Source organism: Salinibacterium sp. SWN248 (assembly GCF_015864575.1).
Classification (GTDB): Bacteria; Actinomycetota; Actinomycetes; order Actinomycetales; family Microbacteriaceae; genus Rhodoglobus.
In genome coordinates, this window is record NZ_JADYWW010000002.1 from 633,814 (window position 1) to 725,911 (window position 92,098).

Annotated in this window: 100 protein-coding genes and 1 riboswitch (1 of these 101 cut by a window edge); of the genes, 53 read left to right on the forward strand and 47 right to left on the reverse strand. The window is 62.4% G+C overall.

What is annotated here, in order from left to right; all coding sequences use genetic code 11:
• Together I6E73_RS12870 and ubiE are read right to left on the reverse strand one after the other, a co-directional pair.
• Positions 1-370, reverse strand: the beginning of a protein-coding gene (locus I6E73_RS12870) for a polyprenyl synthetase family protein (protein WP_197126119.1). It extends 707 nt beyond the left edge of the window; 370 of the gene's 1,077 nt are visible here — the first part of the coding sequence; its start codon is at positions 368-370; the stop codon falls past the left edge of the window.
• Between the two features lie 26 nt (positions 371-396).
• Positions 397-1,206 carry a bifunctional demethylmenaquinone methyltransferase/2-methoxy-6-polyprenyl-1,4-benzoquinol methylase UbiE gene (gene ubiE / locus I6E73_RS12875; protein ID WP_307783970.1) on the reverse strand — a complete coding sequence of 270 codons (810 nt, stop codon included), beginning with the start codon at positions 1,204-1,206 and terminating at the stop codon, positions 397-399.
• A gap of 127 nt (positions 1,207-1,333) precedes the next feature.
• Between ubiE and I6E73_RS12880 the strand changes: the two genes are divergently transcribed.
• Positions 1,334-2,587: an isochorismate synthase MenF gene (locus tag I6E73_RS12880; protein WP_197126121.1), complete on the forward strand. Its 1,254-nt coding sequence runs from the start codon at positions 1,334-1,336 to the stop codon at positions 2,585-2,587.
• A 50-nt stretch (positions 2,588-2,637) separates the two neighbouring features.
• On the opposite strand, the gene I6E73_RS12885 is transcribed toward I6E73_RS12880, so the two are convergent.
• From I6E73_RS12885 to I6E73_RS12900, 4 genes are all read right to left on the reverse strand, one after another.
• Positions 2,638-3,282 carry an arsenate reductase ArsC gene (locus I6E73_RS12885; protein WP_197126123.1) on the reverse strand — a complete coding sequence of 215 codons (645 nt, stop codon included), beginning with the start codon at positions 3,280-3,282 and terminating at the stop codon, positions 2,638-2,640.
• A gap of 111 nt (positions 3,283-3,393) precedes the next feature.
• On the reverse strand, positions 3,394-4,218 hold the full coding sequence (locus I6E73_RS12890) for a polyphosphate kinase 2 family protein (RefSeq protein WP_197126125.1): 825 nt from the start codon (positions 4,216-4,218) through the stop codon (positions 3,394-3,396).
• 70 nt (positions 4,219-4,288) lie between these two features.
• Positions 4,289-6,004 carry a 2-succinyl-5-enolpyruvyl-6-hydroxy-3-cyclohexene-1-carboxylic-acid synthase gene (menD, locus tag I6E73_RS12895; protein WP_197126127.1) on the reverse strand — a complete coding sequence of 572 codons (1,716 nt, stop codon included), beginning with the start codon at positions 6,002-6,004 and terminating at the stop codon, positions 4,289-4,291.
• Positions 5,985-6,317, reverse strand: a complete 333-nt coding sequence (locus tag I6E73_RS12900; protein ID WP_197108278.1) for a PLD nuclease N-terminal domain-containing protein — start codon at positions 6,315-6,317, stop codon at positions 5,985-5,987. Before I6E73_RS12900 ends, menD begins: the two co-directional genes overlap by 20 nt.
• 55 nt (positions 6,318-6,372) lie before the next feature.
• Here I6E73_RS12900 and I6E73_RS12905 point away from each other — a divergent pair, with 55 nt between their 5' ends.
• The gene (locus I6E73_RS12905; protein ID WP_197126129.1) at positions 6,373-6,723 is read left to right on the forward strand and encodes a DUF4229 domain-containing protein; all 351 of its coding nucleotides are present in this window, start codon (positions 6,373-6,375) and stop codon (positions 6,721-6,723) included.
• A 6-nt stretch (positions 6,724-6,729) separates the two neighbouring features.
• On the opposite strand, the gene I6E73_RS12910 is transcribed toward I6E73_RS12905, so the two are convergent.
• The 4 genes from I6E73_RS12910 to I6E73_RS12925 all read right to left on the reverse strand — a co-directional run bounded on the left by I6E73_RS12910 (position 6,730) and on the right by I6E73_RS12925 (position 10,359).
• Positions 6,730-7,728 carry a 1,4-dihydroxy-2-naphthoate polyprenyltransferase gene (locus tag I6E73_RS12910; RefSeq protein ID WP_197126131.1) on the reverse strand — a complete coding sequence of 333 codons (999 nt, stop codon included), beginning with the start codon at positions 7,726-7,728 and terminating at the stop codon, positions 6,730-6,732.
• A 9-nt stretch (positions 7,729-7,737) separates the two neighbouring features.
• A complete protein-coding gene (locus tag I6E73_RS12915; protein ID WP_197126133.1) occupies positions 7,738-8,850 on the reverse strand; it encodes an AMP-binding protein in 1,113 nt (370 codons plus the stop codon).
• Positions 8,851-8,867: 17 nt separating this feature from the next.
• Positions 8,868-9,851, reverse strand: a complete 984-nt coding sequence (locus I6E73_RS12920) for a 1,4-dihydroxy-2-naphthoyl-CoA synthase (RefSeq protein ID WP_197126135.1) — start codon at positions 9,849-9,851, stop codon at positions 8,868-8,870.
• A gap of 82 nt (positions 9,852-9,933) precedes the next feature.
• Positions 9,934-10,359, reverse strand: a complete 426-nt coding sequence (locus I6E73_RS12925) for a 1,4-dihydroxy-6-naphthoate synthase (RefSeq protein ID WP_197126137.1) — start codon at positions 10,357-10,359, stop codon at positions 9,934-9,936.
• Between the two features lie 42 nt (positions 10,360-10,401).
• On the opposite strand from I6E73_RS12925, the gene I6E73_RS12930 reads away from it, so the two are divergent.
• Together I6E73_RS12930 and I6E73_RS12935 are read left to right on the forward strand one after the other, a co-directional pair.
• Entirely contained in the window at positions 10,402-11,394 is a 993-nt protein-coding gene (locus I6E73_RS12930; RefSeq protein WP_197126140.1) for an o-succinylbenzoate synthase, read from the forward strand.
• A gap of 65 nt (positions 11,395-11,459) precedes the next feature.
• On the forward strand, positions 11,460-12,074 hold the full coding sequence (locus I6E73_RS12935) for a hypothetical protein (protein ID WP_197126142.1): 615 nt from the start codon (positions 11,460-11,462) through the stop codon (positions 12,072-12,074).
• Between the two features lie 161 nt (positions 12,075-12,235).
• On the opposite strand, the gene ccsB is transcribed toward I6E73_RS12935, so the two are convergent.
• The 5 genes from ccsB to I6E73_RS12960 all read right to left on the reverse strand — a co-directional run bounded on the left by ccsB (position 12,236) and on the right by I6E73_RS12960 (position 16,868).
• Positions 12,236-13,237, reverse strand: coding sequence for a c-type cytochrome biogenesis protein CcsB (ccsB, locus tag I6E73_RS12940; RefSeq protein ID WP_307784313.1), 1,002 nt, complete (start codon positions 13,235-13,237; stop codon positions 12,236-12,238).
• The gene (locus tag I6E73_RS12945) at positions 13,234-14,802 is read right to left on the reverse strand and encodes a cytochrome c biogenesis protein ResB (protein WP_197126337.1); all 1,569 of its coding nucleotides are present in this window, start codon (positions 14,800-14,802) and stop codon (positions 13,234-13,236) included. The genes ccsB and I6E73_RS12945 overlap by 4 nt, the downstream gene beginning before the upstream one ends.
• A 100-nt stretch (positions 14,803-14,902) precedes the next feature.
• The gene (locus I6E73_RS12950; protein WP_197126144.1) at positions 14,903-15,646 is read right to left on the reverse strand and encodes a cytochrome c biogenesis protein CcdA; all 744 of its coding nucleotides are present in this window, start codon (positions 15,644-15,646) and stop codon (positions 14,903-14,905) included.
• Entirely contained in the window at positions 15,646-16,236 is a 591-nt protein-coding gene (locus I6E73_RS12955; protein WP_197126146.1) for a TlpA disulfide reductase family protein, read from the reverse strand. The genes I6E73_RS12950 and I6E73_RS12955 overlap by 1 nt, the downstream gene beginning before the upstream one ends.
• A complete protein-coding gene (locus I6E73_RS12960) occupies positions 16,233-16,868 on the reverse strand; it encodes a histidine phosphatase family protein (RefSeq protein ID WP_197126148.1) in 636 nt (211 codons plus the stop codon). Before I6E73_RS12960 ends, I6E73_RS12955 begins: the two co-directional genes overlap by 4 nt.
• A gap of 67 nt (positions 16,869-16,935) precedes the next feature.
• Here I6E73_RS12960 and aspS point away from each other — a divergent pair, with 67 nt between their 5' ends.
• The gene (gene aspS / locus I6E73_RS12965) at positions 16,936-18,264 is read left to right on the forward strand and encodes an aspartate--tRNA(Asn) ligase (RefSeq protein ID WP_197126149.1); all 1,329 of its coding nucleotides are present in this window, start codon (positions 16,936-16,938) and stop codon (positions 18,262-18,264) included.
• 84 nt (positions 18,265-18,348) lie between these two features.
• Positions 18,349-18,639 carry a hypothetical protein gene (locus tag I6E73_RS12970; RefSeq protein ID WP_197126151.1) on the forward strand — a complete coding sequence of 97 codons (291 nt, stop codon included), beginning with the start codon at positions 18,349-18,351 and terminating at the stop codon, positions 18,637-18,639.
• A gap of 53 nt (positions 18,640-18,692) precedes the next feature.
• Here the strand turns inward: I6E73_RS12970 and I6E73_RS12975 are convergent, their stop codons facing one another.
• From I6E73_RS12975 to I6E73_RS12985, 3 genes are all read right to left on the reverse strand, one after another.
• Positions 18,693-18,872 carry a YegP family protein gene (locus I6E73_RS12975; protein WP_197110503.1) on the reverse strand — a complete coding sequence of 60 codons (180 nt, stop codon included), beginning with the start codon at positions 18,870-18,872 and terminating at the stop codon, positions 18,693-18,695.
• A 109-nt stretch (positions 18,873-18,981) separates the two neighbouring features.
• Positions 18,982-19,281 carry a Dabb family protein gene (locus I6E73_RS12980; protein ID WP_197126153.1) on the reverse strand — a complete coding sequence of 100 codons (300 nt, stop codon included), beginning with the start codon at positions 19,279-19,281 and terminating at the stop codon, positions 18,982-18,984.
• Positions 19,278-19,541: a glutaredoxin family protein gene (locus tag I6E73_RS12985; RefSeq protein ID WP_197126156.1), complete on the reverse strand. Its 264-nt coding sequence runs from the start codon at positions 19,539-19,541 to the stop codon at positions 19,278-19,280. Before I6E73_RS12985 ends, I6E73_RS12980 begins: the two co-directional genes overlap by 4 nt.
• Before the next feature lie 18 nt (positions 19,542-19,559).
• On the opposite strand from I6E73_RS12985, the gene I6E73_RS12990 reads away from it, so the two are divergent.
• Positions 19,560-20,324 (forward strand): HAD family phosphatase, encoded by a 765-nt coding sequence (locus I6E73_RS12990; protein ID WP_197126158.1) that lies wholly within the window; start codon positions 19,560-19,562, stop codon positions 20,322-20,324.
• An 85-nt stretch (positions 20,325-20,409) separates the two neighbouring features.
• Here the strand turns inward: I6E73_RS12990 and I6E73_RS12995 are convergent, their stop codons facing one another.
• The 3 genes from I6E73_RS12995 to I6E73_RS13005 all read right to left on the reverse strand — a co-directional run bounded on the left by I6E73_RS12995 (position 20,410) and on the right by I6E73_RS13005 (position 21,475).
• The gene (locus I6E73_RS12995; RefSeq protein ID WP_003792170.1) at positions 20,410-20,508 is read right to left on the reverse strand and encodes a 30S ribosomal protein bS22; all 99 of its coding nucleotides are present in this window, start codon (positions 20,506-20,508) and stop codon (positions 20,410-20,412) included.
• A 138-nt stretch (positions 20,509-20,646) separates the two neighbouring features.
• Positions 20,647-20,841 carry a helix-turn-helix domain-containing protein gene (locus I6E73_RS13000; protein WP_129072959.1) on the reverse strand — a complete coding sequence of 65 codons (195 nt, stop codon included), beginning with the start codon at positions 20,839-20,841 and terminating at the stop codon, positions 20,647-20,649.
• A gap of 151 nt (positions 20,842-20,992) precedes the next feature.
• Positions 20,993-21,475, reverse strand: coding sequence for a helix-turn-helix transcriptional regulator (locus I6E73_RS13005; protein ID WP_197108333.1), 483 nt, complete (start codon positions 21,473-21,475; stop codon positions 20,993-20,995).
• 64 nt (positions 21,476-21,539) lie between these two features.
• Here I6E73_RS13005 and I6E73_RS13010 point away from each other — a divergent pair, with 64 nt between their 5' ends.
• From I6E73_RS13010 to I6E73_RS13035, 6 genes are all read left to right on the forward strand, one after another.
• Positions 21,540-22,979 (forward strand): TrkH family potassium uptake protein, encoded by a 1,440-nt coding sequence (locus I6E73_RS13010; RefSeq protein ID WP_231600924.1) that lies wholly within the window; start codon positions 21,540-21,542, stop codon positions 22,977-22,979.
• On the forward strand, positions 22,972-23,643 hold the full coding sequence (locus tag I6E73_RS13015) for a TrkA family potassium uptake protein (RefSeq protein WP_197108335.1): 672 nt from the start codon (positions 22,972-22,974) through the stop codon (positions 23,641-23,643). The genes I6E73_RS13010 and I6E73_RS13015 overlap by 8 nt, the downstream gene beginning before the upstream one ends.
• 50 nt (positions 23,644-23,693) lie before the next feature.
• Positions 23,694-24,902 carry an ROK family transcriptional regulator gene (locus I6E73_RS13020; protein WP_197126160.1) on the forward strand — a complete coding sequence of 403 codons (1,209 nt, stop codon included), beginning with the start codon at positions 23,694-23,696 and terminating at the stop codon, positions 24,900-24,902.
• A complete protein-coding gene (locus I6E73_RS13025) occupies positions 24,899-25,975 on the forward strand; it encodes a sugar ABC transporter substrate-binding protein (RefSeq protein WP_307784316.1) in 1,077 nt (358 codons plus the stop codon). The genes I6E73_RS13020 and I6E73_RS13025 overlap by 4 nt, the downstream gene beginning before the upstream one ends.
• A gap of 66 nt (positions 25,976-26,041) precedes the next feature.
• Entirely contained in the window at positions 26,042-26,866 is an 825-nt protein-coding gene (locus tag I6E73_RS13030) for an ATP-binding cassette domain-containing protein (protein ID WP_197110505.1), read from the forward strand.
• Positions 26,863-28,110, forward strand: coding sequence for a sugar ABC transporter permease (locus I6E73_RS13035; RefSeq protein ID WP_197126162.1), 1,248 nt, complete (start codon positions 26,863-26,865; stop codon positions 28,108-28,110). The genes I6E73_RS13030 and I6E73_RS13035 overlap by 4 nt, the downstream gene beginning before the upstream one ends.
• Positions 28,111-28,160: 50 nt before the next feature.
• Here the strand turns inward: I6E73_RS13035 and proC are convergent, their stop codons facing one another.
• Positions 28,161-28,988, reverse strand: a complete 828-nt coding sequence (gene proC, locus I6E73_RS13040; RefSeq protein WP_197126165.1) for a pyrroline-5-carboxylate reductase — start codon at positions 28,986-28,988, stop codon at positions 28,161-28,163.
• A gap of 23 nt (positions 28,989-29,011) precedes the next feature.
• Here proC and I6E73_RS13045 point away from each other — a divergent pair, with 23 nt between their 5' ends.
• Positions 29,012-29,974 carry a cation diffusion facilitator family transporter gene (locus I6E73_RS13045; protein WP_197126167.1) on the forward strand — a complete coding sequence of 321 codons (963 nt, stop codon included), beginning with the start codon at positions 29,012-29,014 and terminating at the stop codon, positions 29,972-29,974.
• Positions 29,975-29,991: 17 nt separating this feature from the next.
• Positions 29,992-30,375, forward strand: coding sequence for a hypothetical protein (locus tag I6E73_RS13050; protein ID WP_197126169.1), 384 nt, complete (start codon positions 29,992-29,994; stop codon positions 30,373-30,375).
• Between the two features lie 15 nt (positions 30,376-30,390).
• Here I6E73_RS13050 and I6E73_RS13055 read toward each other — a convergent pair whose 3' ends face one another.
• Entirely contained in the window at positions 30,391-30,843 is a 453-nt protein-coding gene (locus tag I6E73_RS13055) for a nucleoside deaminase (protein ID WP_307784317.1), read from the reverse strand.
• A 43-nt stretch (positions 30,844-30,886) separates the two neighbouring features.
• Between I6E73_RS13055 and upp the strand changes: the two genes are divergently transcribed.
• The 4 genes from upp (at position 30,887) to I6E73_RS13075 (ending at position 33,818) form a co-directional block, all read left to right on the forward strand.
• A complete protein-coding gene (gene upp / locus I6E73_RS13060) occupies positions 30,887-31,519 on the forward strand; it encodes a uracil phosphoribosyltransferase (protein WP_197108370.1) in 633 nt (210 codons plus the stop codon).
• Between the two features lie 330 nt (positions 31,520-31,849).
• Positions 31,850-32,644 (forward strand): winged helix-turn-helix domain-containing protein, encoded by a 795-nt coding sequence (locus tag I6E73_RS13065; RefSeq protein ID WP_197126171.1) that lies wholly within the window; start codon positions 31,850-31,852, stop codon positions 32,642-32,644.
• Positions 32,645-32,730: 86 nt separating this feature from the next.
• A complete protein-coding gene (locus I6E73_RS13070; RefSeq protein ID WP_231600925.1) occupies positions 32,731-33,357 on the forward strand; it encodes a pyridoxamine 5'-phosphate oxidase family protein in 627 nt (208 codons plus the stop codon).
• A 64-nt stretch (positions 33,358-33,421) separates the two neighbouring features.
• A riboswitch (guanidine-III (ykkC-III) riboswitch) is annotated at positions 33,422-33,485 on the forward strand.
• Positions 33,486-33,494: 9 nt separating this feature from the next.
• A complete protein-coding gene (locus tag I6E73_RS13075; protein ID WP_197126173.1) occupies positions 33,495-33,818 on the forward strand; it encodes a multidrug efflux SMR transporter in 324 nt (107 codons plus the stop codon).
• A gap of 36 nt (positions 33,819-33,854) precedes the next feature.
• On the opposite strand, the gene I6E73_RS13080 is transcribed toward I6E73_RS13075, so the two are convergent.
• From I6E73_RS13080 to I6E73_RS13100, 5 genes are all read right to left on the reverse strand, one after another.
• Positions 33,855-34,517: a hypothetical protein gene (locus tag I6E73_RS13080; RefSeq protein ID WP_197126174.1), complete on the reverse strand. Its 663-nt coding sequence runs from the start codon at positions 34,515-34,517 to the stop codon at positions 33,855-33,857.
• Entirely contained in the window at positions 34,517-35,218 is a 702-nt protein-coding gene (locus I6E73_RS13085; protein WP_197126175.1) for a hypothetical protein, read from the reverse strand. The genes I6E73_RS13080 and I6E73_RS13085 overlap by 1 nt, the downstream gene beginning before the upstream one ends.
• An 86-nt stretch (positions 35,219-35,304) precedes the next feature.
• Positions 35,305-35,595, reverse strand: a complete 291-nt coding sequence (locus tag I6E73_RS13090) for a hypothetical protein (protein ID WP_197126176.1) — start codon at positions 35,593-35,595, stop codon at positions 35,305-35,307.
• A gap of 45 nt (positions 35,596-35,640) precedes the next feature.
• On the reverse strand, positions 35,641-35,973 hold the full coding sequence (locus I6E73_RS13095; protein WP_197126177.1) for a hypothetical protein: 333 nt from the start codon (positions 35,971-35,973) through the stop codon (positions 35,641-35,643).
• A gap of 99 nt (positions 35,974-36,072) precedes the next feature.
• On the reverse strand, positions 36,073-36,747 hold the full coding sequence (locus tag I6E73_RS13100) for a hypothetical protein (RefSeq protein WP_197126178.1): 675 nt from the start codon (positions 36,745-36,747) through the stop codon (positions 36,073-36,075).
• 280 nt (positions 36,748-37,027) lie between these two features.
• Here I6E73_RS13100 and I6E73_RS13105 point away from each other — a divergent pair, with 280 nt between their 5' ends.
• The gene (locus I6E73_RS13105) at positions 37,028-37,867 is read left to right on the forward strand and encodes a hypothetical protein (protein WP_197126180.1); all 840 of its coding nucleotides are present in this window, start codon (positions 37,028-37,030) and stop codon (positions 37,865-37,867) included.
• A gap of 294 nt (positions 37,868-38,161) precedes the next feature.
• On the opposite strand, the gene I6E73_RS13110 is transcribed toward I6E73_RS13105, so the two are convergent.
• Entirely contained in the window at positions 38,162-38,500 is a 339-nt protein-coding gene (locus tag I6E73_RS13110; RefSeq protein WP_197126182.1) for a hypothetical protein, read from the reverse strand.
• A gap of 98 nt (positions 38,501-38,598) precedes the next feature.
• Between I6E73_RS13110 and I6E73_RS13115 the strand changes: the two genes are divergently transcribed.
• Positions 38,599-39,060: a MepB family protein gene (locus tag I6E73_RS13115; RefSeq protein WP_231600926.1), complete on the forward strand. Its 462-nt coding sequence runs from the start codon at positions 38,599-38,601 to the stop codon at positions 39,058-39,060.
• Positions 39,061-39,128: 68 nt separating this feature from the next.
• On the opposite strand, the gene I6E73_RS13120 is transcribed toward I6E73_RS13115, so the two are convergent.
• Positions 39,129-40,025 (reverse strand): mechanosensitive ion channel family protein, encoded by an 897-nt coding sequence (locus I6E73_RS13120; protein ID WP_197126184.1) that lies wholly within the window; start codon positions 40,023-40,025, stop codon positions 39,129-39,131.
• A gap of 100 nt (positions 40,026-40,125) precedes the next feature.
• Here I6E73_RS13120 and I6E73_RS13125 point away from each other — a divergent pair, with 100 nt between their 5' ends.
• The 3 genes from I6E73_RS13125 to I6E73_RS13135 all read left to right on the forward strand — a co-directional run bounded on the left by I6E73_RS13125 (position 40,126) and on the right by I6E73_RS13135 (position 43,211).
• Complete coding sequence (locus I6E73_RS13125; protein WP_197126186.1) at positions 40,126-41,565, forward strand: deoxyribodipyrimidine photo-lyase; 1,440 nt, start codon at positions 40,126-40,128, stop codon at positions 41,563-41,565.
• 255 nt (positions 41,566-41,820) lie between these two features.
• Positions 41,821-42,363 carry a hypothetical protein gene (locus tag I6E73_RS13130; protein WP_197126188.1) on the forward strand — a complete coding sequence of 181 codons (543 nt, stop codon included), beginning with the start codon at positions 41,821-41,823 and terminating at the stop codon, positions 42,361-42,363.
• A 101-nt stretch (positions 42,364-42,464) separates the two neighbouring features.
• On the forward strand, positions 42,465-43,211 hold the full coding sequence (locus tag I6E73_RS13135; protein WP_197126190.1) for a metal-dependent transcriptional regulator: 747 nt from the start codon (positions 42,465-42,467) through the stop codon (positions 43,209-43,211).
• Between the two features lie 47 nt (positions 43,212-43,258).
• Here the strand turns inward: I6E73_RS13135 and I6E73_RS13140 are convergent, their stop codons facing one another.
• From I6E73_RS13140 to I6E73_RS13155, 4 genes are all read right to left on the reverse strand, one after another.
• Positions 43,259-44,131, reverse strand: a complete 873-nt coding sequence (locus I6E73_RS13140) for a metal ABC transporter permease (protein WP_197126192.1) — start codon at positions 44,129-44,131, stop codon at positions 43,259-43,261.
• Positions 44,128-44,868 carry a metal ABC transporter ATP-binding protein gene (locus tag I6E73_RS13145; RefSeq protein ID WP_197126194.1) on the reverse strand — a complete coding sequence of 247 codons (741 nt, stop codon included), beginning with the start codon at positions 44,866-44,868 and terminating at the stop codon, positions 44,128-44,130. Before I6E73_RS13145 ends, I6E73_RS13140 begins: the two co-directional genes overlap by 4 nt.
• Complete coding sequence (locus I6E73_RS13150) at positions 44,865-45,827, reverse strand: metal ABC transporter substrate-binding protein (RefSeq protein ID WP_197126196.1); 963 nt, start codon at positions 45,825-45,827, stop codon at positions 44,865-44,867. Before I6E73_RS13150 ends, I6E73_RS13145 begins: the two co-directional genes overlap by 4 nt.
• A gap of 249 nt (positions 45,828-46,076) precedes the next feature.
• The gene (locus I6E73_RS13155) at positions 46,077-46,526 is read right to left on the reverse strand and encodes a hypothetical protein (protein ID WP_197108399.1); all 450 of its coding nucleotides are present in this window, start codon (positions 46,524-46,526) and stop codon (positions 46,077-46,079) included.
• Positions 46,527-47,000: 474 nt separating this feature from the next.
• Between I6E73_RS13155 and I6E73_RS13160 the strand changes: the two genes are divergently transcribed.
• From I6E73_RS13160 to I6E73_RS13170, 3 genes are all read left to right on the forward strand, one after another.
• Positions 47,001-47,549 carry a hypothetical protein gene (locus tag I6E73_RS13160; protein WP_197126197.1) on the forward strand — a complete coding sequence of 183 codons (549 nt, stop codon included), beginning with the start codon at positions 47,001-47,003 and terminating at the stop codon, positions 47,547-47,549.
• 205 nt (positions 47,550-47,754) lie between these two features.
• Complete coding sequence (locus I6E73_RS13165) at positions 47,755-47,904, forward strand: hypothetical protein (protein ID WP_197126199.1); 150 nt, start codon at positions 47,755-47,757, stop codon at positions 47,902-47,904.
• 107 nt (positions 47,905-48,011) lie between these two features.
• Entirely contained in the window at positions 48,012-49,388 is a 1,377-nt protein-coding gene (locus I6E73_RS13170; RefSeq protein ID WP_197126201.1) for an NAD(P)/FAD-dependent oxidoreductase, read from the forward strand.
• Here I6E73_RS13170 and I6E73_RS13175 read toward each other — a convergent pair.
• Entirely contained in the window at positions 49,354-50,430 is a 1,077-nt protein-coding gene (locus tag I6E73_RS13175) for a LacI family DNA-binding transcriptional regulator (RefSeq protein ID WP_197126203.1), read from the reverse strand. The two genes, I6E73_RS13170 and I6E73_RS13175, sit on opposite strands and share 35 nt — an antisense overlap.
• A gap of 133 nt (positions 50,431-50,563) precedes the next feature.
• Between I6E73_RS13175 and I6E73_RS13180 the strand changes: the two genes are divergently transcribed.
• From I6E73_RS13180 to I6E73_RS13215, 8 genes are all read left to right on the forward strand, one after another.
• Positions 50,564-52,198, forward strand: a complete 1,635-nt coding sequence (locus I6E73_RS13180; RefSeq protein ID WP_197126204.1) for an ABC transporter substrate-binding protein — start codon at positions 50,564-50,566, stop codon at positions 52,196-52,198.
• 73 nt (positions 52,199-52,271) lie between these two features.
• Positions 52,272-53,213 carry an ABC transporter permease gene (locus I6E73_RS13185; RefSeq protein ID WP_197108410.1) on the forward strand — a complete coding sequence of 314 codons (942 nt, stop codon included), beginning with the start codon at positions 52,272-52,274 and terminating at the stop codon, positions 53,211-53,213.
• Positions 53,210-54,037, forward strand: a complete 828-nt coding sequence (locus tag I6E73_RS13190; RefSeq protein ID WP_197108412.1) for an ABC transporter permease — start codon at positions 53,210-53,212, stop codon at positions 54,035-54,037. The genes I6E73_RS13185 and I6E73_RS13190 overlap by 4 nt, the downstream gene beginning before the upstream one ends.
• Positions 54,037-54,834 (forward strand): ABC transporter ATP-binding protein, encoded by a 798-nt coding sequence (locus tag I6E73_RS13195; RefSeq protein WP_197108414.1) that lies wholly within the window; start codon positions 54,037-54,039, stop codon positions 54,832-54,834. Before I6E73_RS13190 ends, I6E73_RS13195 begins: the two co-directional genes overlap by 1 nt.
• Positions 54,831-55,658 (forward strand): ABC transporter ATP-binding protein, encoded by an 828-nt coding sequence (locus I6E73_RS13200; RefSeq protein ID WP_197126205.1) that lies wholly within the window; start codon positions 54,831-54,833, stop codon positions 55,656-55,658. Before I6E73_RS13195 ends, I6E73_RS13200 begins: the two co-directional genes overlap by 4 nt.
• On the forward strand, positions 55,655-56,725 hold the full coding sequence (locus I6E73_RS13205; protein ID WP_197126206.1) for a C45 family peptidase: 1,071 nt from the start codon (positions 55,655-55,657) through the stop codon (positions 56,723-56,725). Before I6E73_RS13200 ends, I6E73_RS13205 begins: the two co-directional genes overlap by 4 nt.
• Positions 56,726-56,892: 167 nt before the next feature.
• Complete coding sequence (locus I6E73_RS13210) at positions 56,893-58,476, forward strand: sodium-dependent transporter (protein ID WP_197126207.1); 1,584 nt, start codon at positions 56,893-56,895, stop codon at positions 58,474-58,476.
• A complete protein-coding gene (locus I6E73_RS13215) occupies positions 58,473-58,616 on the forward strand; it encodes a MetS family NSS transporter small subunit (RefSeq protein ID WP_197108430.1) in 144 nt (47 codons plus the stop codon). Before I6E73_RS13210 ends, I6E73_RS13215 begins: the two co-directional genes overlap by 4 nt.
• On the opposite strand, the gene I6E73_RS13220 is transcribed toward I6E73_RS13215, so the two are convergent.
• Positions 58,613-59,479, reverse strand: coding sequence for a fumarylacetoacetate hydrolase family protein (locus tag I6E73_RS13220; RefSeq protein ID WP_197126208.1), 867 nt, complete (start codon positions 59,477-59,479; stop codon positions 58,613-58,615). The two genes, I6E73_RS13215 and I6E73_RS13220, sit on opposite strands and share 4 nt — an antisense overlap.
• A 156-nt stretch (positions 59,480-59,635) precedes the next feature.
• On the opposite strand from I6E73_RS13220, the gene I6E73_RS13225 reads away from it, so the two are divergent.
• The 3 genes from I6E73_RS13225 to I6E73_RS13235 are packed head-to-tail and all read left to right on the forward strand — an operon-like array spanning position 59,636 to position 61,999.
• Positions 59,636-60,862, forward strand: coding sequence for a DUF3500 domain-containing protein (locus I6E73_RS13225; RefSeq protein ID WP_197126348.1), 1,227 nt, complete (start codon positions 59,636-59,638; stop codon positions 60,860-60,862).
• Positions 60,855-61,241: a nuclear transport factor 2 family protein gene (locus I6E73_RS13230; RefSeq protein ID WP_197108434.1), complete on the forward strand. Its 387-nt coding sequence runs from the start codon at positions 60,855-60,857 to the stop codon at positions 61,239-61,241. The genes I6E73_RS13225 and I6E73_RS13230 overlap by 8 nt, the downstream gene beginning before the upstream one ends.
• Positions 61,226-61,999, forward strand: a complete 774-nt coding sequence (locus tag I6E73_RS13235; protein WP_197108436.1) for an IclR family transcriptional regulator — start codon at positions 61,226-61,228, stop codon at positions 61,997-61,999. The genes I6E73_RS13230 and I6E73_RS13235 overlap by 16 nt, the downstream gene beginning before the upstream one ends.
• Before the next feature lie 20 nt (positions 62,000-62,019).
• Here I6E73_RS13235 and I6E73_RS13240 read toward each other — a convergent pair whose 3' ends face one another.
• The 4 genes from I6E73_RS13240 to I6E73_RS13255 form a co-directional block, all read right to left on the reverse strand.
• A complete protein-coding gene (locus I6E73_RS13240; protein WP_197126209.1) occupies positions 62,020-63,543 on the reverse strand; it encodes an ATP-binding cassette domain-containing protein in 1,524 nt (507 codons plus the stop codon).
• A complete protein-coding gene (locus I6E73_RS13245; RefSeq protein ID WP_197126211.1) occupies positions 63,540-64,508 on the reverse strand; it encodes a branched-chain amino acid ABC transporter permease in 969 nt (322 codons plus the stop codon). The genes I6E73_RS13240 and I6E73_RS13245 overlap by 4 nt, the downstream gene beginning before the upstream one ends.
• Positions 64,505-65,389, reverse strand: coding sequence for a branched-chain amino acid ABC transporter permease (locus tag I6E73_RS13250; protein WP_197108448.1), 885 nt, complete (start codon positions 65,387-65,389; stop codon positions 64,505-64,507). Before I6E73_RS13250 ends, I6E73_RS13245 begins: the two co-directional genes overlap by 4 nt.
• Positions 65,390-65,467: 78 nt before the next feature.
• On the reverse strand, positions 65,468-66,697 hold the full coding sequence (locus I6E73_RS13255; RefSeq protein WP_197126213.1) for an amino acid ABC transporter substrate-binding protein: 1,230 nt from the start codon (positions 66,695-66,697) through the stop codon (positions 65,468-65,470).
• Positions 66,698-66,835: 138 nt separating this feature from the next.
• Between I6E73_RS13255 and I6E73_RS13260 the strand changes: the two genes are divergently transcribed.
• The 3 genes from I6E73_RS13260 to I6E73_RS13270 are packed head-to-tail and all read left to right on the forward strand — an operon-like array spanning position 66,836 to position 71,096.
• Positions 66,836-68,422 carry a bifunctional 3-(3-hydroxy-phenyl)propionate/3-hydroxycinnamic acid hydroxylase gene (locus I6E73_RS13260; protein ID WP_197126215.1) on the forward strand — a complete coding sequence of 529 codons (1,587 nt, stop codon included), beginning with the start codon at positions 66,836-66,838 and terminating at the stop codon, positions 68,420-68,422.
• Positions 68,419-69,591, forward strand: a complete 1,173-nt coding sequence (locus tag I6E73_RS13265) for a CaiB/BaiF CoA-transferase family protein (RefSeq protein ID WP_197126217.1) — start codon at positions 68,419-68,421, stop codon at positions 69,589-69,591. Before I6E73_RS13260 ends, I6E73_RS13265 begins: the two co-directional genes overlap by 4 nt.
• Positions 69,588-71,096 (forward strand): carboxyl transferase domain-containing protein, encoded by a 1,509-nt coding sequence (locus tag I6E73_RS13270; RefSeq protein ID WP_197126220.1) that lies wholly within the window; start codon positions 69,588-69,590, stop codon positions 71,094-71,096. The genes I6E73_RS13265 and I6E73_RS13270 overlap by 4 nt, the downstream gene beginning before the upstream one ends.
• 88 nt (positions 71,097-71,184) lie before the next feature.
• Here the strand turns inward: I6E73_RS13270 and I6E73_RS13275 are convergent, their stop codons facing one another.
• The 3 genes from I6E73_RS13275 to I6E73_RS13285 form a co-directional block, all read right to left on the reverse strand.
• Positions 71,185-72,651 (reverse strand): flotillin family protein, encoded by a 1,467-nt coding sequence (locus tag I6E73_RS13275; RefSeq protein WP_197126223.1) that lies wholly within the window; start codon positions 72,649-72,651, stop codon positions 71,185-71,187.
• A gap of 46 nt (positions 72,652-72,697) precedes the next feature.
• Positions 72,698-74,179: an aminopeptidase P family protein gene (locus I6E73_RS13280; protein WP_197126225.1), complete on the reverse strand. Its 1,482-nt coding sequence runs from the start codon at positions 74,177-74,179 to the stop codon at positions 72,698-72,700.
• A gap of 72 nt (positions 74,180-74,251) precedes the next feature.
• On the reverse strand, positions 74,252-75,274 hold the full coding sequence (locus I6E73_RS13285; RefSeq protein ID WP_197126228.1) for an ornithine cyclodeaminase family protein: 1,023 nt from the start codon (positions 75,272-75,274) through the stop codon (positions 74,252-74,254).
• A gap of 99 nt (positions 75,275-75,373) precedes the next feature.
• Here I6E73_RS13285 and I6E73_RS13290 point away from each other — a divergent pair, with 99 nt between their 5' ends.
• From I6E73_RS13290 to I6E73_RS13310, 5 genes are all read left to right on the forward strand, one after another.
• Positions 75,374-76,051, forward strand: a complete 678-nt coding sequence (locus I6E73_RS13290; protein ID WP_197126230.1) for a response regulator transcription factor — start codon at positions 75,374-75,376, stop codon at positions 76,049-76,051.
• Positions 76,051-77,445: a cell wall metabolism sensor histidine kinase WalK gene (locus I6E73_RS13295; RefSeq protein ID WP_197126232.1), complete on the forward strand. Its 1,395-nt coding sequence runs from the start codon at positions 76,051-76,053 to the stop codon at positions 77,443-77,445. The genes I6E73_RS13290 and I6E73_RS13295 overlap by 1 nt, the downstream gene beginning before the upstream one ends.
• Before the next feature lie 65 nt (positions 77,446-77,510).
• Entirely contained in the window at positions 77,511-78,944 is a 1,434-nt protein-coding gene (locus tag I6E73_RS13300) for a ferredoxin reductase family protein (RefSeq protein ID WP_197126241.1), read from the forward strand.
• Complete coding sequence (locus I6E73_RS13305; protein ID WP_197126249.1) at positions 78,941-79,438, forward strand: FMN-binding protein; 498 nt, start codon at positions 78,941-78,943, stop codon at positions 79,436-79,438. Before I6E73_RS13300 ends, I6E73_RS13305 begins: the two co-directional genes overlap by 4 nt.
• A gap of 29 nt (positions 79,439-79,467) precedes the next feature.
• On the forward strand, positions 79,468-80,217 hold the full coding sequence (locus I6E73_RS13310; RefSeq protein ID WP_307784318.1) for an FAD:protein FMN transferase: 750 nt from the start codon (positions 79,468-79,470) through the stop codon (positions 80,215-80,217).
• Between the two features lie 84 nt (positions 80,218-80,301).
• On the opposite strand, the gene I6E73_RS14930 is transcribed toward I6E73_RS13310, so the two are convergent.
• From I6E73_RS14930 to I6E73_RS13325, 3 genes are read right to left on the reverse strand one after another with little or no spacing between them, the layout of a single operon-like run.
• Complete coding sequence (locus I6E73_RS14930; protein WP_197126250.1) at positions 80,302-81,489, reverse strand: HupE/UreJ family protein; 1,188 nt, start codon at positions 81,487-81,489, stop codon at positions 80,302-80,304.
• Between the two features lie 3 nt (positions 81,490-81,492).
• Positions 81,493-82,554, reverse strand: a complete 1,062-nt coding sequence (locus I6E73_RS13320; protein WP_197126252.1) for a YHYH protein — start codon at positions 82,552-82,554, stop codon at positions 81,493-81,495.
• Positions 82,555-82,561: 7 nt separating this feature from the next.
• Positions 82,562-83,638 carry a YHYH protein gene (locus tag I6E73_RS13325; RefSeq protein ID WP_197126254.1) on the reverse strand — a complete coding sequence of 359 codons (1,077 nt, stop codon included), beginning with the start codon at positions 83,636-83,638 and terminating at the stop codon, positions 82,562-82,564.
• Positions 83,639-83,722: 84 nt separating this feature from the next.
• Here I6E73_RS13325 and I6E73_RS13330 point away from each other — a divergent pair, with 84 nt between their 5' ends.
• The 7 genes from I6E73_RS13330 to I6E73_RS13360 all read left to right on the forward strand — a co-directional run bounded on the left by I6E73_RS13330 (position 83,723) and on the right by I6E73_RS13360 (position 91,479).
• Entirely contained in the window at positions 83,723-84,427 is a 705-nt protein-coding gene (locus I6E73_RS13330) for a response regulator transcription factor (protein WP_197126256.1), read from the forward strand.
• On the forward strand, positions 84,424-85,848 hold the full coding sequence (locus I6E73_RS13335; RefSeq protein ID WP_197126258.1) for a cell wall metabolism sensor histidine kinase WalK: 1,425 nt from the start codon (positions 84,424-84,426) through the stop codon (positions 85,846-85,848). The genes I6E73_RS13330 and I6E73_RS13335 overlap by 4 nt, the downstream gene beginning before the upstream one ends.
• A 169-nt stretch (positions 85,849-86,017) precedes the next feature.
• Complete coding sequence (locus I6E73_RS13340) at positions 86,018-86,947, forward strand: carbohydrate ABC transporter permease (RefSeq protein WP_197126260.1); 930 nt, start codon at positions 86,018-86,020, stop codon at positions 86,945-86,947.
• A complete protein-coding gene (locus I6E73_RS13345) occupies positions 86,944-87,783 on the forward strand; it encodes a carbohydrate ABC transporter permease (protein ID WP_197126262.1) in 840 nt (279 codons plus the stop codon). Before I6E73_RS13340 ends, I6E73_RS13345 begins: the two co-directional genes overlap by 4 nt.
• A gap of 48 nt (positions 87,784-87,831) precedes the next feature.
• Entirely contained in the window at positions 87,832-89,145 is a 1,314-nt protein-coding gene (locus I6E73_RS13350) for an ABC transporter substrate-binding protein (RefSeq protein ID WP_197126264.1), read from the forward strand.
• A gap of 93 nt (positions 89,146-89,238) precedes the next feature.
• A complete protein-coding gene (locus tag I6E73_RS13355) occupies positions 89,239-90,543 on the forward strand; it encodes a sulfatase (protein WP_197126266.1) in 1,305 nt (434 codons plus the stop codon).
• 9 nt (positions 90,544-90,552) lie between these two features.
• The gene (locus tag I6E73_RS13360) at positions 90,553-91,479 is read left to right on the forward strand and encodes a LysR family transcriptional regulator (protein ID WP_197126268.1); all 927 of its coding nucleotides are present in this window, start codon (positions 90,553-90,555) and stop codon (positions 91,477-91,479) included.
• A 24-nt stretch (positions 91,480-91,503) separates the two neighbouring features.
• Here I6E73_RS13360 and I6E73_RS13365 read toward each other — a convergent pair whose 3' ends face one another.
• Positions 91,504-91,941 (reverse strand): HPF/RaiA family ribosome-associated protein, encoded by a 438-nt coding sequence (locus I6E73_RS13365; RefSeq protein WP_197126270.1) that lies wholly within the window; start codon positions 91,939-91,941, stop codon positions 91,504-91,506.
• Positions 91,942-92,098: the final 157 nt, after the last annotated feature.

The following is a 92,098-nucleotide window of genomic DNA, read 5'->3' on the forward strand; positions in this document are numbered from 1 at the left end:
GAACACCGCGGCGCAACTGCGCTTCGTCCATAACATCGTCGTGGTAGAGCGACGCGAGGTGAGTGATCTCTACGGCTTGAGCCGCCGTCACCACATCAGCGTTATTGCCCTCACCAAGCTGAGCCGTGAGCAGCGCAAGCACCGGACGCACGCGCTTGCCTCCCGCTTCGAGCAAGTAGCGACTCGTGGCATCCGCAACGTCGTCAGCAAAGGCCATGTGGGCCAAGAGGCCGGCCTCGACCTGATCGAGACCTTCCTCAATCGCGGCAGCAAAACGACGCTCATCGCTCGAGGCAAAGAGCTTCTCGCCCAAGCCCAGTGAGGAGCTCAGGGTGTTGCTGCGGCGAGCAGACGGAACACTCGGGTTCACTATCAACCGGTTTCTTTTGCGAAGCGCTACGGCTTCGGTGTGCTGTCAGAAGAGGTCTTGGGCGTCTTGGGCATAGTGATCGTCTTGATCGGACGAGTGGCATTGCCCTTGCGCTTAGCGACGGAGGCCAGCACTGTTTCATCAACAGGCTTGTGGCCACGGTGCATGGCAACGATGCCTGCGGTGAGATTGCGGTACGCGACGCGAGTGAACCCGGCAGCCCGAATCCACTGGCTGAGTTCGCCCTGGTCTGGCCACTCGCGAATCGACTCGGCGAGGTAGGTGTAGGCCTCAGGGTTCGAGCTTGAACGATCAGCAATGATCGGCATGACGCGGTTCAAATACGTGAAGTAACCGGCACGAACAATCGCGACGGGAGGCTTGGAGAACTCGGTAATCACCAGACGGCCACCGGGCTTGAGAACGCGGTACATCTCCGAAAGCGCTGCGCGCGGATCGTTGATGTTGCGCAGACCGAAGCTGATCGTGACGGCGTCGAACTCATTGTCGCCAAACGGCAACTGCTGAGCGTCGCCCTGAATGAACTCGATCTTCTTGTGACGCTTGCGGGCCTGTTCGACCATCCCGGTCGAAAAATCGAGACCCACAACGCGGGCACCGTTGCGGTGCAAAGCTGCCGAGCTTGTGCCCGTGCCAGCCGCAATATCGAGGATGCGTTCGCCCGCTTCTGGGGCTACCGCGCGCACTGTTGCAGCGCGCCACAGCACCGCATTGCCGGCGGAAAGGACGTTATTTGTGCGGTCGTAGTGTTTTGCGACACCATCGAACATTCCGGCTACGTCTTCCGGTCGCTTGTTCATGTCAGCCTTACCCACATCACTAGTCTAGGGCGCTCAGAGCGGATGCTCACTTTCCTGCCCGCAACTGACAGGTACTCTGATACTTGGGAGACATTGTTGGGGCACAAGCCGTCCGGTCACGGGCAGAATCGGAGAAGGTGCCATGGCTAGCACCCATGCCGTCCTGAGCAGTGTTACGCGGCCAACTGCAGCCGTAGATCGACTACTCGACTGGATCACCCCGCAGCATCCTCTCGGCTTCATTCGCGATGGCGATGGGCTTGTCGGCATTGGCGAATTGCTGCGACTCGAGTTCCGCGGTGCCACCCGATTCACCGAGGCTGCAGCCGCCTGGAACGAGCTCTCGCGCACCGCCATCATCCACGACAGCGTGAAGAGAGCTGGCACCGGACTGATCGCCCTCGGCAGCTTCGCGTTCGCCGATTCTTCGGATGCCGTGAGTGTGCTGATCATTCCCCGCATTGTTGTCGGGAGCCGCGACGGCATCCAATGGGTAACCACCATCACTTCAGGAGAAGCCAGCGGCCTTCCCGTCACCTCGGATGGCCTTCCCTCGGCGCCCCACGAACCCGCCGGCGACCCCGTGCACATTTCTTTCATCCCCGGCGAGATGAGCGCGAAAGATTTCACCAGAACCGTTAAAGCTGCCCTGCGCGAGATCTCGCACGGCGCCGCAGCCAAGATCGTCATCGCGCGGGACCAACACGCTGCGCTGCCCGAGAACGCCGATCTACGCATCCCCCTGAGCGCCCTCGCCGCGCGCTACCCCGACACCTTCACCTTTGCCGTCGACGGACTCATCGGCTCAAGCCCCGAAACCCTTGTGCGAGTGCAGAACGGCGCCGTCAGTGCGCGCGTGCTTGCTGGCAGTGCCGCGCGCGGCGGGGACCGCATCTCCGACGGGCGAGCCGCCGGAAGCCTCATGAACTCCCCCAAAGATCAGAAAGAACATGCGCTCGCGCTTGCCAGCGTCATGGATGCGCTCGCACCGCTCAGCAGCGAACTACATGCGGCATCCGCCCCCTTCACCCTTCAGCTGCCCAACCTGTGGCACCTCGCGACTGACATCGATGGCCGGCTCCGGGAGCACGCGAGTGCGCTCGACCTGATCGAGATTCTGCATCCGACCGCGGCCGTCGCTGGCACCCCAACGCCCGACGCCATCCGCATCATCGATGAACTCGAAGGATTCGACCGCGGGCGTTACGCCGGCCCTGTTGGTTGGGTGGATGCCCACGGCAACGGCGAATGGGCTGTTGCGTTGCGCTGCGCCCAAGTGACCGGCACGCGCATCACGGCCTACGCCGGAGCAGGAATCGTGGCGGGCTCTGACGCCAAGAAAGAACTCGCCGAGACCGAACTGAAATTCCGCCCCATCGTCGAAGCTTTCGGCTAGCGACGCGGGCAAGCCGCCGCTGCCGCCTCCTCTGCTGCCGTCGCCGGACGCTAGGGCGCGATCTCGCGCAGTAGTTCATCCACACGTGCGCGGATCTCATCGCGCACCCGTCGCACTCCGTCGAGGTCGAGGTCGGCAGGGTCAGTGAGCTGCCAATCGAGGTAGCGCTTGCCCGGGTAAATCGGGCAGGCGTCGCCGCAGCCCATCGTGATCACGGCATCCGCAGCACGCACGACATCGTCGGTGAGCGGCTTGGGAAAATCGTCGGTAAGGGCGATGCCCTCTTCTGCCATCGCATCGACGACGAGAGACAGGATGCTCGCGCCCGGCTCTGATCCGGCGGAGCGCACGTGAACGCGCCCCTTGCCGAGCTCGCGAAGCCACGCTGCGGCCATCTGCGAGCGCCCGGAGTTCTGCACACAGACAAAGAGCACCTCAGGCACCGTCTTCGGAATCACGCCCTTCGCCTGAGCGAGAGCAGCGAGGCGGTCGTGCGCAAAGCGGTAGGCGAGGCTCGCTAGGTGCGTCGAAACTTTCGCGGTGCGCGCGAGCGCAGCGTAGGACTCGAAGAGAACGCGCTCGATGGTTTCCTCGCTCACGAGGCCGTCGTACTGCACCGCAAGACGTTCAGCGCCGCGGCGAAGAACGTCGTTGGGGTCAGTAAGCGGAAGTTGACCAGAAGATGGGGTGCGCATGATTCCTCGTTTCGCTTGAACACTCAAAGCATAGATGAACGTCTATGTATTTTCGAGTGTTAGCGAGCAGATTCATTTCCCGTTCACGAACGGCCAGCCCCCACCAGCCGACTAGCTGTTCGCGAGTCGCACTTTCTCAGCCTCGACGTCATAGTCGGCGCTCGGCCACTGCAGGTCAAGGCTCTCCAACGCTTCGAGCAGAAGCTGCTGAACAGCCCAGCGCGCGTACCACTTGTGGTTCGCCGGAATCACATACCAGGGAGCGTTCTTGGTCGTCGTACGGCGCAGCGCGATCTCGTAGGCCTCCTGATAGTCATCCCACAGCAGTCGCTCGTCGACATCGCCCGGGTTGTACTTCCAGTGCTTCTCGGGGCGGTCAAGTCGCTCTTGCAGGCGGTCCTTCTGCTCGTCAGCGCCGATGTGCAGCATGACCTTGATGATCGTCGTGCCCTGCGCGATCAATTCGTTCTCAAATTCCTGAATGATGCCGTAGCGCTCTTCAACGGTCTCGGGCGTTGAGAACCCACGCACGCGGTGGATGAGCACGTCCTCATAGTGCGAGCGGTCAAAGACCCCGATGAAGCCCGCCCCGGGAAGTTCTTTGCGAATGCGCCACAAGAAGTCGTGTGACTTCTCCTCGACGGTCGGCGCCTTGAAGGCATGAATCTGCACGCCCTGCGGATCAACCCCGCCAATCACGTGGCGCAGGATGCCGCCCTTGCCCGCGGTATCCATCGCCTGCAGCACGAGCAAAACGCGGCGCTTGCCATCGAACTTGCTCTCGGCGAAGAGCCGCTCTTGAAGCGCAGCGAGACGTTCGCCGTTTTTCTTGAGAGCTTTTTCGGCATCCTTCTTGTTGCCATCAAACTCAGGAGTGGATGACGGATCGATGCTGGCAAGCTCGAAATCAGCGGTGACAGGCGTGAGTGTGCTCATGCCTCAAGGCTACTCGGCACGCTTCTCAGCGCTAGGGGTACCTGGCCCAACTGCGGCCAGGGCATCGACGTTAGCGGCCGAGCGGAACCTCGATGATGGTCGGCTCGGGGTGAGCAGACAAGGCCTGATCAAGTTCGCCCCGCGTTGCCGCAGAAACATAACGCCAGCCGTACGCGACAGCGAGCGCCTCGATGGAGGCGTTCTGTTGCGTGAGCAGCACCCGGTCGAAACTGTCGCCAGCCTGGCTCGCCACCTCGAGGCCGTCGAAGATGGTGCCGCCGTTGTCGTTGCCGACAATCACTTGGATGCGCGGGCGAGGTTCGCCAACGCCAAACATCAGCGCGCCCACATCGTGGAAGATCGCAAGATCACCAAGAAGCACACGAGTGACTCCCTCGTTGCCAGCTTCGGCTTGGCTCGCGAGCGCGATTCCGAGAGCGGTCGAGATCGTGCCGTCAATACCGGCGAGGCCACGATTGGAGTGCACCGAAATCTTCTTGCCCGGCACCACACGATCGACCTCGCGGATCAGTCGTGACGCGCCAAGGACGAGACGATCGTGCGGCCACGTGGCACGCCAGACGGCTTCGGCGAGCATCCGCCGGTCAACGGGGGTGCGCACGATCGCGAGTTCTGACTTGGCGTGGGTTCCGGCATCCGCTTCGATGTCAGGGGCGATGCTCTCAGTTTCGAGCAACTGGCGGCTCGACATCACCCAGCGACCCAACCACGCGCGATCGGTGGCTTCGCCCGAGACCGAAACCTCATCGACAAAGAGGCGAACGCACCGACCAGGGTTGTAATCGTCGGCCGACGGATGCCGCACCACAATGGTTTGCACCCCACGACGCTGAATGAGCGCGGGAATCTCTCGGCTGAGAGTCGGATGCCCGAACACGATCACGCGTGCCACCCGGTCACCGAAGTTGGCGGCATTCAGCAGCTCCCGGTACGCGACCACGAGGTTGGGCCCGAAATGGGCTCCACTCGCGACCTCCGCAATGAGCGGTGCGCCGAGCTCGCGGGCTACTTGCTCGGCGCGTGGGCCAGCGCCGGTGCCCGCAATAACGACGGTGGCGGGCGACGGTGAGATGGCGAGATTTGTGGGAGCGCCCGGCGACTGATGCGTGGTGGTTTCAATCACAGGATCGAGGTCGCTGAAGAGATCGGGAAAGACGGGCTCGCGCGTGCCTGACGGTTCGGGAGCGACGTCTTTCGCGCTGGGTTGCCACACGAACGGCGCAGACAGCGGGTCGTCGAACGACAGATTGAGGTGAACGGGGCCATTGACCGCGGCGACAGCATCGCGAGCGAGTTGCGCTGCGGCATCCATCTCACCATCAGCGCCGGTCGGCGCTTCAACATCCCACGTCTGGTGCACCGCGGTGCCAAAAATACCCGGCTGCTGCGTGGTCTGGTTGGAGCCAATACCGCGCAAGGAGTCGGGGCGGTCGGCGCTAATGATGATCAGCGGAACGGCCGAGTGGTGCGCTTCAAGAACGGCGGGGTGCAGGTTGGCGACGGCGGTGCCAGAGGTGGTGACGACGAGCACGGGCGAGCCTGTTTCGACGGCAAGCCCCAAGGCGAGGAAGGCACCAACGCGCTCATCGATGCGCACGCGCAACCGCAACAAGCCGTGCTTCTCGAATTCGGCAGCAGCCAGTGCGAGAGCCTGCGAGCGCGAGCCTGGGCTCAGCACAACGTCTCGAACGCCGAGACGAACGAACTCTTCGAGAAGGGCTACCGAGAAGTTGGTGGCTGGAGAGTTAGTTGGTCTTATCGTCATCGTCGAGATCTGCAAGTTCCTGTTCGAGGCGGCGAATGCGCTCATCTTGTTCTTCCTGACGGCGCATCTTGCGCAAGAAGTCAGGATCATCGTCGGGGGCAACAGTGCGCGTCTGTCCAGAATTGGCACTACGTGCCTTGCCGAGCATGAACCAGAGCACCACTCCGATAACCGGCAGCAGCAGGATCACAATGATCCACAACACCTTCGGCATAGCGCGAACCCGGCTGCGTTCGGTAAGGATCACATCCACAATGGAGAACACGTCTACCGCGACGATCGCGAAAGCGAGGACGACCAATAGGCGAGGCATGCCACCATTCTACCGCTCGCAGTCTGCACGCGGGTTGCGAGCCTAGACTGTTGCCGTGAAACCTTGGATCGCCTACTCTCTTCTCCGCGTCGGAGTCTTCGCCGCAGCCTTTACCGTGCTGATGATCGCGAACGTCGAGCCGTGGATCGCCGCCCTCATCGCCGCAATTCTGGGATTCGCCATTTCGTATGTGTTTTTTTCCAAGCTGCGGGATGCCGTGGCTCTCGACCTTGCCTCCCGCCGCGGACGCCCCGCCCACGATCCTGATCGTGACGCTGAGGATGCCGCCGCCGACCGCGATGCTGCCGAAGCAGACGCTGAAGCAGACGCGGAGTCCGAAACGGAAGCCAGCGCGTCACCCACCGAGCAGAGCACGACGCCAACGCCTCGCAACGACTCCCCGTAGCGACGCCTAGAACGCGATTGCTGCCGCGAGCCCCAGCCCAAACAACAGCGCGGTGAGCCCGGTGAGGCGCAGAGCCAAGATCAGCTCGGCTGGCGTTTTTGCCGTGAGCACGATCACGCAGGCGGGCAGCGCCACGAGCAGTACGAAGTTCACCAGGTAGGCGTTGAAGTACAGCAACGAGTAGACGCCCAGGATGCCGAACGGCACGAGCATCGCTACGACGTAGAAGATGCGCGATGGCAGGTTGCCCATCCGCACGGCCAGTGTGCGCTTTCCGGCGATCTTGTCTTGGGCGATATCGCGGATGTTGTTGACCATGAGCGTTGCAACGGCAAACAACCCGACAGCAACGGCCGCCAACCACGACTCAAGATTCACGGTGCCAGCGAGCACGAACGTGGTGCCGGCGGTCGCGACAAGGCCGAAGAAGATGAAGACGAATATTTCACCGAGGCCGAGGTAGCCGTAGGGGCGTTTGCCTCCCGTGTAGAAGTAGGCGGCGATGATGGCCGCAGCACCGACGGCGAGCATCCACCAGTGTCCGCTTCGCACGACGATGATGAGGCCGGCGATGGCGGCGATGCCGAACCAGACGAACGCTACAGTGATGACGGTGCGCGGACGGGCGGCACCGGAGGCGGTGAGGCGACGAGGACCAACGCGGTGGTCATCCGTTCCCCGCACTCCGTCGGAGTAGTCGTTGGCGAAGTTCACTCCGATTTGGAGCGAGACGGCAACGATCAGGCAGAGCAGTGCGCGAGCCCAGTGCCAGCCGGCGCCATCGTCTTCGTGAGGAAGCACGTAGGCCGCCGCTGTACCCAGCGCAACGGGGGCAAAAGCCAAAGGCAACGTTTGGATGCGGGCACCGCTGATCCAATCGCGCGCGGTGGCTTTGGCAATCTTGGGTGCTTTCGGCGGTCGAGGACCTGGGCGTCCGCCCTTTTTCTTCGCCGCGGAGGCGGAAACGGTTGCGGGGTCGATGCGTTGCTTTTTAGGAGAGGCCACGGAGGGATTCTACTTAAGCACGACTGTGGCTAAGGCGAGTCTGTCCGGTTTGCCCGTCGACAGCAGCGGAATCTCATCGATCAGCATGATCCGCGCGGGCGCTGCCGCGGCCGAAGCCAGCTGGGCCGACACCGATTGACGCACCACGTCGAGGTCGATCGCCCGCGTCGTGATCACCACCGGGGCTTCACCCCACTCGGGGTGGGGAGCGGCGACAACGACAGCAGCATCCTGGCCGGGCAACGAGCGCACTGCGTTCTCAACCTCCGCGATCGAGACCTTTACTCCGCCGGAAATGATCATGTCGTCGGCGCGACCGCGTACACGCAGCACGCCATCCACGAGTTCACCGACGTCGTCGGTGCGGTACCAGCGCACGCCATCCTGCATGCGGAAGGAGAAGGCACTGCGGCGTGGGTCGTCAAGGTATCCCTCGGCGAGCATGGGGCCAGCTAGTTCAATGCGGTCATCCACAAGACGCACCCGGGCGGTGGGTAGCGGCTTGCCGTCCCAGACAGCGCCGCCGCTGGTTTCGCTCGACCCGTAGGTGGTCGATACGGCCAGACCGCGAGCGCGGGCTGTCGCCAATAACGCTACCGGGATCGACTGGCCTCCGACCAGAATCCGCTGGAAGGTCGAAAGCGCGGCAACAGCCTCCTCCGACTCGAGCAGTCGCGCCAGTTGCACGGGCACGAGCGACACAAAGCGACGCTCCTCCGTGAGCTGCGCTGCTGCCTCGACGAACGTGGTGGCACTAAAGTCTCGAGTCGCCATCATGACCGGCTCGGTGCCCGCACAGTGCGAACGCGCCAACACATTGATACCGGCGATGTAGTGCGCAGGCACGGCAAGAAGCCACTGCCCGGGGCCACCCAGAAGTTCATCGGATGCCGCAGCACTCGCCTTCAGCGCGGCAGCACTCAGCATCACGCGCTTGGGTCGGCCGGTCGATCCGCTCGTTTCTACGATCACCGCAACGTTCGCGGGCACTGTTTCTGGCAGTCCAGAGGGGGAGGCCGGGTGCGGCAGAATCGCGGCTCCCGAACCATCGAGTGCTGGCTTCAGCGCTGCCCACACTTTGCGGGGATCGCGCGCGTCAATTGACCAGAGTTCTCGTGTCATTGCTATGGCTCCGTTGCCTAGTATTGCCAGGGGAAAGGCGACCAATCGGGTTCGCGCTTCTGCAGGAATGAGTCGCGGCCTTCGACAGCTTCGTCGGTGCCGTAGGCGAGGCGGGTCGCTTCGCCAGCGAAAACTTGCTGGCCAACAAGGCCATCGTCAACCGCGTTGAGGGCGAACTTGACCATGCGGATCGCGGTCGGCGACTTCGTCATGATGGTTTGCGCCCACTCATAGGCGGTTGCTTCAAGTTCGGCGTGGGGCACGGCAGCGTTGATCGCTCCCGCGTCGAGGGCGCGTTGCGCGTCGTACTCGCGGGCGAGGAAGAACACTTCACGCGCAAACTTTTGGCCGACTTGGCGAGCGAAGTAGGCGCTGCCGTAACCGGCGTCGAATGACCCGACGTCGACATCCGTCTGCTTGAAGCGGGCATGCTCGGCGCTGGCAATCGTCAGATCGCAGACAACGTGCAGAGAGTGCCCTCCGCCCGCTGCCCAACCGGGCACGACAGCGATAACGACCTTGGGCATGAAGCGGATGAGGCGCTGCACTTCGAGAATGTGGAGGCGACCGGCGGCGGCACGGCGCTTTCCTGCGGCAGCAGCAGCGTCTGCTTCAGTGAGCTGGGCATCAGCATTCGCAGCGGCAACACCGGCCGCCGTGGGGTTCGTCGCCCCCTCTTGGCCTTCGTACTCGTAACCGGCACGGCCACGGATGCGCTGATCGCCGCCCGAACAGAACGCCCAGCCGCCATCTTTCTCGCTCGGGCCGTTGCCGGTGAGAAGCACGACGCCAATGCGCGGATTTTGACGCACGTCGTCCAGGGTTTGATACAGCTCGTCGACGGTGTGCGGCCGGAAGGCGTTGCGCACTTCGGGGCGATCGAACGCGATGCGCGCAATCGTGCCCGTCACATCGTGGTGGTAGGTGACATCCGTGAGGTCATCGAACCCGGCGACCGATCGCCACAACTTCTCGTCAAAAATTTCAGAAACAGGCGCCATGGCTCCACCCTATCCATCGGGGTGCAGAGCGGGCTGATGCCGAACCGGGGATGTTCGGCTTTCGTTCGTCGCGACGAACCCTTTAGCCGCCGAAGAAGCGGAACACGTACAAAACGATGAGCGGATTCGCGAGAACGGCGAGGGCAAGCCCAAAGGCGGCCCAGCGGCGCTGCAGGCCGAAGATGAGACAGAGCACGGCAGTGATCGCGGCCGAGATCGACACCACGATCGCGGCATACGCCAGAGCGGTGCCGGTCGGGTAGTCTCCTGCGGCTGACACGATCATGGCGATGATGAACAGCACGAGGGTGGCGACGCCGAAGGCTGCGGCCACGAATCCCAACCAGCGAGGGCGCGGTCGGCGAACAACCGGACCCTCTTCGGCGTCGGGGGCTGGCTCCTGCTCGCCGTCGGTGGGCAGCTCAGTTTCTTCGTCGTCGACGACGCCCACGACGTAGTACGGCACGACTTTGGTCGCTACGCGCTCGATATCCCCCGGATTAGTCACGCAATTACCCTAACTGACAGAGGAACTTGTCAGACTGGGAACATGTTCCCTTCAGTGAACGACATTCTCGACACCGCACACGTGGTGTCTCTGCCCCTGACCTCACGCTTTCGCGGCATCGATCAGCGCGAAGCTCTCCTCTTTCGCGGCCCTCAGGGGTGGAGCGAGTTCTCGCCCTTCGTGGAATACGACGATGCCGAAGCGACCCCGTGGCTACTGGCCGCAATTGACTACGCCTGGAATGAGATGCCGCCGCTCGTGCGCGATCGCATCTGGGTAAACGCCACCGTGCCCGCTGTTCCCGCCGACCTTGTCGAAGCGGTTCTCGAACGTTTCCATGGTTGCCGAACCGCCAAGATAAAGGTCGCCGAGCCCGATCAGACCCTTGAGGATGACATTGCTCGCGTCGCCGAAGTGCGTCGCGTCATGGGGCCAACCGGCCGCATCCGCATTGATGCCAACGGCGCGTGGACAGTCGACGAGGCCGAACGTGCCGTGCATGCCCTCGCCAAATTTGACCTCGAATATGTCGAGCAGCCGTGCGCGACCGTCGACGAGCTGGGCGAGTTGCGCACCCGCATCGCGTACATGGGGATTCCTGTGGCGGCTGACGAGAGTGTGCGCAAAGCCGCCGACCCGCTTGCGGTTGCTCGGGCGGGTGCCGCCGATCTGCTCGTCATCAAAGCTCAGCCGCTGGGAGGCGTCTCTCGAGCCCTGACAATCGTGAAGGATGCCGGGCTGCCCGTCGTGGTCTCGAGCGCCCTGGAGACCTCCGTGGGGCTCGCTATGGGCGCGCATCTGGCCGCCGCCATCGACCCCCTCGAGTACGACTGTGGACTTGCCACGGCATCCCTCCTGGCCGCCGATGTCACCGCCGCTCCCCTGCGCGCTCGCGACGGCCACCTCGAAGTGCGTCGCATCGAGGCCGATGAGGCGTTGCTCACGCGCTGGGCCGCAAACCCTGAACGCACGCAGTGGTGGCGCGATCGCGTCGTTCGCTGCCACGAACTAGGTAAAAACTACTCACCTCAGTAACGCGGACGCTCAGTAGGGTGGGTTCACTGGTTGCCGCCACCGGCAAGCACATCCGAGGAGCAAGAATGAGTATTGAGTCGCGCCGTTTGCGTGCCGTAGTAGCCGTCAGCCTGCTCAGCCTCGCCACCCTCACGGCCTGCGCGTCACCGTCCGACGAGCCGACCGCGACCGATGCCGCAGTGGATGCCACGGCCCCCGAGGAAGTGGAAGAAGAAGCCGCCACCGGCCCCGAGTGCCTCATCGGCGACTGGTACATCGCCGAGGATCAGATGCAGAGCTTCTACTCCGCAGTCAGCGGCACCAACGAAGGACTCGACATCACGGTGGAGGGCGGCACCGGGCTCGCTTTCACCGCCACGAGCTACACCTACACTCCCGACTTTGCGATCCTGTTGCAGGTCGCAGGCACCGAAGGAACCGGCGCTATCACCGGCGGCATCAGCGGGGAGTACAGCGCCACCGAGACAGTGATTACGACCTCTCAAGAGGTGAGCGATATTGCCGTCACGGTGACTGTGTCTGGCGTCACAATGGATGGCGCGGACCTCACGAACAGTTTCCTGTCCAGCGCGCCCATCAACTCGGCCCCGTATGAATGCGGCGCCGAAGGTCCGCTGTTGCAGTTCAGCACCGGTGAGGGAAAACCCACTGTGCCAATCCAGCTCACTGCAGCAGGCTAACGCGGCGCACCACACTGAGCCCTTGGGGCTCTCCCCGATCAAACGCTGGGGTTCAGCTCGGTGCGGCCCCAGCGTTTTTCTTCCGCCATGACGTCGGCGGGCCTAGCCCTCCGGGCACGGCGAAACAGAGGCTCTAATGACGCGCCTCGCTGAGCCTGGTTCTACAGGCCTGAGTAGGAGTGAAGTCCCTTGAAGAAGAGGTTCACGACGGTGAAGTTGAAGATGATGGCGGCGAATCCGACAATCGCGAGCCACGCTGAACGCGAGCCGCGCCAGCCGCGGGTTGCCCGGGCGTGAATGTAACCGGCATAGATGGTCCAGATGATGAACGTCCAGACTTCCTTGGTGTCCCAGCCCCAGTAACGACCCCAGGCCCGCTCAGCCCAGACAGCTCCGGCGATGAGGGTGAAGGTCCACATGACGAAGCCAACGACCGTCAGGCGGTACGCAAGAGTTTCGAGGCGGTCAGCGGCCGGCAGGGTATCGAGAAAGCGCAGCTTGAGTGCCTTGCCTGCTTCGCGACGCGACTGCATGAGCTGCACAATCGAAAGCCCGGCGGCGAGGGCAAAGAACCCGGTGCTGAGGCTCGCGACGAAGACGTGAATGACCAACCAGGCCGACTGCAACGCTGGCGGCAGCGGCACGACATCCACATAGAAGCTTGAGGTGCCGACGCCGAGCGCGAGCAATGCAAACCCGGTGATAAACGAGCCGAGGAAGCGCAGGTCTTGCCAGAACTGCACCAGCAAGAAGACGCCGACGATCAGGGCCGTTGCGGTGAGCGTGAACTCAAACATGTTCGCCCACGGAACGCGGCCAGCGGCAGCTCCACGGAAAATGACGGCACTCACGTGCAGCACCCACGCGATGACGGTCAGCGCCATGGCGATTCGCAACGACTTAGGCGAGTGCGCAACAGCAGCATCACCCGTTGAAGCGGGGCCCGCGGTCAGCGTTGCCGTACGGCCAGAACCCGCCGCCTGCAATACAGCTGCCTGCTGGGCGGATGCCGACGCAAGGCCGGTCGCGCCGGCTGCGGAAGCCTCACTCGACTCTGCCGAGCGGCGCGCCAAGTCGACGGCGAACATTACGAACGCAAAGGTATAGATCGCCATCGCTGAATAGACCGCAATCAGCGAATACGACACGAAGGTCTCAGTCACGATTCCACCCTAACTCTCAGTTGCTGGGAATGCTTATCGGCGAAGTCAGCGACCGCTGACTCAAGGTTGGGGTCGTCGCCGCGGGCTAGGGCGGCGTATTCAATCGTTGTCACGCCCGACGGGTCGGTTGTAGCTGCTACCCACATGCGACGGCGTGGCACAAAGAGACTCGTGATGAGCCCGCCGAACAGCAACATAGAGAACAAGAGCACGGGCAGCTGCGACGGGTCATGGTGCACATCAATGGAGACGAAACGCGGGATGCTCGTCAACTCGACACTGCCCAAACCGTCGGGCAGTTCAAGCCTGTCGCCGGGAGTGAGCCGCAAGGTTTCAGCTTCAGAGTTTCGACCCGCGATTTGATCGAGCGAGTCGGTGTTGAGTGAATAGGCATTGGTGCCCTGCCCATTATCGAGGCCGAGGTCACCCTCGTACACCTCCAGCGTGAGCACGGGTGAGACCAGGTCGGGATACACGGAAGCAAGTGCGCCAGAGCTGAGGGTTCCGGTGGTCGGATACAGGAAACCGAGCATCCCGATTTGCTGATCGAGTCCGTCTGGGACCTTGATGATGCAGGTGCTGCCGAGGTTGGCGTCGAACGGGAGGCACGGAGTGGGTTGCGACCAGATGACCTTGTCGTCCGCGTCACGCACCGTGATGATCGGGGCGTAGCCGTTGCCGAGAAGATACAGGTTGGTGCCGCTCAGGCTCAGAGGCGCGTTGACCTTGATTTGAGATTGCTGCGGTTCGCCGCCACGCACCGTGGTGGTGACATTCGCGGTGAAGTCAATCGCTTGACCGATCGCTTGTTGGTTCTCGATTTCGTAGACCGGCTCGAAGGAGTCGAGCGCGACGGTGTACGGATCGAGCGAGTCATCCGTGAAGAAACGCCCCGGATTGAAGGAGTCGTAACTGGCGAGAGAGTTGCTGAACGCATACCCCTCAACGACGACGCGTTGGCCCGTGTAGCCGAAGCCGCCGCCGATCCCCACCGTGACGAGCACGCCAACGAGCGCGGCGTGAAAGACGAGGTTTCCGGTCTCCCGCAGGTAGCCACGTTCGGCGCTGACCGAATCGCCATACAGTTCGGTGCGGTACCGCTGCGAGCGCAACAGGCCACGTGCCGAATCGATCGTCGTCGCGACATCCGCCGCTGTCGTGCGGGTCGTGAAACCCTGCAACCGCGAGAGACGCGCTGGAGTCTTGGGCGGGCGAGCGCGAAGCGCATCGAAGTGGTGTTTGGTACGCGGCAGCACACAGCCGATGAGCGAAATGAAGAGCAGAAGATAAATCGACGAGAACCACACCGAGGAGTAGGTGTTGAACACTTGGAAGAAGTCGAGCACCGCTGCAGTGTCGGGATAATTGTTGCGGTAGGCAATGACACCGTTAGGGTCGGATGTGATTTGCGGCACGAGAGAACCCGGAATCGCCGCTACGGCCAAGAGAAGCAGCAAGAACAGTGCGGTGCGCATGCTCGTGAGTTGGCGCCAGAAGAACCGCGCGTAGCCCACAAAGCCGAGCTTCGGCTGTTGGATCTTGCTCTCGGGCGCTGGCGCATCCATGTGGTCGCTGGGACGCGTCGCATCCCCGCCAGTCACCAGATCGCCGGATTCTGCCTCGCCGGACGCTGCCTTGCCGGCCTCTGCGTCGCCAGCTACTGAATCAGAGGAGTGTGTCGAAGCCACCGATCACCGCCCCCAAACTTGTCACGATTGCACGCCACACACCGGTGACCATGAGTAGACCGATCAGCACGAGCAACGCTCCGCCGATCAGATTAATAAGACGGATGTGGCGGCGCATCCACGCCACCGAACCAGTTGCCCAGTTCAACCCGAGAGCCACCAGCAGGAACGGGATGCCGAGACCGAGACTGTAGGCGATGCCGACGATAGCGGCCCGGCCGGGGTCTCCCCCATCCAGCACCATGCTTCCGACGGCGATGAGGGTGGGGCCCACGCAGGGCGTCCAGCCCAAGGCGAAGACAATGCCGAGCAACGGCGCGCCAGCAAGACCGGTCGCGACCTTGAACTTCGGCTTGATCGTGCGCTGGGCGAAAGTAACTTGCCCGATGAACACGACGCCCATCACGATCACGAGCGCCCCGGCGATGCGGGTAATCAGATCGAGCCACGGGCGCAGCAGCAACCCGGCTGTGCCGAACAGAACCGTGAAGGCCACGAAGACCACAGTGAAACCAAGGATGAAGAGACTCACGCCGAGAACGAGGCGCTTCGTGCTCCCCTTCTCCTCATTGTTCGTGAACCCACCGATGTAGCCGAGGTAGCCGGGCACGAGAGGCAGTACACACGGTGAAGCAAACGAGACGAGGCCCGCGAGCAGCGCAATCGGAATCGCCAGAAGGAGGTTGCCGCCGAGAATGAGCTCCCCGACCGGGTTCGACACTACTGTTCCTCAGCGATGACGGAGTCGATCATCGCGGCGAGGATGCTCGGGTCACGCACGAGTCCGCTGATTCGAGCGGCCACTCGGCCCTCGCGGTCGACCACGAGTGTGGTCGGCACTGCGTTGGGAGGCACGGAGCCGGCGAACGCAAGCTGCACGCCCGCGGTCCTGGCATCCACAACGGAGGCATACGGAATGCCAAACTCATCAGCGAAGGTGAGCGACGTTTCGGCCGTGTCAGACACGTTGACGCCCAAGAACGGAACCTCGGTGTACTCCTCGCTCAGCGCAGCCAAATCGGGCGCTTCGAGGCGGCACGGCGGGCAGCTCGAGTACCAGAAGTTCACAACGTAAACGGAGCCGACGAAGTCGTTGCTTGAGACGGAGTCGCCCGTGTCGAGGATTGCGTCGTACGTGATGGGTTCATCGCGGCTGTCGGCCGGAATCTCAACGGTCGAACCGTCACCCGAGATGTAGCCCTCTTCTGACCCGTTCTCGTACTGCTGCGCGAGACTTTCAGTGGCGCCGGAGCACGACACGGTAAACAGAGCAAGGCTCGCCACAACAGCGGCGATGAGACGGCGATTCACACGGCTCCTAAATCGATGGATGCTGCCAGCAAGTCTCCCGCAGGTTCCTGATAGTCAACCTCGACGAAATGGTCTCGCTCGCGGGCGAGAGTCGTGATGCTAGACAGGGTGCAGCGGCGGTGGCGGGGGTCGTGAGCGAGCCGCATTTTCTTCACGGAACGGGCTACAACAACGATGGGCAGCTGATGGCTGACCATGACGATTTCGCCGCCATCGGCCGCGGACCATGCCTTGTCAATGGCGGCGAGCATCCTGGCTTCGATGCTCACGTACGCCTCACCCCAACTGGGCTTGAACGGATTGATCAGGTGCGGCCACGCGCGCGGCTGAGCGAGAACTTGGGGAAACTGCAGGCGACCTCCCTCGAACCAATTGGACGGCTCGATGATGCGCTCTTCGGTCGTGATGGGGAGGCTATAGCGCTCCGACCAGGGCTGCGCCGACTCTTGGGCGCGCTGCAGGGGGCTCGCGTAGAGGGCGGTGAGGGGTCGATCCGCGAAGCTTGCGGCGGCGACATCCGCCATTTTATGACCGAGTTCACTGAGGTGATACCCGGGAAGACGGCCATAGAGAATGCGGTCAGGATTGTGCACTTCACCATGGCGGACAAGATGGATGAGGTCTGCTGGCACGGTATTCAGTCTACGTCGGCAGCCCTCCCGCACTTTCTCTCCCGTGATCCCTTGTAAACTCGGCGCTGTGACTACACGCACCCTCATTAAGAACCTGGCCGCCGCTAGCGATGGAGAGACCTCCGTTTCGGGTTGGGTCGACACTGTTCGAGATCAAAAGAAGGTGCAGTTCGTTGTGCTGCGCGACGAGTCGGGTGCGGTGCAGCTTGTTCACCCCCGCTCGTTCAACGAAGACGGCACCCCGGCAGAGGATCCCCTCGCCGAGATCATTTCGGGGCTCGCTCAGGGCACCTTCCTCACCGCAACCGGTGAGTTGAAGCACGACGAGCGCGTGAAGCTCGGCGGCGTTGAGATCAAGCTTGCCGACATCGAGATCGCCGCCGAGGCCATCCCTGAGACGCCAATTGCAGAAGACACCAGTGTTGACAAGCGCATGGACTGGCGCTTCCTCGACCTGCGGGTACCGCGCAATAACCTGATTTTCCGCATCCAGACCACGCTCGAGCACGCCTGGCGCACCTACTGGGTTGAGAACGACTTCATCGAAATTCACACCCCCAAGCTCATGGCCAGCGCGAGCGAATCGAAGGCTGAGCTGTTTGAGGTCGACTACTTCGACACCAAGGCCTACCTCGCGCAGAGCCCCCAGTTCTTCAAGCAGATGGCTCAGTCCGCAGGTTTCGGCAAGATCTTCGAGATCGCACCGAGCTTCCGTGCCGACCCGAGCTTCACGTCGCGTCACGCCACCGAGTTCACGATGGTCGACAGCGAGATCAGCTGGATCTCCAGCCACGAAGACGTCATGAACTTGCACGAAGAGCTCATGGTTGCCGGCTTCCAGGCTGTCAAAGACAAGCACGGCGAAGAGATCGAGAAGCTGTTCGGCATCGAGATGACGGTGCCGACTCGCCCCTTCCCCCGCATCCCGCTCGCCGAGGCTAAGCAGATCGTCAGCGACCGCGGCTACACGGTGCCGCGCGCCGACGCCGACATGGACCCGGAGGGTGAGCGCCAGATCGCCGCCTACGTGAAAGAAACGTACGACCACGATTTCGTGTTCTTGACCGACTACGCCGCCAGCATCCGCCCGTTTTACCACATGCGTCACGCGGATGATGCGGGCCTCACGAACAGCTACGACCTTGTGTTCAACGGCGTCGAGATCTCCACTGGCGCCCAGCGCGAGCACCGCGTTGACGTGTTGGAGGCGCAGATCCGCGACAAGGGCATGGACCCTGCAGAGCTCGACTTCTACCTCGACTTCTTCCGCTACGGCGTACCGCCGCACGGAGGCTTCGGCATGGGCCTCGGCCGAGTGCTGATGCTGTTGCTCGGCCTGCCCAACTTGCGGGAAGCCACCTATCTCTTCCGGGGACCAACCCGCCTCACTCCGTAGCCGGCCTGTTGGCTCGCGAGGGCCTCCCAGTTCGACACACCGAACCCATAGCCAGCACATAGCCAATTAAGACAGGATGACCTCATGTCAAAGAAAATTGATTCGGCACTCAAAGATCTGAAGAAGGCACTCAACAAGCATGCTGAGGTCGTGGGCAGCAGTGCTGTGTCGCTGAAGAAGGCCCAGCGTGCGAGCGCCAAGGTAGCGGCAGCAGCAACGGCTTATGCCGAAGTAGTGCACTCCAAGAGTGGAATGGGCAACCCCTTCGACGACATGCTGCAGCCAGGACTCGACAGCGGAACGCTCGCGTCATTGGCTGCCGAGCGCGACTCCATCAAGGACCACATGACGGGCCCGATCGAAGTCAGCAACTAGCAGTCACGACGGTCGTGCTCGCGAGGATGCCCCGCGAGTACTGACACCCTGTTTTACGTGAGATCTTCGATGCTGGCCCCGCCGGCATTCTTGATGACCGACTCCACAGCGCTCTTGGCTGATGCCTTCGCGACATAATTCTCACTCACCGCAAGAGTCTGGCCGTTGCTGGCAACGATGCGCCAAAAGAATGGTTGCGTCTCGCTCTTGCCTTTGACGATTTGAAACTTCATAGTTTCCTCTTTCGATCCTCGTTTCGGGACCACGCGAGAGCGCGGTAAGTGCCCCACATCCTAATGCGGAGGCATGAGCAGCCCACAAGAGCGTACGCAGTGCCCTCGGTTAGAACTCGAAGTCGACGCACACCCGGTCGCGGGTATGAACTCCGACAACGGCGGCAGGCCCATCATGGAGCGGGTGGGTTCCGTAGGCCACGAGCGCTTCTGGGGAGGTGTGCTCCGAGATAAGAACGACGTCCCAGTTGCCCGCTACGTTCCCGGCATCGAGACGTACGACCAAGCTTTCGAGCCCTTCGATCTGGCCGGCGAGCGGCTCAAGCGCCGCTGCCATGGCATCCACCGCGGCTTTCTGGCCAGCGGGGTCTTCGGCGATGAGCTTCCACATAACAACGTGACGGATCATTCTGTTTCCTCCAGAAGAGCAGCGCGTAGCCGCTCGGGTTCGACACGCCAGATGGCGTGTACGCGGTCATTGATGAGCACAACGGGAATCTCGTCCCAGTACTGCGCATGCAACTGCTCGTCGTCGAGAATCGACTGCTCAGAGAGTTCGATCTCGGGGGCTAAGGGAAGTGCCGCGACGACCTGATCGATCGTTTCGCGGGCATCGTCACAAAGATGACAACCGGGTTTGCCAATTAAAGTGAGACGTTTCGTAGGCACGACCCTAGAATAATGCGAATGCACGAGGTAACGTCGCCCCCACCCAGCCAGAACGCCGTTGTGGCCTTCTTTGACGTGGACAACACGCTGATGCGTGGTGCGAGTGCTTTCTATTTGAGCAAGGAAGCCTGGCGGCGGGGAATCGTGGGCTGGCGAGATATTGCTCGCTTTGCGTGGCACCAGTTTCGGTTCGTCGCTGTGGGAGAAAACCACAAACACATGACGTCCGCACGGGAACGGGCGCTTGAGATCGTGGGCGGGCATTCTTTGCAGACCCTCATTGAGCTGGCTGAGACCATCTATGAGCGCGACATTCTGCCCAACCTGTGGCCCGAAACCGTCGACCTGGCCAAAGAGCACCTCGCGAAGGGCCACGAAGTGTGGCTCATCACTGCGACCCCACAGTTCGTGGCACAAGTGATTGCCGAACGACTCGGCCTCACCGGGGCGCTCGGCACCCGCGTGCGCGCCGAAGACGGCTTTCTCACGGGAGAACTCGACGGCCACGTGCTTCACGGCCTAGAAAAGGCTGCCGTCGCCACCGAGCTCGCTGGGCGGCTGGGCGCCGACCTCGCTGACTGCTGGGCGTACTCCGATTCCAGCAACGACATCCCTCTACTGAGTGCAGTGGGTAATCGTGTTGCCGTGAACGCGGATGTGAAACTCACGCACTATGCCCAAAAAATGGGCTGGCCGGTATTGCCGCTGAGCCGCGCCGGCCTCAAAGAAGCCCGGCGCCGCGTGAAGCGGCAAGCCAAGATCGTGCGCAAAAACGCTCGTTAACGCCGAACACCCGATCGTTCAGATGAACGTTCGGGTGTTCGAGTTATGACCGTCTCGAAAGACGGCCGCTAGTCATTGGGACTAGTTACTTCTTGTTGCGACGCTGGTGGCGTGTCTTACGAAGCAGCTTGCGGTGCTTCTTCTTTGCCATACGCTTGCGACGCTTTTTGATGACTGAACCCATAGGAACCTCACTGATTTCTGAACGAACCGACCCGGTCCGATTCAGAACCGCGGAAAGACATACCGGAAGAGTTTACCGCACCGGGCGGGTTTAAAAGTCTCGATGAACTGGGAATGAACCCTCAGCGACGATTCGCCGCTATCCAACCTCGGAGATTGGGGGCGCAACGGCGCTCGCTACAGCCGATTCCGGGATGCGGAATGAGCGACCAAAACGAACAGCCGGGAGTTCACCGGAGTGAACGAGACGATACACGGTCATGTTTGAGACGCGCATCATATCCGCCACCTCAGCGACGGTGAGAAAGCGCATCTCAGATAGATCCCGTGACATCGGACCAGCCCCTTTAGTTTCACCAACTGCAGAACGCACAAAGCGACTGCACAAAGCACCCAGCATGTGACTGAAGTGCTAATCGGTAACAATAGGGGCTGGTGTGACTCGCTGTCCACCCCTAAACGCGCTCCCCCGGCGCGCCTCGCACTTAATCCTTGCGGAAGATGCGAGAGCGAACGGTGCCCGGGAGGTGCTTCGCAGCCTCCGCAACATCGTGAAGTGCGGTGCGAGCTTGGTAGGCACGATCGGCGACTTGGCGACCCAAGTTGTCTCCGACATCCGCTCCCGACCAGGCCGAGAAAGCGCCGGTCGACGCGAGCAGTTCTTCATCGAAGTCTTCCTGGAAGTCCGCACTCAAGAACGGAATCAGCCAGTCTTCAACCTCTTCAAGAGGAGAAGAGTCGAGACGGTAGTAGCGATGCTGGCCGTCTTCACGCACCGACACCAACCCGTGATCGCGCAGCACCTTGAGGTGCTTAGAGACGGTCGGCTGGCTCAAATCGAGCTTCTCGACAATCTCACTTACGCTCAGCTCGCCACTCGGAGAATCCGAGGCGATGTACTGCTCAAGCAGCACGGTCAGAAGGCTACGCCGCGTTGAATCGGCTACTACGTCAAAGATGTCGGCCATTGCAATAGGGTACCGGGGGTTTCTGAGGAGTACCATGGCCTCCTGTGCGTGGGGAGATAATTTTATGAGTTCTTGGGCACCTATGCGTGCGCACCCTCGTGAACGCAGCATCCTCGCCCGCGTTCGTGATGTGATCGATCGTTTCGCTGCGGCAACCCCCGCGCGCTTCGCGATCGCCATCTTTTCGGCGCTCGTAGTCGTACTCACGACGATTCTCGTGTTGCCGATCTCGGCTCGGGACGGTCAGGCGACTCCCCTCGTTGACGCGCTCTTCACCGCGGTATCCGCGATTTGCGTCACCGGCCTCACCACCGTCGATATGTCGACGCACTGGTCAGCGTTCGGCAACTCCGCAATTCTCATTGGTCTTCAAGTCGGCGGAATCGGCGTTCTCACCCTGGCGAGCATGCTCGGCCTCGTTGTGTCGCGCCGCCTAGGACTACGCCAACGACTCATCGCCGCGAGCGACACCAACCCCTCGCGCATCCACGTCGGGCCGGTTTCTGAATCACAAGCGATCCGGCTTGGCGAGATCGGTGGGCTTCTGGCGACGGTCGCGATCAGCGCGCTCGCCATTGAACTCGTGCTCTCCCTCGTGATCATCCCGCGACTGCTCGTGGAGGGTTACGACGTGTGGCCCGCCATTTGGCAGGGCTTCTACTTCGCGGCATCCGCCTTCACCAACACCGGCTTTGTGCCCGCGGTCAGCGGCATGGAAGCCTTCGCTCAAGACCCGTGGATGCTCGGAGCGATCGGCGTCGGCGTCTTCCTCGGTAGCCTCGGCTTTCCGGTAATTTTCGCGGTAGTTCGCAACCTCAAGAGCGGCGCTCGTCTCTCGGTGCACGCCCGCCTCACCCTCTTCACGACGGTGTTGTTGATCTTTGCCGGGGCGCTAGCGGTGCTGATTCTCGAATGGAACAACACCAACACCATTGGTGGGCAAAGCCTTATTTCGAGACCCCTGACATCCACCTTCTTATCGACCATGACGCGCTCGGGTGGGTTCTCCACCATCGATATCAACGAGCTCAATGGGTCGACGCTGCTTGTCTTCGACATGCTGATGTTTGTGGGCGGCGGCTCCGCCTCCACTGCGGGCGGTATCAAAGTCACGACTCTGGCCGTGCTGTTCTTGGCCGCCCTCGCCGAAGCGCGAGGCGACAATGACATGCACGCCTTCGAGCGCCGTATCCCCACCGACGTGCTTCGCCTCGCCGTCAGCGTCACGCTGTGGGGCGCAACGATCGTCGCCATCTCCACCATCGCGATATTGCAGATAACCAAAGAACCGCTCGACCGGGTGCTCTTTGATGTCATTTCTGCCTTTGCCACCTGTGGACTCTCCACGGGACTGACCGAGACCCTGCCCGATGGCGGCAAGTACATCCTCGCCGCCACAATGTGGGCTGGACGAGTGGGAACGGTTACGCTGGCGGCAGCCCTTGCGGCCAGTCAGCGCCGTCAATTGTTCACGAGAGCAGAAGAGAGGCCCATCGTTGGTTGACAAGATCGCCCACAATGCCCCGGTGCTAGTAATCGGGCTTGGTCGCTTCGGTGCGGCCACTGCCGGTCAACTTCAGCGCCTCGACCGCGAAGTTCTTGCGATCGATGCTGACCTCAGCCTCGTACAAAAATGGTCGGAGCGCGTCACTCACGCCGTGCAAACTGACGCTCGCAGCCTCGACGCTCTGCAGCAGATCGGCGCGCAAGACTTCTCGATCGCTGTCGTGGCTGTCGGCTCGTCGATTGAAGCCAGCGTGCTCATCACGGCCAACCTTGTCGACCTCAAGATTCCGCAGATCTGGGCCAAGGCCATCAGTCGCTCCCACGGCAAGATCCTAAACCGCATCGGCGCCAACCACGTGATTTACCCGGAAGCTGAGGCCGGCGAGCGCGTCGCGCACCTCGTGTCTGGCCGGATGATCGACTTCATCGAGTTCGATGACGACTTCGCCATCGTCAAGATGTACCCGCCGAAGCCCATCCGCGGCCTTCCGCTGAGCGAATCGCAAGTACGCCGCAAGTACGGCATCACGGTGGTCGGGGTGAAGTCGCCCGGTAAGGAATTTACCTACGCCACTCCCGAGACGGTGATCTCGAATCACGACCTCGTGATCGTCAGCGGCAACTCCGTTGACATCGAAAAGTTCGCGACACTAGCGACCTAGCCCCGTTTGTGGACTGATCTGCGCGCACTCGCTACCTGTATCTTGATTCCGTGAGCAAAAAACGGGCGACCCCGGGGTCGCAAACTTCGCTCCGCGAAGCTAACCGCGCTCGCATTGTCGACGCGGTCAAGCACCATGGTGGCCTCACGCAGATCGAATTGGCCGGGGTTACCGGTCTTTCGCCAGCCACCGTCTCCAACATTGTCAAAGAGCTCGTCACCTCCGGAGTGCTCGCGACCACCATGAGCACGCGCAGTGGTCGTCGCGCCCACCAGATAACGCTTGCTCGCGCCCTCGGCCTCGTCGCTGGCGTTCACTTCTCGGAACGCCACATGCGCGTAGCGCTCTCGGATGTCGCCCACACGGTAGTCGCCGAGCATCACATGCCGCTCGCGAAAGACCACCGTGCTGACAACGAGCTCAATCGGGCTGCCCAACTCATCACCGACATGCTCGAATCGGTCGACGCCACTCACGACGAGATCCTGGCGGTCGGACTCGCGATGCCCGCCCCCATGGATCAATCGACGGGCATCATTTCGCGCACGGGGATCATGCGCGGCTGGGACGGCGTTCCTGTCGCTGAATCGCTCGGCATCCGCCTCAACAGCCCGGTGTATGTCGACAACAACGCCAACATGGGGGCACTGGCCGAGTACCGCTCGGGCGCGCTGCGGGGCAAGCCCAACTCTCTCTACGTCAGCATCGATGACGGTATTGGCGCTGGCCTCATCCTGAACGGCGCGGTGTTCCGTGGACACCACGGCACTGCCGGTGAATTTGGCCACATGGTTCTCGACGAAGATGGCGCGCTCTGCCGCTGCGGCAATCGTGGATGTCTCGAAACCCTTGCCGGTGGCCAAGCCATCGTTGAGTCGGTGCGCACTGGCCGTCGCGGTCTCAAGCTTCACGATGTGGTGGTGCGGGCAATCGCCGGGGATAACGCGTGCATCCGGGCCATTGCCGATGCGGGACGCCATCTCGGCATCGCCGCCGGCAATCTGAGTAACGTCTTTGATCCCGAGCGCATCGCGTTGGGTGGCGAACTCTCGCAGGCCGGTGAGCTGCTGTTGGGCCCGATGCGGCACGCGATGGAACGTTCGGTCATTGTGGGCTCTGGGCAGGCTGCTGATCTTGTACAGAGCCAGCTGGGGCCGCGCAGCGAGCTGTTGGGGTCGATCGCCTTTGCGATTGATCAGCTCACGATTGGAGCCGACGCCACGCTGAGCGCCGAGCCTTCGATAGCGGAGGCCTCGTGACATCCGCCCGTTCTCGAATTGTGCGACTGCTGGCGACCGCGCTTGCGACGGTTCTCGCTCTCGGCGGCTGCGCGATGATTTCCCCCAATGCGTCGGCAGATAACTCCCGCACGATCGCGCTGCTGCTGCCCGAATCGAAGACGGCGCGCTACGAGGCCTATGATCGCCCGTTCTTTGAGGCGAAGGTTGCCGAGCTGTGCCCTGAGTGCGACGTGATTTATGCGAATGCCGATCAGGACCCGGCGAAGCAGCAACAGCAGGCCGAGTCGGCTTTTGCGCAGGGCATTAGCGTGCTCGTGCTCGACCCCGTCGACTCGTCAGCGGCGGTAACGATCGTGGCTACGGCCCAGTCCTACAAGGTTCCCGTGATTTCGTACGACCGCCTGATTGGCAGCCCCGAACTCGCATTTTGGGTGTCGTTCGATAACGAAAAAGTGGGTTCGTTGCAGGGCAAAGCGCTCGTTGAGCGTCTCGCCGATCAGGGTCTCTCTGAGGGCAACATTGTGATGATCAACGGCTCCCCCACCGACAACAATTCGCGCCTGTTCAAGAAGGGCGCGCACAGTGTGATCGATGGCAGCGCCTATACGGTCGTTGCCGAATTCGATACTCCCGACTGGAGCCCAGACAAAGCCCAGGAGTGGATGGCGAGCCAGGTCACGCAGTACGGCGACAGTCTGGTGGGCGTCTATGCCGCCAACGACGCCACAGCCGGCGGAGCGATCGCCGCGCTCAAAGCGGGCGGAGTGAGCCCGCTGCCTCCCGTGACAGGTCAGGATGCCGAACTCACCGCCATCCAACGCATTGTGAGCGGCGACCAGTACATGACTGTCTACAAGGATCTGAAGCGCGAGGCTGAGATCGCGGCGACGCACGCGGTGGCGCTGCTCGACGGCAAGCAACTCGTGGGACAGAGCGAGGAAACCAACGGCGTTCCGACAACACTGCTCACTCCCGTGATCGTGACCATCGACAACATTATGGAGACCGTCGTCGCTGATGGTTTCTACACCGTTGAGCAAATTTGCACGACCGAATATGCCCAAGCGTGTGCCGCGGCGGGGATTCAGTAATGCCCAACGACGCCAGAACGGTCAACGAACTCAGAACGGTCAACGAGCTCAAGGAAGAGAGCCACAATGACTAATGTCACTCCGGCCACCTCAGACGATGAGCCGATCCTTTCGCTGCGCGGAATCAGTAAGCAGTTCGGTGCGATTGAAGCACTGAGCAATGTGTCGCTCGACATTTATCCCGGCGAGGTCGTGGCGATCGTTGGCGACAACGGTGCGGGAAAGTCGACGCTCGTGAAGGTGCTCGCTGGCGTGCATCCGGCCACTTCGGGCACCATTACCTATCGCGGCGACGAAGTGTCGTTGGCGAACCCCACGGATGCCCGCGATCTCGGCATCGCGACGGTGTTTCAAGATTTGGCGCTGTGCGACAACCTCGATGTGGTGTCGAACCTGTTCTTGGGTCGCGAACTCGGCACTCGAGCGCTCGATGAGGTCGAGATGGAGCAGCAGACCTGGGCGCTCTTGCGGCAGCTCTCGGCCAAGATTCCTTCCGTGCGCACTCCCGTTGCGGGGCTCTCGGGCGGGCAACGCCAGACCGTTGCCATTGCGCGTTCACTCATCGGCAATCCGTCGATTGTGGTGTTGGATGAGCCCACCGCCGCCCTCGGCGTCGCTCAAACTGCTGAGGTGCTGAACCTTATTGAGCACCTCCGCGAGCGCGGTCACGGCATCGTCTTAGTGAGCCACAACATGGCTGACGTGCAGGCCGTGGCTGACCGCGTTGTGGTGTTGCGGCTCGGTCGCAACAATGGCGATTTCGCTGTTGCCGACGTGACGTACGAAGACATCATTGCGGCAATTACGGGCGCAACGGACAACGCGGTGAGTCGTCGGGCTGGATTGACCGGCGCGACCTTCACCCGTATCAAGGAAGGACTCAGCTCATGAGCACCTCCGCTACGCAACCGCCCACGAACAACTCGCCAGCCGTCGAGTTGCCGCCCGCGTCAGGTCTCGCAGAGTCCTGGGCCGGGTTCCGATCACGCGTGAGTGGGGGCGATCTCGGGGCGATTCCCGTTGTCGTGGGTCTTGCCCTCATCTGGACCGTGTTCCAAATCTTGAACCCGACGTTCCTGTCGAGCGCCAACCTCGTGAACTTGGCGATGCAGTCCGCCGCGCTCGGCACCATCGCACTCGGCGTGGTGCTCGTGTTGCTGCTCGCCCAAATCGATCTCTCGGTCGGTTCGCTCTCCGGGCTTGCCGCCGCGATTCTTGCCGTCACGTTTACTCAGCTGAACTGGCCGCTGCCGTTCGCCATCCTCGCCGCGCTCGCCGCCGGAGCACTCTTCGGATGGTTCTATGGCTTCTTGCTGACCCGCTTTGGCGTTCCCAGCTTCGTCATCACCCTCGCGGGCCTCCTCGGCGTGCTTGGGCTCCAGCTGTGGGTGCTTGGCAAGCTCGGCTCGATCAATATTCCGTTTGATTCATGGATCGTGCAGTTCGCCCAGCTCATGTTTTTGCCGGCGTGGCTCTCCTACCTGCTCGTCGCGCTCGCAAGCCTCGCCTACGTTGGCACGCATCTCTCGCTGGCCAACCGCCGCATCCGCGCTGGCCTGCTGCCCGAGTCACGCACCGCAATCCTGCTTCGCGGCGGGCTCATGCTCGTGGCGCTCCTGTTGGGAACCTGGTACCTCAACACCGACCGCGGCATCGGCCTCATGTTTCTGCTCTTTGTCGTGCTCGTGATGGCCGTCAACTTTGCGCTCAAGCGCACGCGGTGGGGGCGCTCAATTTATGCCATCGGCGGCAACGTTGAAGCAGCCCGGCGTGCCGGCATCCGAGTGGATCGCGTCTACATTTCGGTGTTTATGGTGAGCGCAATGCTCGCCACTCTTGGTGGTGTCTTGGCCGCATCACGGCTTGCGGCCGCCAACCAGAGCAGCGGCGGTGGCGATACCAACCTCACCGCTATCGCAGCAGCTGTTATCGGCGGCGCAAGCCTCTTTGGTGGTCGCGGAAGCGCCTGGTCTGCCCTGCTCGGCATCGTCGTCATTCAGTCGATCTCGAGCGGCCTCACCCTGCTGAGCCTCGACTCCTCGGTGCGCTACATGGTCACGGGAGCAGTGTTGCTGCTCGCCGTGATCATTGACTCGATGTCTCGTCGTTCGCGCGCGCTCCACGGCCGCTTCTAAAAACGGTCGCGGAGCGAAGCGAACGAGGCCGCACGAATGGGTAAGAGCGATTAGCCCGCAGCGAGCTCCGTGGCCCGAGCGAGCGCCGCAGCGGTCGCCTTGTCGAAAATAGCCTTCAGGTCGGCAGCCTGCAGCTGTTCAACCGCACGCTCGGTTGTGCCCTTGGGGCTCGTAACCTGCTTACGCAGTTGCGCCGGTGAACTATCGGATGACGCCAGCAGTGCGAGCGATCCTTCGAACGTTCCGGCCACCAGAGTCAGAGCCTGCTCGGGAGTGAACCCCATGTCGACCGCAGTGCGAGAAAACTCTTCGAGAATCAGGAACACGTAGGCCGGGCCGGAACCCGAGATGGTGCTGAGCGCATCAATTTGCGATTCCGGTGTTTCGACGACGGTGCCAACGGTTTCGAATACGGCGCGGCCGAGAGCGAGGTCATCGTCGCTGGCGCGCGATCCGGCGCTGAGTCCGGTCACGGCCTTGCCGACGATAGCGGGGGTGTTGGGCATGGCACGCAACACGACGTTGTCGACGATGCCCTCCATGCGCGCGGTTGTTACCCCGGCAGCAACGCTGATGATGATCGCATCGGGTTCCAAGAACGGAGCGAGGTCAGTGAGAGTGTCAGGGATCATGGCGGGCTTTACCCCCAGCATCACGACCTTTGCCCCCTTCACAGCGCGCGCATTGCCATCAGGAGTATTCTCCAGCGCAAAGGACTCCACGCCTTCAGAGCGCACCACAGCAGCCTTGGCTTCGGTGCGATTGGTTACGCGGATGCCCCCGCTTACCGTCACCGAGGGGTCAAGCAAACCCTGCAGGATGGCACCCCCCATTGATCCGGCGCCGACAATTGCAATGCTAGGAAGAGAAGTAGTCACGTGAACATCCTAGGATTGATCGCATGAGCGCGTCAGGCGGAACCAAAGCAATCCTCGCGGCAATGTTGGCGAACGGCGGAATCGCTGTCACCAAGTTCATTGCCTTCTTGATTTCGGGGTCTAGTTCGATGCTCGCGGAGAGCGTGCACTCCGTGGCAGACACCAGCAATCAGGCCCTGCTGCTGCTCGGTGGCAAGCAAGCGAAGAAGCACGCGGATGCCGAGCATCCGTTCGGTTACGGCCGCGAGCGCTACGTCTACGCGTTTGTCGTTTCAATCATCCTGTTCTCGGTCGGTGGCGTGTTCTCGCTCTACGAGGGCGTGAGCAAGCTGCAAGACCCGCACCCGCTCGAGCAAGCCTGGTTGCCGATCACGGTGCTGTTGATTGCGATCGTGCTTGAGGGCTTCTCCTTGCGCACCGCAGTAAGAGAGTCGAACCTCGTGCGCGGCAAGCAGAGCTGGGTGGCGTTCGTGCGTCACGCCAAGGCTCCGGAGCTTCCCGTCGTGCTGCTCGAAGACGTTGCCGCTCTGCTCGGTCTGGTTCTCGCCCTCTTCGGCGTTGGGCTGACGATTATTACGGGCGACTCGCTCTGGGATGCCATCGGCACAATCGCCATCGGTGTTCTGCTGATCATCGTCGCGATCATCCTCGGCATCGAAACCAAGAGCTTGCTTGTGGGTGAAGGTGCCACGGTCAAGCAACGCAACACCATCCGCGACGCCATCAACGCGCACCCCGACGTTCGCTCGCTCATCCACATGAAGACGCTCTACCTCGGCCCCGAAGAGCTCATGGTCGCCGCCAAGGTCGACTTCGGCGCTCAGACCCGACTGGTGGATGTCGCCGCCAGCATCGATAGCGTGGAGAAAGAGATCCGCGAAGCCGAGCCAATGGCGCGCGTTATCTACATCGAACCTGACGTCTACCGTCGCCCGCCCGAAGCAGCCCCACCCACTGACACCATCGTCATCGTGGGCAACGACTAAAGAAAGATCCCGCCATCATGAACTTTGAACCAATCATTCACACCGTGCTCGCGCTGCACATCTTGGGACTTGCGCTCATCATCGGATCATTCGCACTTCAGTTGCGCCGCAAGGAAGGCTTCGAACTCGGCACCATGCTGATCGGCGCCATCACGCAACTCGTGACCGGGCTCATCCTCGTGGGCCTCGTGCAGATGAACGACGAAGACGTCAACAACGCCAAGATCGCCGTGAAGCTGATCTTCGCGATCATCGTTCTCGTCGCCGTCATGATCGCGCGCTCGCGCCAGGCCAAGGCCCTCAGCGCTGGAACCAGCGAAAAGAAAGCCACCCTGCCGTTCCTGCACCTTGCGGGCATGGGCGCCCTCATCAACGTGTTCGTTGCGGTGCTCTGGCACTAAGCCAGGCCTAGCGGGCTAGCGGCGGGCTTCGAAAAAGTCCGTCAGCAGCGCGGCGCATTCAGCCTCTTGGATGCCCGCCACAACCTCGACCTTGTGCGGAAGCCGGCGGTCACGCAGCAAATCGTTAACGCTGCCTGATGCGCCGGCTTTTTCGTCCCACGCCCCAAACACCACGCGCGGGATGCGGGCCTGCAGAATCGCGCCAGCACACATCGTGCACGGCTCAAGCGTGACCACGAGAGTCATGGAGTCGAGGCGCCACGAACCGGTGGCCGCGGCCGCTGCCCGGATTGCCACTACCTCGGCGTGCGCCGTGGGGTCGCCCGTGAGCTCCCGCTCATTGCGCCCAACGGAGACGAGATTGTCGTTCTGATCAAAGACGAGAGCAGCGACAGGAACGTCGGCAGAATCGGCTGTGAGCTTGGCCTCAGCGATGGCCAGCGTCATCCATTGATCGAACTTTGTCACGATCGGTTCTCCAAGTGGTCCGTACCTCAAGTAGATTTAGCCTATGCGAGTTCACGTTGCCGACCACCCGCTCATCACGCACAAGCTCACCGTGCTGCGCGACAAGAACACCGCGGCCCCCACTTTTCGGGCGCTGACGGAGGAGCTAGTGACGCTTTTGGCGTACGAAGCGACCCGTTCGGTGCGCGTTGAAGAGGTCGACATTGAGACCCCCGTTACCGCGACGAAGGGTGTGGCAATCAGCTCGCCCAAGCCGCTCGTGGTGCCGATTCTTCGCGCCGGACTCGGCATGCTTGAAGGAATGGTCAAGCTCGTTCCGACCGCTGAAGTCGGATTCTTAGGCATGGTGCGCAACGAAGAAACGCTGAAGCCAGACACCTACGCCGAACGCCTGCCCGACGATCTGTCGAACCGCCAGTGCTTCGTTCTCGACCCCATGCTGGCCACCGGTGGCTCGCTCATTGCGGCCATCCAGTACCTGCTCGACCGCGGTGCAACGGATGTCACGGCCGTCTGCATCCTCGGAGCTCCCGAAGGTCTCGCCGCTGTCGAGAAGGCCATGGAAGGCCAAAACGTCACGATCGTGCTCGGCGCGCTCGACGAACGCCTCAACGAGAACGGCTACATCGTGCCCGGCCTCGGCGATGCTGGCGACCGACTGTACGGTCTCGTCTAGCAGCACAATTGTCGCGCGCAACTTGACAGAGGCGCGCTGTATGAAACATCATTGCAACCATGACTGTACAAACTCGCGACCTGACCGCCCTCGTGGCTTCCAGGACCGCTAGCGCGATGCTTACGAGCACTGCGGTGGCGGGCGACGTTTCGTGTTGTCGAATGTGTGCCTAGTCGGCCTACCTGCGCCGGGCATTCTCACCAGATGGGATGCCCCCAGATCTTCGTCCTCATAACGGCGACTATCTAGCTCGACACACTATTTTTTTCCGAAGGATCACACCCTCACCATCAGAGGCCCTTCACCCCTTATCCAAGGATTTCTGGACCCATGTCACTTGCAACAATCGAACGCACCACTCGCACCTCTTTCGCTTCCGCGGCTCCCGCGTTGGCACCGACCTACACTCCGCCGGCCCGCGACCTGTCGATTGCCGTGCAGCCCGCTCGCACGGTGCGCCCGGCAACGCCGACCCCGGCACCCGCCGCGCCAGCCGCTGACGCACCACACCTGCGCGCTGTTCCGCAGGGAACCGAAGCTCGCGGCTTCGTGCTCTACGTCGGCATCGACGAGCTCAAGGCCGCCGCAGCCGGCACCGACCTGAGCGCGATTGTGGAGCAGCTCAAGCTCCTCACGCAGCAGCTCGTGCCGAACGCCGAAACTCACGCCGCCGTTGCCCTCGCCCCCGTGGGCGCCGGTGGACGCGACGTCGACGTCGTGCGCCTCGCCCTGCAAGACCCTTCCGCTCTCGCCAAGCACCGCCAGGTTGAAGAGCCCGAAGAGAAGCCCGCGAGCGGTGTGGTCGTTGACCTCTCCCGCAAGCGCGTGCTCATCGATGACGCGCCCGCAGCCCTCACCTACAAAGAGTTCGAGCTGCTGCAGTTCCTCATCCTGCGCGAATCGCAGACCATCGACCGCGCCCAGCTCATCTCTACGCTGTGGTCAGCGGAAGACGACGAAGCTCCCAACGAACGCACCATCGACGTGCACATCCGTCGCCTGCGCTCCAAGCTCGGCGCGTACGAAGATGTTGTTCGTACGGTTCGTGGCATCGGGTACCGCTACGACCGTCATCCGGATGTCTCGGTGCGCTTCGCCTCGACCCCCAGCCCCGACTTCATCTAACGGCTGTTCGCGCCGTCGCTGCGGGTGCAGAGAACCACTCTCGCTCGGCGTAGAGGTTCAGCGCTGGCGCGTGTCACACTGACCGGATGACAACGACTGATGCCACCCGGATGCCCGAGAAGATGTCACGGGATCGAGAAGCGCTCGACGCCCTCCTCGACTCGGAGATCGTCGGGAACGTCGCCTATGTTCACGACGACGGAACCCCCGGCGTTTTGCCGACCGCGGTTGCTCGCCTCGGCGACGAGTTGATCGTGCACGGGTCGAGCGGTTCACGCTGGATGCGGCTCGTTTCTGGTGCGCCCGTCGCCGTTTCGGTGACAGCAGTCGGCGGCATTGTGGTCGCGCGCTCCGCCTTCGAGTCGTCGCTCATCTACAGCAGCGCCGTACTGTTCGGCTCCTTTCGCGTGCTCGAGGGCGAGGAAAAGGCTGCCGCCGTCAACGCCATCACCGAGAAGATGATCCCCGGCCGTCTGGCCGAAGTGCGCCCCAACAGCAAGAAAGAACTCGCCGCCACCCTCGTGCTTGCGCTGCCGATCGCCGAATGGTCGTTGCGCACCTCCGACGACTGGCCCGATGACACCGACGACGATATCGCCGGCAACGCGTGGGGCGGGCAGGTGCGATTCGGAGCTCGAGCCGTTGAGGTTGTTGCCACGCCTGACCTGCGCTCCGGCATCCGCGTGCCTGAGTCTGTTCGGGCGTTCGAGTAGCGGATGTCCGCTAGCGGCAAACACCGCCGCTCTGCCAATTCACCCCCGCTTTGATACTCTAAACGGGTAGCCGCAACGACGGCTCCCGACGACGGATCAGTACCGGGTACGCGAAAAGACTGGCCAAGGAGACTCTTGTGTATTGGCTTGTTTTGATTCTTTCTGGCGTGCTCGAAGCCGTCTGGGCTACCGCTCTGGGCAAATCGGAGGGCTTCACAAAGCTCTGGCCAACCGTGATTTTCGGTGTCGCCATTCTCGTAAGCATGGGCGGTCTCGGCTATGCCATGCGCGAGATTCCGATCGGCACCGCTTACGCCATCTGGGTGGGTATTGGTGCAGCGCTCACGGTGACCTACGCCATGGTGTTCGGCGGGGAACCCATCTCGTGGGTCAAGGTGTTACTCATCACCGGGTTGATCGGCTGCATCGTCGGACTCAAACTCGTCGACACGGCGCACTAGCTTTTCGACGGCCACGGCTCTGGCACAGTGCAGGGGCTATCGCGAGACGTGCACGACCGCGGCAATTAACCCCAGCATTGCGGCCAAGTCGAGGGCACCCCACGAGAAGATCCGCCGCCGTTGCCCTACGCGCACTCTCCACCACAAGAGACCCACTACTGCGATGAGCAGTCCGGGCCACCACGTGACCGAGGCAACAAACTTCACTTCGTCAGCACGATCCGCAAGATTGGACGCGACGACGTTATAACCCGCGGTACCTGCCGCGTAGCCTGCGACGATGGAGAGCACGATGAACGCGCCGCCCGCCAACACAAAGAGGATGCCTCCATAGAGTTGGTCCCAGCCACGCGGAAAGTGTCGGGGAGCGAGGGCATCGGGTTCGATTAGCCGTCTGGCCCTCCATTGGCGGGTGCTGACGACATTGACGGATGCGACGCCGAGGGAAACGACAGCGGCGAGACCAATAATCGCCCAACCGGGAACCGCCGTCACAAAAAGAGCGATCGAACTGGCCACGATAAAAATAGCGAGACCGAGCGGCCCCAAGCAGACCACCACGAGAAGAACGAGCATCCATCCTTGAAGGATGCCGGCGAGGCCGAGGGATGAAACAACCACCGCGACGACACCCACGCCGACGATGTAGCCGATCTGCGCGGGCCGACGATCAATAGTGTGCCGCGAATCGCCGCCCACTAGCGGGAACTGACGTCTAAGAGAACGCTGATGAGCACGAGCATTGCCACGAGATCGATCGCTGCCCACGCGGTAGCGGGTCTTCCTTTATCGACGCGAATAATCCACGTCACAAGACCGGCGACAGCAATCAGTAAGCCCGGCCACCAGATGACGGCAGCTGCACATTTCACCGGGGCGGCCTCGTCTACCGAGACGCCGGACGACATTCCATCCGCCAGCAGGATGACGCCTCCCGCGATCACGGAGAGCGCGATGAACGCCCAACCGGCAAGCGCGAAGAGCAGCTTGCTGAACGCTAGCCCATACCTCCGCGCCACGTCCGGCTCGTCCCCACTCAGCCCCTCAGAGAAAGGCGTCGCAGCAGCGATTCGTCGGCGACGTCTGCCCTTCACGATGATCACGTTGAGTGACGCGGTAGCCATCGCGACCGCGGCTCCCATCGCAACCGCGATCGCCACGTCTGAAGCAGAGTTCGCTAGAGCAAACACCGCGGTGACGGGGAATGCGAGAAGGGCAGCGGCCGCAAGCCCCAGCGGTCCAAGGTAGAGGATCATCAGCAGCGGAAGAGTTCGCAGGTCGAATTGAGAGAACCAGATGAACAGTGCACTCAGCACGCCGGCCCCGGCGATATAGCCGACCGTGACAGGCCATCTCTCAAGCTGAATAGCCCAGCGATCGACGACGGCACGGAGAGTCATATAGTGAGCGTAACCCAACATGCCCTTGCGGCAGGCTCAGCCCGATCCGCCCCTCGCGGCGCGCAGTGTGCACCGAGGGCGCAGGATTAGGGCGCAGCGCCCTGCGTGACGTCGGCCCACAGAATGCCGATGAGCGTCAGCATGATCGCGAGGTCCGCGATCGCCCACCGCAGCACGGGCTCCCCGCGACGGGTATTCACAATCCACAGCCGCAGGCCTGCAATCGCGACGACAAGACCCGGCACCCACACGATCGCCGACAGGAAGATCAGATGGTTCGCCCGCTCGGCCGACTCGCGAACCGCAATACCGGCAGTGGTTCCCGCCGTACCCCCGGCGAAGAAACAGAGAACGATAAACGCGAGCCCAGCCGCCACGAACAGAACGGCGGCGAGCTGCTGGCGCCAACCGTGCCGACGCTCTTAAGCTTCAAACGGCCTCTCCAGCGGAGGTGCAGGCCTGCGCCACCGCGCAAGAATTTCGACATTGACGAACGCAATGCCGACCGCCATTACTAGGCTAAACAGAGCAGCGATCCACTCGTAAATCCCGTACACCTCGGGAAGACGGAGCGCTCCCAAGAAGAGCGCGACAAGCCCTAGAGGACCCAAATAGATGGCTAGGGTCAACTCGGCGATCGGCGAGAACACAATGCCCGGGCCTGCTAGCGAGAATGCCACCACGGTCATCACCCCGGCGCCAACAATGTATTTGCACTTCTTCGGTGTGCGCGTGGCATTGTCGATCAGAGTCATTAGTTGATCATGGGGCACACGGCCGCACCCCACCAGCCCGCGAATGAGGGTGGCTCATGTCGCGCCGCGGGTAGCTCGTGACGGCTTGAGCGGTTTCTCCTATCCGAGGTGCGAGACTCCAGCCGACCCGAGCAACAGCGTCGCCAAAAGTGCGAGCTGGAGAAGGGCGTCGGCAAGCGCCCAAGACAGACTGCCCCTCCCTCGGACCTCGTTCAGCACCCACAGCACAAGACCGCCGAGCGCTGCGGCGAGCCCCACCAACCAGACAGCGAACAAGAACGGTGCCAGGTAAGGTCCGGCATCGGGTTGGGCTGTTCCCGGGCCAGAGCTCAGAGCCAGGTATCCCGTCACTACACACAGCACGATGAACACAAACCCCGCGACGACAAACAAGACTGCCGCGGCTACTCGACCCAACACGGTGTCACCGGCACGCCGGTCGGCGACTCGCACCCCGCTGCGCAGGTGGGCAATCCAGCCGAAGACAACAACAACATTGAGCAGTGCGGTGCCCACGGATAGCGGGATAACAATGGCGAGACCCAGCACAGAAGGTAACGCGGCGTTCCAGAGGACGAAGACGATCGGAAGCGCGAGCGTGGAAAACGTAATGACACCGAGAGGGCCCAGCACAAAGAAGATGGCTATGCCAAAGAACACAACGAATTCGTCGCCGGCGGGCGAGCTGAGATAGGCACCGGAGAGCATGACCGCAGTGGCACCCACGTAAGCGAATAACGCCGCGTACTTATCAGTGCCAGCGCCGAGGATCATCTGTCGAGCATGCGTCACTTTGCGCGCTCTCGCCAGCCCGCGAATGAGGGTGGGTCGCGGGCTGGCGGGCTGGCGGGCTGGCGGGCTGAAGCGTTCGCGGTATTGACCCGCGGTCGGGGTCAGCCGCTTCACCGCTTTGCGCAGGAAACGTGGGGCAAGGAACACCTGTCGGCCGTCGCAACCGGCCGAGTCGCCCACCCCTTCTGGGGTTGTCCCCGCCTGACACTAGGCTGCGAGAATTGAGTGATGCTCGCGCGGGGGTGCGAGTCGAGGGGAATTGATGAAGCAAGCTGGACCACGGGATTGGTCGCCACCCGAAAATAGCAACTATCGTCCGGCAGATAACTACCGTTACCCGTCGAATCAATCGACGACCACTTTCGCCCCGCGGAAGTTGGTGCGCAACTGGCCCGGACGGCTCTCGCTACTCCTCGGCATCACCGCTGCCGGGCTGGCCCTATTCCCGATCGCTTCAGCGGGAGCAGGGAACGGGTACATTGCGTCCACGGTCGGAATCACCGCGATCGGCTACGGCTTCTACGCCCTCAGGCTTCGCTACTACCGGGAGGCTACCGCCCGGCTAAGTCCGATCATTGGCATCCTTCTGGGAGCTTTCGGAACGCTGCTCATGGCCGCGCTCGTGGCCAGCTTCTACTTCAACAGTGCCGCGCTCAACTCCCCCATTACATTTCAGGTCGCGCAAACAGAATTCACGTTTGATTCGGAAGGCTTAGCCCTGTCGACGCCCGCCGAAAGCGCGGCTACGGACGGGACCGGCCAGACCACCGAAATCATTACGCCAGCGCCAGTCGCCGCGCCTGCGTCATTCGCGTCCGCCGCCGAAGAACGGATGGCTCTGATTCAACATCTCGGCACCGTGCAGTTCGTGCTGAAGCAGATCGCGCCGCAGAGCAAGCCCGCCAGCCTCAGCCTTGCCACCCCCGGCGGCACCCTCTCGACACCGGACGGGCACGCGCTCACGATCTTGCCCGAAGGCACCGTGGTCAACTATGCGCCCTCGGCAGATGGCTCCAACTACGTCATGACGCTTACTGGGGCAACCTTTGGCAGCATGGTGCAGCTCGACACCGCCGTCGGCCAGATCGTGGCACTGAACTAGCTTTCCTGCCGGAGCGAACGGCAGCCGAACGTCGCTGCTCATCTGCGCGGAAAACATGCAATTTCGGCATATTCTGCCCAGAAACACAGGGGGTAGACAAACTTTTCTGGAAATTTCTCAAAAATAACGGAACGGTAACTAGACAGCGTTATGTTTCCGTTATACATTCATAGAGCAGAAGTTGTTTGCTGTGGCAGCTACTGCGGAATGTGATTGCAGGACACTCTTGGTGCAAAGGGAGAGGGTCGGTTTCATGCCTCTGAAACCGGCCCTCGAACTATTTAACGGGTGATGTTAGAAAGCCCAGAGCCACACGGTCGCGACAAGTGAAACCATCACGGCGAAGTCGACAATCGCCCACGGCAGCAACGTTCTTTTCCCCTTGGCTCGAATAATCCAGATCGCCAACCCCGCCAGCGCCACCAACAGCCCTAGCCACCATGCTGCGCTAGCGACGTGCAACGACTCAACGTTCCAGGCCACCGGAACCACCGCGGGCACCCCAATCGCCATGGTGGCCGCAGTGCCCGCCAGAGCGCTCAGCACCACAAATCCACATCCGGCGAAGACGAACAGCAGAATGCCAAGCACCTCATGTCGTTCATTCAGCGGGCTTGGCGTGCGAATGGTCATTCCTTGAGTATTACCCAGAACGCATAGCGCTACCAGCACGCGCCGCACGCGATCCCCCTCGCTTCGGCCTACGCTGGCACGACCGCCGAATCGAACGGATGACCGTGACCACTGCCCCGCTGCATCCGGATGTCGCCCACGCCATCCACAGCCTCGGTGACGCACTGCCCGAGCACGATCAACTCGTGGTCGAGCCCGACAACGCCGAATACGGCGCCGTCACCACGCTTCCTGCTGCAACCCGGTTTCGGGTCGCAAAACTCACCCCCACCAAGCCCGGCTTCTTCGTCACGGTCTGGCGGCGAGACACTGACGGCACTACGCAACCATTCCCCAGCGACGATGGCACGCAGCACCTCGTTGTCGTCACCCGCGACAGAAACGGCTTCGGCGCCTTCGTCTTTCCGCTCAGCGTACTGATCGCCCGCGGTATCGTCTCGGTCGACGGCCACGGCGGCAGGCGCGGATTTCGCGTGTACCCGCCCTCGGCAGATACCCGCAATCGCCAAGCACAGAGCACCCAGCGCTGGCAGTGCGAGCACTTTCACCCGCTCAACTAACTCCGAAAATTCCGGATGCGACGACCGCGCCGATTGCAGTGAACCAGCCCCGCTAGCCGCCCCGCGATCTACTCCGCGTCGCTCTCGCGAGTGCGTGCAGAGCCGTCTTCGATCTTGAGCTGCTGAATGGGGAAGGGAATCTCAATCTGCGCGTCGCCGAGCGCCTTCTTGATCGCCTCAAGCACCTGATCCTGTGCCTCGAGAGCCTCCCGGCGATTCGGCGGGTTGATCCAGAACCGCACCTCAAGGTTCACGCTGAAGTCACCGAGCGACGTCACCAAAACGGTCGGGGCAGGGTCGTCGATGATGCCGGGCAAGGCGGCGATGGCGTCGACGATCGCGGTACGAGCATCCGCAATGCTGTCGTCATAGCCGATGCCGACCGCCACACTCAGCCGCCGCTTGGCGAAGGCCGTGTTGACGACAACGCGCTCGGTATAGAGCTGACTATTCGGGATCACAACCACCCGATTGTCGTAGGTGCGCACGCGCGTGGCTCGCACCTGAATGTCAATAACTTCACCCTCGTGATCGCTCGACACAATCTGATCGCCGATACGGAACGGGCGCGTGAACAGGATCAGGATGCCCGACAGTAGATTCTGAAAAATGTCACGGAACGCGAACCCAATCACCACACCGCTCACCCCAAGGGTGCCGAAGAGCGACGCCGGCGTGATCGTCGGAAAAATGATCGTCAACGCCACCAGCAGCCCGAACGCGAGAATCGACCATGCGACCAACCGGCTCAGCACGACCTGCAAGCCGCGCGGCTGCCCTGCTCGCCGCGCCGCCGAGCGCACGAGCTTCGCTACCAACCACGAAATTGCCCAGAAGAGCACAAAGGCCAGCACGCCGAGAATGACGTTGGGCAACGCCAAGAAAAGGCTGGTGAAAATGCCCTGCACCCGGTCGAGCACATCGCCGAAGTCGGCCGTTTCGAGCTGAACTGTGAAAGCAGTCATAGCCGGTCACCCCTCTCGCGCATCACCACCATCGGCAACGCAACCTGTGAGGCGCGATTCTACGCCAGCTCTTTTCACGTACGAAACGTAGAGTTGAGCCGTGAGCGGAAACCAGAATCAGCCCTCCGTCGTGTGGTTGCGAAACGACCTACGACTAGCCGACAACCCAGCCCTGACGGCGGCCGCGAGTGAAGGCCGACCACTCGTGGTTGTGTACATTCACGACGAAACTGGCGACGGCATCCGCCCGCTGGGTGCGGCAAGCAAGTGGTGGCTGCATCACAGCCTCACTGCTCTGGATGCCGCCCTGCAGAATCTGGGCGGCCAACTGACCCTTCGTCATGGCCCTGCCGCGCAGGTGATGCCGGCGCTCGTGGACGAGCTCGGCGCCGCCTCGGTGCACTGGAACCGTCGCTACACGGCGGCCCGCGATATCGACGCCGGCCTCAAAACGAGTCTGCGCGAGCAGGGGCTCGCGGTCGAAAGCCATCAGGGCAATCTGTTGAACGAGCCGTGGCATATCCGCAATGGGCAGGGCGAGCCGTACAAGGTTTTCACCCCGTATTGGCGTGCGGCACAAGATCGTCCGGTGCGGGATGCGCTGCCGGCGCCGACCGCAGCCGAGCTGAGCTGGCCTGCCGACTCCCCCGCGAGCGACGACCTCGCCGAGTGGTCGCTGCTGCCGACGCGCCCCGACTGGGCCGACGGTTTGCGCGAGACGTGGACTCCCGGTGAGGCGGGCGCGCTCGATCGCCTCGAAAGCTTCGTGGCCGACCGGCTTGCCGACTACCACCGCCGTGACGAGCCCTCCGTGGATGCCACGAGTGGCCTCAGCCCGCACCTGCGGTTTGGTGAGATCAGTTCAGCGCAGATCTGGCACCGGTTGCGCGGCTCAGGCTCAGGCTCGGGCTCGGCCGGCATCCCCACCGCGGCCCGCAAGAACGTCGCCAAGTTCCTGAGCGAGATCGGCTGGCGCGAATTCTCCACCGCTTTGCTCTTCGACAACCCGCGCCTCGCCACCGACAGCTATCGCCCGGCCTACAACGCGTTCCCCTGGGGATACACGGTCGACGAACTCGGCGCCGTCGACGAACCTGCGGGAGTCAGCGAAGTCGAGGCGTGGCGTCGCGGCCGCACCGGCATCCCCCTCGTCGACGCCGGGATGCGCGAACTTTGGCACACCGGCACGATGCACAACCGCGTGCGCATGGTCGTCGCAAGCTTCCTCATCAAGAACCTGCTCATCGACTGGCGAGCCGGCGAACAGTGGTTCTGGGACACCCTCGTCGACGCCGACGAGGCCAGCAACCCCGCCAACTGGCAATGGGTCGCGGGATCCGGGGCGGATGCTGCCCCCTACTTCCGTGTGTTCAACCCGGTGTTGCAGCAGAAAAAGTTCGACCCCACGGGCGCCTATGTCTCGTACTGGATTCCCGAACTCGGCACCGATGCGTATCCCGAACCGATCGTGGATCTCGCCGAAACCCGCCGCGAAGCCCTCGAGGCGTACACGGCCGTAAAGGCCGCGGCGGCAGAATAGCCCACTGGATGCACCACCCGGCACTTCGCCAGAGTTCGCTCAGTTGACTGCCAGCTTGCGCTAACAGCCCCGGAAACATGCGGATCTGAGGGCGAGAGTCGCCCGCATCCGCGTGCCCGATTGCTCCAATTTCGCACTTCGCGAAATGACCCCCAAACCGGTCACAGCCTCGCTCCGGAGTACTCATTGCGGCTCGGGAAAGCCTCGAGACGCAGGGCCTCCACGGAGACCACAAACGTAAGAAGGAGTTCAGTAATGAGCGCATTTACGAAGAAGACCACGATCGGCGCCACCGCTACCGCAGTAGCCCTGATCGCTGTTGGAGCCGCTGCTCCCGCCATGGCAGCAACCGGCGACAGCTACACCTCGACGAAGTCATACTCTTACTCATCCCCCAAGCAGATCGACATCCCCGTCGTCGTAGCGCCCCAAGTTGGCGACGTTGACCTCCTCGGTGGCGACGTACTCGGCGGAGGCATCCTCAACGGTGACCTCCTCAACGGAAACGCTGTTGCGTCCGGCAACGAGGTCAACGCACCCGTAGCTTCGGGCAACGACACCGCCGTCGGCAACGTGAGCGACTCCGCGAACGTGTCTGATGTAGCCAACGACGCCAACGTCTCTGGCGTCGTCGACAACGCGACTCAGGTGACCGACGTTGTGGACAACGCAACTGACGTAGTCACCGACGTGACCGACATCGTAGACGTTGACGACATCCTCAACGACGTTGTCGACGCAGACGACATCATCGGTGACATCACCGGTGACCTCGGCTTGAACGGCATCTTCAACTAACTTTCTTCACCCGCTTGCCCTCGCCTGATGTTCTCCGGGCGGGGGCAAGCGTCTTTGACTACGTCTGGCCGTACTTCAATCTTCGGCTTTAGACTGGGCGCATGTCGGTTACAGAGCTCTCGGTCAGCACCCAGAACTATTTGAAGGCTGTGTGGAGTCTTTCCGAATGGTCAGATGCCCCCGTCACAGCAACGGTGATCGCCGAGCGCACCGGCTACACGCTGTCGAGCGTCTCGGATGCCGTGCGTCGCCTCACCGATCAAGGCTTTCTGGATCATGCCCGCTACGGGTCCATTGCACTCACCGACGTGGGTCGCGCGCACGCCGTGGCGATGGTTCGCCGCCACCGCCTCATCGAATCGTTTCTCGTCAGCGTGCTCGGCTACACCTGGGATCAAGTGCACGACGAAGCCGAAAACCTTGAGCACGCCGTCTCTGACTTCATGGTCGAACGCATCGATGAGTTTCTCGAACACCCCACCCGTGACCCGCACGGCGATCCCATCCCCAGCGCCGACGGCGTGATTACGATCCCGGATGCCGTGCAGCTCACCCGCGTCGCCCCCGGCAGCACCGTCGTCGTCGAACGCATCTCCGACGACGACCCCGAGCTACTCAAGTTCTTCGAAGAGCGCGGCATCGGATTCGAAGCGACCCTCAACGTGAACGCCGGGGCACCGTATTCGGATGCGCTCGAGGTGGTTGTGCTGAGCGGCGTCGACGGCGAAACCAGTGGGGCGAGCGGCGAAGCGAGCAACGACGGCGGGCGCCAATCCGCTGTGCCGATTAGCCTCGGCCGGAGCGCGACCGACGCACTCTACGTATCGGGCGGCACCCTCGCCGAATGACCTGAGGCGCACCGCGCGGGTTCGGTGTGCAGGCGGTGTCTTTGCGCTTACTGGGCGGCGAGCATCCGCTGCCGCTTCATCGCACCGAGTCGCTTGCCGATCACGCCCTGCGTGGGGCTGAACAGGTAGACGAGCGCAAAGATGCAGCCTTCGACGAGCACGATCATGCCGCCGGATGCCGTGTCTAAGTAGTAGCTGAGGTAGAGCCCGGTGACGGCCGCGAGCGCCGACATCACCGGGGCGATCACGAGCATGCGCGAGAAGCGATCGGTGAGCAGGTACGCGGTGGCGCCGGGGATGATGAGCAGTGCCACGACGAGAACGACGCCGACGGCCTGAAGCGCGACGACCGCGGTAAGGGCGAGGAGCCCGAGAAGCGCAGCGCCGAGAACCTTGGGGTTGAGGCCGATCGCGTGGGCGTGGGTGGCGTCGAAGGCGTAAAGGGTGAAGTCGCGGCGCTTCACGAGCAGGATCGTGAGCGTGATCGCGCCGAGGATGAGAACTTGAGCGAGGTCGGCCCAGGAGACTCCGAGGAGGTTGCCGAAGATGATGTGGTTCAGGTCGGTCTGCGAGGGCGTCACGGAGATGAGCACGATTCCCAGGGCGAACAGGGTGGTGAAGACGATGCCGATGGCGGCGTCCTCTTTGATGCGGCTCGTGTTTCTCACGATGCCAATAAGGGCGACGGCAAGGAAGCCGAAGATGACCGCACCGAGAGCAAAGGGGGCGCCGACGACGTAGGCGAGCACGACACCGGGGAGCACGGCGTGCGAGACAGCGTCGCCCATGAGCGACCAGCCGATGAGGACCAGCCAGCACGAGAGCACCGCGCACACGATTGCCGCGGTCACACTCGTGGCGAGCGCCCGCACCATGAAGTCGTAGCTCAGCGGTTCGAGGAGGAAGTCGAGAGGGTTCACGCGGCGTCTCCCGCCGTGACATCGAGGCCGAAGGCGCGCGCAAGGTTTTCGGGCTTCAGCACCTCAGCCGGAGTGGATTGCAGCAGCACCGTGCGCATCAGCAAGATTGCCTCGTCGGCGAGTTTCGGCAGCGCATTGAGGTCGTGGGTCGAGACGAGCACCGTGGCTCCCTCGGCGGCGAGCTCGCGCAAGAGTGTCGTGATCGTTCCCTCGGAGCGCTTGTCGACGCCGGCAAAGGGCTCGTCGAGAAGCAGGATCGTCGCGCCCTGAGCGATTCCGCGGGCCACAAACGCGCGCTTCTTCTGGCCGCCCGAGAGTTGGCCAATTTGGCGGTCGGCGAGATCAGTCAGCTCAACGCGCTCGAGAGCCTCGGCGACGGCGGCCTTGTCGGCGGCCTTGGGGCGACGCGAGAAACCCATGTGGCCATAGCGGCCCATCATCACCACATCGCGCACCGAGAGCGGGAACGCCCAGTCCACGTCTTCGCTCTGCGGAACGTAGCCGACGGCTCCGGCCTTGCGAGCGAGTGCAGGCTGCCGACCGGCCAACGTGACTGTTCCGTGGTCGGGGCGCAGCATCCCGGTAATCGTCTTGAAGAGCGTGGACTTGCCCGAGCCGTTCATTCCGATAAGGCCATAAATGCGGCCGGGCGCGAGGCTGAGGCTCACGTTGTCGAGCGCGAGCACGTCGCCGTAGTGAACGGTGACGTTACGCACGTCGATGGCGGGCACACTCATTCCGTGGCCCCGGTCAATCCAGCGATGATGGTTTCGGCGTCGTGGCGCAGCAACTCGAGGTAGGTCGGCACCGGGCCACCTTCCTCCGACAGCGAGTCGACGTAGAGGGTTCCGCCGAAGGTCGTGTCAGTGGCCTCGACCACTTGCTGCATCGCGCGATCGGAGACTGTGGATTCGCAGAACACGGCGGGCACGTCGTTGTCCCGCACGAACTCGATCACCGACGCAATCTGGCGCGGCGTCGACTGCTGCTCAGCGTTGACCGCCCACAGGTACTGCTCGCTCAGTCCAGCGTCGCGCGCCAGGTAAGAGAACGCTCCTTCGCACGAGACGAGAGCGCGCTGTGACGCCGGCAACTCGGCGAGTTCGGCCGTGAGCTCGTCGTTCACAAGCTGCAACTCCGCCTTGTACGCCTCAGCATTGGCGGCATAGTCGGCAGCGTTTTCGGGGTCTAGTTCAGCGAACGCAGCCTCCATATTGTCGACGTAAATCTGTGCGTTGAGGGGGCTCATCCACGCGTGCGGATTGGGCAGCCCTTCATAGGCATCCTCCGCAATGTTGATGGTGTCGACGCCGTCAGAAACAACCACGTGCGGCACGTCGAGACCGTCAACGAACTGCGCGAACCAGGCTTCAAGGTTGAGCCCGTTGTCGAGAATCAGGTCGACTTCGGCCGCCTTGGCAATGTCGCCGGGCGTGGGCTCGTAGCCGTGGATCTCGGCCCCCACCTTGGTGATGGATTCCACCCGCAGGTTGTCGCCGGCCACATTCTCGGCGATATCGGCGAGCACCGTAAAGGTCGTGAGCACGACAGGGCGGTCGTCGTTCGGGTCAGTCGTGGCGCCCGCATCCGACACCGCAGTGCAGCCAGCGAGACCGAGCAGAAGGGCGGATGCTGCAGCCGCGATCATCGTCGTGCGTGCGGTGTGCGTGCGACCTGTTGCTGCTCTCATTCCCATGTTCTGATCCTATGTTGGGAGAGCCTCTTTAAGAAACTACGTCTAGACGTAGTTCCATGAAAATGCGGCCAACCAGCAATAATTGCGAATCTTTTATGGAACGACGAGAGCCCGCTGGAACTCAACTGTGGAGTTGGAGAAAAACGAACGACACCCAACGCGACTCGCGCCAGGTGTCGCTTCGTCTTTTCGCTGAACCACGCGAAAACGACTCGGCTGTGGCTACCGGTAAGTACGACTCGCCTGTGGCTACTGGTAAAAGCTCAAAGGTGCGCCGACTGCATCGCATTCGACAGCGAGCGCCGTCGTCGCTTCTCCCAACGCTGACGCGTCCCCTACGGCCGGTTCGGCACCGTCGGCGCCTAGCTCCGTGATTGCCGAACGTAGGTCGTCGACTTGGCTGCTCAAAAGCGCGTCCTTGTGCAAGATTCCAAGGATCGGGAAGCCGTCGGCAATAGTGGCAATCATGTAATCGAACGATTCCCTATTCAACTCGCCGGCCTCATACCCCGAGACCACGCCGTTCACCGTCATGAGTTCGATCGAGAGCGAATGGCACAGCCCGACGTTGCCCTCCTCCAACGAAGTCGCGGCGGCGCTTGACGAAGGTTCGGCGGGCGGCGGCGGCTCGACTTCGGTGCATGCAGAAACAGAGATCAGCATTCCGACACATACGGCCGCGGACAGAAGATGTCTCATAAGGCTCCTTAGTTAGTTGCGGTCCCCACGTACCGTTCGAGTAGGCGCACAGGCGCCAGGTTTTCTCAAGCACCGGTTTGCCGAGCCGAGACGTACTGAAATCAATAATGTCTCATATTTTGCCGGCCTGTCTATCTTCCCGGCATTAGCTCGCGAGTCGAAACAGAGAGGGCGACGGACACCAACTCGGGCGGCCCCGGCCATACACCTGCGCTATTGCCCGAAGAGCAAGACAAGCGGTAGCCTCGCCCTAAGCGAAGAATATTCGGATTTTGAAAGTGAGAGCTCACTTGTGTTGGCCTGCTGACGGCGCGATCACTGACGATCAGGTTTCCCCTGTCGCAACTTCGGGGCAGAGCGAACTAAGCGTTTTCGGCGCGTATCGGAACGCTACTTACGTCTGGACACCCGATGCATCCATCCCCGCTTTCGAAGAAAAAACGGGTTCGCATTCAGACGTACTGGAGGCAGAACTTGCGCTTCACTAAGGCAGCCGCTTACCTAGCGGCATTCGGTTTGACCATCTCGACGCTGGCTGGGTGCAGCGACGTCACTTCCATCAATAACATGCCGGCCCAAGCGGATGACGCAGCTTTCAGCCGCACCGCCTTTATTTTCGAAGATGCTCGCAATTGCATTCAACTCCGTGCTGAAGAGTCTGCTCCGGTGACTGACCCGGAAGTATTTGCGGAAAGCATCGACGGCTGTGTGAGCCTGAATATCTACGGGTGGACAGATGACGAGATCGTGTCCGGGTTCAGAAGCGGTGACGCTAGTTGGCTCACGTCGAGCTCCATCGCCGAGGACCGCATAAAGGTGGCTGTGTTCACGACCAGTTTTGGACGAGCCGACTCCGGGCTGTCCGCCCAAACCCGCGTGTACAGCTTGTGCTGGTCTCTGAACTTCGACGCCCAAACGGGTAGCGACTTTGTAGTGTCGGATGAGACATGCAACCCCGCCATATTTCTTGCGCTTCCCCAGTACACCCTGACTAACGTCGCAGAGTTAGAAGCGGGACGTTAGGCGCTTCTGCACGGTTGAGTCAGAAGAAGTGCGACACCTGACTTCGGCATCGGCATCTCGTAGTGAGTGGCCGAAGCGTGTGTGACGACATCAGCGCATTCGGCGCTCCGCTCGTGACACCGTTCGCACTCCAGGATGCGGAGGCGAGCATTGCAGTCGAACTGCGTTGCTGAATATAGTTGAGCTAACCGAGAAGGGTCCAACGATGTTGAAACGCTTTCTCAATGTGATGGGTCGGGTCGCTAAACGCCTGGCATTCGTGTTTACCCAGTTAGGCGGAGCGGCCAACGGTGGCCGAAGCGCGGATCCCAGCGCTCGCTCACTCTACGAAGACCGCGACGACTACCGACCGTAATAGGTTCCGCTTACGGGCGGTCGCGGTCGCGAACCGTCCACGTGGGGTACACCCCAAACCGACGTCAAGGTCAGCCGAACCCAGCACCACGTTGCTACTGTGACCTCATGACCGACATCGCTAGCGCGCCTACCGCAGACCCGGCTGCGACAGCCTTCGACACGATCGTCGTCGGCGCCGGAGTCTCCGGGCTCACCGCGGCACGCTTTCTCGCCCAGTCCGGCCAACGAGTGCTCGTGCTCGAAGCCCGCGACCGCACGGGTGGCCGCACGCACACCGAACGCTCCGGCGACGTTGCCACCGACCGCGGAGCATCCTGGATCCACGGCGTCGACGACAACCCCCTCACCGATATCGTCAACGCCTTCGGCATGCGCACGGTCGAGTTCACGGTTGGCAGCTACCAGCCCACCGGCCGCCCCATCGCCTATTACAGCCCCACCGGCGAGCGCCTCAGCGACGACGCTGTCGCCCAGTTCGCGGATGACGTACGCACGTTCGACGCGCACCTTGCGACGGCGGTGCAGGCTTCCACTCTCGGCACAAGCTATGAGCAGGCGATGGGCGTCGCGCTTTCCACGCTCGGCTGGAACCCCGATCGGGCAGAGCGCGTGCGCGAGTTCGTGCTGCACCGCTCCGAGGAGCAGTACGGCGTGCACGCCGGGTTGCTCGATGCGCACGGTCTCGACGATGACACGGTTGAGGGCGACGAGGTGGTGTTCCCCCACGGCTATGACGTGCTGGCAAGCAATCTCGCGCAGGGACTCGACGTGCGTCTCGAGCATGTGGTCTCCGGCATCCGCTGGTCGAAGCAGGGTGCAACGGTGTCGACCGCGCAGGGCGAATTCGCTGCGAACCGCGTGGTCGTGACGGTGCCGATTGGGGTGCTCAAGAGCGGCGATCTCACATTCGAGCCGGCGCTGCCCGAGTGGCTCACTCACGCCATCGACGGCTTCGAGATGAACAACTTCGAGAAGGTCTTTCTGCGCTTTCCCACTCGCTTTTGGGATGAGAGTGTCTACGCGATTCGCCAGCAGGGCGAGGCTGGCAAGTGGTGGCATTCCTGGTACGACCTCACCGACCTGCACGGCGTTCCCACCCTGCTCACGTTTGCCGCCGGCCCCAGCGCCATCGCGGCGCGCGACTGGAGCGACGAACAGATCAGCTCGTCGGTTCTCGATGCTCTGCGCGGGCTCTACGGCGAGCGCGTCGAGCACCCCGACGAAGTGATCGTGACGCGCTGGCAAGACGATCCCTACTCGTATGGGTCGTACGCGTACATGCGCCCGGGGTCCACGCCCGACGACCACGACCTGATGGCCACACCGGTCGAGAACGTGCTGCACTTTGCGGGCGAAGCGACGTGGACGGATGATCCAGCCACCGTCACCGCGGCGCTACGCTCCGGTCATCGTGCGGCCGAGAAGATCCTCGGGCACGAGCTGTCATTCAGCCGATTGAGCGAGTCGATGCACGGTCTCTGATCCGGTAGTCCACCTCCGGAGGAACCGGATCGCCACCGCCGTCGCTGTCAGGGTCGGCGCCCGGATCGGCATCGGGCACGCCATCGAGCAATTCGACCAAGAACGTGACCGCAGCCTTCGCCGTTGCCTCGGGCGCCAAATCGATCGAAGTTATGGGCGGAGCGCTGTTTCTGGTTTGCTCCGAGTCAGACCCTGAGGCAATCATGATGTCGTCGGGAATCAGATAGCCGGCCGCTTGCAGCCCAGCTTGCATGCCCGCAGCGTGGCGCCCGGTCAGGCAATAAATGGCATCCGGAAGCGGCTCGCCTGAGGCCAGCATCCGCTCGGCCAGTGCGCGACCACCCGCCTCGCCTAAGCCCTCATCTTGGTGGTACACAAGCGGAGCTTGTCCGCATTCCGCAGCCCACGCCCGGTACGTCAACTCGCTATCGGCGTTCCACGAGTTGTTGTCCTCGCCAGTAACAATCGCGATGCGCGTGGCACCGCGTTCGAGAAAGTGCTGGATAACAGCATCCGTGTTGGTGTGAGTGCCTGCGCCGAGCCAGGCGCTGAATTCCGGTCGCTCAATATCACGCCCGACCGCGACGACCGCGATTCCGTTTCGAGTGAGCAATTCGATAACCGGATCGCTGGCCACCGGGTCAGAAATGATGAAACCATCGGCGGCCAGAGCGATGCCGGGGGCATTACCAACGGTGGGGTCCCGCATTAACGCAAGCCCGTAACCGCGATCCAACGCTTCGACTGCGGCGGCTCCCGCAAACCGCAAAAAGTAGTCAACACCCTCCGGCTGGTAGGAGCCCAGAGTGTCGAGCGGGCGGATGACGAGTCCCAGGATTCCGAGGCGACGGCTGCGGAGTCCGCGAGCGATCGCATCGGGGCTATATCCCAGATCAGCGGCGGTTTCGACGACTCGTTGCCTAGTGGCATCCGCAATGACTCCCTTGCCATTGAGGGCGTGCGAAACGGTGGTGATCGAGACCCCGGCCCGCTTGGCGACGTCGTGAATTGTCGCTCGTCTGCGTGGCGGGTTATTGGTCACTCTGGCAGGCTACCTGAGTTTCCGGCATGTAAAACGTTTTGGGTATTTTTCCCCCAAAACGTTTTGGTCAACTAGGTTTTCACACACATCAAGCGTCTTAGCGTTCAGGTTCGATCTACCTAGGAGCAATTCAATGAAGAAAAAAGCAATAGCGATCGGCAGCATTCTTGCCCTCGCACTGACCGGGTGCGCAGCAGGCACCAGCAGCGACACCTCATCCAGCGTTGACGACAACGACCTCCTCACCCTCACTCCTGCCGCCACCGGCGAGCTCGATTTGGTGACGTGGAACCTTCCCTTCGGCGAGCCAGCATCGCTCGACCCGATCAAGTCGTTCAACTACGCCGAGAACACCGTTGTGGCCAACCTGTGTGAAGGACTCATGCAGTTGCAGCCCGACTTCACGATCGAACCCGGGTTGGCCGAAAAGGTCGAAACGCCCGACGATCTCACCTACATCTACACAATTCGCGAGGGCGTCGAATTCTGGGATGGCCAGGAAATGACCGCCGATGACGTCGTGTACAGCCTCGGTCGTCACCTGGATGCTGACGAAGGAAGCTATTGGGCCGGCGGCCTCGTCGGCAACATCGCTTCGATCGAGAAGACCGCTGACTGGGAAGTTACCGTTTCGCTCTCGAAGCCGGATGCCGCCTTCAACTCCTACATGGTGACCCCCGTCGGCACGATCGTGGAGCAGGACTTCCGCGAAGCAGCTGGCGACACCTTCGGTAACCCGACCGGCAAGGTCATGTGCACCGGCCCCTTCTCCGTTGGAGACTGGGACCAGGGCCAGTCGATCTCGCTGATCAAGAACGACAACTACTGGAACAGTGACAAGCAGGCTCAGACGGCTCAGGTCGACATCAACTTCATCGTTGACGCAGCCGCTATCGCCACCGCACTCGACACGGGCGCGATCGACGGTTCGTACGACGTGCCGCTCGGTGCGCTCAAGTCGCTACAGAGCTCGACCGAGGGATCCCTTTACCTCGGCAACTCGTTGCAGATCGTCGGCATCATCGGCACCGGAAACGGCATCTTTGCCGACCCCGCCGTACGCCAGGCACTCATGATGGCGACCGACCGGGATGCCATTGCCGCGACAGTCTTTGAAGGCACGGCGAGCGCGTCACGCTCTCTCGTTCCCGACAACGGCTGGTCATACGGCGACGCTGAATTCACTGCTGGCCGCGACGAACTCGCCCCGACAGAAATCGACATCGAAGGCGCCAAGGAAGTTCTGAAGGACGCCGAGGTCGACCTCACCGAGCCGATCAAGATCGTGTACCCGTCAGAGCGCACCTACTACGCCGACATCATCTCCGAGATCTCCAACGGCGCCCGCGCCATTGGCCTGACTGTTGAGCCGGCAGGTGTGCCCAGCGCCCAGTTTGGTGCATTCTTCTCTGACCCTGCAGCCCGCGAAGGACACGACGCGTTCGTGACCTACAACTACATGGACGTTCCTGACCCGCTCGCGTTCCTCCGCGCAATCGCCGGAACCGGTGGATCGCAGAACTACAACGACTACAGCAACTCCTCCATCGACGCGTTGCTGGACGAGGCCGCTGCAACCGCCGATGACAGCGAGCGCGCTGAACTCGTGAACGAAGCGCAAGTGCTCGTGATGGAGGATCTGACCTGGATCCCGATCGTCGACCCTGCCGTTCGACTGTTCATGAATGACCGCGTAACGGGTGCTCCCGCATCCTTCGTTTACCTGTACTACCCCTGGGCTGCCGACCTCGGCGCTTCGGGCGAATAGTTCACACGCCCGGGGGTCGCGTGGCTAACGCGCGCGGCCCCCGGGGTTCGGCTCCAATGAAAAGGCTCGTTCCGTGACCTTCATACTTCGACGACTGGCGGCGCTCATCGGCGTCCTCATCGCATCCAGCTTTTTGGTCTTTTCCGCTATGTATGCGGCGCCGGGAAGCCCAGAAAACTTTCTCGTTCAAGGACGAACGGTAAGCCCAGAAGTGCTCGAAGCTATTCGAGCGCAGTACTCCCTCGATGACCCGTTCCTAGTGCGATTCTGGAACTGGCTCACCAACGTGCTTCACGGCGACTTCGGTCGCTCGCTTGCCAACCAGCAGGATGTGGGCGACCTCCTGGCCGCCCGGCTGCCCACCACACTGATGCTGGTCACACTGGCCGCCCTCATCATCATCGTGCTCGGCGTCGGCCTCGGTATTCTGGCCGGAACCCGCGGTGGCATCGTCGACAAGATCATCCTCCTCGGCTCCAACTTGGGCTTCGCCGTTCCCACCTTCTTCGCCGCTCTCATCCTCATGAGCATCTTCAGCGTTGGCCTCGGCTGGTTCCCTGTCTTCGGATCTGGAGACGGCTTCATCGACCGGGTGTGGCATCTCACCTTGCCCGCCTTCGCCCTCGCCCTCCCCTCGTCTGCCGTCGTTGCGCGCATCACTCGCACCTCTATTCGTGAGGAACGCGACTCCGAGCATTCGGTGATGGCTCGAGCTCGTGGAGTAGCCGAACGTCTCGTCATGAGACGCCACGTCATCCGCAACTCGATGCTTCCCGTGAGCACCATCGTCGGCGTTCACATCGCCGGGCTGATTGCCGGGTCATTCGTTGTCGAATACGCCTTTACCCTCGACGGAATCGGCACGCTGCTGGTTCATGCCGTGCAGCGAAAAGACTTCGCCGTCGTGCAAGCCATCGCCATCGTGCTGGTCGCTGCGTTCGGCATCATCAACCTTCTCGTTGACCTCTTCTACGCCTCCATCGACCCGCGAGTGAAAGTGGAGACGAACCGATGAAACAATTCGCTGAACGAATGGGCACACTAGGCCTCATTGCGTGTGGAGTTATCGCCGTAGTCGTCCTCGGTGCGCTCTTTGCCCCCCTCATTGCGCCCTACGACCCGACCATCGGATCTGTCACTCAGCGCTACCAGGGAATGTCTTTCGAGCACCTGTTCGGAACCGACCAGGCCGGCCGCGACATCTTCTCGCGCCTGCTCTGGGGAGCACGGTCAAGCCTCACCGGGCCACTCATCGTCGTCGCTGTCACTGCGGTGTTCGGAACCCTGATCGCTCTCACCGCCGTCTGGTGGGGCGGCATCGTTGACTCGTTCCTCAGCCGCGTACTCGACCTGCTCTTCGCTTTCCCCAACCTGTTGCTCGCCATGCTCGCCATCGCGGTCTTCGGTCCCAGCCTCACTACAGCAGCACTGGCGCTGTCGGTGGCCTACATTCCGTATTCCGCTCGCGTGGTTCGCAGTATGGCGATGCGGGAGCGCAACCTGCCCTACATCCGCTCTCCTGAATTGCAGGGCATCCCCGGAATTGTGATTACCGCGCGGCACCTGCTGCCGAACGTCGCACCCCTCATCGTGACCGGCGCCACCATCAACTTCGGGTTCGCGATGATCGAGCTCGCGGCACTCTCGTTCCTTGGCCTCGGCGTGCAACCGCCGGCAGCCGACTGGGGACTCATGGTGTCGAGCGGACAGCAATCACTCTTGAACGGCTACCCCGCAGAAAGCGTTCTCGCGGGACTCAGCATCGTCATCACCGTGGCCGCCTTCGGTTACGTCGGAGAACGACTCGGTGGCCGTGCCGCCGCAGGGAGGAAAGCCTGATGCTTAACATTGACAACCTCTCGCTCACGATTGGCCCGGATCTGCAGATTCTGCGCGAAGTATCGCTCGCTGTCGCTGCGGGCGAAGCAGTCGGCCTTGTTGGCGAATCGGGCAGTGGCAAGTCCATGACCCTGCGCTCCATCTTGCACATCGAACCGGAGGGATCGCAGGTCACCGGCACGATCACGTTCGATGGCGTCGACGTTCGCAGTCTCAGCGGTGAAGCATTACGGCGGATGCGGGCCAACGACGTCTCGATGATCGCCCAGAACCCGCACGCAGTGCTCAACCCCGTGCTCCCGGTCGAGCGCTACCTCATTGAGGGAATGCATGACGCTCAAGGGCAGCCCACGAAAACCGCGAAGCTTCGCGCTGGCGAACTGCTCGAACAGGTCGGCATCGATGCCGTTGACCGCGTGCTGCGTTCCTACCCGCACCAGCTCTCCGGCGGAATGCTTCAGCGCGTTGTCATCGCGGGCGCCATTGCCGGACGGCCACGGTTGATGCTCGCCGATGAGCCAACCACCGCTCTGGATGTCACCACCCAAGCAGAAGTGATGGCCATCCTCGATGAGTGCCGCCACGAGCTCGGAATGGCCATGTTGTTTGTTACTCATGACCTCGATTTGGCCGCAGCAGTGTGTGACCGAATCGCTGTGATGAAAGATGGCGAAATAGTGGAAATCGGATTGCCAGTACAGCTTCGCGACAACCCTCAACATCCGTACACCCGAGCCCTGATGGAGTCGCGCCCGGCCGGACTCGCCTGGACCCCGGAAGGCGGACCGACCTCATGACTACCCCAGCTATCACCGTAGACGCACTCAACAAGACCTTCCACACCGGGCCAAAACAGCAGGTGAAGGCACTCGATAACGTCACGCTCAGCGTCGACAAGGGCTCGTGCTTGGCCGTCGTTGGCGAGTCCGGTTCAGGAAAAACCACGCTCGCGCGCATCATAGTCGGGCTCGAAACACCAGACTCCGGAGCCGTGACGGTGAGCGGGAAGCCCGTCGCACCGCGTGCGAACCGACGCGAACTGCGACGCCGCGCCCGCGACATCCAGATGGTGTTCCAAGACCCGCAAAGCTCGCTCAATCGACGGCTGTCCGTGCGCGTCGCGGTCGACGAAGTGCTCAAAGCTCACTCACACCTCAACCGAGCGCAGCGACAGGTGCGCTGCGCTGAGCTCTTCACTCTTGTCGGTCTCGAACCTCGGTTTCTCGACGCCCTCCCCAGCGAATTGTCGGGCGGCCAGAAGCAGCGGGTTGCTATCGCGCGTGCGCTGGCGGCAGACCCCGCGGTCATCGTGCTCGACGAATCCGTCGCCGCTCTCGATGTGACGGTTCAAGCCCAAATCCTTGAACTGCTCGCAAGCCTGCGCACGTCTCACGGCCTCACCTACCTCTTCATCACGCACGACCTCTCTGTTGTGCAGATGATCGCCGATCAGGTTGTGGTGATGCGCCAGGGCCGCATCGTGGAGCGGGGAACGACCGCCGAAGTGCTCACCAACCCGCAGCATCCGTACACTCAACTTCTCCTCGCCTGCGCGCCCCGCCCCGGCTGGAAGCCCGAACGAGGAATGATCCGCAAGCTTCGGGAAGAGATCGCATCATGAGCACCACCCCTCCCTTTATTCAGATCAATTCAGCGGATGCCTTCCACCGCGGTCTGAGCCGCGGCGTCGCGATTGCTGAGACTCTGAAACGCGGCGTTGCCATCTATCTCGACCTCTTCGAGACATCCGGAATCAGCCTCGGCGATGTACAGAAGTATGCCGACAACGCCGTGCTCGTCACCGAACGCTGGAGCGTCGACCTCGCCGCCGAAATGCGCGGAGTAGCCGAAGGAAGCGACCTGCCGCTCTGGAAGATCGCCGCCGTGAACGCTCGCACCGAGATTCTGTCTCAAGCGATCGGCACCAAACCGGGCGAATGCTCCACCATCGTCAACGCCCGCGAGAGCCCGGTCGGAGCCCAAACGTGGGACTGGCACGACGACCTCGCCGACTGCTGGCACCTGCACGAAGTCACCGGCACTCCCCGCACCTTTGTCGGCCTGACTGAACACGGCATCCTCGGCAAAATCGGAATCAATGACGCCGGAGTGGGCATCATGCTCAACATCCTCGGCCACCAAGCAGACCGGCCAGACGGTGTGCCCGTGCACCTTGTTGCCGCCCGCGTTCTCGCCGAAGCCTCGACCCTGGCCGAAGCGGTCGAAATTCTGCGCACTGCACCCGTGAGCACGTCCAGCGCCATCACCGTCGTGAGCCCCGAAGGTTCCGTCACAGTCGAGCTGAACCCCGACGGCGCCGCCGTGCTTGAGCCGACCGATGGCGTGCTCATCCACACCAATCACTTTGTTGACCCCGAACTGAGCAAGGGCGAAAAATTGGGGCTCTACGATCCAGACACCCAAGCACGCTACGACGTTCTTACCGAACGAGCAGCCGCCGCACCGCTGCCGACTGCGGCGAGCGCCCTGATCCCCTACCTCTTCTCCGAACCGGGTGACGCCGCCCAACTTTGCTGCGTTCCCGCCATTGGCGCAGTGTTCGGCGACCGCTGGGCAACATTAGCCACCATTACGTTGGATGCCGCGGCACGAGCAATCACTGTCTCTCCCGGTTCCCCCAAAGACGCCACTGCCGAAACAACCATCCGATTGGTCGCTACACGCTGACCGCCAGACGCTGACCGCTGACCGCTGACCGCTTCGAACCGTCACATGTCGCAACTCTGTACCCCCAAGTGTTAACGTGAGAACACCCTCTTCGGGGGTAGCGGGCCGCAATTTCGGGGTGGCCCCAGCGACGGCCATTCGGGTGGCCACTACGCAGAGGAGCAACTGTGTCGGTGCAGCAACAATCGGGCGAACACGGATCCGTCGCCTCGCGACCACGTGAGCAGTGGTCGGGCCAGTGGGGTTTCATCCTGTCGGCCATCGGCTCCGCCGTGGGTCTCGGCAACATTTGGCGCTTTCCCGGTGTCGCCTACGAGAACGGTGGCGGGGCATTCCTGATTCCGTACCTGATTGCATTGGTGACGGCCGGCATCCCGATTCTGTTCCTTGACTATGCGATCGGGCACCGCTTTCGCGGATCATCGCCGACCGCGTTCCGTCGTCTCGGCGGCAAGGCCGGCAAGTGGCTCGAGTCGCTCGGCTGGTTCCAAGTCTGGATTTGCATCATCATCGCCGTCTACTACGCGGCCGTTGTTGCGTGGGCGGCCAGCTACTTCACGTTTAGTTTCGACCTGCGCTGGGGTGACGACACTGCTGGCTTCTTCTTCGGAGAATTCCTTCAAACCTCTGACCCCGGCTTCAGCTCGCAGTTCGTGCCCGCCGTGCTCATCCCGCTCGTGCTCGTGTGGGTTGCCGTGCTCGCCGTGCTCGGCTCCGGTATAGCCAAGGGCGTGCAGCGCGCGAACGTGATTTTCTTGCCACTGCTGGTTGTGGCCTTCCTCATTCTTGTGGTTCGCGCTCTCTTCCTCGACGGCGCTATGACCGGGTTGGATGCCCTCTTCACCCCCGATTTCTCCGCCCTGAGTGACCCGAGCGTGTGGATCGCGGCCTACAGCCAGATTTTCTTCTCGCTGTCGATCGCCTTCGGCATCATGATCACCTACTCCTCGTACCGCAGCCGCAAAGCTAACGTCACGGCGCCCGCGCTCGTCGTCGCCTTTGCGAACTCGTCGTTCGAGATCATCGCCGGCATCGGAGTCTTCGCGACGCTTGGCTTCTTCGCGTTCCAACAGGGAGTCGGCATCGATGAGCTCGAGAACATCACGGGAGTAAGCCTCTCGTTCGTCACCTTCCCCGCGATCGTCTCGCAAATGCCGGGCGGCCCCTTCTTCGGCATCCTTTTCTTCGGCTCGCTCGTCATGGCCGGCTTCACCTCGCTGTTGTCAGTGCTGCAGGTCGTGTCATCCGCATTCCAAGACAAGTTCGGGATCACCGCCCGTCAGGCATCGATTCGCGTGGGCGTCGCGCTAGCGACCGTCTCGGTGTTGCTGTTCTCGACCACCACCGGAGTGATCACTCTCGACACCGTCGATCAGTGGGCGAACAATATCGGAATCGTGGGGGCGGCTATCGCCTCCACCATCCTGGTGATCTGGGTCTTCCGCAAGGGACCAGAGCTGGCGGCACATTTGAACTCGGTCTCCACCTTCAAGGTGGGGCGCCTGTGGCAACTGCTCGTCGGAGTTCTGGCGCCGGCCGTTCTGCTCTACATGCTCATCCAGCGAATCATCGTGCTCGTCACGGAAGGATACGAGGGCTACCCGCTCTGGTACCTCGCGATTGCGGGTTGGGGCACCATCGCGGTAATCCTGATCGGCGCCATCACCATGACCGCGCTGCGCTGGAAGCACGATCCGGATGATTTCACCCCGTGGCCCAGCGCCCAAGCACTGAAGGAGCTCAGCAAATGAGCGGCATCGCCATCACGTTCTTCATCGTCGCCGCCGTGCTCGTGTGGGGCGGCCTCATTGCGAGCATCATCTTCCTCGCGCGCAAACCCCAGCTCGACGTGTATCCCGAAGGCTCAGAACTGGTCAGCGACGACGACTAGCTTTCGCTGCGCAGTGAGTTCGACACGATCGGGTTGCTGATCGTTCCGATGCGTTCGATCTCGACCTCGACCACGTCGCCCGGCTGCAGCAACCATGCTGGTTTACGCGAGTAGCCGACGCCCGAGGGAGTTCCGGTGCAGATGATGTCGCCGGGCTTCAGCGTGAAGCTGTGCGACACGAGCGAGAGAACCTCGCCCAGTTCATAGATCATGTTCTTGGTGTTGCCGTCTTGAACTTGCTCACCGTTCACCCGGGTTTGCACCCGTAAACCGTCGCGCAGATCTCCCACTTCGTCGGCCGTGACGAGGGCGCCAAGAGGGCCGCTGTTGTCGCCGTTTTTGCCCAAGATCCACTGCGAGGTGAGCTTCTGCGCCCGGCGTGAGGTGACGTCGTTGAATGCCGAATAGCCCATCACTGCCGCGCGAGCTTTGTCCGCATCCGCATCGATTAGCGGCACACCGATGTAGGCGGCAATCTCGCCCTCCCAGTCGATTCCGTCCTCATTAGACGGCACGGGAATGGGCGCACCGCTCACGGTGAGCGACGAAGTCCAGCGTGCGAAAAGCGTCGGGTACTCCGGCAAGCCTGCATCGGCATAGCTTCCTTCGAGTACGTGATCGAGGTAATTGAGCCCGATGCAAATGACACGGGCACCCGGCAACACGGGAGGCACCAACTGCAATTGGTCGAGCGGAACAACCGTTCCACCCTCGGACGAGTAACTTGCCAAGGCGGCGGCCGGTGAGGCCCAAAAAGTTTCTAGATCCGTGAGGATGCGGGCGGCCTCCACGCCATCCTTCATCGTCAATTCTGCGATGAACGTATCGCTCCCCGGGGAGAGTCGTGCTCCGACAAGCCTCATGCCGCGCCTTTCTAAGCGATGGATGCAGGCGTAGCGCTAAGCGACCCTGCTTGAGATCGATCCTGAGCCCGCCAGCGACCCCGGTCAACTGCCTGTCTCACTTCACGGGACACCTCCTACGGGAGCGCACAACTGCTGTGCTTCAATAGCGACGTGATGAGCGACGACGCTGGTTTCCGGCACTACCTATACCCATCCGACGATGAACGGATCGTGGGCCTCCGGGGCCTCGACGCGTACTCCTATCGGGAGGCCGCAAAGCACGACGCCTTCACGGGAGACCTGATTCGGGGGTGGCAGCCGCTCTACCCCGCAGAGTTCGTCGGCGTCACTTCTGATGGCACGATCATCCCCGACCTCTTCGAAGCAGCCCCCAACGGTGCGCCCGTCGCAGCGATGGCGAGCGCAGCAACGGCAGCGCTGGCGGCGCTCACTCCTGAGCAACGCGAGACGCTGCAGTACCCCGTCGATGCCGTGGAATGGCAATCATGGGCGAACCCCGAATTCATGCAGCACGACACCGGTCTGCGGCTCGAGTTTCTCAACGCCGACGCTCGCGAAGCGCTCCTGGCGCTCCTCGATGCAACGCTGAGCCCCCAGGGCGCCACGCTCGCTCGCACGCTCATGCACATCAACGGCTACCTGGGCGGGCTTACCGGCCTTGAGCCGATCATGAACGACCTCAGCTACAACGTTTCTCTCTACGGAACTCCTTCACTCACCGAACCGTGGGGGTGGCAGATTTTCGGGCACCACCTCGCCCTGAATTGCGCGGTCGTCGCCGACCAACTCGTGATTTCGCCGATCTTCTTTGGCGCCGAACCCGACAAGCTTCACGATGACGACGACCCCGCGCTGACCCCGCGCGTGACGAAGGCTCGCGCGCTGCTGGCTGCGCTGACTCCGGCTCAGAGGAACACCGCCGTGCTCTTTGAATCGATGGTGGATCCCGCCATGCCGGCGGGCCGCATCCATCCCGGCGATGAGCGCCACCTTGCCGGCGCGTTTCAAGACAACCGCGTGATTCCTTACGAGGGAGTTCGCGCGTCGGAGCTCGAAGCGGATGCGCGCGATCGACTCCGTGAGCTCGTGCACGAGTTCATCGACTACTTGCCTGAGGGCCCGGCTCGAGCCCGGCAACAGGAAATCGAAGCGCACTTCGACGACACCTGGATCTCGTGGATTGGCGGAACCGGCCCCGAGGATGTGTTTTACATCCGCGTACAGAGCCCCGTCGTCATCCTCGAACTCGATCACCACTGCGGTGTCTTCCTCAGCAACACCGAGCCTGCGGGGTTCCACATTCACACCATCGTGCGCACCCCCAATGGCAACGACTACGGCAGAGCACTGTTGCGACGGTACGAGGCGACTCATGACTGAGGATGCATATTCGGCAGCCCAGCAGCTCCTCTATCGCTACGGAGCGATCGCCGACGCCAAAGACATCCCCGCCGCGCTGGAGCTCTTTCGCCGCGCCACCGTCACGTTTCCTCAACGCACCGTCGCGGGTGACGATCAACTCACTGAGCTCTACTCCGAGCTGTGGGGCAAACCCAACAGCCACCGCCACATCATCACCAATGTTCGCCTTGTTGAGTCAGAACTGGGATACTCAGCCGTAGCTTTATATACCCGGTGGGAGTTCACTCCTGCCCCACTCTTGACGACGATGGGAGAGTACGAGATGTCATTCTCGCGCGACGGGCACACCTGGGGTATCGATTCCCTCATCGTCACTCGAACGTGGCCGGTGAGCTGATGTCCATCTTCGGCCGCGCCACAACGATCCTCAATATTGTCGCTGAGGGCCGCGGGCAGCTCTCTCTGACTGACCTTTCTCAGCGCAGCGGCCTGCCCCGCTCGAGCGTGCACCGCATCATTCAAGAACTCGAACGTGAATGCTTCGTCATTCGAGCGTCATCCGCCGGCGGCTACTCGCTCGGTCCCGGTGTCTTGAAGTTCGGGATGAACAGCCACTTGCAACTCGTCGCTGGCATGCGCCCCGTGCTCACCTCGCTCGCCCGGGCGGTGAACGAGAATGTGGAGCTCGCTATCTTTAGCGGCCGAGAAGTCGTTGTCGTTGACCAGGTTGCCTCGACCGCGCGCCTTCACGCTGTCACTCAAGTGGGCAAGAGTTTTTCGTTGCACGGAAGCTGCATTGGCAAAGTGCTGCTGGCACAATTGCCCGACCAAAAAGTGCGTGAGGTACTGCCTGACGTACTTGTCGGACACACCAACAAGACCATTACTGACGTCGACAAGTTCATCGCCGAACTCGATGAAGTGCGCGCCAACAATCTGGCGTTCGACCACGAAGAACGCGACGTCGGCATCTCGGCGGTCGCCACGTGCATCCAAAACTCGGCTGGCGTCAATCAGGCTGTCGCCATCGTGGCCCCCACCGAACGGTTTGACGTCTTGCAGGCGCTCTTCGTGGAACGGCTCATGAAGTTGCAGGGAAGCATCGATACCCGAAACCTTCTGTTCGACTCTCGCAACATTCCCTCGGCCAGCTAGCTAGCCACCCCGCCCGCAGGTCAGCCGAGGTAGCTCGACAACAGCCGGGCATCAGCGAGCAACTCTGCAGGCTTGCCCTCCAGAGTGATCTCGCCCTGGCCGAGCACCATCGCGCGGTCAGCCAGCCCCAGCGCACGGTCCACGCTCTGTTCAACGACGATCATCGCGACGCCAGAATCTCGAATCGCTCCGAGCGCTTCATACACTTCGTCGACCGCGATCGGCGAGAGACCGAGAGAGATCTCGTCGAAGACCAGGAGCGTTGGCGCCGACATGAGCGCGCGGCCGATGGCAAGCATTTGTTGCTGCCCGCCAGACAGGGCGGTTCCTGAATTCTTGCGACGCTGCTTGAGAATGGGAAAGATCGAGTAGACCGCCTCGAGTCGTTCTGCCTTGACGTGCTTGCGCGCATCCAGACCGCCCGCGATGAGGTTCTCCTCGATCGACAGGGTTCCGAAGATCTTGCGACCCTCCATGCACTGAGCGATGCCCAATGCCGTTACCTCATCCGGTCGCAGCCCAGCAATTGATTTGCCGGCAAAGGAGATCGTTCCCGAGGTCAGCGGAACAGCGCCGGCGAGCGAGCGAGCCATCGTCGTCTTGCCCGCACCATTCGCCCCCAAGAGGGCGATACATTCCCCGGCATTCACCGAGAGCGAGACGCCCTTGAGCGCATTCAGGCCGCCATAACGCACCCAAATATCGTCGACGGCGAGCAGAGGCGTGCCGGGCACTGACGTCGCTACGCTCACAAGCGACGTGAGCGAGGCACGGATGCCCGCCCGCTTATCCTCGTCAACCACAACAGCGTCGGCGCTCTCCGCAACCGAGCCAAGGTAGAGCGATGCGACCACGGGGTCAGCGAGCACCTTGGGCGTCTCATCAATCGTGACCATCTTGCCGAAGTCGAGAACCGCAGTGCGATCGCAGCACTGCGAAATGACATCCATCACGTGCTCAATGAGCACCATCGACTCGACCTCGGTGCGCAGGCTCTGGATGATCGCAATCAGCTCTTCGGTCTCTGAGCGAACCAGACCAGCGCCGATTTCGTCGAGCAGCAGCACGCGGGGCTTCAACGCCAACGCTCGGGCGAGTTCCAATCGCTTGCGACGCAGCAGCGGCAGCTTGCCCGCAACCTCTTCGGCAAAAGGGGTGAGCCCCAGGCGTTCCAGGATGCCAGCAACGAAGGGCTCGAGCTCGCGCTGCGATATGTGGTGGCCCGAGTTTGTCGCGGCGAGGCGCACATTGTCGGCCACGGTCATCCGAGTGAATGGTCGTGGAATTTGGTACGTGCGACCGATGCCCAGGCGCGCCCGATCGGCGGAGCTAAGTTTGCTGATGTCGCGGCCATCGAAGGTGACGGTGCCCGAGTTCGGCGTGAGCGCGCCCCCAATGACTCCGATGAGGGTGCTTTTGCCCGCACCGTTGGGACCAATGACACCCAAAACTTCGCCGGGCGCTACTTCGAGCGAAAGGCTATCGAGCGCACGAACCCCGCCATACGACTTTGTAATCGACTCGAGCTGCAATACGGCGGTCATGAGAAGTTCCTGTTCTTCTGCAGAGCGAGCGTGAGCGTGCCCCAGATCCCATTGGGCATAAAGCGGATGACCAGCACGAGAACCACACCGACGACGGCCAAGTGGATCTCGGGGAACTGGATGAGAAACTCGCCAAGCAACACGATAAACACGGCACCGACCCACGGGCCGACCTTGGTGCCCATGCCGCCGATGATGGCAACGGAAACGATGTCGATCGTCCAGCTCATTCCGAACCCACCGTTGGGCTGAACGATGCCCTGGTTGAGCGCCTGAATCGAGCCGACGATGGCGATGAGTGCACCAGAGAGTCCGAATGCCCACAGCTTGGTGCGATAGGTGCGCACCCCCAGCTGGCTTGCGACATCTTCATCGTCGCGCACCGCTTGCATCCGGTACGACCACCGGCTGCGCAGCAATAGCAGCACGCAGACCACGACGAACACGGCAATGAGGAGCGCGATCCAGTACAGGTCATAGGCCTTGGGCGCTCTGGCCGTCAGGTAGATCCCCGCTTGGCCACCGAACCACGGACTATTGACGACGAAGATGCGCATCGCTTCGGCGAGCGCCAGAGTGCCCACGGTGAAGTACAGGCCGCGAAGGCGGAACAACGCCGGGCTCACGATGAGCGCGAACAGCCCCGCGACTCCGGCGGCGAGCACAACACACAGCGCAATCGGGAGGCCCGCGTTGCTGGCTATCGCCATCGTGTAGACGCCGATTCCGAAGAACGCTGCCGAGCCGAGCGACACTAGCCCCGTGTAACCGGCGGCAATATTCCAGGCGGCGGCAAGCGCTCCTAGTTGCAGGATGCGAAAGCCGACCTCTTGCTGATACGTTCCTGCAAAGTACGGCACAGCGAAGGCGATTGCGGCCAGCACGGCGACGATGATGAAGTCCCTCGGCCCCACACGAGTGGGGGTCGCGATGCGACTGAGCAGGATAGAAATTCCGTTCTTCACAGTGAGCGCCTCCGTTTGAGGATTCCGTTAGGCGCAATGGCCAGAAGAATGATGAGCATGACGAGTCCAACAAAAGTGCGGTAGCCGTCACCGAAGAAGTAGGCGCCGAGCGATTGGATAACGCCGAGGGCAATTCCGCCCACGAACGTTCCCATGATGTTGCCGAGACCGCCGAGCACGATGATCGCGAACGCGGTGAGCAAGTATTCGGACCCGGATGACGGCGTGAACGAGAAGCAGAGTGCGATGAGCACTCCACCCATCGATGCCAACCCTCCGTTGAGGGCGAAGGTGCCCCAGCGCACGCGGCTCACGTGGATGCCGACAATGGCCGCCGAGATCGGGTCTTCAGAACTGGCCCGCAGCGAGCGACCGAACGAGGTGCGGGTCACCAACATCCAGACGGCCAGACAGACGGTCAGCGAAATGGCGAACCCGATGAGGTAAATCGTCGGGAGGTTGATGGGGCCGATAGCGAGCGTTTCGCGGCTGAAGGCCGTGTCGAGCGATCGACTGTCGCCGGAGAAGAACCGAATGAACAGGTTCTCGAGAATGATCGCGAGGGCGAACGTGGTGAGCAATCCCGCTTCTTCGCCGTGCTTGGCGACGGGAGCGAGGATGAAGTGCTGCACGGGCGCGGTGAAGGCGAAGCCAAGCACAAAGACGATAGGCAACGCGAGCAGAGGGCTGATGCCCCAGAACGCGGCCAGGTAGAAGGCGGCGTAAGCACCAAGCACGACAATCTGGCCGTGCATGAGGTTGACGAGCTTCATCACTCCCAACACGAGGGAGAGCCCTACCGCGCTGAGGGCGATGAGCCCACCAAGAAGGGCTCCGCCGAGGACTGTATTAGCCAGTCCTACAGGGTCAATCGAGTTCATCCGAGAGTCATCCACATCGTTGTAGGGGCGGTGGGGTGAGGGGCCGACACCGCAGTGCCGGCCCCCGCGTCACCGGGATTAGGGAACGGGAAAGAGGAAGTCCCCTGTCGCCTGTTCCGTAGGCCACACGATGATCGGAACGCCGTCTTGCCACTGCGACGACACGACGGGGATCTTTGCCGCGTGCTCGTCGTCAAACTTCACCGGACCGACGGCGTAGATGCCGTCGGTTTCGCCGATGGCGTCGTTGATCTCGTCTTTGTCGAGCGACCCTGCTGCTGCGATGGCATCCATCAGCACCATTGCTGCCGTGTAGCTATCAGCGATGTGCTGGCTCGAGGTCAGGCCGGTCTCGGATTCGAACGCGTCTTTCAACTCTTCCGCGCCGGGGTAGCCGAAGGACGGGTCCCAGTAGGCTCCGACGATGATGCCGTCGGCGAGGTCTCCGAGCGCTTCAGCGAACTGCACTGGCTCGGCGCCCTTTTCGGCCACGATGACCTTCGGGGTCCACCCGATGGCTGCCATCTGCTTGCGGATGGAGATCGCCGCTGGTGTGATCGACGAGATGAGAACGATGTCAGCGCCCGACTCTTTCGCCTTCTGAATGGCGGCCGAGAAGTCGGTGTTGTCGGCGGGGAACTCGATGTTGCCCGCGACTGTGTAGCCCTGCTCGGCCGCAACGACCGGCCAGATCTCGTTGCCGATTGCTTGGCCGTCAGGGCCGTTGTCGTGAAGGATGAAAACCTGCTTGTTCGTTTCGATCCCATTGGCCTCAAGCGCTTCGAACGGAGCGACAGCCTGGTCGGCAACCGAGAAGAAGATGTCCCACGCGTACGTCCACTCCTTCACGGACTTGAACACCTCGATGGGGGTGCACTCCGCGACAAAGGGAACGCCCTGAGAGTCAGCAACAACAGCGCCCGGGTTGACGAGGTCAGGGGTGCACGAGCCGAGCAGGGCATCCACCTTGGTGGAGGAGATGAGGGTCTTGATCGACGACGTGACCTCGTTGGGGTCAGACTTGTCGTCAACGAGAGTGAGCTCGACCTCGCGGGCTGTTCCATCGATCATGATGCCGCCAGCGGCATTCACTTCGTCGACGGCATGCTGGTAGCCCCATTGAAGGAAGCTGCCGAAGCCGGCGAGGGTTCCGCTGAGCGGAATTGTTGCTCCAATTCGGATGGGTTCTGAGGAATCAGAGGTGCCGCCATCCGCCCCTATGGGGCTGCAGCCGGTGAGGGCAAGTGCTGTTGCCGTGATGAACGCGAGGCCGCCAGCCAAGCGCCTACGTCGGGTACTGAGGTGCATCGCGAATCTCCTTTGATTGCGGCCCGTGGTGCACGGGATACCCCATACTCAAACCCCGTTGGCGAGCAAACAACTTTCCATCCCGTATTTCGGGACAGAACTTCGGCGCCCGCTTTCGCTACTTCTAGGCTCGGCGACGTGAGCAATGAAGCTACGCCGCCAACAGCGGCAATCGACAACTATGACGTGATGATCGTGGGACTTGGTCCCGTGGGAAAGCTACTGGCGATCCAACTTGGCCGTGCTGGTCATCGCGTCCTCATCGCCGATCGCAAGACTGAGGGCTATCCCCTGCCCCGTGCGGTGACTCATGATTTTGAGTTCGCGCGCATCTTGCAATCCATCGGTCTGGCCCCTGACACGATTCCGGAGATCACCGAGCCGTACGACGATATGTATGTCTGGCGCAATGCCGAGCGCCAAAGCCTTGTCGAAGTCGACTGGAGCGGAATCGGATCATCCGGTTGGTACAACACCTACTTTTTCAGCCAACCTGCGCTTGAAGACCGCATGGAGGCGGTGCTCCTGGCATTGCCCACTGTGACGGTGCTTCGCGGATGGTCGGCAGAGGTCATCGCCGACGACGACGTTGTCTCAACCAGACTGAGCAACCTCGCCACAGCAGACGAGCTCATCGTGAAATCCCGCTACTTGGTGGGCGCTGACGGAGCGAACAGCACTGTTCGCCGGTGGGCCGGTATCGACTGGCACGACATGGGATTTTTCTACGACTGGCTTGTCGTCGACGTCATCCCCGATCCCTCTCTCGAATTTCCTCACGTCGCGATTCAGACCTGCGACATCGCTCGCCCCGCCACGATGGTTCCCGGTGGCCCCGGGCGACGGCGCTGGGAGTTCATGCGCTTGCCGCACGAGACCATCGAGTCGCTCAACAAGACCGAGCGGGCGTGGGAGCTGCTCGAACCGTTCGGAATTCGCCCCGACAACTCTGAACTCGAACGACACTCGGTGTACACCTTCCAAGCCGGTTGGGCCACCAGCTGGCGTCAGGGCCACGTGTTGTTGGCGGGGGACGCCGCCCACCTCATGCCTCCTTTCGCCGGCCAGGGTTTGGGCGCCGGTCTGCGCGATGTCATGAATCTGTTCTGGAAACTCGGGGCTGTGCTTGACGGTCGCGCCGCCGAGAGTGTTCTCGACACCTACGAGACCGAACGCCTCACTCACATCCGCGAGTTCATCGACTTCTCCATTTCACTGGGGCGCGTGATCTGCATCACTGATCCCGCAGAAGCAGCAGAACGAGACGAACGGATGATCGCCGAGCTCGCCAAGGGACACGCTCCCCCTGCGCCACCAGCCCCGCTTCTGGGCCCCGGACTTCATCTCTCCGACGGCGGACAGCTTTCGCCCCAAGCGACTATTCACTTCGACGGGGCCGCTGCCCGCTTCGACGACCTGTATTCAGGGGCGGTACTGATGATGGCGCAGGCCGAGCTCTACACGCTTCTCTCCCCTGAGGCCGCCGCCGCGATCCGCGATCGGGGCATCACCGTTGTGGCCCTCTCCGGCGAGCATCCCGCCGTCATCACGATTGACGAAGTCGACGGCACGTACGCTGCATGGCTCGACCAGCTCAACGCCGAGAGCGTTCTCATTCGCCCTGACTTCTACACCTTTGGCGCCGCCACTGGGCTCGAGACCAACGCCATGATTCTCGCCTTCAGCGACCAGCTCGGCGTCTCCACGCTGGAGGCACGAGCATGAACGACACCGGTTCGCTCACGGGCTATCTCGTGCTCGACCTCACTCGCGCCTTGGCCGGCCCTCACGCCGGGATGATGCTGGGCGACTTAGGTGCGCGCGTCGTCAAGGTGGAGACCCCCGGCACCGGCGACGACACTCGCGGTTGGGGCCCTCCCTTTGTCGGCGACGAGGGAGCTCGGGAGTCGACCTACTTTCTCTCCACCAACCGGAACAAAGAATCGATCACCCTCAACCTGAAGGATGCAGCAGACTCGGCTCTGCTGGCAGACCTCATAACGCGTGCTGATGTTCTGCTCGAAAACTTTCGACCAGGAACGCTCGATCGCTTGGGCTTTTCCCCCGCACGCTTAGAAGAGCTCAACCCGCGCCTCGTGTTGTTGTCGATCAGTGGCTTTGGCCACGACGGTCCCGAGGGCGGACGGGCAGGCTACGACCAGATCGCTCAGGGCGAAGCCGGGCTCATGTCGATCACGGGCAGCAAGCCAGACGATCCCCAGCGCGTTGGTGTGCCGATCGGCGACTTGCTCGCCGGCATGTACGGCGCCTATGGCGTGCTCGCGGCGTTGCTCGAAAGAGAGCGCACGGGACGCGGGCAGGTTGTTCGCACGTCGCTTCTCGCTTCCGTCGTTGGAGTGCACGCCTTCCAAGGCACGCGGTGGACGGTCGCCGGCGAAGTCGGGCTAGCGAATGGCAATCATCATCCATCCATCGCTCCCTATGGGCTCTTTCACACGGGATCCGGAGCGGTGCAAATTGCGGTGGGTTCTGAGAGCCTCTGGGCGCGGTTGTGCGCCATGACCGGGATCGCAGTCGATGACGAGCGCTGGGCATCCAATGGTCAACGTGTAGATAATCGTGACTCCCTCATCGCCGCCTTAGAAGAAGTATTCTCGGATTGGAATGCGGATGCCCTGCTGATCGCTCTCGAAGAAGCAGGCATCCCCGCCGGGCGAGTGCGCAATCTGCAGCAGGTCTATGAGTGGGACCAAACGCAGTCGCAGGGACTCATTGTGGATGTCGACCACGCGACGCTCGGCGAGATCAGCCTGCCTGGCCCGCCATTGCGTTTCTTCAGCGCCGACGGCGAAGAACACACGCGCACGGCACACAGCGCGCCGCCGACCCTCGGACAACACAACGACTCTGTGCGTGATTGGCTTAACCAATGAACACCCGTCCCAGTGCTCGCGAGCTCATCGCCATGACGCTCGATGATGGCACCTTCGTCAGCTGGAACTCGCCGCTGGCTCCGTTGGCCATCGAGGAGAACTACCGCAGCGAACTGGAGGCGGCCCGCGCCAAGACCGGTGAAGACGAATCCCTCGTCACCGGCGAAGGCCTACTCAATGGGGCGCGCGTCGCTGTCGTCGTGGGTGAGTTCCGTTTTCTCGGTGGCTCCATCGGCGTCAACGCCGCGACCCGGATGGTGGAGTCAATCCAGCGCGCAACCAGAGAGGGCTTGCCGGTGCTTGCCGCCCCAGTCTCGGGCGGAACGCGCATGCAAGAAGGCACCCGGGCGTTCTTGCAGATGGTCAAGATCACCGAAGCAGTCGTGGCACACAAAGCAGCGAAACTTCCCTACCTTGTCTACCTCCGGCATCCCACGACCGGCGGAGTTTTCGCTTCGTGGGGTTCGCTCGGCCACATCACAGTCGCTCAAACGGGCGCTTTGGTTGGCTTCCTCGGCCCCAAGGTCTACAAGGCGCTCTATGGTGCCGACTTTCCGGAAGGTGTTCAAACCGCCGAGAACCTCTTCGCCCACGGCATTGTCGACGCCGTGCTCGATGCCAAGCATTTGCGCACCATGGCCGGTGAGGCTCTGGCAATCATCGCTGCCGCTGATGATTCCGTTCCCCCGCCGGCGGAGGAACCCGCGACGCAAATTCCCTCGTCGTGGGAGTCGATTCAGATTTCGCGCCGCAGCGGGCGCCCCGGCCTGCGTTCGCTTCTGCGCTACGCCGCGACCTCCATCGTTCCCCTGAGCGGAACCGGTCAAGGCGAGTCGAACAAGTCGGCCGTGGTGTCCTTGGCCACCATCGGAGGACGAGGAACTGTCGTTGTCGGGCTTGACCGGCGAGCACAGGGCGAAGCCGAGCTGGGGCCGGATGGTCTGCGCCAAGCCCGCCGCGGAATGGCTCTCGCCGCCGAGCTCGGGTTGCCACTCATCACCGTCGTTGATACTCCGGGAGCAGCCCTTTCTCGCGAAGCAGAGGAGGGCGGTCTCGGCGGAGAGATCGCACGCTGCTTGGCGGAGATGCTCGACCTGCCGGTGCCGACCATTGCCGTCATTCTCGGCGAAGGCACGGGGGGCGGCGCACTCGCTCTCATGCCCGCCGACCGCGTCATTGCGGCCAGAAACGGGTGGCTCGCACCGCTGCCGCCCGAGGGCGCAAGCGTGATCATGTTCGGTGACACCACGCACGCCGCGAGTATGACCGTCGACCAGCGCGTACGTTCTCAGGATCTTCTCGACGACGGAATTGTGCACGAAATCGTCGAAGAGCGGCCAACAGCCGACGTCGAACCCGCTGAGTTTTGCCGCAGAGTCGGCCACGCGATCGTGCGCCAACTGGCCGAGCTGGAGAGCCAAGACAACGATCAGCGCCGGGCCGCGCGCACGGCCAACTACCTCGGTCTCGGCATCGCCGACAGCGGTGCAGCGAGCCCCGACTAGGTCAGCGACCACGCCTAGCGTTCACGGCGCGGCAAACGAAAGGGCGGGCATCCGATGATCTGGATGCCCGCCCTTCGCCGTTATGCAATTATTCCGAGCTGTCGCTGCCCTCGGTAGCGCCGGCGGAAGTCTCGCTGAGTGCTACTTCTGCAAGCTTTGCTGCGAGCGAGGTGTCGTTTGAGCTTGCGCTTGCGCTGGTGCCGGCGCTGCCGCGAGCACCTTCACCAACAGCCTGACCAACGGCGCGGCCCTGGATGATCGACGCGAGGTCGAGTCCGGTAGCTGCCTTGATCGACTCAAATGAACTACGCAAAGCGATTGAGCTTTCGTTTCCGATGGTGTCGGCTGCACTTGATCCGCTGCCACCGATGACGGTGACGGAACCGATCTGACCGTAACCCTTTGCCCACTGCTCCATGACGAGCGGCAGTGATTCGAGAGCACGCTGGGCGAGGAGCGCATCTTGGTGCTTGGCGAGAGCCGCAGCTTCTGCCTCGATGCTTGCTGCGCGAGCTTCACCCGAGAGGCGAACGGCATCCGCGTCGGCGGCGGCGCGAACGCGCACTGCTTCTGCTTCAACTGCTGCAATCTGGGCCTGAGCTTCGGCACCCTTGACGAGACGGTAGGCGTCGGAGTCGGCATCCTTCTGAGCCTTGTACAGGTTGGCATCGGCTACACGCTTCACGTCAGCGTCGAGCTCTGCCTGACGGTTCTCGGCACGCTGCTGCAGAACACCCTGCTCGGCCGTGGCGCGAGCGAGCGCTTCAGCCTGCTCAGCTTCAGCGTTGGCCTTACCGACCTCAGCCTTGGAGTCTGCAGTGTTCTTGTCGAGCGCGGTCTGCTCGATCAGGTTCGCCTCGGCAACGGTGATGTTGCGCTTGGAGATTTCGCGGTTGGCGTCAGCCGTGGCGAGTTCTGCTTCACGACGCTTCGACTCAATCTGCGGAGTTCCGAGCGACTGGATGTAGCCAACCTTGTCGCCGATGCCCTTGATCTGGAAGGAGTCGAGAATCAGTCCCTGCTCCGACAGCTCGGTCGAGACATCCGTAGCGATCTGGTCAGAGAACTTCTTGCGCTCACGCATGAGTTCAACAACCGAGAGGGTTGCGACAACACCACGAAGAGCACCTTCAAGCTGCTCTGTTGTGAACTGCTCGATGGCGGCATCCTGCGAAGCGAAACGCTCGGCAGCACGACGAACCAGGGCAGGGTCAGAACCGATCTTCACGATCGCGACTGCTTCGACCTGAAGCGTTACGTTGTCAGCCGACTGCGCCTCTGCAGTCATTGACACCTGGCGCGAACGAAGCGAAATCGTCTCGTGGCGCTGCGTGATCGGGTTGACCAGTGCCTTGCCATTGACGATAACGGTGACGGCGGAATCGTTGCCCGCACCATCCTTTTGCGAACGACCCGAAACAACGAGGGCCTCGTCAGCGCGCGCGACCTTGAACCAGGCGCGAGCGATCAGCAACATGACCAAGAACAGTACAACAAGGATGACCACCCCGATTCCGATGAGGAGAACGAGTCCGCCGGTGGCGAAGATTTCCATGTATGCACCTTTCAAAAAATGAGCGATCACCACCCATTGTCCTTGGTTAGAGGCCGCGCATCCACTCTTCGATGCCGGTTGCCGTAATGGGCAGCGCTTCGGAGAGAACTTCGTGGCCGGTCGGGGTCACGAGCACATTGTCTTCGATGCGCACGCCGAGGCCTCGCAGCTCAGGCGGCACGGTCATGTCCCACTCGTGAAAGTACAGTCCGGGCTCGACCGCCATGACCATTCCGGGCACGAGTTCGCCGCTCTGGTAGGCAGAGTAGCTCGACTGTGCGCAGTCGTGCACGTCGAGACCGAGGTGATGACCGATGCCGCAGACAATGTAGCGACGGTGGTGCTGACCCTGCGGGCTCAGTGCCTCATCGACCGAGACAGGAAGCATGCCCCAGTCGTGCAGACCGGTCGCAATCACTTCGAGCGCAGCGAGATGAAAGTCACTGAAGATCTTGCCGGGGCCAACCGCCGCGAGTCCCGCACGGTGCGCCTTCTCGACCAGGTCATGGGCTTGACGCTGGGCGGCCGAGAATGTTCCGGATGCCGGAAGCGTGCGCGTGACATCCGCCGTATATAAGGAGCGAGCTTCCACTCCCATGTCGAGCAGCACGGCGGCGTCAGGATTCACGGGGCCGTCGCAGCGCACCCAGTGCAACACGGGGGCGTTCTTGCCGCTTCCGACAATCGTCGTGTAGCCGGTGCCGTTGCCGACGGTGCGCGCGTAGCGGTCGAAGGTTCCCTGCAACCAGCGTTCGCCGCCGAACTGGATGGCCTGCGGGATCTCCCGAGCGACCGCCTTGAAGCCTTCGATCGTGTGGTTCACAGCACCGCGCAGTTCGGCGATCTCCCACTCGTCTTTGATCATGCGGATCTCCGAGAGCACCCGGCCAAGATCTTGCGACACCGGGATGTCGCGCAACAGCGGGTGGGCTCCGTGCAGCGAGCCGGTGAGCAGAATGTCACTCGCGCGGTTCAACGCTGTTTCGAGTTCCGAGAGTGGACGCGTCTCAATCTGCAGCGCGGCCGTCCACTCGGGCATCCCTGGTGCAGAGCCGACCCACAACTCGCCGTGCGCAGCGTCCGCAAAGAAGTCCGCTTCACCGGGATATGCCGGCGCGGGAATGAAGAGGGTGGCGTCGTGGCCGCCACTCGTCGGGCTCATGACAAGCACGGCGTCTTCGGCCGAGCAGCCACTCAACCAGAAGAAGCTGCTGTCGGGGCGGAACCCGTAGTAGTTGTCGTTCACGCGCACCGGAGCAACGCCACCGGCCACCACAATCGTGCGACCGGGAAACGCCGGGCTCAGGCGTGCACGATGTGCTGCCGTCGCCGCCGCAATGCCGGGCACCGTGTCGGGCGTGCGGTCGGGGGTTGCCCATCCAGTTTCCATGTACTCGATGAAGCCCGAAGCGTTGCGCAAGTGCGGCAGCCGCGGGTCTCCCCGATCGGGGTGCGGAACTGACGAAACTGACGGTGCCGTCGAAGCCGCCGGCGCGGTGTGCTGGTGAGAATCAGAAGTCGAGTGCATGGTGCTGTCTTTCGTTGTGGCGTGTGAGGGTGAAACCTGAGGGAGCCGCGGGAGTCGTGGGGCCAGCTAGTTCTACTGCGGCGCGTCGGTACTGTGCCCGATACTGCGCTCGATACTGTGCGCGATGGCAGCCGCGATGGCCAAGTCTTCCCAACTCATCCCCGAACTTTTGAAGAGAACAGGGCGCGTGGCGTCGAGCACTGTCGTGCCCCGGATAACCTCCGCCAGCGGAATGAGATCGTTCGCCGCGAGAGAGCCTTCCGCGATCGCCATGACCACGTCTCCCGATTCGCGCAACGCTGTCGGAACATCTTCGACAACGACCTGAGATCGTCCCATCAGCGCACTATCGACTTCACGAGCATCCGGTTCATGAGAGCCCACCGCAATGATCACAGCGTCCGAGCGCACGGCAGTGGAGTCGAATAACGGAGTTCGCGCGGTCGTGGCGCACATGATGACCCCGGCCGCGGCGACAGCAGCCGCAGCCTCGGCGCTTCCGGTCTGCACGACCCGCGCATCCGGCAGCTCCACCGAACGCAGCGTGCGCACCACCACGGTGACCGAGGCGAGGGGCCGACGATCTCCAAGAACAGCACGCAGGGTCGCGAGGTGGTCGACCGCTTGGGGTCCCGCCCCAAAGATGACAACGTCGAGCGGCTCCGACGAGCGCAGCAGCGCCCCCGCCGTGGCGGCCAGCGACACCGCCGGGGTACGGATGCTCGTCAACGCAGCACCGTCGAGCAACAGTCTCGGCGTAAGCGTCTCGGAGTCGAACAGAATGTAGAGACCTTGGATGCGAGGCAACCCGACGCCCGGATTATCCGGAGCAGCGGTGAGCACCTTGATTCCCGCATACGGGCCAACTTCTGAGGGCATCAACAGAAAGTCGCCGCGCGTCAGTTCCTCAAAAACGCGCGCATGGTCTGTGCCGGTTTCGAAGCCCGCCTTCAGCGCATCCTGAACGGCAGCAACGGCCGCGCCGGGGCCAATCGCTGCCCGCACGGCGGCGTCGTCGAGGTAGGCGGGCGCCGTTGCGCTGCGCGAAATAGGGGTTTCTGGGCGGGGCTCGACCGGCGAATTCTGCTCGAACATTGATGCCCCTTCTCTCAACACCTGCGGGGCCAATGGTATCGCGGCATCCGCCCGCTCATCCTCGTCGAGTTCCCTGTTCGCGGGCGTAGTCTGGCCATCATGACAAACATCCTGGTCGTGGAGGACGACGCGACCATGGGCGCGCTCGTTCAGCACGGTCTCGAAGCTGAGGGCTACACGGTGACCCTGGTCGCTAACGGCATGGATGCGCTCATTGCGGTAGCCAGCGACGACTTTTCGGCGGCCGCCATCGATGTCATGCTCCCCGAAATGTCGGGCTTCGAAATCTGTCGGCACCTGCGCGAACAAGGCAACCACCTCCCCGTGCTGCTTCTCACAGCGCGTGACGCGGTGGAGGATCGTGTGCTCGGCCTCGACTCTGGCGCCGACGACTATCTCACCAAACCGTTCGCGTTTGCAGAGTTCGCGGCCCGCATCCGTGCCCTTGTTCGCCGCGATACGACTGCCGCGAAAGCAAGCCGCAAAATTGGCAACCTCGTGCTCGACGCTGCCACCGTGCGGGCAACATCCGGCGGCACAGCATTGCCGATGAGTTCCAAAGAATTTGCTCTGCTCTGGATGCTCAGCTCTCGCACCGGCGAGACGCTCAGCCGCGCCGAGATCTTGGAGGAGGTGTGGGGCACGAGCGCCCACATTGATGCCACGGTTGTCGACCAGTACGTCAGCTACTTGCGGCGCAAACTAGACCCGATAGTGTCGGGCGTCACCATCAGCACGGTTCGCGGTGTTGGCTACTCGCTGGCGGCGGTGGAGTGATGTTCTCGAAGCTGTCCATTCGCGCCCGCATCACTCTCGGCAGTGTTGCCGCCGCAACAATCCTGCTGCTCGTCGCGCTCGTCGTGGTGCGCATTGCGGTGCAAGACATTCTTACCGAAGCTGATCGTTCCCTCGCCACCAGTGACCTCACACCGTTTGTTGCCGACATCACGGCGAACCCCGATGAATCAGTGGATGACCCGGGCACCGGGGTTCTCGTCTACATCACCGACCCCAACGCCGACGTGCAAGTGAACACTCTTCCCCGGGGCATCACCAAGGAAGTCACGCGCACCGACCCCAGCGACACCTCGATTGTCGTGCAGGATGACGGCAGCGACCACGCCGACGACGAGGGAAAAGCCACCGACGACGACGATGCCCCATCGTTTGTCGTTGCCGGGCGCACCCTCACCACGGACGCGGGCACCTGGCAGCTGTGGGCGGCACGCAGTACCGCCGCGAGCCAACTCGCGCTTCACGGCCTCGATCGCATCCTCATCGTTGCGGGGGTCGTGTTGCTGCTCGGCTTCGGCCTCGCCTCGTGGGGGCTCGCCAGCGCTGCGCTGCGCCCGGTTAACGCAATGCGCCGCAAAGCGGAACAGCTCAGCGGCGATACTGACACCGCCCTCCCCGTAGGCGGTGCGGATGACGAGCTCGCGGCCCTCGCCACAACCCTCAATGCCTTCCTCGCCCGCCTGCGAGCCTCCACCGATCGCGAAAAACAAATGGTGTCGGATGCCGCCCACGAGTTGCGCACGCCGCTGGCGGCGCTCACCACCCAGCTTGAGCTCGCACACGCCGACTTTGGCAATGCTGAGGCTCTCGCCGTCCAGGTCACCGCGGCGGAAGCATCCGTGGATCGCCTGACGTCATTGGCGACCAACCTTCTCGAGCTGAGTCGCATCGAAACGGAGGCGAGCACGGCGACGGCGAGCGCCGGACAACTTGTTGATGAGTTCACGGGCAGCATTGACCGCGCTCGTCTTCTCGGTATGGCGAAGGCGGCGAGAGTCGATTTCACGTGTTCCGCCGTCGATGAGGATGCGCGCTTTCGAATCGGGGCGCAGTCGTTCGGTCGCCTCGTCGATAATCTGCTCTCCAATGCGATTGCCGCGATCTCGACTGGCGGTGGCATTCTTGCGGCCCTGAGTATCGAAGTGGATGGTCTCCATCTCGAGGTCACCGACGATGGTCCCGGCATGCCTGAGCAGTTCCTCCCGATCGCGTTCGATCGCTTCTCGCGCCCCGACGTCTCACGCACGGGCGCGACCGGGGGCAGCGGACTCGGGCTTGCTCTCGTTCAGGCCATCGCGACGGCGGCGGGAGGGTCGGCCACGGTCGACAACACCGGCGATGGCTTGCGTGCAACGGTGCTGATCCCCAACATGTGAATTCGCTCACGCAAATGGGCGGTTTTTCTTAGCGATCCCATAGCTGAAGCCAGCACAGTAGGGACATGTCCACTCAGGTTCGCCCTCGCGCCGCTACGGCCCGGCCTCGCACTGCCCTAGCGGCCGTCGCTACCGCGCCCGATTACCGCCGCAATTTTGCGCGGCGGGCACGCCTCTCTGATTTGCTCGTCGTCGCGCTCTGGGCTTCAGGCGCAGCAGCGGCCGCCCTCTTTCTGGCATCCGGCGGGGTCGACCAATTTACCTCGGTTGCCGAGACTGTCACGAGCATCGGCATCGTCTCCGGCCTGGTCGGCACCGACTTCATTCTGGTGATGCTGGTGCTCGCCGCCCGTATCCCGCTCATCGATCGCACCATCGGCCACGACCGCGCCATCGCCGTTCACCGTTCTCTCGGCAAGCCGGCGCTCTACCTTCTTCTCGCCCACGGCGCCCTGTTGCTTACCGGCTACGGGCTCAGTTCGGGCATCAACCCGATCGCCGAAATCGGCCCGATGCTGTCGCTGCCCGACATGCCCCTCGCGTTTATTGCGCTCGGCCTGATGATCGCCGTAGTCGTATCGTCGCTGATCGCGGTTCGTCGCCGGTTCAGCTACGAAGGCTGGCACCTGGTCCACTTGCTCAGTTACGTGTCGGTCGCGTTCGCGCTTCCCCATCAGCTGAGCGTCGGCGGCGTGCTCGCCGACGGCACCCTTCAGCGCGTGTACTGGATCGCGCTCTACGTCGTCGCCCTCGGCAGCATCGTGACGTTCCGTTTCGCCGAGCCACTCGTCTCGAGCCTCCGCCACCGGATGCGTGTGGCCGCGGTCACCGAGATCGCGCCGGGCGTCAGCACGATTCAACTCGCCGGTAACGACCTGCGGGGGCTCGAAGCATCCGGCGGCCAGTTCTTCATCTGGCGCTTCTGGACGCCGCGCACCTGGTGGCACTCGCACCCCATTTCGCTATCGGCAATACCGACGGCCAGCTCGGCCCGCATCACCGTGCGCAATCTGGGAACGGGTAGCGCCCAACTCACGACCATTCCCGTCGGCACCCGGGTGAGCATCGAGGGGCCCTATGGTTTGTTTTCGGATGCTGCCCGCACCTCCCCCAAACTCGCCATCATCGCCGCCGGGATCGGTGTCACGCCGGTGCGCGCGCTTCTCGAGCAGGCGTCGTTTGCCCCCGGCGAAGCGATCATCCTGTTGCGCGCCAGCACCCCCGAAGAGACCTACCACTGGGACGAAATCCAAGCGATTGCGGCCGCCAAGGGTGCCACCTGCTACACAATGATCGGCCACCGCCCCCGCGGAGTCGACAGTTGGATGACCGCTGCGGACTATGAGCGCGGTGTCACCCTGCAGAGCGCCTTCCCCGACCTGGCCGACTCCGACGTTTTCCTCTGCGGCCCTACCATGTGGCTCGATCTCATCGAGGCCGACGTTCATGTTTCCGGCATCCGCCCTGAACAGATTCACGCAGAAAGGTTCGACTGGTGAGAACACGAGCGATACTAGGCAGCATTCTCGCCTCGACGAGCGTACTGATCGTCGGCTATCAGGCCGGCGTCAGCGTCACGACGAGCGACGGCACCTCGGTGTCGTTGCCGGTGGATGCTGCAACTAACGGCACCGCGGGCAACACGAACGCCGGCAACGGCTCAAGCACCCCGGGCACGGGCACCGCGGCCGCTGCCCCCGCAGCATCCGGCCCCGCCGACGGTACGTTCACCGGGTCAAGTGTCAGCACGCGGTTCGGCAACGTGCAGGTGGCGGTCACCATCGCCTCCGGCAGCATCACCGATGTCACCGCCCTGCAGCTGACCGACGACGATGGGCGCTCGGTGCAGATCAGTAACCGTGCCGCGCCAATTTTGCGCACTGAGGTGTTGTCATCGCAGTCCGCACAGGTCTCGAACGTGAGTGGGGCGACGTACACCACCGATGCCTACTTGAGTTCGCTTCAGTCCGCGCTCGATCAAGCCGGTGCCTAATGCGGACTGCGTTTCCTACGATGGGCACGATGGCGTCGGTTGAGCTGCCTGCCGCCTGGGCTTCCGAAGTCAACGAGGTGCAGCGCATCTTTCGCACGATTGATGACCGCTACAGCCTCTATTCGCCCGACTCCGAGCTGAGCCTGATCGCCGCCGGTACCACCTCGCTCTCCCACGCCAGCCCTCCCCTACTCGCCAGTTATGCGCGCGCCCTCGAGTGGCGCTCCGCTACCGGCGGCAACTTCAGCCCCCACCGCCCCGATGGCACCATCGACCTCAACGGCATCGTCAAGGCCGAAGCTATCGAGCAAGCCGGCGAGCACCTTACTGCGGTCGGATGCCCGGAGTGGAGCATCAACGTCGGTGGCGACATTCTCGTCTCCCCCACCGGCGCAGCCACTCCTGCCACCGCGTCGGCCTCGCCGCTCGGGCCGCGGGTCATGCGTGCCGGGATCGCCGAGCCGCTCTCGCCTACGGAGCTCCTGTGTTCGCTGGAGTTGCGACATCCGCGGCGCGCGATTGCGACGTCGGGCAGCGCGCAACGCGGTGACCATATCTGGCGCGCAGGCAGCACCGAGCCGGTCTCGTTCGTTCAAGTGAGCGTCGTCGCGAATGACATCGTGACCGCAGACGTGTTGGCAACGGCGATTGTGGCGGGCGGCCAGACTGCCCTCGACGATGTGACTGACCGGTGGGATGTGGATGTCGTCGCGGTCGACCGCGCGGGTGCGCTGCGTGCGACGCCCGGGCTGCTGCACGCGCTAGCTACGAAGATATAACCTAAGCCGGCCGCCCGGCCCACGCGCCACCTTACGGCCGGCGCGACCAGCACTCACACCGCGAACCCCAACCCCAATCGCGAGCTACAGCCCGAAGACCCGCGTCACCGTCCAGAACAGCCCCATCGCGCCGATCGCGACGCAGATGATGATGCGGATGATTTCGAATCCCTTGGGCAGCAGTCGTGTCAGCAGAGCGGCGACCGCGAGCACCAGCAGCACAACGACGGTCTGCGCGAGGTCGATACCTAGGTTGAAGGCGATGAGCGCGACAGCGTGCTCCGACGTCACGAGTCCCAGGCTGGAGAGACTCGAGGCGAAACCAAGACCGTGCACGAGCCCCACGAGGCCCGCGATCCACCAGCGGAAGTCGCCGCCCTTTCGCCTCAACGCAAGCCCAGCGGCCGCGACGATAGAAAGCGCGATCAGCGGTTCAACGATCGCAGCGGGCACCGAGACCAGGTTGAAGTACGCCAGGCTGAAGCTAATGGCGTGCCCCACCGTAAAGGCGGTTACGAGTTTCACGGCGGGCCAGATCGCAGCACGACCCGACTTCACACCAAGCACGCCGAGCCCGAGGGCGACGAGAAAGAGAATGTGGTCGGGCCCGAGCTGAATATGCTCAAAACCTTGCACGAGAAAGCTGGTTGCGGTTGCCCAGGTTCCGAGAGAGAACAAGACCTCGCCGTCATCGCTGAGGTGCCCGAGTACGGCGCTGCCAGAATCCGACAGCAGGATGGCATTGCTCGGCGAGCTAAAAGACCATGAGATAGCGATCTCGCTGATGTCGCCTTCGAATGCAGACGTCGCAAAGGCAACGCCGACATATTCGGATGCTTCGACCACGGCATCCGTGTCCGTTTCAGTCTCAGCGGTGGTGTCTGTCGTCGCGCTGGCGCTCTGGAATGAGAGCCCCGCCCCGATGATCGACAGCTCCTCGCCGTTGACCGCGATCGTTACGTTGTCGCGGATAGTGTCAACGAGAGTCGTCGCCACGGTTGCTTCTTGCTCGCTGACTTCGGTGGCGTCAATGAGGCCGTCACCCGAGGTGTCTTCGAGCCCGAGCGCTGAGAACTCGACCAATCCGGTGCCGACAACACGGCCTTCGTCGATCGAGAAGATTAGTGCCTCACTCGTTCCGTCGTGGGCCCATGCTGCGGTGGGTACGGCAAGGCTGAGTGTGGCGAGAACGATGCCCGCCACCGCGGTGAACTTCGCCAGGGGCGACAGTCCACCGCGGTGCGCAGCAATAGTGGTGCGAGAGGCGTGCACTAATTAGTTGCCGGGAGCTGGTGCGTCGCCAGCGGGTGGCCCACCGTCGCCGCCGCCAGAACCGTTAGGGAGGTTGACGCTCTCACCATCCGGGCTCGTCAGGTTTCCCACCGCTGATGCGCCTACGCGGCACTCCGGCAAGTTCGGCGACTCGGTGCTGTAGTGGTAGTGGTAAACCTCACCGAACTCTTCAGTGTCAGAAACGTGGCCGCCGCACTCATCGAGGTTGGTCGGCACCGTTCCGTTTTCTTCCGGTCCATAGATGAGGTAACCGTCGTAGGCAAACGCAATCACTGCCTCGTTGTCTTGCTCGATGTCGCACGTGACGCCAGCTCCTGCAGCGTCAAGGTTCGACTGGATCGATTCGGCACCGAAGTGCCAGTGGTAGTACCCCGAGGGGTCGATGTGTCCACCGCAGGCGTCAAGTGCGGGCAGTCCACCGGTGTCGAGAACAGAGGGCGCGTCGCCGAAGATCGTGACGCCGTCGAGCGCGAGCCCGACCTGAGAGATCGTGGAAAGATCCGTCACTTCGTCAAGCATCTCGGGGCTCGTGGGAATCAGCACCTGCAGGTGGTAGTCACCGTCGGCTGTTGCCTCGAGGCACGAGTTCTCGGTGCCGGATGAGTCAGGTTGCCCGCCAGCGGGGTCAACGATAGTGATGTCGCCGTCTTCATTCGCGAACTCGAAGCCCTGGGCCTCCATGAGCGCCCAGAAGTCCTCATCGAGGGCATAAAGCCCCGGCTCATCGCCGTCCCAGACCCAGATGCCGCCAGTGTCGGTCGTGGTCGCCGGACAGAAGGGCCCTTCCGTGTTAACGGTCGTCGAGAGGCTGTCGACCTCAAACTGGTAGCAGGTGGTCTCGCTACCGTTTTCGAGGGTGCAGTCCACGATGACCGCTTCTTCGGTCAGAGCACCGTCGGCAAACAATGCCGCGACCGTGCTCAGGCTTGTGTCGTCCGAGGCAGAACTCGAACTCTCCGTCGTTGTCTCACCAGTCGCGCAGGCGCTCGCCAAGAGCACGAGGCAGGTGAGGGGAACCAGCGCGGTCCGTAGGGATGTCTTCATGATCGTCCTATTCGTTTGGTTCTTCACCGGGAACCTCTCCAGCCGGAGGCCCTCCAGCCGGCGCATCGGCAGGTGGTCCGCCAGCGGCCTCATCGCCCGCAACGGTTTCGCCAATGAAGCACTCGAGAACTTGATTCTTCTCGGCCGAGTTGGCGTGGTAATGGTATCCGTCTTCTTCGGCGGTGTGACCGTTGCACTCGTCGAGTTCTACGTTGGCCAGTTGTTCTTCGGTGTACGCGCTGTGCACGGCGAACCCGTCCATGGCGTAACCGAAGATCGCAGTTTCATCGTCGGAAGCGTCGCCGTTTTCTCCACAGCCGAGTGAGCCGTGCAGGTGGTAGCCCTCGAAGGGGTTGAAGTGTCCACCGCAGTCGTCGAACGAGGCAATCGTGTAGGCGCCAAGAATGGCATCAACGGGAGCTGGCTCGGCGATAACGATGCCGTCCAGAGTGATGCCTGAATTTCCGGATGTCGCTGACGCCGAGTCTGCGACAACAGGAGTGGTCGGGATCAGCACGGTCGACTCGATCGGGTCGCCACCATCGAGGAAGTCAAGGCTGCCTTCGATGCAGTAGTTCTGATATTCGGGATCAACGTCGGGCCGAGCGGCAGCTTCGAATGCTTCGACGGTGTCGGTGACGTAGACGTTGCCGTCTTCGTCATACATTTTCCAGCCGTCGTCGCCATAGGTCTCAGCGAGGTTTGCGATGAACTCTCCGTCGAGGTCGTAGACAGCGTCACCATCGAACCAAATTCCCGCGTCATCGGCGGAGGTCTCGGTTGTAGCGGGGCAGAAAGGCCCTACTTCGTAGGTCGAGGGGTAGCCCGAGATGGTGATCTCGTAGCACGTGGTTTCCGTTCCACCGCTGAGGGTGCAGTCGACGGTCTCGGGGTCACCGACGATGGCATCGTCCGCGAACAGGGCGAGGTCAATACCGGTTGTGACAGCGGCGGTTTCGGTTGACGCAGAGTCGGTAGCATCAACGGCGCTACAGGCAGCGGTGGCAAGAACTGCCATGACCACTGCGCCCACGAGAAGCGTGGATCGTTTGTGGCGGAGTGCACGCCCAAGGATGTTGTTCATAGTTACAGGGTCAGCGGCTTTACTGTGGTGACGCTGTGGAAATCGGCACAACATTGAAACAGTTTTTGTTGCTAGATTCGGGCCGTGTCGAACCCTGCTCAGGCCCCCACCCACCGCATCCTTGTTGCTGAAGATAGCGAGGCCATTAGCGATGTCGTCACGACGGCCCTTTGTTTTCAGGGCCACATGGTTTCCCACGTCGCCAACGGCCACGAAGCGCTCTCGTCTGCGCTCGCGCAGCCGGCAGATCTCATCGTGCTCGATGTCATGTTGCCCGGCATCGATGGTCTCGAAGTATGTCGGCGTTTGCGCGCTGCCGGCTCGACAACGCCCATCCTCTTCTTGACCGCTCTCGCGGAACCCGAAGACCGCATCCGGGGCTTCGCTACCGGAGGTGACGACTACCTCACCAAGCCTTTTACCGTGGACGAGCTCGTGTTTCGGGTTGCCGCCATCTTGCGCAGAACCGCCCCGCCGGCAGGTCCGGCCTTGCTGCAACTCGGTTCCCTCACCCTCGACCCGGCTGGCCACGAGGTGCGCCGCGCTGGCACCCTCATCGACCTCTCGGCGACCGAGTACCGCCTCATTCACTATCTGTTGGCTAACCGCGGGGTTGTGCTCTCGAAAGCCCAGATTCTGGTCGAGGTGTGGCAAGACGATTTCACCGGTAGCGAGAACGTGGTCGAGCTGTACATCGGTTACTTGCGCCGCAAGCTTGACGCCGGTCATCCGCCCCTCATTCATACCCGTCGCGGCATAGGTTACGTTCTGCGCGAGGCTTCCGAATGAGGCGCCTTTCACTGCGGTGGATGCTGCTGCTCCCCGTTCTCGCAACCATCATTGTCGGTTTTCTTGCGTTCGCCATCGCCGTTGATGTGAGCGAACGCTCGCTACGCCTAGCCGAATTGGATGCCGAACTCGCCCGCGCCGAAGTGACCACCGTTCCGCCGCCCGCGACCGATGCGCCCGAGCTGCCCGCGCCGCGACCGAGCACTTCCTCGAGCGGCGACGGTTCCGGCCTCCCGGTTCAGTTCACCCTCGCCCCCGACGACACCCTGCTCGAGAATCAGGGAGTTGCGCACCCCTTCACCGCAGAAGACCTCGCGGGCTTCGGAGCCGCAACCTCAACCGCCACCGTTACGGTCGACAACTATCGCGTGCTCATCTCACCGACCCCGGATGGTGTCGTACAGATCACCGCACTCTCACTCGACACGTACAACGCCGCCCTCGCCAGCCTGCGCGGCACCCTCGTTGCCGGCGGCGTCACGATTGCCTTGCTTGAAGCGGCAATGGCCTGGTTCCTCGCCCGTCAGATCGCTCGCCCTATCGCCGGTGTCGCTCGAAGTGTGACACGCATTGCCGACGGCGAGCTCGAAACCCCGATCGAGCCCGCTGGCGGATCCCAGGAGATCGCCGAGCTCACGACAGACATCGACCGCATGGTGAATCGTCTGCGCGACGCTTTGGCCGAACGTGAGCAGTCCGCCACTGATGCCACCCGCGCCCGCGATGACATGCGTCGCCTCCTCGCCGACGTAGCGCACGAAATCCGCACGCCGCTAACCGCTGTGAAGGGTTACAGCGACCTCTACGCGCAAAACATGCTCACCACCCCCGAAGCGCTTGACCGTGCGATGGCGCGGGTCGGCGATGAGAGCATCCGTCTCAATGTTCTCGTCAGTTCAATGCTGCAAGTCGTACGCGACGGCAAGCCCATTGAAGTTGCCCACGAGCAGGTGGACCTTGTCACAGTCGCCCGCAACGTCATCGACGATCTGCGGGTCGCCTTCCCCTCCCGCGACATTGCCGCCGACCTCAGCGCCATCACCGACGTCCCCTTAGTAGGCAATCCGGCACAGCTCCATCAAGCGTTGCTCAACCTCGGAGCGAACGCCTGCCGGCATACCCCCGATGACATCGCCGTCTCTTTCCTGGCCAGCATCACCGAGCGCGAAGCCGTGATCAGCGTCGTGGATCACGGCCCCGGCATCCCCGAAGACGAGCGGGACAAAATCTTCCAGCCCTTCTACCGCTCAGATCCTTCTCGCGTACGGAGCAGTCACGACGGCGCCGGTCTCGGCCTCGCCGTCACGCTGGAAATCGCGATCCAGCATCACGGCTCTGTGCAGCTGCGGCCAACCCCCGGAGGCGGTGCAACCTTTGAGCTGCACCTCCCCCGCGCCGGAGAGCCGTCCGCCCGCGTCTGAGCCTCGGCCCACGCTGGCGCGACGGCGACGGCGACGGCAGTGCCTGCACGCCCTATCCGTTAAGCAGATAGCGACCTTCTGAACTACGTGTTGGACAGATAGTTGGGGAGCGCCCTACCGTGGGATTTGCGGCGCTTCGCAGGCCGCCCGACACGATGGAGTATCGAGAATGGTCGCAACCGCCAACGCCACGAGAACGGCCTCTCCGCGCCCGACCGCCCGCAAGCGTTCTCGCCCTAAGCACGTCTTCGCGATCGTAGCCCTCGCCCCGTTCATTATCTTTGGCGCCATCTTCGCCGCGTACCCGCTCGGCCAAGTCATCCGCATGGCTCTCTCCGATGTTCAGATCCGGGGCGGAATTTTTGAGTGGACCTGGATCGGGTTTGCGAACTTCGGCGCCGTGCTCACCGATGCAAATGGTCTTCGCTCGCTCGGCAACACCGTCATCTTCGTTGCGGCAACCGTTGTTCTGTCGTTGATCGTTGGTCTCGCCCTCGCGTTGCTCGTTGATCGCGCCATCACCCTCCTCCCGCTGGCGCGCAACGTTCTTATCTGGCCCGCTGTGATCGCCCCGGTAGTCGTCAGTCTGATGTGGCTGCTTCTGCTCAGCCCTACCGCCGGCGGACTCAACAAGGCGCTCTACTCCCTCGGCCTGCCGCTCCAAGGGTGGATCGGCCAAGAATCAACCGCTATGGCTGCGGTGATTGTGGTGGATGTCTGGCACTGGACTCCGGTCGTCTTCCTCTTCCTCTATACGGCCCTCAAGAGCATCGACGGAGCAACCCTCGAGGCCGCTCGGGTCGATGGCGCTAACGAGTGGCGCATCATCCAACACGTGGTGCTTCCCGCTCTGCGCCCCGCCATCGCTGCGGTCGTTGTCGTGCGAGTGATCATGGGAGTGAAGGCCTTCGACGAGATGTACCTCCTGACCTCGGGCGGGCCCAACTTTGCGACAACGCTCGTGACGCAACACATCAAGACTCTCTTCTTCGACAGCCTCCAGTTCGGCGAAGCGTCAGCGTTCTCGCTCGTGGTTGTCATCCTCACTGCGCTGGTTCTTGGCGCCGTGCTATTCACCCGATCGAAGGTCGAAAAATGAGCGACGCCCAGACCGCCGGCACCAAGCGCAACCTTGGCGTAGAGATTACTCTCGGGGTTGTGCTGGTGCTCAGCATCATCCCGATTGCCTTCACGACCCTGCTCGCGTTCCTCCCCAACCGCGCCATCGTCTCCTCGAGCTGGGACTTCCCGTTCTGGCTCGGCAACTTTGAGCGTGTCTTCAAAGATGGCATTTTCATTGCCCAGATCGGCAACAGCCTCCTGATCGTGCTCGGCACGGTCGCCATCTGCCTCGTCATCGGCACGCTCTCCGGCTACTCGCTTAGCCGACTGCACCCGCCACGCTGGATCACTATCCCGGCGCTCGTGATCGCCGGCTTCATCCCGTTGATTCCACCCATGACGCTGCTGCCCGGCCTCTACGTCTTGCTTTCTGATCTCGGCTTGATCGGCGGAGTCGGGGGGCTCGTGTTGGTCAATGCCTTCCTCAACCTTCCCTTCGCAGTGCTGCTCATGTCGTCGTACTTTTCGACCATTCCTGAAGAACTCCGCGAAGCCGGAATCATGGATGGTGCCAGCGAGCTGACAGTGCTGCTGCGGATCATGCTTCCCGTTGTTCGCCCCGGCATCGCTGCCGTCGGAGTCTTCACCGCGATCATGGCGTGGAACGAGTTCCAGATGGGCCTCACCCTCACCTCGGGCGGGGCTACCGCGCCCGTCACCGTCGGCATCGCCGGCCTACTGCAACCGTTCGCCGTCACGTGGGGCGAACTCGCTGCGGCGGGAACCCTCGCCGCCATCCCGATCATCGTCATGTCCATTTTCGCCAACCGCCAAATCGTCGCTGGGCTCACTGCCGGCGCTATCAAAGGCTAAACAGGCCCGTCCTGTTTGGTTTCCGCTCACAGCTAGGAGTACATGTTCATGAAGAAAGCATTCATCGCAATCGGCAGTGTCGCCGCGATGAGCATTGCCCTCACCGGATGCTCAGGCAGCACTACCGGCGGAGCTCTCGGTTCCGGCGACAGCCTCGTCGTCATCACCAGTCAGGCTCCGTGGAACCCGGCCTACGACGCCGTCGTCAAGGCCTATGAGGAAGAGACCGGGGTCGACGTTGACCTTCGCCCCTTCCCCAACCCCGACGTCAAAACCCAGGTCCTCAACGACGCCCAGACCGGCAACCACACCTTCGACGTTTATCAGGTCAACGAAGTGGATCTCGCTCAGCTCAACGACTCCGGCATTCTGATGCCCTTCACCGAGGCGAAAGCGGGCTATACCCTCGACCCTGAGATCTTCACGTACAACAACGTCACTAACTGGAACTCAGAGACGCGCAGTTTCTCTGCCGACGGCGACGTGACGAGCCTGCCGCTCATGGGCAACCTGCAGGTTCTGATGTACCGCACCGACATCTACGACGACCTCGGCCTTTCGGTTCCCACGACCTGGGACGAGACCATTGCCAACGGCCAAGCAATGATTGATGCGGATGCCGCCCGGTACGGTTACGTGCAGCGATATCAGGGAATCCCCGGCGCTCCCGGCGTCACCTACGACTTCGCTGGCCTGCTTCACGGAGTCGGCGGAAGCTTCTTCGTCGACGAAGGCTCTGACTGGACCCCCGCCTTCAACACCCCCGCAGCTCTCGAAGCCGCTCGTGACTTCCGCGAACTTGCCAAGCTCGGCCCCGCCGACCCCAAGGCTGTCGGTCAGGCAGAAGCCATCGCCGCTATGCAGGGTGGCGACGCCGGACAGCTGGATGTCGTAGCCGCCGCAGCGAGCAGCATGAACGATGAATCCAGTTCCAATGTCGTCGGCAAGGTCGGCTACGCGGTACTGCCCGGAGCAGCATCCGCCACCGGACTCTGGAACTTGGCTCTTCCCGCTGACCTTCCCGAAGACCGTCGCGAACTTGCCGTCGACTTCATCGACTGGGTCACGTCCGAGCACGGCATGGAGATCTTCGCTGAAGCCGGCGGAATCCCCACGCGCGACGACGCTTACGATGCTGACGGACTCAGCGCCGAAACAAGCGCCTATCTGGATGTTGTTCGCGAATCAGCGCCGACCGCTGTTGGTCCTTTCCGCTTCACCTTCATCACCGAGTTCCTCACCGTTTCGGAGCCCATCATCGCCGCGATCGCCGCTGGTGACGTAAGCCCCGAAGACGGTATGGCTCAACTGCAGGAGCAGGTCACTCAAGTGGTCCAGGATGCCGGCTACCCGATGGGCTAGTCACTCCCTCTCAGCGCGGGGGTGCCGGGCTCACCACCGGTCCCCCGCGCTGAGCACTCCTTCTTCATTCCTTCTCACACGAAAGTTGCCCCGATGGTCTCCCAGCCAGATATCGTCCTCATCCACTGCCACGACCTCGGCGATTGGCTCTCCTGCTACGACATGCCGTCGGTGCCCAGCCCCAACCTTGAGGCTTTTGCTGACTCCGGCGTCATCTTCGATGCAGCTTTCGCGACCGCACCGCTGTGCACTCCCGCACGCTCGTCCATCTTCACCGGCCGCCTGCCGCACCAAAACGGGCTCATGGGTCTCACCCATGCTGGTTGGCATTACAAGCCGGGCGTCACTACGCTGCCGGAATTGTTGCGCCGCGAGGGTTACCGCAGCGCCCTCATCGGGCTGCAGCATGAGGACTTCGACGCCCGCGTCCTCGGCTACGACGAAGTGCACGGCCTCGGATTCTTGCCTCGCGCGATGGAGGTGGCCCGCCGCGTTGACTGGTGGTACGAGCAACCGCGCGACGATACCCCCACGCTGCTGACGATCGGCATCTGGGAAGTCCACCGCCCCTGGCCTGCTGAAGACTACGAGTACGCGGATCCGGCAGCCGTCGACGTGCCGCCGTACCTGCCCGATAACGCTGACACGCGCAACGACATCGCCGCCTTTCACGGTGCTATCCGCCAGATGGATGCCGCGGTCGGCCAGATCATCGACCGCATCACCGCGTCGCCCAAGGGCCGCGACACCCTCATCATTTTCACGACCGACCATGGCGTCGCCTTCCCCCGCGCCAAGAGCACCCTCTACGACTCGGGAGTCAAAGTTGCCTTCATCGTGCGTCCGCCGGAGTCTTTCGACGTCGAGCCTGGCCGCCGCGACCACATCATCAGCCACCTCGACATCGTGCCGACACTCGTCACCGTTGCCGGCGGCACCCCGTCTGACGAGCTCGCGGGCGAGAGCATCCTCACTCGCCTGCAAGGAACGGATGATGCAGCGCCGGATGTCCGAGAGCTCCTGCTCGAAAAGAGCTTCCACGATCGCTATGACCCGATCCGCGCCATCCGCACCCCTCACGCTAAGTACATTCGCAACTTCGAGCAGGGCGTCCGAGTGCCGCTCCCCCTCGACCTCGAAGAGAGCTCAACGCGTGCCGGTATGGGTGACTGGCCCAATGATCCGCGTCCCGCCGAGGAACTGTATGACCTCGCCGCGGATCCTTCGGAACTCACCAACCTCATCGACGATCCGCAGTACGCCGAGTTGCGAGCCGACCTCGCCGCTCGACTTGAAAAGCTCATGCGGGACACTCACGATCCACTTCTCGCTGGCCCCATTTCCGCACCGGCCGCACCGAAGCGTCCGGCTGATGAACGGATGACGCTCGGTCGCTAAGGTTGCAGCATGGAACTCGTCTGGTGCAGATCGTTTCTCGCCGTGCACGAGCAGGGCGGCTTCACTGCGGCCTCCCGCACCCTCCATCGCTCGCAGTCTCGGATCAGCGCCCATGTGGCAGCCCTCGAAACGGAGCTTGGCGCTCAACTCTTCCACCGAGATGTGCACCCGCCAACGCTGACCGCTGCCGGCACCGCGTTTCTGCCCCATGCTCGCGCGACCGTCACGGAGTGGCAATCGGCGCTAGCCGCAGTGGCGGCCGGTCAGGGCCAGGTGCGGGGCAATGTCGCAGTGGGAAGTGTGCCGAGCGTGAGCGCTATGCTCATCGCTCCGCTGATCGCTGAATTCTCCGAGACCCACCCCGAAGTCCGCTTTGAAGTGCACGAAGGCGCCAACAATTGGTTGGATGAGGCGCTCGCCCACCGCACGATCGAACTGGGAATCAGCCCGATGGAGATCACGCCGCGCCTCGGTATCGCGCAGCGGGCCCTCTTGACTGACCCGTTCCGCGCCGTCGTGCCCTTCGATCATCCGGCGGCCTCAGCAGGCTTTCTTGAGCTGGAGGAGCTCGCGGGCAAACCGATCATCACGACCGGGGAGGCTGGCCTTGACCCGCACGTGGGACTCGAGTTCCGGGAACTCCTGGAGCATGTCGCATTCGACTACGAACGCAGCCTCGCGGTAACCCAGCCGACGACCGTTTTCTCCTTCGTCCGTGCCGGATTGGGGATCGGAATCATGGGTGCGTTGGGTACCAGAATCGTGCGCGACAACAGCCTGGTTGTCGTTCCCGTGAACGCGGAGAATGCTTCCCGCAAGATCGGATTACGCTGGGCCAACACCCGCCGCCTATCGCCCGCTGCCACGGCCTTCGCCGAGGCCCTCGAGGCGATGGCCGATCGCGAAATCGCGGCCGGCCGCCTCGAAGCACGCTAACGCGGCGCAGCGGCTGCTCGCGCGTTAGCGGGGTTCGACACCGCCCATTGAGCTGGCGCCCTTGTGGTGGTCAGCACGACCGAAGGTTGTCTCGAGCACGTGCTGCATCTTTCGAGTGGCGCCGTTGAGCGCAGCATCCACTGTTGACGCGTTGTCGGTGGCAAGTTCCGGGGTGCGGTTCTCGGGGCGGGCTTCAAGCTGGCAGCGGATGTCGTCGACTGTGCTGCGGCCGGCACTCTCGTCGCTCAGGTGGACTTCGAGTCGCGTGAGGTGGGCGCTGAAGTGCGCAAGCTTGCTCTCGATCTCCGCAGTGATTGCGGCAATCGTGTCTTCGCTGAGAGTGATGTTGTTATCGGTATTGACGATGACCTGCATGGTTGCCTCCTGGCACGTGAGGTGCACCGCGGGGTTGCCCTGAGGTGAGGAGTTCGCGGGAGGGCCAGCGGTACATCTACTCTTCACGCTACGCCGTGAGTCTGTTTGCGGCCCGTGCGGGTGGGTGGTTAAAGCAAAATAGCCACACCCCGAAGGGTGTGGCTATTTTACAATTGAAGTCCGGCGGTGTCCTACTCTCCCACAAGGTCCCCCTTGCAGTACCATCGGCGCAGAGAGTCTTAGC

What these genes read in the sequence shown, in the direction of transcription:
- I6E73_RS12880 (WP_197126121.1), top strand. Translation starts at nt 1,334, where the DNA reads ATGGCTAGCACCCATGCCGTCCTGAGCAGTGTTACGCGGCCAACTGCA.
- I6E73_RS12885 (WP_197126123.1), bottom strand. Translation starts at nt 3,282, where the DNA reads ATGCGCACCCCATCTTCTGGTCAACTTCCGCTTACTGACCCCAACGAC.
- I6E73_RS12890 (WP_197126125.1), bottom strand. Translation starts at nt 4,218, where the DNA reads ATGAGCACACTCACGCCTGTCACCGCTGATTTCGAGCTTGCCAGCATC.
- menD (WP_197126127.1), bottom strand. Translation starts at nt 6,004, where the DNA reads ATGACGATAAGACCAACTAACTCTCCAGCCACCAACTTCTCGGTAGCC.
- I6E73_RS12900 (WP_197108278.1), bottom strand. Translation starts at nt 6,317, where the DNA reads ATGCCTCGCCTATTGGTCGTCCTCGCTTTCGCGATCGTCGCGGTAGAC.
- I6E73_RS12915 (WP_197126133.1), bottom strand. Translation starts at nt 8,850, where the DNA reads ATGACACGAGAACTCTGGTCAATTGACGCGCGCGATCCCCGCAAAGTG.
- I6E73_RS12920 (WP_197126135.1), bottom strand. Translation starts at nt 9,851, where the DNA reads ATGGCGCCTGTTTCTGAAATTTTTGACGAGAAGTTGTGGCGATCGGTC.
- I6E73_RS12930 (WP_197126140.1), top strand. Translation starts at nt 10,402, where the DNA reads ATGTTCCCTTCAGTGAACGACATTCTCGACACCGCACACGTGGTGTCT.
- I6E73_RS12935 (WP_197126142.1), top strand. Translation starts at nt 11,460, where the DNA reads ATGAGTATTGAGTCGCGCCGTTTGCGTGCCGTAGTAGCCGTCAGCCTG.
- I6E73_RS12945 (WP_197126337.1), bottom strand. Translation starts at nt 14,802, where the DNA reads ATGGATGCGCCAGCGCCCGAGAGCAAGATCCAACAGCCGAAGCTCGGC.
- I6E73_RS12970 (WP_197126151.1), top strand. Translation starts at nt 18,349, where the DNA reads ATGTCAAAGAAAATTGATTCGGCACTCAAAGATCTGAAGAAGGCACTC.
- I6E73_RS12975 (WP_197110503.1), bottom strand. Translation starts at nt 18,872, where the DNA reads ATGAAGTTTCAAATCGTCAAAGGCAAGAGCGAGACGCAACCATTCTTT.
- I6E73_RS12980 (WP_197126153.1), bottom strand. Translation starts at nt 19,281, where the DNA reads ATGATCCGTCACGTTGTTATGTGGAAGCTCATCGCCGAAGACCCCGCT.
- I6E73_RS12990 (WP_197126158.1), top strand. Translation starts at nt 19,560, where the DNA reads ATGCACGAGGTAACGTCGCCCCCACCCAGCCAGAACGCCGTTGTGGCC.
- I6E73_RS12995 (WP_003792170.1), bottom strand. Translation starts at nt 20,508, where the DNA reads ATGGGTTCAGTCATCAAAAAGCGTCGCAAGCGTATGGCAAAGAAGAAG.
- I6E73_RS13000 (WP_129072959.1), bottom strand. Translation starts at nt 20,841, where the DNA reads ATGTCACGGGATCTATCTGAGATGCGCTTTCTCACCGTCGCTGAGGTG.
- I6E73_RS13005 (WP_197108333.1), bottom strand. Translation starts at nt 21,475, where the DNA reads ATGGCCGACATCTTTGACGTAGTAGCCGATTCAACGCGGCGTAGCCTT.
- I6E73_RS13010 (WP_231600924.1), top strand. Translation starts at nt 21,540, where the DNA reads ATGAGTTCTTGGGCACCTATGCGTGCGCACCCTCGTGAACGCAGCATC.
- I6E73_RS13030 (WP_197110505.1), top strand. Translation starts at nt 26,042, where the DNA reads ATGACTAATGTCACTCCGGCCACCTCAGACGATGAGCCGATCCTTTCG.
- I6E73_RS13035 (WP_197126162.1), top strand. Translation starts at nt 26,863, where the DNA reads ATGAGCACCTCCGCTACGCAACCGCCCACGAACAACTCGCCAGCCGTC.
- I6E73_RS13045 (WP_197126167.1), top strand. Translation starts at nt 29,012, where the DNA reads ATGAGCGCGTCAGGCGGAACCAAAGCAATCCTCGCGGCAATGTTGGCG.
- I6E73_RS13050 (WP_197126169.1), top strand. Translation starts at nt 29,992, where the DNA reads ATGAACTTTGAACCAATCATTCACACCGTGCTCGCGCTGCACATCTTG.
- upp (WP_197108370.1), top strand. Translation starts at nt 30,887, where the DNA reads ATGCGAGTTCACGTTGCCGACCACCCGCTCATCACGCACAAGCTCACC.
- I6E73_RS13065 (WP_197126171.1), top strand. Translation starts at nt 31,850, where the DNA reads ATGTCACTTGCAACAATCGAACGCACCACTCGCACCTCTTTCGCTTCC.
- I6E73_RS13070 (WP_231600925.1), top strand. Translation starts at nt 32,731, where the DNA reads ATGACAACGACTGATGCCACCCGGATGCCCGAGAAGATGTCACGGGAT.
- I6E73_RS13085 (WP_197126175.1), bottom strand. Translation starts at nt 35,218, where the DNA reads ATGACTCTCCGTGCCGTCGTCGATCGCTGGGCTATTCAGCTTGAGAGA.
- I6E73_RS13095 (WP_197126177.1), bottom strand. Translation starts at nt 35,973, where the DNA reads ATGACTCTGATCGACAATGCCACGCGCACACCGAAGAAGTGCAAATAC.
- I6E73_RS13100 (WP_197126178.1), bottom strand. Translation starts at nt 36,747, where the DNA reads ATGATCCTCGGCGCTGGCACTGATAAGTACGCGGCGTTATTCGCTTAC.
- I6E73_RS13105 (WP_197126180.1), top strand. Translation starts at nt 37,028, where the DNA reads ATGAAGCAAGCTGGACCACGGGATTGGTCGCCACCCGAAAATAGCAAC.
- I6E73_RS13110 (WP_197126182.1), bottom strand. Translation starts at nt 38,500, where the DNA reads ATGACCATTCGCACGCCAAGCCCGCTGAATGAACGACATGAGGTGCTT.
- I6E73_RS13115 (WP_231600926.1), top strand. Translation starts at nt 38,599, where the DNA reads ATGACCGTGACCACTGCCCCGCTGCATCCGGATGTCGCCCACGCCATC.
- I6E73_RS13120 (WP_197126184.1), bottom strand. Translation starts at nt 40,025, where the DNA reads ATGACTGCTTTCACAGTTCAGCTCGAAACGGCCGACTTCGGCGATGTG.
- I6E73_RS13130 (WP_197126188.1), top strand. Translation starts at nt 41,821, where the DNA reads ATGAGCGCATTTACGAAGAAGACCACGATCGGCGCCACCGCTACCGCA.
- I6E73_RS13135 (WP_197126190.1), top strand. Translation starts at nt 42,465, where the DNA reads ATGTCGGTTACAGAGCTCTCGGTCAGCACCCAGAACTATTTGAAGGCT.
- I6E73_RS13145 (WP_197126194.1), bottom strand. Translation starts at nt 44,868, where the DNA reads ATGAGTGTGCCCGCCATCGACGTGCGTAACGTCACCGTTCACTACGGC.
- I6E73_RS13150 (WP_197126196.1), bottom strand. Translation starts at nt 45,827, where the DNA reads ATGGGAATGAGAGCAGCAACAGGTCGCACGCACACCGCACGCACGACG.
- I6E73_RS13155 (WP_197108399.1), bottom strand. Translation starts at nt 46,526, where the DNA reads ATGAGACATCTTCTGTCCGCGGCCGTATGTGTCGGAATGCTGATCTCT.
- I6E73_RS13165 (WP_197126199.1), top strand. Translation starts at nt 47,755, where the DNA reads ATGTTGAAACGCTTTCTCAATGTGATGGGTCGGGTCGCTAAACGCCTG.
- I6E73_RS13170 (WP_197126201.1), top strand. Translation starts at nt 48,012, where the DNA reads ATGACCGACATCGCTAGCGCGCCTACCGCAGACCCGGCTGCGACAGCC.
- I6E73_RS13180 (WP_197126204.1), top strand. Translation starts at nt 50,564, where the DNA reads ATGAAGAAAAAAGCAATAGCGATCGGCAGCATTCTTGCCCTCGCACTG.
- I6E73_RS13190 (WP_197108412.1), top strand. Translation starts at nt 53,210, where the DNA reads ATGAAACAATTCGCTGAACGAATGGGCACACTAGGCCTCATTGCGTGT.
- I6E73_RS13195 (WP_197108414.1), top strand. Translation starts at nt 54,037, where the DNA reads ATGCTTAACATTGACAACCTCTCGCTCACGATTGGCCCGGATCTGCAG.
- I6E73_RS13200 (WP_197126205.1), top strand. Translation starts at nt 54,831, where the DNA reads ATGACTACCCCAGCTATCACCGTAGACGCACTCAACAAGACCTTCCAC.
- I6E73_RS13205 (WP_197126206.1), top strand. Translation starts at nt 55,655, where the DNA reads ATGAGCACCACCCCTCCCTTTATTCAGATCAATTCAGCGGATGCCTTC.
- I6E73_RS13215 (WP_197108430.1), top strand. Translation starts at nt 58,473, where the DNA reads ATGAGCGGCATCGCCATCACGTTCTTCATCGTCGCCGCCGTGCTCGTG.
- I6E73_RS13220 (WP_197126208.1), bottom strand. Translation starts at nt 59,479, where the DNA reads ATGAGGCTTGTCGGAGCACGACTCTCCCCGGGGAGCGATACGTTCATC.
- I6E73_RS13225 (WP_197126348.1), top strand. Translation starts at nt 59,636, where the DNA reads ATGAGCGACGACGCTGGTTTCCGGCACTACCTATACCCATCCGACGAT.
- I6E73_RS13230 (WP_197108434.1), top strand. Translation starts at nt 60,855, where the DNA reads ATGACTGAGGATGCATATTCGGCAGCCCAGCAGCTCCTCTATCGCTAC.
- I6E73_RS13240 (WP_197126209.1), bottom strand. Translation starts at nt 63,543, where the DNA reads ATGACCGCCGTATTGCAGCTCGAGTCGATTACAAAGTCGTATGGCGGG.
- I6E73_RS13250 (WP_197108448.1), bottom strand. Translation starts at nt 65,389, where the DNA reads ATGAACTCGATTGACCCTGTAGGACTGGCTAATACAGTCCTCGGCGGA.
- I6E73_RS13255 (WP_197126213.1), bottom strand. Translation starts at nt 66,697, where the DNA reads ATGCACCTCAGTACCCGACGTAGGCGCTTGGCTGGCGGCCTCGCGTTC.
- I6E73_RS13265 (WP_197126217.1), top strand. Translation starts at nt 68,419, where the DNA reads ATGAACGACACCGGTTCGCTCACGGGCTATCTCGTGCTCGACCTCACT.
- I6E73_RS13270 (WP_197126220.1), top strand. Translation starts at nt 69,588, where the DNA reads ATGAACACCCGTCCCAGTGCTCGCGAGCTCATCGCCATGACGCTCGAT.
- I6E73_RS13275 (WP_197126223.1), bottom strand. Translation starts at nt 72,651, where the DNA reads ATGGAAATCTTCGCCACCGGCGGACTCGTTCTCCTCATCGGAATCGGG.
- I6E73_RS13280 (WP_197126225.1), bottom strand. Translation starts at nt 74,179, where the DNA reads ATGCACTCGACTTCTGATTCTCACCAGCACACCGCGCCGGCGGCTTCG.
- I6E73_RS13285 (WP_197126228.1), bottom strand. Translation starts at nt 75,274, where the DNA reads ATGTTCGAGCAGAATTCGCCGGTCGAGCCCCGCCCAGAAACCCCTATT.
- I6E73_RS13290 (WP_197126230.1), top strand. Translation starts at nt 75,374, where the DNA reads ATGACAAACATCCTGGTCGTGGAGGACGACGCGACCATGGGCGCGCTC.
- I6E73_RS13295 (WP_197126232.1), top strand. Translation starts at nt 76,051, where the DNA reads ATGTTCTCGAAGCTGTCCATTCGCGCCCGCATCACTCTCGGCAGTGTT.
- I6E73_RS13300 (WP_197126241.1), top strand. Translation starts at nt 77,511, where the DNA reads ATGTCCACTCAGGTTCGCCCTCGCGCCGCTACGGCCCGGCCTCGCACT.
- I6E73_RS13310 (WP_307784318.1), top strand. Translation starts at nt 79,468, where the DNA reads ATGGCGTCGGTTGAGCTGCCTGCCGCCTGGGCTTCCGAAGTCAACGAG.
- I6E73_RS13320 (WP_197126252.1), bottom strand. Translation starts at nt 82,554, where the DNA reads ATGAAGACATCCCTACGGACCGCGCTGGTTCCCCTCACCTGCCTCGTG.
- I6E73_RS13325 (WP_197126254.1), bottom strand. Translation starts at nt 83,638, where the DNA reads ATGAACAACATCCTTGGGCGTGCACTCCGCCACAAACGATCCACGCTT.
- I6E73_RS13335 (WP_197126258.1), top strand. Translation starts at nt 84,424, where the DNA reads ATGAGGCGCCTTTCACTGCGGTGGATGCTGCTGCTCCCCGTTCTCGCA.
- I6E73_RS13340 (WP_197126260.1), top strand. Translation starts at nt 86,018, where the DNA reads ATGGTCGCAACCGCCAACGCCACGAGAACGGCCTCTCCGCGCCCGACC.
- I6E73_RS13345 (WP_197126262.1), top strand. Translation starts at nt 86,944, where the DNA reads ATGAGCGACGCCCAGACCGCCGGCACCAAGCGCAACCTTGGCGTAGAG.
- I6E73_RS13350 (WP_197126264.1), top strand. Translation starts at nt 87,832, where the DNA reads ATGAAGAAAGCATTCATCGCAATCGGCAGTGTCGCCGCGATGAGCATT.
- I6E73_RS13355 (WP_197126266.1), top strand. Translation starts at nt 89,239, where the DNA reads ATGGTCTCCCAGCCAGATATCGTCCTCATCCACTGCCACGACCTCGGC.
- I6E73_RS13360 (WP_197126268.1), top strand. Translation starts at nt 90,553, where the DNA reads ATGGAACTCGTCTGGTGCAGATCGTTTCTCGCCGTGCACGAGCAGGGC.